The sequence below is a fragment of the Pseudomonas sp. NLJ1 genome (assembly GCF_049486705.1).
Lineage (GTDB): Bacteria > Pseudomonadota > Gammaproteobacteria > Pseudomonadales > Pseudomonadaceae > Aquipseudomonas > Aquipseudomonas inefficax.
In genome coordinates, this window is the sequence record NZ_CP137735.1 from 168888 (window position 1) to 284230 (window position 115343).

Sequence of the window (115343 nt, forward strand, 5' to 3'; positions counted from 1 at the left end):
CCTTGCTGCGCGAACCGTCGAAATGCAGGGCGCGGGCGACCAACTCCTTGCCGGTACCGGTCTCGCCTTCGATCAGCACCGGTGGCAAGTCGTCACTGGCCATGCGCCGCTCGGCATCCAGCACCTGGCGCAGGGTGTGCTTGAGCGTGAGCATCGTCGGTGATTCGCCGATCAACGCCTGCAACCCGGACTTCTGCGCCTCGCGCTCCTGGTAGAACGACAACGTGCGCTCCATGCGCTCGGCAGCCAGCGCCTTGTCCAGGGTCAGCTTGAGCTCGGCCAGCACAACCGGCTTGGTCAGGTAATGGAAGGCGCCTTCCTTCATTGCCTGCACGGCATCTTCCACATTGCCGTAGCCGGTCATCATGATCACTTTCAGGTCCGGCACCTGCGCCACCAAGGTACGCAGCAGGTCGTGCCCGCTCATGCCCGGCAGCGAGTTGTCGGTCAGCACCGCATCGGGCTGGCCCCGCTTGATCTGCTCCAGCGCCAGCTCCGCACTGTGGCACACGGTGACCTCGAAGCCCTTGAGGCCAAGGTAGGTGCGAATGTTGTCGGCGAGAATTTCATCATCCTCGACTACCAGGATGCTGTGCTCCATGGTCCCCTCCCGCTGCGATATTGAATATGAGGCTGACGCGGGTTCCTTCCTCTTCGCGGCTGCTCAGGCTGACCGAGCCGCCAAAACGCTCCATGATGCGTTTGACCAGGGCCAGGCCTACGCCAAGGCCACCCTGCTTGGTGGTGTAGAACGGCTTGAATACCATCCGCTCCTGCTGGTTGCTCATGCCCTTGCCGGTATCGCTGAGGACGAACTCGGCACGCTGCCCATCCTGCACATTGACCTGGGCGCGCAGCATGCCGCCTTCAGGCATGGCTTCCAGGGCATTGGAGAACAGGGTATTGAGAATCTGCGTGAGCTGCAGGGGCTGGCTGGCCACCCATTGTGACCCGGGGCCTTCGTAGCAAAAGCGTACACCGTTGCGTTCGATCTGCTGGGCGAAGGCCAGATGGGTGTCCTCGATGGCGGTCACCAAGTCCACGGCCTCGGCTTCGTCACTGGTCGGGCGCAGCGAAACCAGCAGGTCACGCACCCAGCGCGACATGCGGTCGACCTGGCTGATGATGTCGGTGATGTTCTTCTGGGCTGCGGGGTTGGCGATTTCCTGGGCCAGTTCGGCGCTGGAGCGAATGTTCGCCAGCGGGTTGCGCAAGCTATGGGCCACCGCCGAGGACATCTCGCCCAGGGCCACATAGGTTTCACTGGCAACCAGCCGGTCTTGCTGCAGGCGCAGCAGCTGCGCCGCGCGGCGCACGATCCAGAACAGGCCGAAGTAGACCAGCGCCCCGCCTACCAGGGTCGATGCCCATATCAACACGTAGCCGCGCTGGATGCGCCGAACCAGATCCTGCGGTTCCTTGTAGATTTCCACCATGGCCAGCACCTGCTCGCCCTGGCTGTCGAACAGCGGGATGTAGTTCTCGATGAACAGGTAGCGCGGTTCACGCTGAAACTTCTGCTCTTCACGGTCATCATCGGCCTGGTGGTAGCTGGCCGACACTGCCTTGCGCGAGTGGAAGGCGCGGTCGAGGTCGCCATCGGCCTCGATGCGCTTGCCGATCAGCTCCGGGTTGGTCGACCAGACGATGGTTCGGTCACGTGCATAGACGTTGGCCAGCAAGGTGTCGGGCAGGTGGTCGACATGGTCGAGGAACTCGACCCGGGTCGATTCAGCCAGCTCCGGGGTGAATTGCAAATGCTGCTGGTCCAGCCGCGGGTCAAGCAACTCGCCCATGGTTGTGCCGGGTGGCAACTGCGAATGGCGCACTTCGGCCTGGGCCATGGCCTGGATGAACTGGGCGGTGAGCATGGCATCGCGCTCGACGCTGTCGCGCACCACGAAACGCGTCGACACATAACCCAGCCCGCCCGCCACCGAGGCGATGATCAGCAGGCTGATAACCGAAAACCAGCGCAGCAGATTGAATTCGCGCAATGGCACCGCCACACCGCTGGCGCTAGTACTGGCCTTGTCGGCAACTTCATTATCCAGCATCTGCATCGCGTGCTTCCCGCGCAGGACGTCCGTTCAGAAAAGCCTCAAGGCGACGAACAGTAGCCAATTGATAGCACTCCACCCGTGCAGCCGCAGCTGCCACTTGTCGTGTATTGCGCTCCATCTCCCACGTTGCAAGAACCCTACCAGCCAACCGCCCTATCTAACTAATTCTTATAAATCATGTAGTTACCGAATCTTCTTGAATCGTTATGGAGGTTAATCCCCCACATTTGGGGATTTACACCCAAACCAAGACAACACCCTTTATAAACAATGAGTTAACTCATCTTTCTAATCCAAAATAGCATCATTTGACCAGCCGGAAACTCAGCGAAACCCTGGTGCCATGGCCTTCACTGCTACTGAGCCGCACGCCACCACCGAAGCGCTCCATGATGCGTTTCACCAACACCAGGCCCACGCCCAGCCCACCCTGCTTGGTGGTGAAGAAAGGCCGGAAGGCCATGCGCTGCTGCTCTTCGTTCATGCCTTTGCCATTGTCGGACAGGCGCAGGGTCAGGTTACGCCGGTCATGACGCACCACCTCGACACGCAACCGCCCCCCCTGCTCCATCGACTCCAGGGCGTTGGCGATAAGGCTGCTGAAAATCTGCCGCAGCAACACCGGGTGCCCCAACACCTGAACCGCCGGTACAGGTTGCAGGTCCAGGCTCACTCCGCCGCGCGCCAGCGGCACCGAGTAGGTCTGCAGGCTTTCCTGCAATGCCAGCGGCAAATCCACTGCCACTGCCTCATCGTTGAGCGGGCGCAACGACTGCAACATCTGGCGGATCCACTGCGACATGCGGTCGACCTGGCTGATGATATCGTTGACATTGCGCTGCGCCGGGCCATCGTCGAATGCCTGGGCCAGCTCGGCACTGGAGCGGATGCTGGCCAGCGGGTTGCGCAGGCTGTGGGCCACCGCCGAAGACACCTCACCCAGTGCCACGTAGGTTTCATTGCTGATCAGTCGCTTCTGCTGCACCGACAGCAGGCGTGCGGCGCGGTGCATGATGCCGTACAGGCCGATATAGACCAGCCCGGCGCCGACGGTGATCGCCAGCCAGATCAGGATCAGGCCATGCTCGATGCGCACGATCAGGTCATGGGGCTCCTTGTAGATCTCGACCATCGCCGTGACCTGCTCGCCATCGGCATCGAACAGTGGAATGTAGTTCTCGATGAACAACTGCTCGGGTGGGGTGACGAACTTCTGTTCGGCGCGGGCCTGCTCGAAGTTGTGGTAGCTGGCCGAGACTCGCATCTTGTACTCGAAGGCCTGCTCCAGGTCGTCATCACCTTCGATCAGCTTGCCGACCAGTGCGGGGTTGCTGGACCAGATCACCGTACGGTCCGGGGCATAGATGTTGGCCAGCAGCATGTCGGGCAGGTGGGCGATGTGGTCGAGAAACTCGCCACGCGCCCTGCGCCGGGCGTCCGGGTCGACGTCGAGCAGGTTGGCGCGGTCGATGCGCGGGTCGAGCAGTTCACCCATGGTGCGCACATTGGGGATCGACACATGGCGCACTTCGGCATCGGCGATGGAGGTGATGAACTGTGCGGTGAGCAAGGCATCGCGTTCGATGCTCTCGTCGATGATGAAACGGCTGGAAATCAACCCCAGCCCTACCGCTACCGAGAGGATGATGGCCAGGCTGACCCAGGCGTACCAGCGCAGCAGGTTGAACGGCTTGCGTGGGGTGGCCAGTTCGTTACCGGCGGGTACGTCAATAGCGTCGGAACGAGGGGCGATGTCCATGACGGACTCCACAACTGGGCACCTTCAGAAGGTTATAGCCCAGAGTTGGGGAAACCATCGGGTCGGCTTGGTGGCATCCGCCGAAGGGTATTGTTTCTGTCATTGCGGTGAATGCACCTGCCTTCAAAAATCCAAATGCCCCCACGCCCCCTGTGGGAGCGGGTTTACCCGCGAACACCGGCGCAGCCGGTGCCATCCACCGCGTCGCATTCTTCGCGGGTAAACCCGCTCCCACAGCGACCGCGCCAGCATTTAAAGGCAGTTATAAAGGCTAATCCCCCACCAATCCCTGCAACCTGCGGTACTCGCGCAGCACATTGGGCACATAGCGCCGGGTCTCGGCGAATGGCGGTACCGCACCACGGCGCAGTACCGCGTCGGGGCCGGCATTGTAGGCCGCCACGGCCAGGGTAATGTCATTGTCGAACAAGTCGAGCATGCGCTTGAGGTAGCGGGCCCCGCCCTGCACATTGTCTTCCGGGTCCAGGCGGTTTTCCACGCCCATCTCGCGGGCGGTATCCGGCATCAATTGCATCAGCCCCACCGCGCCCGCCGGCGAACGGGCCTTGGGGTTGTAGCCGGACTCGGCCTTGATCACCGCATGCAGCAACGCCGGGGGGACGTCATGGGTACGCGCCGCGGCGGCGACCAGCTTGGCATAGGGGCGGCCGGTGATAAGCTGCGCGTTGGCCGGGCCGGCCTGGGCCTTCGGCTCGCTGATCACCGTTTCATAGAGGCGCCCCGGTCGATGGACGTTGGTCAGTATGTAGCTGCCCTTGGCGTCGATGGAAATGTACACATCGGCCTGGGCAGCACCTGCCACCAGCCAGATCAAACCGAGAATGAGTCCACGCATGTCGGTCGCCTCTTCGTGGTACCCCCGATGTTGGGGGATATACCCCGGAAAACCCGAGGTCGATGACCACGACGCAAGCACTGTGCCGCTTTGCGTGCCGCATGATGCAAGGCGCGAGGGCAGGCGTGCACGGCTGTTGCATGGGGCTTGCGAAAAGCTTGTCCCCATGCAGCGGAGGGCTTCACCATGCAGCGCAGAACCAACCCCCAACGTGGCTTCACCCTGCTCGAACTCCTGGTAGTCCTGGTGGTGCTCGGCCTGTTGGCCGGTATCGTCGCGCCCAAGTACTTCAGCCAGCTCGGCCGCTCCGAGGCCAAGGTAGCGCGGGCGCAGATAGAGGGCCTGAGCAAGGCGCTGGACCTGTACCGCCTGGAAGTCGGCCACTACCCCAGCAGCGAGCAAGGCCTGCAGGCCCTGGTGGTCGCCCCCAGTGGCGAAGCGCGCTGGACTGGCCCGTACCTGCAGAAGGCCGTGCCGCAGGACCCGTGGGGCCGCGCGTACATTTACCGGCAACCTGGCGAAAACGGCGGCGAGTACGACCTGCTGTCGATGGGCAAGGATGGCCAGCCCGGTGGCGACGGGGAAAACGCCGAAATCACCAGTTGGCAGTAGGGAGAACGGCCATGCGCTACAGCCTCAAGGCCCTGGGCAGGCAGGGTGTGGTGCAGTTGCAGATCGACGCCGAGGACGCCGACCAGGCTCGCCGCCAGGCCGAGGACCAGGGCCTGCGCGTGCTCACCCTGCGTGGCCACGGCGGCGCCTTGCGCGGCATGGCCTGGCGCCGTGAAGCAAGCTTCGACCTGGTGCTGTTCAGCCAGGAACTTTCGACCCTGCTCAACGCTGGCCTGCCGCTGATCGACGCACTGGAAAGCCTGGCCGAAAAGGCCCCCGCTGCCGCAACGCGCAAAGTGCTCGGCGAACTGGTCCGCCAACTGTACGAAGGCCGCTCGCTGTCCCAGGCCCTGGGCCAGCAGCCACGGGTGTTCCCGCCACTGTACGTGGCGCTGGTGCAATCCAGCGAGCGAACCGGCGCGCTGGGCGACGCCCTTGCCCGCTACATCAGCTACCGCCAGCGCCTGGACCTGGTACGGCAGAAGCTGGTGGGCGCCTCGGTGTACCCGTTGCTGCTGTTGTTGGTGGGCGGTGGCGTGGTGCTGTTCCTGCTTGGCTACGTGGTGCCGCGTTTCAGCCAGGTATTCGAGGGCATGGGCACCGAGCTGCCCTGGCTGTCTCGGCTACTGATGCAGATCGGCCTGTTCCTGCATGCCCAGCAATTGCCGCTGGCGCTGGGCACCGTCGGCGTGGTCGCGACGCTGTGGCTGCTGCGTCGCCAGCCACGGGTGCGGCGCTGGGCAGCGTGCCAGCTGCGGCGCCTGCCTGCATTGCACCAACGCCTGATGATGTATGAACTGGCGCGCTTCTACCGCTCGCTGGGCATCCTGCTGCAAGGCGGCATCCCCATCCTCACTGCCATGGGCATGGCCCGCGGCCTGCTCGGCAGCGCGGCGGCCCAAGGCCTGGAGCACGCCAGCCAGCGGGTCGGCGAAGGGCTGCCGCTGTCCGACGCCCTGGAAGCGGGGCAACTGGTCACGCCGGTATCGTTGCGCCTGCTGCGGGCTGGCGAGCAGTCCGGCAACCTGGGCGAGATGCTGGAGCGCTGCGCCGACTTCCATGACCAGGAAATCGGCCGCTGGGTGGAATGGTTCGTCAAGCTGTTCGAACCACTGCTGATGACCTTCATCGGCCTGCTGATCGGCCTGATCGTGATCCTGATGTACATGCCGATCTTCGAACTGGCCTCGAGCATTCACTGAGTAGCCACTGCGGGACCAGGCGCGCCGCTGTCACGGAACTGCATGCGACTTGTTGAATCAGCAGCGACCCTGTGGGAGCGGCTTCAGCCGCGAACCCCGGCGCAGCCGGGGCCATGCACCGCGCTGGATTCTTCGCGGCTGAAGCCGCTCCCACAGGGTAAGCGGATCGCTTGCGAACATGCCCAGAATCGATGACTGATCCACACATATCATTCATCGTGATAATAACCTTCGGCCCGTTCGATTCGTGCATCACGCGCAAGACACTCACACTCCGCCCACTACTAATACATTGGCGGAGTTCTCCATGGAACAATCACTCAAACCCTTGCGCTTCCCCCTCGCTGCCCTGGCAGTGGTGGTGATCAGCGCTTGCGGTCGAACCCCCGACGCGGTGCAGGCTCCCGCCGCGCCGAAGGTCAGTGTGGCCAAGGTGATCGAGCAACCGATCAACGAATGGGACGAGTTCACCGGCCGCCTCGAAGCCCCGGAAACCGTCGAGGTACGCCCACGGGTCTCCGGCCAGATCGACCTGGTGGCCTTCACTGAAGGCGCCCAGGTCAAGAAAGGCGATCTGCTGTTCCAGATCGACCCTCGCCCGTTCCAGGCAGAGGTCCGCCGCCTCGAAGCCCAGCTACAGCAAGCCAAGGCCACCGCCATCCGCAGCGCCAACGAAGCCCGCCGTGGCGAACGCCTGCGTGACAGCAATGCCATTTCCGCAGAGCTGGCCGAATCGCGTAGCAGCGCCGCCGCCGAAGCCCGCGCCGGGGTCGACGCGATCCAGGCGCAGCTCGACCTGGCACGCCTGAACCTCAGCTTCACCCGTGTCACCGCGCCCATCAGCGGCCGCGTCAGCCGCGCCCAGTTCACCGCCGGCAACATCGTCACCGCCGATGTCACGCCGCTGACCAGCGTGGTCTCCACCGACAAGGTGTACGCCTATTTCGACGCCGACGAGCGCGTGTACCTCAAGTACACCCAGCTGGCCCGCGAAGGCCAGCGTGGCCAAAGCACCCCGGTATACCTGGGCCTGACCAACGAAACCGGCAACCCGCACCTGGGCCAGATGAACTTCGTCGACAACCAGGTCAACCCGCGCACCGGCACCATCCGTGGCCGTGCGGTGTTCGACAACAGCGACGGCCAGTTCACCCCGGGCCTGTATGCACGCCTGAAGCTGGTGGGCAGCGCCCAGTACCAGGCCGTGCTGATCAACGACGAAGCCGTGGGCACCGACCTTGGCAAGAAGTTCGTGCTGGTCATGGACAAGGACAACAAGGCCGCCTACCGCGCTGTCGAGCTGGGGCCGAAGCTGGAAGGCCTGCGCATCGTGCGCAGCGGCCTGGGCAAGGACGACCGCATCGTGGTCAAGGGCCTGCAGCGCGTGCGCCCTGGCTCACCGGTCACCCCGCAAGAGACACCGATGGCCAGCGAGCAGACCCTCGCCGCCCTCGCCCAGCAGCGCCAGGCCCTGGAGGCCAGCAACCCGGCGCCAAAGGTGGCGGGCAACAACGTGAAAGTCGCCAGCGCCCAGGCGCCACGCGGTTAAGGGACCACACCGATGAACTTCTCGAAATTCTTCATTACCCGGCCAATCTTCGCCGCGGTGCTGTCGCTGGTGCTGCTGATCGCGGGTTCGATCTCGCTGTTCCAGCTGCCGATCAGCGAATACCCCGAAGTGGTGCCACCCACCGTGGTGGTGCGCGCCAACTTCCCCGGCGCCAACCCCAAGGTCATCGGCGAAACCGTCGCCGCGCCACTGGAGCAGGCGATTACCGGCGTGGAGAACATGCTCTACATGTCTTCCCAGTCCACCGCTGATGGCAAGCTGACGCTGACCATCACCTTCGCCCTGGGCACCGACCTGGACAACGCACAGGTGCAGGTGCAGAACCGCGTCACCCGCACCCAGCCCAAGCTGCCCGAAGAAGTGACCCGCATCGGTATCACCGTCGACAAGGCCTCGCCCGACCTGACCATGGTCGTGCACCTGACTTCGCCAGACAACCGCTACGACATGCTCTACCTGTCCAACTACGCCATCCTCAACATCAAGGATGAGCTGGCGCGCCTGGGCGGCGTGGGCGATGTGCAGCTGTTCGGCATGGGCGACTACTCGCTGCGCGTGTGGCTGGACCCGAACAAGACCGCTTCGCGCAACCTCACCGCCAGTGATGTGGTGGCTGCGATCCGCGAGCAGAACCGCCAGGTGGCCGCCGGCCAGCTGGGCGCCCCACCCGCCCCGGGCTCGACCAGCTTCCAGCTGTCGATCAACACCCAGGGCCGCCTGGTCAATGAGGAAGAGTTCGAGAACATCATCATCCGCGCCGGTGCCGATGGCGAAATCACTCGCCTGAAGGACATCGCCCGGGTCGAACTCGGCTCCAGCCAGTATGCCCTGCGTTCGCTGTTGAACAACCAGCCGGCGGTGGCCATCCCGATCTTCCAGCGCCCAGGCTCCAACGCCATCGAGATCTCCGACGAAGTGCGGGCGAAGATGGCCGAGCTGAAGAAGGATTTCCCCGAGGGCATGGACTACAGCATCGTCTATGACCCGACCGTGTTCGTCCGTGGCTCCATCGAAGCCGTGGTACACACCCTGTTCGAAGCGCTGGTGCTGGTCGTACTGGTCGTCATCCTGTTCCTGCAGACCTGGCGTGCCTCGATCATCCCGCTGATGGCCGTGCCGGTATCGCTGATCGGTACCTTTGCGGTAATGCACCTGTTCGGCTTCTCGCTCAACGCGCTGTCCTTGTTCGGCCTGGTCCTGGCCATCGGTATCGTGGTGGACGACGCCATCGTTGTGGTGGAGAACGTCGAACGTAATATCGGGCTTGGCCTGAAACCGCTGGAAGCCACGCAAAAGGCCATGGGCGAAGTCACCGGGCCGATCATCGCCACCGCGCTGGTGCTGTGCGCCGTGTTCGTACCTGCTGCGTTCATTTCCGGCCTGACCGGGCAGTTCTATAAGCAGTTCGCCCTGACCATCGCCATTTCCACGGTGATCTCGGCGTTCAACTCGCTGACCCTGTCGCCGGCCCTGGCTGCCGTGCTGCTGAAGGACCACCACGCGCCCAAGGACCGTTTCTCGCGGTTCCTGGAAAAACTGCTGGGCAGCTGGCTGTTCGCACCGTTCAACCGCTTCTTCGACCGCGCCAGCCACGGCTATGTCGGCGGTGTGCGCCGGGTCATCCGCTCCAGCGGTATCGCGCTGTTCGTGTATGCCGGCCTGATGGGCCTGACCTACCTGGGCTTCTCGTCCACCCCGACCGGTTTCGTGCCGGCCCAGGACAAGCAGTACCTGGTAGCCTTCGCGCAGCTGCCTGACGCCGCCAGCCTCGACCGTACCGAGGCAGTCATCAAGCGCATGAGCGAAATTGCCCTGAAGCAGCCTGGCGTGGCCGACTCGGTGGCCTTCCCTGGCCTGTCGATCAACGGTTTCACCAACAGCCCCAACAGCGGCATCGTGTTCACCCCGCTCAAGCCTTTCGACGAGCGCAAGGACCCAAGCCAGTCGGCTGCAGCCATCGCTGCTGCGCTCAATGCCCAGTTCGCCGATATCCAGGACGCCTACATCGCGATCTTCCCGCCACCGCCGGTACAAGGCCTGGGCACCATCGGCGGCTTCCGCCTGCAGATCGAAGACCGTGGCAACCTGGGCTACGAGGCGTTGTACAAGGAAACCCAGAACATCATCGCCAAGAGCCACAACGTGCCGGAACTGGCGGGCCTGTTCACCAGCTACCAGGTCAACGTGCCGCAGGTGGATGCCGCCATCGACCGGGAAAAGGCCAAGACCCACGGCGTGGCGATCACCGACATCTTCGACACCCTACAGGTCTACCTGGGCTCTCTGTACACCAACGACTTCAACCGCTTTGGCCGTACCTACCAGGTCAATGTCCAGGCTGAACAGCAGTTCCGCCTCGATGCCGAGCAGATCGGCCAGCTGAAGGTGCGCAACAACCTCGGCGAGATGATCCCGCTGGCGACCTTCCTCAAGGTCAGCGACACCTCCGGGCCTGACCGTGTGATGCACTACAACGGCTTCATCACCGCCGAAATCAACGGCGCCGCTGCCCCAGGCTACAGCTCCGGCCAGGCCGAGGCAGCGATCGAGAAGCTGCTGAAAGAGGAACTGCCCAACGGCATGACCTTCGAGTGGACCGACCTGACCTATCAGCAGATCCTCTCGGGTAACACTGCACTGTTCGTCTTCCCGCTGTGCGTGCTGCTGGCCTTCCTCGTGCTTGCGGCCCAGTACGAAAGCTGGAGCCTGCCGCTGGCGGTAATCCTGATCGTGCCGATGACCCTGCTGTCGGCCATCACTGGGGTGATCGTGTCGGGGGGTGACAACAACATCTTCACCCAGATCGGCCTTATCGTACTGGTGGGCCTGGCGTGCAAGAACGCGATCCTGATCGTCGAATTCGCCAAGGACGAACAAGCCAAGGGTCTCGACCCGCTGGCAGCGGTACTGGAAGCCTGCCGCCTGCGTCTGCGGCCGATCCTGATGACCTCGATCGCCTTCATCATGGGTGTGGTACCACTGGTGTTCAGCTCCGGTGCAGGTTCTGAAATGCGCCATGCCATGGGTGTGGCGGTGTTCTCGGGGATGATCGGTGTGACCGTGTTCGGCCTGTTCCTGACCCCGGTGTTCTTCTTCCTGATTCGCCGTTTCGTCGAGCGTCGCCAAGCCCGCAAGGCCGAACGCGCCCACTCGCTGGAGAGCCATGCATGAACCTGCTCAAACCCTTGACCCCGAGCCTGCTGGCGCTGGCCCTGGCGGCCTGCGCGGTAGGCCCGGACTACCAGGCGCCGGCCACCGAGCCCGCGCAACTGGCCAGCGATGTACAGGCCAAGGCTTACGACCGTAGCCGTTTCGAAGGCCTGTGGTGGAAGCAGTTCGACGACCCGGTGCTGAACCAGCTGGTGCAGGCTTCGCTGGACGGCAACCGTGACCTGCGCGTGGCCTTTGCCCGCCTGAAGTCGGCCCGTTCGATCCGCGAAGACGCAGAAAACGATCAGTTCCCGGTGGTCACCAGCCGCGCCAGCAGCGACATCGGCAAGGGCCAGGTCCCCGGCCAGACCACGCAACGGGTGAACAGCGAGCGCTACGACCTGGGCCTGGACATGGCCTGGGAGCTTGACCTGTTCGGCCGCATCCAGCGCCAGATCGAGGCCAGCGAAGCCCAGGAAGCGGTAGCCGCGGCCGACCTGCAGCAGTTGCAGGTCAGCCTGATCGCCGAGCTGGTCGATGCCTACGGCCAGCTGCGCGGCGCGCAATTGCGCGAGAAGATCGCCCTGGCCAACCTCAAGACCCAGCAGGAATCGCGGGCCATCACCGAAACCCTGCGCGATGCCGGCGTGGGCAACGACCTTGACGTGGTGCGGGCCGACGCGCGCCTGGCCGGGGTCGAAGCCACCGTGCCGCAACTGCAGGCGGAACAGGCGCGGGCCCGGCATCGCATCGCCACCCTGCTCGGGCAGCGCCCCGAGGCGCTCAGCGTCGACCTGTCGCCCAAGGCCCTGCCGGCCATTGCCAAGGCGCTACCGGTGGGAGACCCGGGAGAACTGCTGCGCCGCCGCCCGGACATCCGCAGCGCCGAACGCCAGCTGGCGGCTGCCACCGCCAACGTTGGCGTAGCGACGGCCGACCTGTTCCCGCGTGTCAGCCTCAGCGGCTTCCTCGGCTTTACTGCCGCCCGTGGCTCGCAAATAGGCTCCTCGGCAGCCAATGCCTGGGCGCTGGGCCCGAGCATCACCTGGGCTGCCTTCGACCTGGGCAGCGTGCGCGCCCGCCTGCGCGGTGCCAAGGCCGATGCCGAAGGGGCGCTGGCCAACTATGAACAGCAGGTGTTGCTGGCCCTGGAAGAATCGGCCAACGCCTTCAGCGACTACGACAAGACCCAGCAGCGGCTGTTGTCGCTGATGCGCCAGAGCGACGCCAGCCGCAAGGCGGCGGAACTGGCCTCGATTCGTTATCGCGAGGGTACGGTGGACTACCTGGTGCTGCTCGACGCCGAACGTGAGCGGCTGAGCGCTGAAGATGCCCAGGCCCAGGGTGAGGTCGAGCTGTACCGCGGCATCGTCTCCATCTACAAGGCCCTGGGCGGCGGCTGGCAACCGGAGACTGTAGCCAGCGCGCGCTGATACACCCGTTTCAACGACTCCTTTGGTTGGCTCCTCCCCCAACCGTTTGCCCCGCAGGCCTTGGTTTGCGGGGCTTTTTTATGCTGTTGAGGGTGTGTGCAGGGTGCATGCCTCTGAATCTTCAGCGCCTGTGAGATCGAGCGCCGCCCGCGCGGCGCTTCGCGGGACAAGCCCGCTCCCACATCTGTTTCGGGCCAATTACTCCTGTGCATGGTGGGTTGCAGCTTTGGTGCATGACTGGAGATGGATGAAAAGCAGCAAACCAATCTTCGATATGTAATAGAACAAACAAGGCGGACAGAGGTGACCTTGCAGGAGTGACTGGCCCGAAACAGATGTGGGAGCGGGCTTGTCCCGCGAAGCGCCGCGCGGGCGGCGCTCGATTTGTGCCCCCCCAAAAATCCGAGCCAGGCACCTGTCAGCCCCCACTCGGTTGCATTTACCCCTCGGCTAGCCCAAGCTCTGCCCTTCCCGCCGCCACGGATCGTCCGATGCCCAGACGCAACCGCTACCTGATCGCCCTGCTGCTGTTGATCTTGGTATCGGCCCTGTTCGGCTACCTGTGGCGGGACACCCCACCAGCCCCGCCAACCCTCCCGGCCCACAGCTACGCCAAGGCCCTGCGCCAGGCCCATGAGGGCCAACCCGGCGCTGCACGGGTGCTGTACCAGCAACTGCAGCGCACCGACCTGCCACCCATCCGCCGTGCGGCCTTGTATGCCGAACTGCCCAACTACCCTTCGCCCCAGGCATTGAAACTCGCCCGCCAGGACCTCGAGCATGCCGATCCGCTGGTGCGCCGCGCAGCCATTGCCGGTATCCGCCGCCTGCTGCCAGCGGCGCAGCGCAGCCTGGTGCTCGGCCCACTGCTGGACGACGACGAACAAAGCGTGCGCTTCGCCGCAGTAGATGCCCTGCTCGGCCTCGATCCGGATGACATCGGCCTGTATTTCGGCCCGCTACAGGTCGCCCTGGAGCAATACCAGCAGGCCCTGGAGCAACAGCCCGAAGACGCCGACGCGCAAGTCCACCTGGCGCGCCTGTACCTGCACGAAAACGACTACACCCTGGCCGCCACTGCCCTGCAACGTGCCCTGACGGTAGCACCAGGCAACCTCGACGCACTGGCGACCCAGGTACGCCTGCTGGAACGCCAGGGCCACCACGATGCCTCGCGTCAGGTACTAGGCAAAGCCCTGGCGCTGAGCCCCGACTCGGCTTTTCTGCAGCACGAACTGGGGCTCTGGCTGAACCGCCACGAACAGCGCGAGTATGCACTGCTGGCATTGTCCCGCGCCGTCGAACTGGACCCGGACAACGCCGACTACCGCTATACACTGGCGGTAACCCTGCATGAGCTGGAACAAATCGACGCCGCGCAAAAGCAACTGGAAACCGTGCTCAGCCGTCAGCCGGCCAATCGCCGCGCACGGGTGCTGCTGATCCAGTACTGGAAGGAAACCGGCCAGTTGCAGAACGTACAGGTGCTGCTGGCCGAGCTGGAGCGGCAGAACCCGGACGACCCCGTCCTGCAACAGGGCCTGTAGGCAATATCCGAAAATTGTTGAACCCTGGGGCTATGCCCGAGGTCCAGTGGATATCGGGCTACCCTACAGGAGAGTCGTTTTGGCCAGTTCGTTGGCGCTGGACGAACGTGCATTGATCCTGGCGCCCCCGCCGATAGCCGCGGATATTGCGCGCCTGCTCGCTTGCGCGGGCATAGACAGCCTGTGCGCGGTCGACCTGGCCAACCTGCAAGCCCGCCTGGCCGAAGGCGCGGGCCTGGCGATCATTGCCGAGCAGGTATTCGAGCAGGGCCCAAGCGCATTGCTGCAGGCATTCATCGACCAGCAACCGTGCTGGTCGGACCTGCCCGTCGTACTGCTCGGTCAAGGGGACCCAGCAGCCAAGGGCTCGACCAACCACCCGGTGGGCAATCTGGTCGTGCTGGCCGCACCGTTCGAAAACACCCAGCTGCTGCACGTGACCCAGTCCGCCCTGCGCAACCGGCGCCGCCAGTATCTGGCGCGCGACCAGTTGCAGACCCTGCAGCAACGGCTTGACGCCCAGGCCGCACCTCCCGGCGAAGCGCAGCAGCGCAGCGAGTTTGCCCGCCACCAGACGCGCAAGATGGAGGCCATCGGCCAACTGGCCGGTGGGGTCGCCCATGACTTCAACAACCTGCTCACCAGCATTGGCGGCAGCTTCGAGCTGATCGACCGGCGCTTGCGCCAGGGCCGTAGCGATGGCCTGGAGAACGTGCTGCGCATGGGCCGCGAGGCGGTGTCCCGCGCAGCCCGTCTGACCCACCGCCTGCTGGCCTTCTCTTCTCGGCAATCGCTGCACAGCCAGCAGATAGACCTGCACGATCTGCTCCAGACAAAGCGCCTGATGGCTTGCCTTACCGCGGCCGTGACCCTGCAGGTGCAAATCGACAAGGGCCTGTGGTCCGTAGAAGCCGATGACCAGCAGTTGCACGAAGCCCTCGAAAACCTGCTGCTCAATGCCTGCGAAGCCATGCCCAATGGTGGCCAATTGCGCATCGAGGCAAGTAACCAGCACATCGGCGCTGGGCAATTCCCCGGCGGTGCCCTGTGCGCCGGCGACTATATACGCCTGCGCATCATCGATGACGGCCAGGGCATGGCGCAAAGCACGCTGGAGCATGCCTTCGAGCCGTTCTTCAGCACCAAGGCGATCGGCCAGGGCATTGGCCTGGGCCTGTCGATGGTGTACGGCTTCAGCAAGCAATCCCGTGGCCATGTCACCCTGCACAGCCAGATCGGCCAAGGGACCCGGGTGGACTTGTACCTTCCGCGCCATGTCGACCAGGGCCAGGCACCGGTCAAACCCGTACAGCCCGTGCGAGGTTATCAGGGCCATCACGTGCTGGTTGTCGAGGACGACCCGCATGTACGCCAATTGCTGTGCCAGGCTCTGCGCGAGGATGGCTTCGCCTGCCACAGTGCCGCCGATGCCAATGAGGGCCTGAAGGTACTGCGCTCGACCCAACCGGTGGATCTGTTGGTCAGCGATGTCGGTTTGCCCGGCATGAATGGCCGCCAGTTGGCCGAAATCGCACGCAGCCTGCGCCCACGCCTGCCGGTCTTGTTCATCACCGGCTATGCGGAAACGGCCATGGCCCGCGAGGGTTTCCTGGAGGCGGGGATGCATTTGATCTGCAAGCCCTTCGAGCTGAAGCAGCTGCAGGCCCAGGTGACCCAGATACTGGGCAAGCACTGAACCACATCACGCCTCGAGCAAACGTAGCGCCTCATCAAAAAGGTCCGCTAGCGGGAACGGCTTGTTCATCAATGCCGTGCCCGGCTGTTCGAGCAGCTGCGCATCGATCGGCTGGCCCGCGTAACCGGTGATGAACAGGATCTTCTGCAGCGGCGACTGCATGCGCATGGCCTTGGCCATCTGATGGCCACTGAAACCACCCGGCAAGCCGACATCGGTAACCACCAGGTCGTACCGGCCGTCATGGTGAAAGCGCTCCAGTGCACTATTGGCGTCGCCCACATCAATGACTTCGAAACCACGCTCGGTCAGGTATTCGCGCATTACCGCACGCAAACCGAGTTCGTCATCCACCAGCAACAGGCGCTGCCCGCCGGCCATGCGCTGCGAGCGCTGCACCACCGCGGGCGCCTCAGGTACCGAATCAAGGCACCTTGGAAAAAGCATGCAGACCTTGGTGCCCTGGTTCGGCGCCGACTCGATCCAGGCGTAGCCCCCCGACTGGCCGACAAAACCATACACCATCGACAAGCCAAGGCCTGAGCCATGCCCGATCGGCTTGGTGGTGAAGAACGGTTCGAAGGCCCTGGCAATGTCCACCGGCGACATGCCATGGCCATCATCCTCCACATGCAAGGCAACGTAGTCGCCTGGCGGCAGGCCACCCTCATCCGGGAACCACGTCGTCAGCCGCTGGTTGAAGCTGCGCAGCGTGACATTACCGCGTTCCAGGCACGCTTCGCGGGCATTGGCGCAAAGATTGATCAAGGCATTTTCAAGCTGGCAAACATCAAGGTTCACCGCCCACGGCGTGACATCCAGCTGCCAGTGCAAACGCATCTCCGCGCCCAGCGTGCTCCGCAGCAGTGGTTCGCTCAGGCGCAATTGCCGGTTGAAGTCCAACGGCCTGGGCGCCAAAGGTTGATGACGTGAAAACGCCAGCAAGCGATGGGTCAGCTCCATGGCACGCTGCACCGAATCATGCGCCACCTCGACATAGGCCTCTACCCGCTCCAGCCGGCCTTCCTGCAGGCGCAGTTGCAGCAACTCGAGGCTGCCGCCGATGCCGGACAACAAGTTGTTCAGCTCATGTCCCATGCCCCCGGCCAACTGGCCGACCAACTCCAGGCGTTCGTTGTTGCGCATCAGGGCTTCGGATTGACGAGCGGCCTCCTCACGTTCCTCGGTAATGTCCCGGCCTACGGCAGTCAGCAGGCTGCCATCGAACCGTGCACTCCAGCGAAAACAATGGTAATGGCCATCGAGGTGGCGCAGGCGCGTCTCTATCTGCTCGGCATTGCGGTATTGCAGGCACCCGGAAATCGCCACCTGAACCTCGGCGCGATCCGCCGGATGTACCAAGTCCAGCACCGGTATGCCCCGTATCTGCTCCTCGGCCCAGCCCAGAGTACGGTACAAGGCGGGGTTGGCGGCATGCACCTTAAGCTCGGGTGTAACCGTGATCATCGCATCACGCGACAACTGCCAGAACTGCTCGCGCTCTAGCTGGTGTCGCTCGACCTGCCGCTCGAAGCCTTGCGCCTGCTCCCGCCAGCGGCGGTGCGCCTCGACGCTGGCCGTGGTCTCGATCACCGCGTGCAGAAACCCTGCCACGTTGCCCAACTCATCGTGCAACGGTGTGAAGCCGAACGCACACCACAACGGCTCCCCGCCCTCGCCGCTGACAATACGCAGTGGTGGGTCCTCGACAAAGCTGGAGTGCCCATCGAGTGCCTTGAAAACCCAGGGGCCCATCGCCGGCCATACATCGCTCCACAGCGCATCGAAGGCCATGCCCAATGCGTCCGGGGCAACCGGCCGCAATGCCCGGTAGCCTTCATTGTGGACCACGCACAGGTCTGGCCCCCAGACCACGGCGCACGGTAACGGTGACAAGTGCATCACGTCGACGGCAATGCGCAGCGAGGCCGACCAGCGCGGCAGCGGCCCGAGCGATGTGCTGCCCCAATCGAACCGAACGATCCGTTCGCCCATGAGGTCGACGGGTGCCGGCACAGTCGGCTGCAGGATGACCTTCGACGCAGGCTCGGGCGGCGTACCATTTGCGACCACTATCGTGACTCCAGCATGGTTCAGGGAAAGTACGGGCGCCCCGTGGATGTGATTCACGTTAGCACAACACACGCCGCGCAATATGGCGTACTGGCACCTGAGAGCTATGCTCATTAGGTTTTCCCTCGGGCCACGGAGCAACGGCCCATTCAGGTTGCCGACGGGAGCATGGTCATGAGCAAGAAGATGCTGGTGGTGCTGACCAATACAGCCAAGTATCCGGCCCTCAAGCGGGCGACCGGGTTATGGCTGGGGGAAGCTGCGCATTTTGTCGAACAAGTCGAAAAAGCCGGTTACTCGGTCGATTACGTCAGCCCGCTGGGCGGCTACGTGCCTGTCGACCCGCATAGCCTGCAGATGGCCCCCGACCTGGATTGGCAGTGGTATGACGACAAGCGCTTCATGGCCCGTCTGGGCAACACCTCGAGCCCTGGCCAGGTGAAGGCCGAGGAGTACAGCGTCATCTACTACACCGGTGGGCACGGCGTAATGTATGACTTTCCCGACAACCAGCCGCTGCAAGAGCTGGCCCGTCGGGTCTACGAGCACAAGGGCATAGTCGCAGCGGTCTGCCATGGCGTTGTCGGCCTGCTGAACATCAAGCTCAGCGACAACAGCCTGTTGCTCAAGGGCCGTCAGGTGACCGGCTTCTCCAATACCGAGGAGAAATTGGCCGAGCTGGACAAGGTGGTCCCCTTCCTGACCGAAAACGAGCTGCGCGCCCGCGGCGGTACCTACAGCAAGCATGATGACCCCTGGCAGCCGTTCGTGGTGGCCGATGATCGGCTGATCACCGGGCAGAACCCGGCTTCCACGGCCCTGCTGGCGGAAAAAGTGCTCGATAGATTGAAGCGAGGCTGACAACCAGGTTCTGCTTTTCTGTAAAACCGCAACACTTTTGGCCTACAGCCGAAGCTTCATCAAGTACATAGGATCAGCGCTGACCTGTTCAACCCGAACAGCAAGGTTCAACGGAGCGGCGGTCCTATGGCAGCAATACCGAGTGTCGGCATCAACTGGCGAAAATTACTGTTGATATTGTCCATCGGCGCAATACCGGTGCTATCCGGGTTACTGGTAATGGACTATCAGCTGGACAAAAAACTTGAGGAAAATGCCAAGGTTTCCGTTCAAGAGGCTGTTTTCAGCATCGATCAGGCACTGGGCCGCATGGAAGCCGATCTGGACTCGATCCTGCCATTGGCAGGCAAGCCATGTGAGGAAGTGCTCGCCATCCTGGAGCAGAGAGTTGCCAACAACCCGCATCTTCGCTCATTGATACTCACCCGCGGCCAACAAGCGTATTGTGCGACGGACATGGACCCTTTGGCGCATATCTCGGCTTTTTCCCTGTCCGGACGGCAAACGCAACTGGCATTCGACGCACCATCATCGCCTAACGCGGCGATCATAAAGATCCAGAAACCAGACAGCGACCCCGGAATAATCGCAACAGCGTACGGTCGGCAGTTGCGTGACGAACTGCGTGCCTTCCAGGACGGCCTGACATTGCTGCTGGAATTCAACGACCTGTATATCTGGAGCGAGGGAGACAGCCGCGATGCACAACGCCCCTCCCAGGTCGAATTCACCGAGCAGACGGTATCCGAGAAATATGGCTACGTGGTGATCGGTGGCTACCCCAAAGGGTACGCCGCCCAGGAGTTTCGCGTCTCCCTGCATCAGGTACTGCCTTCGCTGGTACTGGTCGGGGTGGCCAGCATGTTCATCATGTACCTGGGCCTGACCAGTTCGCGCAAGAAGAAGGGGTGATACCGCCGCCATCGAGCGTGACGGCGGTACCCTTGGTTCAGTCGGTGCTCAGCACACCACGGCGTACCTGGTCGCGCTCGATGGACTCGAACAAGGCCTTGAAGTTGCCCTCGCCAAAGCCGTCATCACCCTTGCGCTGGATGAACTCGAAGAACACCGGGCCGAGCAGGGTCTCGGAGAAGATCTGCAGCAGCAGGCGCTTGTCGTCAGACTGGGAGGCGCCATCGAGGAGGATGCCACGTGCCTGCAACTGGTCTACCGGCTCGCCGTGACCCGGCAGGCGCTCTTCGAGCATCTCGTAGTAGGTTTGCGGCGGTGCAGTCATGAAGCGCATGCCGAAGCCCTTGAGGGCGTCCCAGGTCTTGAGCAGGTCATCGGTCAGGAAGGCGACATGCTGGATGCCTTCACCGTTGAACTGCATCAGGAACTCTTCGATCTGCCCGGAGCCCTTGGACGATTCTTCGTTCAGCGGAATGCGGATCATGCCATCCGGTGCGGTCATGGCACGCGAAGTCAGCCCGGTGTACTCACCTTTGATATCGAAGTAGCGGATTTCACGGAAGTTGAACAGTTTCTCGTAGAAGCCGGCCCAGTACGACATGCGCCCACGATAGACGTTGTGGGTGAGGTGGTCGATAATCTTCAGGCCGGCACCTACCGGGTTGCGGTCCACACCCTCGATGAACTTGAAGTCGATATCGTAGATCGAGCTGCCTTCCTCGAAACGGTCGATCAGGTACAGCGGCGCACCGCCGATGCCCTTGATCGCCGGCAGGCGCAGCTCCATCGGGCCGGTCTCGATTTCCACCGGCTGGGCGCCCAGTTCCAGGGCGCGGGCATAGGCCTCATGGGCGTTGCGCACGCGGAACGCCATGCCGCATACCGACGGGCCGTGTTCGGCGGCGAAGTACGAGGCGATGCTCTTGGGTTCGTTGTTCAGGATCAGGTTGATGTCACCCTGCCGATACAGGTGCACATCCTTGGAACGGTGGGTAGCCACCTTGGTGAAGCCCAGCATCTGGAAAACCGGCTCGAGTAAGCCCGGGGTAGGCGAAGCCAGTTCGATGAACTCGAAGCCCATCAGGCCCATTGGATTGTCGAATATATCAGCCATGTTCGTGTCCTCATCTGCAGCGAAAAATTATTGATTGCGCGGGATGTGGCACGGAAACGGTGGTGAGCAAGGGATACCCCGCACGCTGCGGGCGAGGAAATCACCTATTAACAGCTTGAACCCATGGTATGTCATATGGACCCATTCTCGGCGGGCTTGATCCTCCGGTATCGAAGGACCTTATTGTTGTATTCGTAAATCGATTCTACATTGCGTAAAATGGTTTGTCGCGCTTTAGTTGCTCACGGGTTCCGACAAGCGGCTATCCTCTCGTAATCCTCCTACAGATCAGGTCAGCATGCCCCTTTCCGTAAAACGCCGCGCTCGCCTCAGCTGGCGCACCCTGTTGCCTTGGGTCGTCGGCGTGCTGCCGGTGGCGTGCGGCCTGGCCGTGATGAACTGGCAGATCGAGCGCGAAATGCAGGCCAGCAGCCAGGCCACCGCGCGCCAAGTGGTGGAGCATGTCGAGCGCATTCTCGACAACCTGTCCAGCGCTGCCAATGCCCTGCTGCCGCTTGCCGACAGCCCGTGCGACGAGGCCCAGCTCATGCTGCGCGCCCAGGTCACGCGCAACGCCTTCGTCCGCTCGACCAACCTGTTCCGGCACAACGCCCTTTATTGCACCTCGCTGTTCGGCGCGTTCGACGAGCCGGTCAACCCCGGCGACTATATTGACGGCAAGCTGTGGCTGATGGACGGCAACTCGGTCACCCCCGGCCACCCGCTGCTGGTGTATCGAGCCAGCGACGGCGACCGCGGCGCAATCAGTACGGTGGATGGCGACCACCTGCTGACGGCGCTGCGCCTGATCGGCCCCGATGAAGATCTGCACATCCGCGTGGGCGATGCCTGGCTGGGCAAGGATGGCATCGTGCACAAAGGCTTGCCGCCGGCCGCGGCCAGCGCAAATGTACTGCTGGGCTCGACCCGTTACCCGTTCAGCGTGCAGGGCGGCTATGGCGCCGACAGGCAGGGCCAGCTGTGGCGCAGCCACTACCCCGCCCTGTTCGCCTTGCTGCTGGTACTGGGCGCGGTAGCCGCCCTGGTGTGCCGCTGGCAGGTTCGCCGCGCCAACTCGCCGCGTGCCGAACTGCGCCGGGCGCTGGAGGCCGACGAGTTCCTGCCGTACTTCCAGCCGGTGGTGCGCAAGGGCGATTACCGCTGGGCCGGCGCCGAAGTGCTGATGCGCTGGAACCACCCGCGCGAAGGCCTGGTACGCCCCGACCTGTTCATCCCCTACGCCGAACACAGCGGGCAGATCGTTGCCATGACCCGTGCGCTGATGATGCACACTGCCCAGAACCTGGCCCCCTATGCCGGGCTGCTGGAGGACGGTTTCCACATCGGCATCAACATCACTGCCGACCACTGTCGCGACTTCAGCCTGCTGGACGACTGCCGCACCTTTCTCCAGCACTTCCCGCCAGGCCGGGTGGTGCTGACCCTGGAGCTGACCGAGCGCAAGCTGATCGAGGCCACGCCGGTGACTCTGGAACTGTTCGAGAAGCTCGACGCCATGGGTGTGAAGATCGCCCTGGACGACTTCGGCACCGGCCAGTCAAGCCTCAACTACCTGCGCCAGTTCAAGGTCGACTACCTGAAGATCGACCAGAGCTTCGTCGCCATGATCGGTGGTGACGCGCTGTCGGTGCACATCCTCGAGACCATCATCGAGCTGTCCGCCAAGCTGGGCCTGGGCATCGTTGCCGAGGGCGTGGAAACAGAAGCCCAGCGCGACTACCTGGCCCGTCACGAGGTGGACTTCCAGCAGGGCTACCTGTTCGCCAGGCCAATGCCGGCTGCCCAGTTCCTCGAAGCACTGGCGGCACGCCCGGCTGCGTCGCGGTTGCCGCAAGCCGCGCCCCCTGAGATCATGCGCGGCTGATCCACCCGCTCAATTTCCTATTCGAGGCATTCGTGTCAAAAGGCATTCTTTCGTCGGTCATGGCGTCCTGTCTGTTCGCCGTGATGTACTTCTATACCTCTCTGCTCACGCCACTCGATGGCGAAGAGATCTTTGGCTGGCGCACCCTGTTGACGCTACCCTGCCTGACCCTGTTCATGCTTGTCTCGAAAGACTGGAAACGGGTGGGCGAACTGCTCACCCGGGTAAAACGCACGCCGCTGCTGTTGCTGGGCATGCTCGGCACATCGTGGCTGATGGGCGTGCAGCTGTGGCTGTTTCTCTGGGCGCCCCTGCACGGGCGCAGCCTGGAAGTGTCGATGGGTTACTTCCTGCTGCCGCTGGCCATGGTCCTGACCGGCCGGCTGGTGTATGGCGAGCGCCTGTCACGCCTGCAGAAGGTGGCCGTGGCCTGCGCCGCGCTGGGCGTGGGCCACGAGCTGTACCAGAATGGCAGTTTCGCCTGGGAAACCCTGTTGGTAACGATCGGCTACCCGATCTATTTCGTGTTGCGCAAGCGCTGCCGCACCGACCACCTTGGCGGCCTGTGGTGCGACATGTGCCTGCTGTTGCCCTGGGCGTTGTACTTCGTGATCCAGGGCCCACTCTCCCCGGCCGACCTACAGGCACACCCCGGGCTGTATGCGTTGATCCCGATCCTGGGGGCGATCAGCGCCTCGGCCTTGATCGCCTACGTGCTTGCCAGCCGCCTGCTGCCGTTCAGCCTGTTCGGCCTGCTCAGCTACGTCGAGCCGGTGCTGCTGGTAGGCGTGGCGCTGCTGCTTGGCGAAACCATCGGCCCGGATCAGTGGCTGACCTACCTGCCGATCTGGGCCGCGGTGCTGGTGCTGGTGATCGAGGGCTTCAAGCACCTGCTGCGTCAACGTCGCCGGTCGGTGTAAGCCGAACCTGGCGCACCCGCCGCTCCTCGACCGCCTCCACGGTCAGCGTCCAGCCATTCCAGGCCAGGCGGTCACCGACCATGGGCAAGCGGTCGAGCAGGCTCATCACCAGGCCCGCGAGGGTCTGGTAGTCCTCGGTGGCGCGGGCGCTGAAGCCGGTACGGGCCTGCACCTGGCTCAGGTTCAATGCACCGCTGACCACAAAACCTTCACCTTCCTGGACGATGCCCGGGCCTTCGACCTCGCTGGCATCCGGCAACTCGCCGGCAATCGACTCGAGGATATCGGTCATGGTCAGCAGGCCGGTGAAGTCACCGAATTCGTTGACCACGAAGGCAATGTGCGTCGACTGGCTTCGCATCTGCTCCAGGGCATTGAGGATGCTGAAGCTTTCCAGCAGGTTCAGCGGTACCCGGGCCATGCCTTCCAGGTCAGGCTGGCTGCCCGACAGCAGCTCCTTGAGCAGCTCCTTCTTGTGCACGAAGCCCAGTGGCTCGTCCACGCGCCCGTCGCGAATCACTGGCAGGCGCGAGTACGGCGAATTGGCCAGGGCCTGTGCAATGGCGTCGGCCGGCTGCGCCAGGTCGATCACATCGACCTCGGTGCGGGCAGTCATCACCGTGCGGATCGGCCGCTCGGCCAGGTTCAGCACGCCACTGATCATCACGCGTTCACGGCGGTCGAACAGCACCTGCTCCTCACCACCTTCGACCAGGTCGGCGATTTCCTCGCCCACCTCGTCGGCCTCGACCCGGCGGCCACCCAGCAGGCGCAGCACGGCATGCGCGGTGCGCTCACGCAGCGGCCGGTGCTGCTGCAGGCTGCGCTTGCGGCGGGCACGGGCCAACTGGTTGAACAGCTCGATCAGGATCGAGAAGCCGATGGCCGCGTACAGGTAACCTTTCGGGATATGGAAGCCCAGGCCTTCGGCGGTGAGGCTGAAGCCGATCATCATCAGGAAGCCCAGGCACAGCATGATCACCGTGGGGTGGGCGTTGACGAAGCGGGTCAGCGGCTTGCTGGCAACGATCATGATACCGATCGAGAAGATCACCGCGATCATCATCACCGACAAATGTTCGACCATGCCCACCGCGGTAATTACCGCGTCCAGCGAGAACACCGCATCGAGCACCACGATCTGCGCGACGATCGGCCAGAACGCAGCATGGCGCACTGCGCCGCTGGCCTGGGCCACGTGGCCTTCCAGCCGTTCGTGCAGCTCCATGGTGGCCTTGAACAGCAGGAACACGCCACCGAACAGCATGATCAGGTCGCGGCCCGAGAAGCTCTTGTCGAACACCTCGAACAACGGCGCGGTCAGGGTGACCATCCACGAGATACTGGCCAACAGGCCCAGGCGCATGATCAACGCCAGGCTCAGGCCAATGACCCGCGCGCGGTCGCGCTGATGCGGTGGCAGCTTGTCGGCGAGAATGGCGATGAACACCAGGTTGTCAATACCCAGCACCAGTTCGAGGACGATAAGCGTCAGCAGGCCCAGCCAGGCCGTGGGGTCGGCTAGCCATTCCATTAGCGGGTACTCACGAGTGCAGCGTCACGAGGACGGAAGAAGGAAGGCCTTGAAGGCTGGGGACTGGGGGGCTCCGCGAAGGTGCTCATATAGACCTTGATTGCAAATTGGGAAAATGATCCTACAAGCACAGCAGCTATTCGTAATAGTGCAAAACTATTACAAAACCTGTAACAACGCCTCTAAAGCCACGCCTCCACCTGTGGGAGCGGCCTTGCGTCGCGAAAGGGCTGCGCAGCAGCCCCTGGGATTGCAGCATCTCTGCAAATCGCTGGGGCCGCTCTGCGGCCCTTTCGCGACGCAAGGCCGCTCCCACAGAAAGGCATAAGGCCGATATGGGTACTTTCCTTCAATACCGCAGGCTGTCACTGGCCGAGCATTGAGGCCACCTTCAACCAAACGGATCATCCTCATGAGCCTGTCTCTATCCATGGCCGCTTTCGCACTGGCGGCTTCGATCTCCCCCGGCCCGGTCAACATCGTCGCGCTGGGCAGCGGTGCCCGCCATGGCTTGCGTGCGAGCCTTGCGCATGTGGCTGGCGCCACGCTGGGTTTCTGCCTGTTGCTGGTGCTGGTCGGGCTGGGCCTGCATCAGTTGTTGCTGCGCTGGCCTTTGCTTGGCCTGCTGTTGCACTGGGGCGGCGTGGCGTTCCTGCTGTACATGGCATGGAAGCTGGCCAGCGATGACGGTCAGCTGGTTGCTGCACATCACTCCCAGGCCCCCTCGGCCTGGCACGGCGCGGCGATGCAATGGCTCAACCCCAAGGCATGGCTGGCAGCGGTGGCCGGGGTGGGTGCCTACACCGGCGGTGAGCAGCAGTTGCTGTGGCTGTTTGCCTGGATCTACGGACCGATCTGCTTCATTTCGGTGGCCAGCTGGGCGTGGGCCGGAAGCGTGGTTCGCCAGTACCTGGGCAACCCACGGCACATGCGCCTGCTGAATCGGAGCTTGGCGCTGCTGCTCGTGGGCAGTGCGGTTTATCTGGTCATTCAAGGCTAGCTGCACCGACCCTGTCGCTGGCCTCAAGACCTGCGCAGTACCTGGGGGGAGCAACTGTCTTGCTCAAATTCTAAAAGTTGGCGCTCCCACAGGTACAGTGACGCCAACATGGCCACTCAGCCAAGTGCATTGCGGTAATGCCCCGGCGTCGTCGCCAGGTGCCGCTTGAAGGCCCGCTGCAGGTGCGCCTGGTCGGCAAACCCGGCCTCCTGCGCCACCTCGGCAATTGCCCGGCCCTGGCGCAGTTGCGCCCTGGCCAGCTGCACGCGCTGGTCGAGCAGGTAGCCATGTGGCGTCAGCCCGAAGCGTTGGCGGAACGCGCGAATCAGGTAGGAACGCGACAGCCCGCATGCCGCGCAGATGTCGTCCAGGCTCAGCGGGTCGCCACGATGGGCGCGTATGAACGCTGCCGCCGCATCCAGCCGCGGGTTGCGATCGTCGTTGACGCTGGCATTACCGCCAAGCAACCCCGGCAAGGCACCAAACAGCGCCGCCAGGCGCCCTTCCCGGTCTGGCACGCTGGCGTCGAACAGGTCGGCACAGGCCTGCAAAAGGCCCTGGTACAACACCGGCGAGCGGCTCCAGGCCTGGGCCGGCAAGGTAAACCCCAGCGCCTGCAACCAGGGCATATCGACGAACAACATCAGGTAAGACCAAGGCTCCCCGTCGATGGGATTGCAAGCATGCACCACACCCGGGTTCATCAGCACCGTGGAACCAGCCGCCACCTCGATGCACCGGTCACCGTACAGGTAGGAGCTGCGCCCACCCGTTATCACCCCGATGGAAAAGCTCTCGTGGGAATGCGCGGCGTAGCACACCTGGCGCCCGTCCCCTACCCGCCGGGCTTCGACGAAAGGCAACGCCGGGTCGCGCCAGAACCGTGATACCTCGATCATCCCTCACCCCGCTCGCCGCTGTCCTGCGCCTGGATAGTACACGTCCTATCGCCGTAACAGGTCCTCAATATCTGCAAGTCGCGTTATCCCATTACCACTTGGCTTCAAAGGAATAGCGTTTGATGCCTCCTTTTCATAAAGGAGCATCGTCATGCCGGCCAACAACCCCCATCAACCCTTGCTCGAGGCGCAGCTGCCATACTGGGCCCGCCAGGCAGCCCCCGACCAGTGGGCCGCGCTGAAGCAAACCCAGACCGCCCCATGGCAGACGCAGGACTGGTTTGCCAATGCAGCTCCCGACCTGCGCCAGGCGGTGCATGCCAGCCAGGCGCGCCTGATACATTCGCAAGCGGCCTTGGCCCGCGCGCTCAAAGGGCTGAAACAGATCGCCGAGTTCGCAGAACCATTGCTGCAGGGCAGTCTTGCCGCACTAGGCTTTCATGCGCCGTTGCGCTCCACCGAGCTGCTGCGGGTCGAACGCGACTGGCACTGGATTGGCCTGCGTTATCTGTACCGCCATCGTCGCGACAACCTGCTACAGGCCGCCCTGCAGAACTTCGCCGACGATGAGGTCTTCACTTCCGAAAGTGCCATTGCCCCAAGCCGCAGCATTCAGGTAACAGCGGTCCAAGTACAAGGCTCGGCCCCACTTGGCATGCAAGTACCGGTAGCGCACTTTGCGCTTACATCCGAGCGCTACCAGGTTGACCGCCTGCCACTTGCCCCGGCCACCTTTGCCACAATGTGCCGCGACCTGGACCTGGGTAGCGCTTACCAGGCCCACCTGGAGCAGCACTTCGCCCGACCCGCTACCCGAGCCTTGGCCATCAGGGTGCAGCAAGACCGCCTGCGCCTGGCGGCCGACCTTGCCTATCTGCGGCACCTGCTTGACGGCAGCACGCGCGATCAGGTCGAACAGTTGCTACAGGGTGGCGCGGTGAGATGCTGGCAACTGGCGCTGTTCGGCACCGAGCTGCAAGAAGTCATGCTGATCGATGCCGGCAGTGCGGGGCTGGCGCTGTACTTGCCCGGCCATGACCCGGCCCTGCGCCAATGCAACAACCTGGACGCGGTACACGACACACTGGCGACCTTGCTGCTGGAGCCCGATGCCCGCCAGGCCTTCATGCCCTACATCAGGCAGGACGAGCGGACGCATTTTCTCGACCTGCTGCGGCAAAACCTTGACGTCACAGGCAACACTGCCTACGACCGCCCTTGGCAGCGCGCAGCGCATGCCGACCTGCGCCCCACGCGCGTGGCCATCACGGCCGAGCCATTCGGCCACTACCAGGACCTGCACCTGGCCCGCCTCAAGCATGAAGCCAGCCTGCTGGCGGTGCCGACAGCGGCGGCCGATGCCAATGCACGGGCCAGGCGCCTGGAGGAATGGGAAAGCCTTGGCCTGGATGCGCTCAATATCGCCGCGTTCTTCATTCCAGGTGCAGGCACCCTGATGCTGGCCGTCACCGCCTGCCAACTGCTCGGCGAGGCCTTCGAAGGCTACGAGGCCTGGCATGAAGGCGATCGTCACCTGGCGCTGCGCCACCTGGAGGCGGTAGGCCTGAACCTGGCCCTTGTCGGTGCCTTCGTGGCAGCGGGCAAGGTGGTACCCAAGCTGTTCAACAGCCCGTTGATGGAAAACCTTCAGCAAGTACGCGGCAACGACGGCCGCTACCGGCTCTGGAATGAAGACCTCACCCCCTACCGCAGTGCCGTCACACTGCCCGAAAACCTGCAGCCCAATGCACTTGGCCAGTACCTGTACGAGGGCCGGTACTTCATCCGCATGGACGGCCAACTCTTCGAGCAACGCTTCGACAGCCATTTGCAGCAATGGCGGGCCATTCACCCCGAGGTGCCCGATGCCTGGCAGCCACCGCTGGCGCACAACAGCCAAGGCGCCTGGCGTGGTCAGCATGAACAGCCCGGCCAGTGGCCATTCGCGAAGCTGGTACGCCGTCTTGGCCAGCCATATGCGGCGTTCACCCCAGAACAGCTGACGCAGGCCGGCCGCCTCTGTGGCGTCGACGCCGCGCGCTTGCGCCGGGTGCACCTGGAAGGCCAGCCAACGCCGCCCCTGTTACTGGATGTTCTGCAACGCATGGCGGCACAGGCCGAGGTAGAGGCGTTGGCCGACGAGGCCTCGCCGGGCCTGTTCCAGCAGCTCTACGACGGCAGCGCGACCATCACCCCGTCATCGCAGAAACTGCTCGATGCCTATCCGCGGCTATCCCCTGCCTTGGCCACGCGTTTGCTGGCACCACTGGGCGAGACTGAATCACTGGCATGGCAACAACAGGGTCAGCTGCCCATTCAGGTCCGCCAGACATTGGAGCAGGTGCACAGCGAGCTGCCCCTGGTACGCGCGCTGGAAGGCGTGCTTCAGCCTGCCCGGGCCAGCAGCGACAGCGAACGCCTGCTGTTCAGCGCACTGGATGCGATGCCCGACTGGCCTGGGGACGTACGCCTGGAGCTGCGCGGCGCCAGCCCTGAAGGCCCGCGGCTGGAGCAGGTCGGCAGCGACCAGGCCACCCACCTGCGTCGGGTGATCAAATCGGTCGAAGGCTATGAGGTCGACCTGGGCGAGCGCCCTGCACCTGCGCTGCGTGATCCGGACCTCTGCCGCGCCGTAGAGCAGGCACTGTCACGCTCGCACCGCGACATGCCGGGTATTCCGAGCGCCGATGGCAGTTCGCTACGCCAGCACGTACTGGATTGGGTCGACAAGCACAGGGAGACACTGGCCCAGCGCCTCTGGGGGCACCGAACGGCACTGCGCAAGCCCATGGGGGGCTTGCGCGGCGGGCGGCCGTTGGCCCCCGAACCGCCTCAGCCACGCCTGGCAGGCTCGCTGGCCGGGGCCTATCGACGCTTGTTCCCGGACGCCACCGATCAGGAGTTCGAAAACTGGCTGGGCAACGATGAGGACAACCCGTACGCCGATGATATTCGCTCACCCACACAGCGGCTGCACGACCTGCAGCAGCGTCTGGATACTTTGCGCCGCGACCTGCATGAATGGGCCAGGCCCGATCCCCAGCATCCTCACCAGCGGCACCTGGCCATCCGCCCCATCATCAACGCCTGGCGGCGGCTGTCGACCATAGCGCTTGAAGGGGGTGGCCGCCTGCACAGCCTGGACCTGTCCGGCCTGGAACTGGACAACCAGGCCCTGGCCAGCCTGGCCTTGCCAGACGACTTCACCCATGTGCAACACCTGTCACTCAGCTACAACCGTTCGCTCAGCCAGTTGCCGGCCGAGTTCTACGAGCGCTTCCCCAACCTCAATCGCTTGCTGCTGGCCGACTGCCGGTTCGACAGCGTGCCTCGCCTTGGCAGACCTGAACACCTCGCCTGGCTGGACCTGGAAGGCAACCGCATTACCTGGAGTACCCAGGCCCAGCAGGCATTGAACCGCTGCTCCGGGCTTGTGGTGCTGGACCTTTCGGGCAACCCGCTGCTGCAGGCCCCGGACCTGCGCGAACTGGCCTACCTGAGGACGTTGTTCCTGAATGACTGTGCGCTAAGCGAATTGCCACAAGGCCTGAGCCAGATGATCGAGCCCAACATCGTGGATATTGGCGACAACCAGTTGCTGCGGCTGCCAGATGGTTTCAACGTACCACGGCCAGTCGCGAACGCCCTGCGCCTGGAAAGCGAGTGGCTGGGCGCACCTGTGCTTGCGCAGATCGAGGCCTACAATACCGTGCATCAGGTTGACCTGTTGGTGTGCGAAGGCGACTACCTGGAATTCTTTGAACAGACCGGCCCGGCCGAAATGGCCCTGTGGCAGCGATTACCGCTGCAGTACCGGCGCGACCTCAGGCCATTGCTGGATCTGGAACCGTTCTTGTCTCACCCGCGGTACGCGCGTGAAGAGTTCTGGCGGCGCCTGGCCCTGATCGATGCAAACCCCGCCCTGCGTCAGCAATGGCTGACGCACCCACCGTACGACCTGTTCAACCTCCCGCTTTGACAGTCCCCAGGTGCCTGCCTGCGCAACAGGCAGGCATTTACGGTCATGTTAAGCCAGACTGGTGTTTTTCCGGCAGCCGGTGCATGCTCCAAGCTGAAGCGATTCACCTGGCTCGAAATCAGCCCAGCAATGTGAGGTGCAGTACCCATGGACCGTCTGCTCGATTCACTCTTCCCCAGCGCCGAGAACATCCCGCAAGCCTGGCGCCTGGAAGCCCCCCTGGAACAACGCGACTATCTGGTGAACGGCGAGCTGAGGCGCTGGGACGGCCCCTTGGCCACGGTGCGCAGCCCGGTCTGGCTCAAGGAGGGTAACGATGAGCACCAGGTGGTACTGGGCAGCGCCCCGCTGCTCGATGCCGACACCGCGCTCACCGCCCTCGATGCCGCCGTGCAGGCCTACGACAAAGGCCGCGGTACCTGGCCGAACATGCGCGTGGCCGAGCGCATCCAGCACGTCGAGACCTTCCTGGCACGCATGCGTGAGCAGCGCCAGGCCGTGGTCAAGCTGCTGATGTGGGAAATCGGCAAGAACCTCAAGGATTCGGAAAAGGAATTCGACCGCACCTGCGACTACATCGTCGACACCATCAATGCCCTCAAGGACCTCGACCGCCGCTCCAGCCGCTTCGAGCTGGAACAGGGCACGCTGGGCCAGATCCGCCGTGCACCGCTGGGCGTGGCCCTGTGCATGGGGCCATACAACTACCCGCTGAACGAAACCTTCACCACGCTGATCCCGGCGCTGATCATGGGCAACACCGTGGTGTTCAAGCCGGCCAAGTTCGGTGTGCTGCTGATTCGGCCGTTGCTCGAAGCCTTCCGTGACAGCTTCCCGCCGGGGGTGATCAACGTCATCTACGGCCGCGGCCGAGAAACGGTGAGCGCGCTGATGGCCAGCGGCAAAATCGATGTGTTCGCCTTCATCGGCACGCACAAGGCCGCCAGCGACCTGAAAAAACTGCACCCGCGCCCGCACCGGCTGCGCGCCGCGCTGGGGCTGGATGCCAAGAACCCGGGCATCGTGCTGCCCCAGGTGGACCTCGACAACGCCGTCGAAGAGGCAGTCACCGGTGCGCTGTCGTTCAATGGCCAGCGCTGCACGGCGCTGAAGATCCTGTTCGTCCACGAGGACGTGGTCGATGCCTTCCTCGACAAGTTCCAGCGCAAGCTGGCCGCGCTCAAGCCTGGCATGCCCTGGGAGCCAGGCGTGGCGCTGACACCTTTGCCCGAACCCGGCAAGGTCGACTACCTCGACGGCCTGGTCGCCGATGCCACCGTCAAGGGCGCACGCGTGCTCAACGAAGGCGGTGGGCAAAGCCGTGGCTCGTTCTTCTACCCGGCCGTGCTGTACCCGGTGAAGAGTGACATGCGCGTCTACCACGAGGAACAGTTCGGCCCGCTGGTACCGGTTGTGCCCTACCGCGACCTGCAGACGGTGATCGACTATGTACTGGACTCCGACTACGGCCAGCAATTGAGCCTGTTCGGCAATGACCCGGCGACCATCGGCAGCCTGGTCGACATCTTTGCCAACCAGGTCGGGCGCATCAACATCAATGCGCAATGCCAGCGCGGCCCCGACACTTACCCGTTCAACGGCCGCAAGAACAGCGCCGAAGGCACCCTGTCGGTACACGACGCCCTGCGTGTGTTCTCGATCCGCACGTTGGTCGCAACGCGCTTCCAGGAGGCCAACAAGGAACTGATCAGCGAGATCATTCGCAACCGGCAGTCGAGCTTCCTGACCACCGACTACATCTTCTGACCACTGCGCTTATAGAGAATCGATCTATCCCCCCTGTCGATTTTCCATCCGCGCAAACGACTCTAAGCAACAGGGCGCCAACCGGCGCCCACTTCCAAGGAGAGTCGAACATGGCAGCCAAACCCATCCCCGAAGGCCAGCACAGCATCACGCCCTACCTGGCCATCAACGACGCCGCCAAAGCTATCGAGTTCTACAAGAAGGCCTTCTCCGCCGTCGAGATGTTCCGCCTCGATGCCCCGGGCGGCCGCGTCGGCCATGCCGAGCTGAAGATCGGCGACTCGTCGCTGATGCTGGGCGACCCTTGCGACATGGAGGGCGGCCTCACCGCCAGCCAGAAGCTCAACGGCGCAGGCGTAGGACTGCACCTGTATGTCGAGGACTGCGACAAGGTCTATGCCCAGGCCCTGGCGGCCGGCGCCACCCAACTGCATGCGGTGACGGACCAGTTCTACGGCGACCGCAGCGGCACCCTGAAAGACCCGTTCGGCAACATCTGGTTCGTTTCCACCCACAAGGAGGACCTGCCCCCCGACGAAATTCGCGCCCGCGCGGCGAAGATGTTCGGTGGCACTGCCCAGTAAGTTGAAAGCGGCGCGACTTTGCTTGAAGCTTGGGGCTCGTAGCTGGGAGCTGCTTCATGCGAATCATCGACAAAACCGCCGCACAGGTCCGTAGCCTGACCCCTGCAGAAGAGGAGCTGCTGGTCGGCTTTGCCACCGGCAGCCTCGCCGGCCAGCGCCTGCTGCAGGCCAACCAGTTACTGATGAAGGTGCGCAACGCCAACCAGTGGCTGGCCTGCGACTGCCGCAACGATGCCTTGCCGGTGCTCAATGTCACCCTCAACGGCAACACCGGCACGCTGTTTCTCAAGAACAACCCGGGTACCGCCGAACATGCGCTCTGCTGCCCGTTCACCAAGGACGAGCGGGAAGCGGCCGAGCGCGAGAACGACCCCGCGCCACCTGCTGCCTGGCTACCGCCCGACACACCGTTGCGCCTGATCGGCGATTTCCGCAGCGGCACCGCTGGTGCCGGTGGTGATGGCAGCGAGCGGCGCGACCAACAGCGCCTGCTGTCATTGTTGCTGACCTGGATCGAGACCAGCGGCCTGAACCTGTATGCCACGCACCTGAAAAAGGACCTGACCGGGCAGTTTGCCGAGTTGCGCAGCGTGGCCAGCCGCTATCCGCTGCTGGAACGGGTGCCCGCCAGCAACTACCTGGAAACCCGCCTGGACATGAAGCACATGATGATGCTCAAGTCCCGCCTGCGCGAAGCCACGGTGTTCGGCAACCACCGCCGGCACGGCCTGCTGCTGGACTGCGTAGACCAGATAAAAGGGCGCAAGCTGTTCAACAACCGCAGTGAAGACGGCTTCGACTTCCAGGGGCACCACCTGTATTGGGGTGGCAACCGCACCGCCGGGCCATTGCTGGCCTTGGCACTGTACTCGCCGACCAGTGCCGGCAGCCATTTCTACGAGTTGATCCATGTGGCCAGCGTTCCGGTGCTGTCCCGCGCTCATCTGTTCCCGGTGTATCGCGATGAAGAACGCGAACCGCTCAAGGCCCTGGTATCGCTGGTCGACTGGATGGCCGGCAAAGGCGTGAAAGTGCAGATGCGCCGCCCGGTGATTGGCGGCCAGGTGATGGATGAACTGGTAATGACCTCGGACCAGGACCGGGTGTTGTCGGTATCGTTGCTGGAACAGCCAATCGGGCCCGAACCGGATACCGAGAATTTCAAGCGCTACGCCGACTTCAAGAGCCTGGAAACCTTCCGCAAATTCGTTGCCGGCTTCTTCATGCGTGAGCGCTGAGCACCATCTACCGGCACACACAAAACCTTGTGGGAGCGGCTTTAGCCGCGAAGAAGCCAACGCGGTGCATGGCACCGGCTGCGCCGGTGTTCGCGGCTAAAGCCGCTCCCACAGGGTCCCTGCTAATTCAATGAGTTTGTGCAGTTCTGCGAGAGCGGCCTAATCATGAAGTTTGCGTATCAACCCAGGAACAGCTTGTACGCCGGGTTGTCGGTCTCATCCCAGTAACGGTACCCCATCTCCTCCAGCGCCAGCGGCAACCCCGCCAACTCATCCCCCGGTACTTCCAGCGCCGCAAATACCCGTGCCTCCGCCGCACCATGGTTGCGGTAATGGAACAGGCTGATATTCCAGCGCTTGCCCAGCCGCTCCAGAAAGCCCAGCAAAGCCCCCGGGCGCTCGGGGAATTCGAAGCGCAGCACCCGCTCGTCAGCCCCGGGCGCGGCATGGCCGCCAACGGTATGGCGCACATGCAGCTTGGCCAGTTCGTTGTCGGTCAGGTCCAGTACGCTGTAGCCCTGCTCGCGCAGGCTGGCCAACAACTGGTCGCGTGGGTCGTGCAGCGGGTGTGTCTGCACCCCAACGAACAGCCGCGCCTCCTTGCCAGGGTAATAGCGGTAGTTGAACTCGGTGATCTGCCGCTTGCCCAGGGCCTGGCAGAAGGCGCGGAAGCTGCCCGGTTGTTCCGGGATGGTGACTGCGATGATCGCCTCGCGCTGCTCGCCCAGTTCGGCACGCTCGGCCACATGGCGCAGGCGGTCGAAATTGACATTGGCCCCGGAGTCGATGGCCACCAGGGTCTGCCCCTGCACGCCGTCGCGCGCCACGTACTTCTTGATCCCCGCCACGGCCAGGGCGCCGGACGGCTCGGTGATCGAGCGGGTGTCGTCATAGATGTCCTTGATCGCCGCGCACAGCTCGTCGCTGCTCACGGTCACCACTTCGTCAACGAAGTGCCGGCACAGCTCGAAGCAATGGGCGCCGATCTGCGCCACCGCCACACCATCGGCGAAGGTGCCGACCTGCGGCAGGATCACCCGCTCACCGGCTACCATGGCAGCCTGCAGGCAGTTGGAGTCCTCTGGCTCGACACCGATCACCTTCACCTCAGGGCGCAGGTACTTCACATAGGCGGCAATGCCAGCGATCAACCCACCGCCACCCACCGGCACGAAGATGGCATCCAGCGCACCCGGGCGCTGGCGAAGGATCTCCATGGCCACGGTGCCCTGCCCGGCGATCACATCCGGGTCGTCGAACGGTGGCACGAAGGTCGCACCTTCGCTTTCGGCCAGTTTCAGCGCGTGGGCCAGGGCATGGGGGAAACTCTCGCCGTGCAGCACTACATGGCCACCGCGCGAACGTACTCCTTCCACCTTCAGCGACGGCGTGGTGGTAGGCATGACGATGGTGGCCTTCATGCCCAGGTGCGATGCCGCCAGGGCCACACCCTGGGCATGGTTGCCTGCGGAGGCGGTGATCACCCCGCGCTCGCGCTGCAGGTTGCTCAGGCGTGACAGGCGGGTGTACGCACCGCGGATCTTGAACGAGAAGGTAGGCTGCAGGTCTTCGCGCTTGAGCAGCACCTGGTTGCCCAGGCTGGCGGACAACGCAGGCGCAGCTTGCAAGGGCGTTTCGATGGCCAGGTCGTATACCGGGGCGGCAAGAATGCGACGCACCTGCTCCGACAGCAGTTGCTGGGGGGTGACGGTAGAACGAGGGCTGACGAAGCTGGTCATCGATGACTCCTTGGCTGTATTCACGTTGCCCAGGAGTCAGAGAGAAGAAACCCGCCTCCAGGGCGGGTTCGGTGCACGTACGCGCTAGCCCGCCAAGCTGATAATGGCGGTAATAATAATGGCGTTGACGTGCTGGAAAGTATTCATGGGTAGCAACTTAGCCGCTAGTGCGGCACAAAGTCAACACTTCGCCTGCTGCGCCGAAAGCGGCACATCGAACACCTTGTCGAAGCCCCACTGGAAGACGAACGCGTAAACGAAGAAGAACACGAACAACGCCAGGTTGGTCAGCAACGCCGCCCACAGGCTGACGTCCAGCCAGTACGCCACCAGCGGCAGCAGGATCAGCACCAGCCCGCCCTCGAAGCCCAGCGCATGCAGCAGGCGCCGCAGGAACGTGCGCTCACGCCGGTGCTGGCGCGCTTCCCAGCGTTCGAACACCCAGTTGTAGGCCATGTTCCAGCTCATCGCGATGCCCGACATCAGCACCGACAGCACGGTCGACTGCGCCATGCCGGCACCGAACGCCAGCTCCAGCGCGGGCGCCACGCAGGCGACAGCGATGGCTTCGTAAAGAATGGCCTGGACGATCTTGCGTGCCTTGCCTTGCATGTTCAGCTCCCTGGGTAAACGACCTGTAAAGCTACAAGAAGTGGCCCACAAGAAAAAGCCTGAAATTTGGACAACCCCGCGTTCGGCTGCTTGTATCTATCCAGTACAAACGGCGACAAGTCGTACAACTTCGTCCAGGGAATCGAACGAGGATATAGACGATGGCCCACCCCTTCCTGCCGGTGACCGCCACATGAGCCTGGCATTCATCGATTTTCTCACCTATGTGCTGTTCGGCCTGAAGATCCTGGCGATCGCGTTGGCCTCGCTGATGTTCCTGCTGGGCCTGGATGACCTGTTCATCGACCTGTGCTACTGGGGCCGCAAGCTGATCCGGCGCTTTCGCATCTACGACAAGTACGAAAAAGCCGACGAGAAACGCCTGTTCGAGGTACCGGAGAAACCCCTGGCGATCATGGTCCCGGCCTGGAACGAAGTGGGCGTGGTCGGTGAGATGGCCCGCCTGGCAGCTTCGACCATCGACTACGAGAACTACCAGATCTTCGTCGGCACCTACCCCAACGACCCACAAACCCAGGCCGACGTCGACGCGGTGTGCCTGCACTACCCCAACGTGCACAAGGTGGTCTGCGCGCGCCCCGGCCCCACCAGCAAGGCCGACTGCCTGAACAACATCATCGACGCGCTGCTGCGCTTCCAGCAGGACGCCGGCATCCAGTTCGCAGGCTTCATCCTGCACGATGCCGAAGACGTGATCTCGCCCATGGAATTGCGCCTGTTCAACTACCTGCTGCCGAACAAGGACATGATCCAGATCCCGGTGTACCCCTACGCACCGGAATGGAAAGGCTTCACGGCAGGCCACTATGTCGACGAATTCGCCGAAAACCACGGCAAGGACGTGATCGTGCGCGAGGCCCTGACCGGCCAGGTGCCCAGCGCCGGGGTCGGCACCTGCTTCAGCCGCCGCGCCATCAGCGCGCTGCTCGAGGACGGCGACGGCATCGCCTTCGACGTACAGAGCCTCACCGAAGACTACGACATCGGTTTCCGCCTGAAACAGAAGGGCATGAAGTGCATTTTCGCGCGCTACTCCATCACCGACCCGGCACTGACCCTGAAGCAGGAGTGGCGCCCAGGCATGAGCCGCGAATTTTCCCAGGTGATCTGCGTGCGCGAGCATTTCCCGCGCGACTGGCAGCATGCCATCCGGCAGAAATCGCGATGGATCGTGGGCATCGTGTTCCAGGGCACCAGCAACCTCGGCTGGAGCCGCAAGGGCGCACTCAACTACTTCCTCTGGCGTGACCGCCGCGGCCTGTTCGCCTACCTGCTGAGTTTCCTGGTCAACCTGTTGCTGCTGGTATTGCTGGCCATGTGGCTGGTCACGGTGATTGCGCCAGAGTCGTGGCGCTTCATGTCTATCCTCAGTGACAGCTGGTTGCTGACCACCTTGCTGTGGCTGAATGGGCTGATGCTGTTCAACCGCCTGTTCCAGCGCGCCTGGTTCGTCACCCGCTTCTATGGCATCGGCGAAGGGCTGCTGTCGGCACCGCGGATGATGTGGAGCAACTTCGTCAACTTCTTCGCCAACCTGCGTGCGCTGCGCCAGGTCATGGAAATGGGTGACTCGCGGCGCGTAGCCTGGGACAAGACCACGCACGAATTCCCCGCCATCGCCGCCCCCGCCCGCACACCGCTGGGCCAGCGTCTGGTGGCCAAGGGCCTGATCAGCGACGAACAGCTGCAACAGGCGATCACCAGCCCGGTACGCCGGCGCCTGGGCCGCGAGCTGCTGCTGCGCGGCTGGCTGAACAGCGAACAGCTGGTCGCCACCCTGGCCGAGCAACTGGACCTGCCCTGGGCACCATTGAACCCGTTCAAGCTCGACCCGCAGCTGATCGCCAAACTGCCGCGCAAGCTGGCGACGCACTATGGCGTACTGCCGGTGGGCGAAGACGGCGACACGCTGGTCCTGGCCAGCGAAAGCCCGGTCAGCCAGGTGTCGCTGGGGGTAATCAGCCGCCACCTGAAGCGCCCGGTCAGCGCCCGCCTGGCGCCCCAGGGCCGGGTGACCCTGGGCCTGCGCTACCACTACCCAAGCCCCTGGCAGAAGCCGGAAACCCGCGAGATGCTGGCCATCCTCGAACGCCATCAGGACGACGAAGCGCTGCTGGAACGGGTCAGCCACCACCAGGTAATGCTCGGTGCCCTGCTGCAGGTGCGCGGCATGGTCCCGGTCACCCTGTTCAACCAGGCGCTGATCGATTTCGATCCGGAACACCAGAGCCTTGGCGAGCACCTGATTGCCCGCGGCATCATTACCGAGCAGGTGCTGCAGCAGGCCCTGATCGAACAGGCCAGCGAACAGCAGGCCGCCTTTGACCTGATCCGGGAGGTGGCATGAAGCCGCGCTTTTCCCTCACTTTCACTGGCCTGTTGTTGTGCTCCGCCGCCCTGCCCTGCGCCGCTTCGGCACCGATGACCGACTTTCAGCGGTTCACCAGCTACCCGTTCCTGGAACGCAGCTACCGCGAAGCGAAGAAGGACAACTGGGCCGAGGTCGAACGCCTGACCCGCCACGTGCTGGGCCGGGTGCCGAACAACGACGAAGCCCGTGCGCTGCTGGTGGAGGCACTGGCTCACCAGCGCCGCTATAAAGAAGCCGAAGCCGTTGCCGAACAGTTGGGCGACAGCCCCGAATACGCCAACGCCCTGCTTGAACTGCGCCTGGCCTGGATCGAACAGGACCCGCCGCCGGCCAGCCAGGTGGAACAATGGCTGGCCAGCAGCGACGGCACTCACCGGGTGCGCCTGTGGCAGGCCTACAGCCTGAGCCTGGCCAAGTTCGGCGGCGCCGCCAAGGCGCTGGACTGGCTCAACCAGCTGCCGCCAAAGGGCGATGGCCAAGTGCTGCGCCTGGCCCGGGCCAACTTCGCCGAACAGCTGCGCAACTGGAAGGAAACCATCGAACAGCTGCAGCCCCTGGCCGACCAAGGCCAACTGCCTGCGCAAGACTGGCAGCGCCTGGCCAATGCCTACATCCAGCAGGTGGATGAACAAGGGCTGAACGCGCTGCTGCCCAGCGCCCCGTCCCCCGAAGCGGCCAACCAGGCTCGCTTGGCCATGGCCAACCGCGCCATCGCCGTCGGCCACAATCAACAGGCAAAGCGTTGGCTGCAAGCACTGCCGGATGAGCAGTTGAACCAGCCCGACCAGCGCCAGCAACTGTTGGAACTGGCCCGCCAAGGCGACGACGCGCCGCTGGTACAGCGCCTGAGCAACGAACTGCAACGGCCCTGCCTGGAAACCGTCGACTGGCTGTCGCGTCGCGACCCAGAGCTGGCGCGCGAGCAGTTCAAAGGCTGCACCGCCAGCACCGACCCCAGGGCCTACGCCGTGCTCAAGCAACGCCTGTACGGCGACCCGCCCCAGCCGCCGCAACCGCGAACCGCTGCCGAATGGGAGCAACGCTATCGGCAGAGCGGCGATATGGCCGCACTGGAGCAAGCCACCTTCCTGCTGACGCAACAGGGCCATGGCGAACACGCCCGGCAACTGCTGGAGCAGGCCTACGACCGCCACCAGGGCCGCCTTGCACCGTCGCTGCTGCAGCGCCTTGGCAACCTCTATGCGCATAACGACGGGCCGCTGGACAGCCGCCGCATGCTCGGCCTGATGCCCCGCGTCGATGCCGGTACTCGTGCCCAGCTGCTCGGCCGCCTGGCCGAGGCTGGCCAATGCGATGCCGTGCGCCAGGCCGTACCGGCCACCCCGAGCGAGCCTGGCCAGTACCGCGCCCTGAGCCGTTGCGCCATGCCCGACCAGCCAGGCGCAGCGGTGGTCTACTACCAGGCCGCCGAGCGCCTGGGCGACAGCGGCAGTCGCTTGCCCCTGGCCTATGCCCTGGAAGCCGCAGGCGACTCCGAAGCGGCCCTGCCCATCTGGCGCACCCAGCCGGACAGCGCCTGGACCGACAACGCCCGCCTCACCGCCGCCCGTGGCGCGCTGAACGCTGGCGACGCACAAGCAGCCCGGCGCTACTGGGACGCCGCCGCGCACGACAGCGCCGACGACTGGGCCCTCGGTGCTGCCATCGCCCAGCGCCAAGGCGATTACCAGGCGGCGCTGGGCTTCCAGCGCCAGGCCCTGGCGCACAACCCGCGGGCCGACCATTACTATGCCGCCTCCAGCACCGCGCAACTGGCTGGCGACAGCGCCCAGAGCAGCGCCTGGCTGGCCGAAGCCGTGCGCCTGGCCCCCGACCAGCCACGCTACCGCGCCGACTACGGCATGCGCCTGGCCGGCTCGACGGACAAGGCCCAGCGCCGCCAATCGATCCCCTACCTGGAGCGCGCCACCCGCGACTTCCCCGAGGACTACCGCCTCGGCGAAACCCTGGCCCTGCGCTACGACGAAGCTGAAGACAGCGCTTCGGCGCGCCGCGAACTGCGCCGCATTCTCGATGTGGAGCAGGACCTGGTCGACGGCGACGACGAATACGGCAGCCTGGAGGCTCGCAAGTACCGCCAGCGCCGCGCCCACGAAACACTGTCACGGCGCGACACCATCACCCTGGCCAGCACCTGGTCGCCGGCCGGCACCTCGACCAACGACAAGTTCCTCGACAATGGCCAGCGCACCGGCACTTCGCGCCGCGCGCAATCGCAGAACGTGCAACTGGCCATGTGGGACCATGCCCTGGGCGAAGAGCCCAGCCGCAACGGCAGCACCCTGTCGGTTTATGGCCGCGTGCTGTTCGGTGGCCAAAGCCGCACCGACTATGCGCAAAGCATGGGTACGGGCGTCGGCCTGCGCTACAAGCCATTCGGCCAGGCCAACCTCAACCTGTATGCCGAGCTGTACCACCAGCGCCAGATCGACGAGGAACACTACCGCGGGCTGAGCCTGGGCCAGCTGCTGAGCCCGGCCAAGGTCGGCGGCAACTGGGGCGACCTGCGTCACCACGCCGAATCGAGCAACGACCTGCTGTTGCGTGCCACCGCCTCGTTCCTCGACCAGGGCGACTGGCGCAACGACTGGCGGGTCGATGAAGACGACTGGAACGAGCGCTTCCTCTACCTCGACGCCGCCTGGTGGACCCGTGCCGGCGACCACGCCTGGCTGTCGCGCTACCAGCAGGGCCACGCCTGGAAACTGCCGGGCAGCTCGCCGCAAACCATCATGCCTTATGGCTTTGTCGAGTTTTCCAGCCAGGACCCGAGCAACGACTGGCGCCAGGACGCCCGGGCCGGGGTTGGTGTGCGCTGGCAATGGTGGTTCGATGACGACCGCTACAACGCCTACCGCGGTTCGCTGAAAGTGCGTGCCGAGTACCAGCAGTCGCTGGGCGGCAATCTATACGAGCGCGCCAACGGCGTGCTGGTCGGTGCGGAGATGACCTTCTGATGCGTACGTTCCTGGCCCTCTGCCTGCTTGCCCTGTGCCTGCCAGCCAGCGCCGACCAGCGCCTGTTCTACCAACCCCTGAACCGCGACGCCAATGTCACCCCCGCCCAGTGGCAGCAACTGTGGCGCGCCACCGTGGCCCAGGGCGGCAAGACCCTGATCGTGCAGTGGAGCGCCTACGGCGACAGCGATTTCGGTGGTGCCCAGGGCTGGCTGGCCGACAGCCTGCGCAGCGCGCGTGCCCAGGGCCTGCAACTGGTGCTGGGGCTGTACATGGACCCGGCCTATTACCAACGTCTCGACGAACTGGATGGTGAAGGCCTGAACAGTTACTGGAAGGCGCAGTTGGGGCGCTCGCTCAGCCAGTACCGGCAACTGCGCCAGGCGTGGCAGTTGCCGGTGGACGGCTGGTACCTGCCCCTGGAACTGGACGATCATCATTTTCGCGAGACCGAGCGCCGTGATGCCCTGAACAGCCAGCTGCAGGCCTTCAACCGGCAACTGGACAAGCCTTTGCATATCAGCGCTTTCAGCGCCGGAAAACTTTCACCGCGGGCCAATGCCGCATGGCTGGATCAACTGGCCGGGTTGGGCTTGACTGTGTGGTGGCAGGATGGCACCGGGACCGGGCGCTTGCCCGCGTTGGTGCGCCAGGGCTACGAGCAGGCCTTGCCGTGCCGGGTGGGCGTGGTGCGCGAGGCGTTCCGCCAGGTGAGCGCGCCAGGGCAGGCGTTTCGGGCCGAGCCTGCCCAGCCGAAGCTGGGCGGCGGGTGCCATGCCGAGGCGGTGTTCGACCTGCGTTACCGGCCTTGGGCCCTGGGTGTTCTGCCCAAGAATTGAGTCTCCAGTACCGACCTCTTCGCGGGTAAACCCGCTCCCACAGGTCCCCCACAGGGTTGAAAATCTGTGCGGTCTCTGTGGGAGCGGGCGAGCCCGCGAAGAGGCCGGGCCTGGTCATGCAGTACTCCCAGGAGCCCCCCGATGTTCAAGACCATCGAAGCCCACGTGCGCAAGCAGGTCGCCCCCGCCGCCCTGCGCGCCGAATTCCGCCAGCACGAATTCGAGGCCATGCGCCCGTTCTGCCTGCTGGTATTCTGCCTCAGCATCCTGATCTGGCTGGTCTTCGACCTGATCGTCAGCTTCCTCGGCGGCCAGGGTATCACCTGGCTGTCCGGCCTGTTCATCGCCCTGCTCGGCAGCCTCACCGTGGTGCTGCGGTTCACCCGGCGCAGCCATCACTTCGATGTGCTCAACCTGCTGTTCATCACCGCCATCACCTTGGGCATGCGACTGGTGATCGAAGGCATTCCGGTAGCCCTGCGCCCGGTGTGGCTGGTGCTCGGGGTCTCCACCGTGCTGTATGCCGTGTCGGTGCTACCGGTGCGGCGCTGGTCGTTCTTCTGCGCCATGGCCATCACCTGGGTGGTGCTCAATCCGTTCTACCACACCCGTATCGGGCCGGATGAACTCGAAGGCGCCATGCTGATCAGCTATGCGGTATTCCTCAGCGGCCTGGTCATCTACAGCTACCTGCAGATGCGCAAGGCCAAGCTGCACAACTTCTACCTGTCCAAGGTGCTGCTGGACCAGGCCTATGTCGATGCCCTGACCGAAATTCCCAACCGCCGCTCGTTCATGGCCCAGGCCGACCGCCAACTGCGCCTGGCCACCGCCGATCAGTACCTGGCGATGATCGACATCGACAACTTCAAACGGGTGAATGACCGTTTCGGCCATGACGTGGGCGATGAAGTGCTCAAGCGCGTGGCCCTGCATATCAAGGCGAGCATGGCCGATTACACGTTTGCCCGCCTGGGCGGTGAGGAATTCGCGATCTTTTTCCAGGGGCTGGACCAGCAAGGCGCCGAGCAACGGGTGGCGGCGCTGTGCCAACGGGTGCGCGAAGACGTTGGCGAGCACCCGGTGACTGTCAGCATCGGCCTGGCCCGGGTGGGCCAGGGCGACAGGCTGACCACGGCGCTGGTGCGTGCCGACCAGGCGTTGTACGCGGCCAAGCACAGTGGCAAGGACCGGTTTGTGCTGTGGTCAGCCCGGCTGGCAGACCAGGGTTAGCAGGCCCGGCCTCTTCGCGGGCTCGCCCGCTCCCACAAGTGCTCCACAGTGTTTGAAATCTGTGCGGTCCCTGTGGAGGACCAGGGTTAGCAGGCCCGGCCCTTTCGCGGGTAAACCCGCTCCCACAGGTTCTCTACAGTGTTTGAAATCTGTGCGGTCCTTGTGGGAGCGGGTTTACCCGCGAAGAGGCCGGCACAGGCAATCCATCAACCGGCAGGCAAACGAATGCGGAACTGCGCCCCACCCAGCGCTGACTGCGCCACGGTCAAGGTCCCACCTTGCCCCTCGATCGCCCGCCGACTGATCGCCAGGCCCAGGCCAAACCCGCCGGTATTGCGGTCACGGCTACGGTCCAGGCGGTAGAACGGCTGGAAAATCCGCTCGCGCTCCTCCACCGGAATACCGATCCCGTCATCCTCCACTGTCAACAGGCAGGCGCCATCGTCCTCCAGGCGCAAGCGCAGCAACAGGCTCTCGTCGCAGTAACGCATGGCATTGCGCACCAGGTTCTGCACCGCCCGTGCCGTCAGCCGTGGGTCCAGTACAAAACGCGGCAAGTCTCCCTCGGCGCGCACCTCCCACTGGATACCCCGGCCATCGAGTTCCTCGGCAAAGCCGCCGAGCACGCTATCGACCAGCTCCAGCAACGACACCTCGACCCGCTCGCGTGCCTGGTCGGCGTTGTACAACCGGCTGTAGGACAACAGCTCCAGCACCAGCTCATCCAGCTCACGCACATGCCCCACCAGCTCCAGCAAGCGCTTGCGGCTGGCCGGCGGTACCTCGTCGAACAGCAGCACCAGGCCGAAATCCAGGCGGGTCAGCGGCGTGCGCAACTCGTGCGACACCGCATTGAGCAGCTCGCGCTGCTGGTTGACATGGCGCTCCAGGTCACTGGCCATGGTGTCGAACACCCCGGCCAGCTCACCGATGTTGGAGTGCGGCGAGATGTGCGTACGCTCAGACATCTGCCCCTGGCCAAGGCGCCGGGCGGTTTCCTTCAGGCGCTCCAGGTCGCGCCAGTGCGGCCAAACCCACAGCAGCAGGCAACCGAGCATGGCTGCACCGATCAGTACGGTCACGCCCCACGACAGCACGTTGATATCCAGCGGGTCTGGTGGTGAATGCAGGCGCACCAGCCATTCCCCGTCCAGCGGCGCCAGCACGGTCTCGTAGTAGCCCCATTCGGCGATGCGCACGGCGTACAGGCCATGCTCCAGGCGCGCCTGCTCGTCCTCGCTCAGGTCGGCCTGGTCCATGCGCAGCAGCTGCAGTTCCAGCGGCGCGAAATCACTGGCCAGCTCTTGCTCCACCGCCGGCCACTGCTCGCGCGGGGCCTGGCGGAACTGGCGCACGATCAGCGACTGCACGCCCTTGGCCTGGTCCAGGTTGTAGGCCATGAAGCGGTCCTGGAACAGGCCGACGATGGTGTCGGGGATGAACAACAGCGCACCGGCATAGGCAACGATGATCACCAGGTACAGCCGCACCAGAATCTTCAGCATGGCCGGTCAGCACTCCCACTCGACGCGGCTGAACAGGTAGCCCTTGCCCCACACGGTCTTGATCTTGCGCGCTTCGCCGGCGTTATCGTCGAACTTGCGCCGCAGCTTGGAGATGGCCACATCCACCGAGCGGTCGGTACCGTTGAATTCGATACCGCGCAGTTGCTGCAGGATGCGGTCGCGGTTCAGCACCTCGCCGGCATTGCGCGCCAGTACCACCAGCAGGTTGTACTCGCCGCTGGACAGCTCCACCTCATCGCCGCGCCAGCTCACGGTGCGCTCGGCCAGGTCGATGCGCAGGCCACCGATCAGGATCAGGTCGTTGTCCAGGCGCGGCTCGTTGACGCTGCTGCGGCGCAGCAAGGTGCGCACGCGGGCCAGCAGCACACGCGGCTCGCAGGGTTTGGTCACGTAGTCGTCGGCGCCCATTTCCAGGCCCAGGACCTGGTCGTGGCTGTCGTCGCGGGCAGTCAGCATCAGGATTGGCAGGCTCTGCGACTCCTGGCGCAGCAGGCGGCACAGCTGCAGGCCATCGATGCCCGGCAGCATCAGGTCAAGGATGACAAGGTCGGGCTTTTGCCGGCGGTACTCGTCCAGCACATGATCGCCACGGGCGATCACCTGGACATGGAAGTCGTTGCGTTGCAGGTAGCTGGCGATCAGCTCGGACAGGGCGCTGTCGTCTTCGACCAGGAAAATATTCGGCATAGGCGCTTGGAAGTCTGGGTTGTGGTAGGCCTTGCCGGCCTCTTCGCGGGTAAACCCGCTCCCACAGGGACTGCACAGGTTCCAGATGCTGTGCGGTCCCTGTGGGAGCGGGTTTACCCGCGAAGAGGTCGGTACAGGTATACGCAGAATATAGAACCCTACAGATCGAAAGGATTGTTCTTAACACTTTTTCACACTCGTCCTACAGGTATTAACAGCCACCCAAGGAACGCCTGCCGTAGCATACCGGGGTCATCATCGGAAGATCCGTATGCCTACTACCCTCCCCCCACGCCTGCGCCCATTGGCGCTTCTGGCGTTCCTGGGCCTATCCCTGGCCGGCTGCGACGACAGCGCCGAACAGGAAGAACAGGCCCCCACCCCGCAAGTGCGGGTGGAAACCCTGCAATTGCAGCCACTGGCCATCAGCAGTGAGCTCAGCGGCCGCATCCTGGCGCCGCGCACCGCCGAAGTGCGCGCGCGGGTCGCGGGCGTGGTGCTCAAGCGGGTGTATCGTGAAGGCAGCGACGTCAGGCAGGGCGATGTGCTGTTCCTGATCGACCCGGCACCGTTCAAGGCCGACCATGACAGCGCCCGCGCCACCTTGGCCAAGGCCGAGGCCACCTTGTACCAGGCGCGCCTGCAGGAACAGCGCTACCGCGAGCTGGTCGACGACAAGGCCGTCAGCCGCCAGGAATACGACAACGCCAAGGCCAGCTACCTGCAGGCCGATGCCGCAGTGGCCGAGGCCAGGGCCGCGCTGGAGCGCGCCCGGCTCAACCTCGGCTACGCCACCGTGACCGCGCCGATTTCCGGCCGTATCGGCCGCGCCCAAGTCACCGAAGGTGCGCTGGTCGGGCAGAACGAGACCACGCCACTGGCGACCATCCAGCAGCTGGACCCGATCCACGCCGATGTCACCCAGTCGACCCGCGAGCTCAACGCCCTGCGCCGCGCCCTGCGTGCCGGCGAGCTGCAGCAGGTCGGCGACGGCCAGGCCCGGGCCACGCTGATCCAGGACGATGGCAGCACCTACCCGCTGCCAGGCAAACTGCTGTTCTCCGACATCAGCGTCGACCCCAGCACCAACCAGATCACCCTGCGCAGCGAGTTCCCCAACCCGGACCTCGACCTGCTGCCCGGCAGCTACGTGCGCGTACGCCTGGAACAGGCCGTGCAACCCAAGGGCCTGAGCGTGCCGCAGCGTGCCATCCTGCGCGACAGCGCCGGCGTACCCAAGGTGCTGGTGGTCGATGCGCAGGCCCGGGTCAGCGACCGCCAGGTGGTCCTGGGCAGCGCCCAGGGCGACCGCTGGATCGTCAGCGAAGGCCTGGCCCCCGGCGAACGGGTGGTGGTCGAGGGCCTGCAACACGTCAAGGCCGGTGACCAGGTGCAGGTCGACAACGCACCAGGGGCATCGCCCATCGCACAGCACACTGGCCAGTGAGGGCCTGATTCATGCCGCAATTCTTCATCGACCGCCCGGTATTCGCCTGGGTGGTCGCCCTGTTCATCCTGCTGGCCGGTGCCCTGGCGATCCCGCAGCTGCCGGTGGCCCAGTACCCCAACGTGGCCCCGCCGCAGGTGGAAATCTACGCCGTGTACCCGGGCGCTTCGGCGGCGACCATGGACGAGAGCGTGGTCAGCCTGATCGAGCAGGAGCTCAACGGCGCCGACAACCTGCTGTACTTCGAATCGCAGAGCAGCCTGGGCAGCGCCACCATCACCGCCACCTTCGCCCCGGGTACCAACCCGGACCTGGCCCAGGTCGATGTGCAGAACCGCCTGAAGGTGGTCGAGTCGCGCCTGCCGCGCCCGGTGACCCAGCAAGGCCTGCAGGTGGAAAAGGTCTCCACCGGCTTCCTGCTGCTGGCCACCCTCACCTCCGAAGACGGCAAGCTCGACGAAACCGCCCTGTCGGACATCCTCGCCCGCAACGTGATGGACGAAATCCGCCGCCTCAAGGGCGTCGGCAAGGCCCAGCTGTACGGTTCGGAGCGCGCCATGCGCATCTGGATCGACCCGCGCAAGCTGATCGGCTTCAACCTAACGCCCAACGATGTGGCTGAGGCCATCGCCGCGCAGAACGCCCAGGTGGCGCCCGGCAGCATTGGTGACCTGCCCAGCCGTGGCACCCAGGAAATCACCGCCAACGTGGTGGTCAAGGGCCAACTGAGCACCCCCGAGGAGTTCGCCGGGATAGTCCTGCGCGCCAACCCGGACGGTTCCACGGTGACCATCGGCGATGTGGCACGGGTCGAGATCGGTGCCCAGGAATACCAATACGGCACGCGCCTGAACGGCAAGCCGGCCACCGCCTTCAGCGTGCAGCTGTCGCCGGGCGCCAACGCCATGGAAACCGCCACCCTGGTGCGGGCGAAGATGCAGGAGCTGGCGCGCTACTTCCCCGAAGGCGTCAAGTACGACATCCCCTACGACACCTCGCCATTCGTCAAGGTGTCGATCGAGCAGGTCATCAACACCCTGTTCGAAGCCATGCTGCTGGTGTTCGCGGTGATGTTCCTGTTCCTGCAGAACCTGCGCTACACCCTGATCCCGACCCTGGTGGTACCGGTGGCCCTGATGGGCACCTTCGCCGTGATGCTGGCCATGGGCTTCTCGGTCAACGTGCTGACCCTGTTCGGCATGGTGCTGGCCATCGGCATCCTGGTCGACGATGCCATCGTGGTGGTGGAAAACGTCGAGCGGATCATGGCCGAGGAAGGCCTGCCGCCCAAGGAGGCCACGCGCAAGGCCATGGGCCAGATCAGCGGCGCGATCGTCGGTATTACCCTGGTGCTGGTGGCGGTATTCTTGCCCATGGCCTTCATGCAAGGCTCGGTAGGGGTGATCTACCAGCAGTTCTCGCTGTCGATGGCAGTGTCGATCCTGTTCTCGGCGTTCCTGGCCCTCAGCCTGACCCCGGCGCTATGCGCCACCCTGCTCAAGCCGGTAGCCAAGGGCGAGCACCACGAACGCAAGGGCTTCTTCGGCTGGTTCAACCGCCGCTTCGAAGGCATGAGCAACAGCTACCAGCGCTGGGTCGTGCAGGCGCTCAAGCGCAGCGGCCGCTACCTGCTGGTATATGCGGTGCTGCTGGCGGTGCTGGGCTACGGCTTCAGCCAACTGCCCACCGCGTTCCTGCCCACCGAAGACCAGGGCTACACCATCACCGACATCCAGCTGCCGCCCGGGGCCAGCCGCATGCGCACCGAACAGGTGGCGGCACAGATCGAGGCGCACAACGCCGAAGAGCCGGGCGTGGGTAACACCACCTTGATCCTGGGTTTCAGCTTCTCGGGCAGCGGGCAGAACGCGGCGCTGGCCTTTACCACGCTCAAGGACTGGTCCGAACGCGGCGCCGACGACAGCGCCCAGTCGATCGCCGACCGCGCGACCATGGCTTTCACCCAGCTCAAGGACGCCGTGGCCTACGCCGTGCTGCCACCGCCGATCGACGGCCTTGGCGAGTCGACCGGCTTCGAGTTCCGCCTGCAGGACCGCGGCGGCATGGGCCACGCCGAGCTTATGGCCGCGCGCGACGAACTGCTGGCCAACGCCGGCAAGAGCAAGGTGCTGACCAACGTGCGCGAAGCTTCGCTGGCGGAAAGCCCGCAGGTGCAGCTGGAAATCGACCGCCGCCAGGCCAATGCCCTGGGCGTATCGTTTGCCGATATCGGCTCTGTGCTGGACGTGGCCGTGGGCTCCAGCTACGTCAACGACTTCCCCAACCAGGGCCGCATGCAGCGGGTGGTGGTGCAGGCCGAAGGCGACCAGCGCAGCCAGGTCGAAGACCTGCTGAAGATCCACGTGCGCAACGACAGCGGCAAGATGGTGCCGCTGGGCGCCTTCGTCCAGGCCAGGTGGGTCAGCGGCCCGGTGCAGCTGACCCGCTACAACGGCTACCCGGCGGTGTCGATCTCGGGCGAGCCGGCGGCCGGCTACAGTTCGGGCGAAGCCATGGCCGAAATCGAACGCCTGGTGGCCCAGCTGCCGGCCGGCGCCGGCCTGGAATGGACTGGCCTGTCGCTGCAGGAGCGGCTGTCCGGCAGCCAGGCTCCGATGCTGATGGCGCTGTCATTGCTGGTGGTGTTCCTGTGCCTGGCAGCGCTGTACGAAAGCTGGTCGATCCCCACCGCAGTACTGCTGGTAGTACCGCTGGGCGTGCTCGGTGCGGTGCTGGCGGTGACCCTGCGCGGCATGCCCAACGACGTGTTCTTCAAGGTCGGCCTGATCACCCTGATCGGCCTGTCGGCGAAGAATGCCATTCTGATCATCGAGTTCGCCAAGAGCCTGGTCGACCAGGGCGTCGATGCCGCGGACGCTGCCGTGCAGGCTGCGCGCCTGCGCTTGCGGCCGATCGTGATGACCTCGCTGGCGTTCATCCTGGGCGTGGTACCGCTGGCCATTGCCAGCGGCGCCAGTTCGGCCAGCCAGCAGGCAATCGGCACCGGGGTGATCGGCGGCATGCTCAGCGCCACCCTGGCGGTGGTGTTCGTGCCGGTGTTCTTCGTGGTGGTGATGCGCCTTGCAGGGCGGCGCCAGGCGGGTAATGCCGACACGCAGGCCGTGACCAGCGACAGCTGACTGGACAAGCCCCGCGTGAAATGGGAGGGTTCCCGGCAATGACTGCCCGGAACCCTTTTTCATGCCTGACGCCCTTCCCTCGTGCTCCATCCTCATTCTGGCCGGTGGCCGCGGCCAGCGCATGGGCGGCCGTGACAAGGGCCTGGTCGACTGGCAGGGCGAACCGCTGGTGGCGCATGTGCAGCGCGTGGCACGGCCGCTCAGCGATGATTTGGTGATTTCCTGCAACCGCAACCAGGATGCCTACCGGGCCTATGCCGACCAGTTGGTGGGCGATGCCGAGGCGGACTACCCCGGGCCGTTGGCGGGGGTGATTGCCGGGCTCAAGGTGGCGCGGCATGAATGGGTGTTGCTGCTGGCCTGTGATGCGCCGCTGGTCGACCGGGGGTTGATCGAGGACCTGCTGCGGCTGGCGGTGACCAGTGACAGTGCGGCCATGGTGCGCCAGGGTGGGTACTGGCAGCCGATGTTCAGCGTGCTGCCACGCCGGGTGTTGCCGGTGCTGGAACAAGCCTGGGCGGCGGGTGAGCGGAGTTTGCAGAAGGCCCTGCTGCGCGTGGCGGTGCAGGGGCTGGAATGTGCCGACGATGATCGCAGGTTGAGCAACTTCAACAGCCCGGAGTTGCTGCAAGGCTGAAATCATCTACTGCCTGTGCCGGCCTCTTCGCGGGTAAACCCGCTCCCACAGGTACTACACAGGTCTCAAGGGCAGTGAAGAACCTGTGGGAGCGGGTTTACCCGCGAAGAGGCCAGCACAGGCGACACATCACCCGGCAGACAGCTCCTCGACACTGATCTCGCGCATGCGGAACTTCTGCACCTTGCCGGTCACCGTCATCGGGAACTCATCGACAAAGCGGAAGTACCGCGGCACCTTGAAGTGTGCGATTCGCGCCTTCGCCCAATCGCGCAGTTCCTCCGCACTGGCCGTATGCCCCGGATGCAACCGCACCCAGGCCACGATCGCTTCGCCGTACTTGCTGCACGGCACGCCAATCACCTGCACATCGGCCACCGCCGGGTGGGTGAAGAAGAACTCCTCCAGCTCGCGCGGGTAGATGTTCTCGCCGCCACGAATGATCATGTCCTTGCTGCGCCCGACAATACGCACATAGCCCTGCTCGTCCATCACCGCCAGGTCGCCAGTGTGCATCCAGCCGTCCTCATCGATGCTCTCGGCCGTGGCCTTGGGGTTGTTCCAGTAGCCCAGCATCACGCTGTAACCCCGCGTGCACAGCTCGCCGATCTCGCCACGTGGCAGGGTGTTGCCGTCGGCATCGATCACCTTGTTCTCCAGCCGCGGCTGGGTGCGCCCGACGCTGGTCACGCGGCGCTCCAGGTCGTCGCTGGCACCGGTCTGCAGCGACACCGGGCTGGTTTCGGTCATGCCGTAGGCAATCTGCACCTCGGCCATGTGCATCTCGCCGATCACCCGGCGCATCACTTCGATCGGGCAGGTGGCGCCGGCCATGATCCCGGTGCGCAGGCTCGAGAGGTCGAACTCGCCACGCTGGGGGTGGTCCAGCTCGGCGATGAACATGGTTGGCACGCCATACAACGCAGTGGCCTTTTCTTCCGCCACGGCGCGCAGGGTGGCCAGCGGGTCGAAGGCGTCGTTGGGGTAGATCAGGGTGCTGCCGTGGGTCATGCAGCCGAGGTTGGCCATGACCATGCCAAAGCAGTGGTACAGCGGCACCGGCACCACCAGCCGGTCATGCTCGGTCAGGCCCAGGCTTTCACCGACCATGTAGCCGTTGTTGAGGATGTTGCTGTGGCTGAGGGTCGCGCCTTTCGGGAAACCGGTGGTGCCCGAGGTGTACTGGATATTGATCGGGTCGTCGCAGTGCAGCTGCGCCTGGCGCTCGGCCAGGGCCTCGCGGCTGATGGCCACGGCACGGGCCTGCAGGTCGTGCCAGGCGAGAAAGCCCGGCGGTGGCGCGGCGGCCAGGCTGACCACACCGCGCAGTTCGGGGAAGCGTTCGCAGATCAGGGCGCCCGGCTGGCCACCGGCCAGGCCCGGGACCAGGCCCAGCAGCATGCCGTGGTAGTCGGAGGTCTTGAACGCGTCGGCGCAGATCACCCAGCGGCAGCCGGACTGGCCGAGGGCGTAGTCCAGTTCGCTGGAGCGGTAGGCCGGGTTGATGTTGACCAGGATCGCGCCCACCTTGGCGCTGGCGAACTGGGTAATACACCATTCTGCGCAGTTGGGTGCCCAGATACCGAGGCGATCACCGGGCTGCACGCCCAGGGCCATCAGCGCACGGGCGTGCTGGTCGACGGCTTCGGCCAGTTGCTGCCAGGTGTAGCGCAGGGCCTGGTGGCGGACCACCAGGGCGTCACGGTCGGGGAAGCGGGCGACGGTGGTGTCGAAGGCGTCGCCAATGCACTGGGTAAGCAGGGGTTTGTCCTGGTTGCCCTGGGAGTAGCTTGGCTGGGGCATGGGCGGTCTCTTGTTGTTCTTGTGTTGATTGAGCGGGCCTCTTCGCGGGTAAACCCGCTCCCACAGGGACCGCACCACATTCAGCCCCTGTGGAGGTCCTTGTGGGAGCGGGTTTACCCGCGAAGAAAGCAACACCGGTTTAACGGATGAACACCTGCGGCGTAGTGGTGGACATGTCGCCACCCGGCAACTTGATGTTCTTCACCTTCTCCAGCGTATCCGGGTTGAACACCGCCAGGTCGTTGAAGGTGCCGCCCAGGTACAACTTGTCGCCCTTCTTGTCGAAGGCCACGCAGTAGTAAGTGTGGTCCAGATTCGCCGCCTTGATCAGCTTGCGCTGTTTCAGGTCGTACTTGGCCAGGCGGTTGAGCACGCCGTAGATCTGGTTGGGGTCTTTCGGCGAACGCAGCCCGGTGAAGTACAGCTCGGTCAGGTCGGCAAATTCCTGGGTGTGGGTCTTGCCGGTCTTAAGGTCGACGCTCAGGTAGCCATACAGCAGATCGGCGGTGGCCGGGTCCTGCTTGTCATCCTTGAACCTGGCAATGGTGTACAGCATCGAGAATTCATGGCGCGCGCTCTGGTGCGGCCAGAAGTACAGCACGTCCGGGGCGCTGTAGCCTTTGCGGTTCCAGTTGCGCAGCGGCAAGGCCACCGTGTACTTGCCGGTGTTCACATCCATCTTGTAGATGTCCGGCCCGGCGACGTACAGGCTGCCATCGTCCGCCGCACGCATCAGGTACACCTGGCGCGGCATCGGGAAGGTGCGCACCGGCTTGGCCTCAAGGCCATCGGCGGTGCTGAACACTTCCAGCCGCGGTGGCTTGACCACGTAGTGGTCGTTCAGGCGCTGGGTCGGGTTGACCGTGGCGTACACTTCCTTGCCGTCCGGGCTGATGGCGAACGAGTACATCGACCGGCCCACCTCACCCGGCACACTCGACAGGTTGGCGTGGAAGGTGTTCTTGCAGGTGTCCAGGTCGATGCCGTAGATATCACCGTAGTGGTTGTTGAGCACGTAGGCGGTGCGGTTGTCGGGCGCCATCATCGCGGTGCCTGGGCCGAACTTGTCGGGCATCACGCAGCTCTTGTACACCGTGTCACTGGCCACATCGACCACGTGCAGGTTGTTCGGGTAGTTGGTCACGATCATGTATTCGTGGCCAGCCTTCAGCGCCGGCCCGGTGGCGGCGGCCTGTACCAGCCCGGCACAGGCCGTGGCGGCGATGGTGAGCGCGAGTGACGCGCAGCGTCCAGCTTTCATGCGGTTTCCCCTTGTCATTCTTGTTGGGCCGGTCACTTGTCTTTCGGGAACACGGTGCCGAGGTTGCGCCAGTCTTCAGCAGAGTTGCTCGCCTGGGCGTTCCAGTCCTGGTAGGTGCTCATCATGTCCGGCACCTGGGCCGGCCACCAGCAAGGGTCGGAGCAGCCATACAGGTCGGCCTCCATCGGCTGGCACAGCGAGCTCACGCCACCAAAGGCGTCCACTTCCCAGCCCGGGTCGGTAGTGGCGGTGCAGCCCGCCACTGCGCTCATGGCCATGACTTCTTCGACGCGGTCTTCGGCGGCGGCCTGCTCGAGGATGCGCGCCTTGTTGTTCAGGGGCTTCAAGTGCTTCATGTCAGTGCGCCTTCCGCGGGGTGATGTAGCGATCGATGAAGGCCGGGTTGGCGGCCATGATGCGGCTGTAGACTTCGATGCCGAAGTCGACCCAGTCGCGCATCAGTTCGCAATAGTGGTAGGTCGGGTGCTGCGGGTCGCCATAGCGGGCATAGCTTTCGTGGTAGCAGCCGCCGGAGCACAGGTTGCGGATGCGGCAGCTCTCGCAGCCGGTGTTGCTGCGGTCCAGGCGCTGCGACAGGAAGTCGTTGAGCTGTGCCTGCTTCACGCCCTGGTGCACATTGCCGAAGGTCGGCAGGCTGGAGCCGGTGAAGCGGTGGCACAGGTTCAGCTCGCCCTCGTGGTCCACTGCCAGCATTTTCAGCCCGGCGCCGCACGGCAGGGCCTTCTTGTGGCCTTCGTGGATGTCGGTGATCAGCTGGTGCAGGTTGGAGAAGCCAATGTTGCGGTGCTCCAGCGCCGCCTCCAGGTATTTGCGACCCAGCGCCTTCATGTTGGCGAACACCTGCACCAGTTCTTCGCCGGTGAGGTTGAAGTTGGCCATGTCACCGGAGGTGACCGGGGCAAAGCCGACTTCAGCGAAGCCCAGTTCATTGAACAGGTGGTTCCAGATGGTCTCGACGTCGGTGATGCCACGGGTCAGCGTGACCCGCGCGCCCACCGGGCGGCTGTGGTAGCGCGACAGCAGCATGTCGACCTTGCGCCGCACCACGTCATAGGTGCCCTGCCCGCCCACGGTGATGCGGTTGCGGTCGTGCACGGTCTTGGGGCCGTCGATGCTGATCGACAGGCCGAAGCGGTGGGCATTGAGCCAGTCGATGATCTCTTCGGTGAGCAAGGTGGCATTGGTGGTCATGATGAACTCCACCTGCTTGCCCGCCTCGGCGAAGCGCCGCTCGCAGTAGGCGACCATGTGCTCGATCAATGGGCGATTGGACAGCGGCTCGCCACCGAAGAACACCACGCTGTAACGCTGCTCGTCGGGCGACTCCTTGAGCAGCATCTCCACCGAAGCCTCGGCAGTGGCGGTACTCATCTTCTTGCCCGCGGACGGTTTGTCCAGGTCTTCCTTGTAGCAGTAGGTGCAGCTGAGGTTGCAGCCGGTGTTGACGTTGAGCACCACGGTGTTCAGCGCCGTGCGCTCAACCTGCTTGAGGGCGATTTCCGGGGTCAGCGGCGAGCCGTCGCTGACCAGCTCCAGCGCGATCAGCTCGCGCAGGGTGTCCTGGATATCGCTGCCGGCAAACTGCTGGCCAAGGCGCTGCATCAGCTCCTCGGCCGAGCAGCCTTGCTGGCGCAGGGTGTCGATGATGCCGCCGGTCACCGCGTCGGCGGTGAACAGCGAACTGCTGGGGATATGGAACAGCATGCGGTCGGCGTCGACCTGCACTTCATGCAGGTTGCGTTCGACCAGGTTCAGTAGCGCGCCCATGGCGACCTCCCGATAATCGATGCGTTGGAAAACCGTAAGCCACCTGCCGTTACGGCAGCGGCGGGTTGTTCCAGCGCTGTACGGTGACGATCATGTGCCCTTCGCCAGTCTGGCCACCGTCGGCCAGCGTGGCGACGACCTTCAGGTTGCCGGCGTTGTTGGTCATCATCTTGCGCTCGGGGTTGGGGCCAGCACCGCCTGGCACGAACACGCCATCGGCCTGCATTTTCCCGGCGAACTTGACGTCTTCGTCCTCGACCGCACGCTCGTTGAACGGCTCGACCTTCCAGCTGGCCGGCAGGTAGCCGATGCGCAGCGGCTGGCCATTGGCGTCCTTGCCCCAGGCTTCGGCCTCGAAGCGGCCCTGCACCTTGGGCACCGAGGCGCCGTTTTCGCCGATGCGGGCGATGGAGAACGCCGGCACCACTTTCACTTCCTCGACCTTGTCGTACACCGCCAGGTTGACGCCCTTGAGCGTCCCTACGGCGACTTCGCGCTGGCCAGGCTTGGCATCGGCCGCGGCGCGGGCCTTCACCCGTACCAGGGTCGGGGTCTGCTCCAGCACCTCGGTCACTTCCACGCCAGCGCCCAGGTCCGGTTTGCCGGCCAGGCCGCTGCCGACCAGGGTGATCTCGCTTTCGCCACCGGCCTTGATGAATGCCGGCTGTACCGCCAGCAGGCGCGCCTTGCCCTCCTTCACCGCGGTGAAGTCCAGGCCACGCTCGTCGTGCTCGGCCTCGAACATGCGGCCCTTCATTTCGCCATCCAGCGCGGCGAACACCTGGCGCAGGTTGGCGTCGCCGACCTTGACGTTGCCACGCCATTCATAGCCGTTGTAAAGGATCGCCGAACCGCTGCCATTGAACGGTGTGCCGTCGGCATAAGCGCCCTTGACCTCGACCTTGAAGGTGTCGCCCTGGTCAGGCGTGACGCTCATCACCCCGCGCACATCGCCCTTGGCCAGCATGTGGCCGCTGAATGCCCACTGACCCGGCAGCGCATCGGCCTTGGGCCTGGCCTTCTGCCATTCGGCCCACGCCGCGCTTTCCAGCGGGTAGCGCTTGGCCAGGTCCGGCACCACTTGTTGCAGGGCGATCGGCAGCCAGTCGCGGTCACGCGCCTGGGCCTGGTATTCGAGGGACGGCCACTGGCCGAGATGGAAGTTGACCAGGTGCTCCCATTCCTTGGCCGGGCGCCGCTGCAAGGCGACGCGAGCACCGGAGTGGCAGCGGCCACAGGTTTCGCTGAGCTGGGTGTCGAACTGCTCGACGGTGTTCAGCCGGCGCTCCATGGCATAACGCACACCATCGGTTTCGCTGGGCGCCAGGCCCTGCCTGTCGGCCAGGTACTTGACCAAGGTGCGGCGATCGTCGTCGCTGATCTGCAGGCCGTGCATCACCTGCATGCGGGCGATGCTCATCAGCCAGCCTTCCGGCGTCTTGCGCTGGTGGCTGATACGGCTGTAGGTGTCGTTGCCTTCGGGGATATGGCACCCCATGCACTTGTTCTGCAACAGGCTCGGGCCCTGCTCGGCCGCCATGGCCTGGGTGCTCAGCAGCGCGGCGGCGACCAGCGCCAGTTTGCCCGCATGCCGCCGGAGTCGAGTCGTCTTCAAGGTCAGACCTCCACGGTTGTTGTTCTTATCGTTTTCGCACGCTTTGGTACAGCAGGTGTGCATGTGACGGTTGCGATACAGGAACTGTGCCAGGTGCTGTAAAAGCGTTTTCTGTCAACCTTTTAGCCGGTTTTCGGGCTTTGGGCAGCAGCAGGTATGGCCAATTGCAGCGTGCCATTTCGCGACAGGGTGTTTCATCCTGAGACAGCGCCTGCCATGCAGGCCATTCGCGGGTAAACCCGCTCCCACAAGGACGGTGCCAGCTCACAGGCAAGACTATATCTGTGGGAGCGGGTTTACCCGCGAAGAGGCCCTTGAACCCACTGTTTCACCAACGTCTCACACCGTCTCAATGTGCAACAGCGCAACCCTGCAAGCTCAACCTTGCAGCAGGACAAAACCCAACCCGTTCAACGGCTTGCGGCCATCTACCGACCTTGGCACGCCCATTGCGCCTCTACCCGTCACATCCAATGACAAGAGGCACCGTCCCATGCTTTCCGAACTGCCCATCCTGCCCGCCACCCGCGCCTTTCTCGAACGCAAGCTGAAGATGCGCATCGGCGCCGACTGGCAGGACGCCGCCAGCGGTCGCACCCTGTCGTTCCGCAACCCGGCCACTGGCGAGGTACTGGGTGAAGTGCCCGCCGCCGAGGCCGAAGATGTCGACCGCGCGGTGCGCGCCGCTCGCCAGGCCTTCGACGATTCGCCGTGGAGCCGCCTGCGCCCACGCGAACGGCAGAACCTGCTGTGGCGCCTGGCCGACCTGATGGAGCGCGACGCCCGCCAGCTGGCCGAACTGGAATGCCTGAACAACGGCAAGAGCGCCGCCGTTGCCCAGGTGATGGACGTGCAACTGGCCATCGACTTCCTGCGCTACATGGCCGGCTGGGCCACCAAGATCGAGGGTAGCACCGTCGAAGCCTCGATGCCGTTGATGCCCAACGACCAGTTCCATGGTTTCGTGCGGCGCGAGGCAGTGGGCGTGGTCGGCGCCATCGTCGCCTGGAACTTCCCGTTGCTGCTGGCCTGCTGGAAGCTCGGCCCGGCCCTGGCTACCGGTTGCACCGTCGTGCTCAAGCCCGCAGACGAAACACCGCTGAGCGTGCTCAGGCTGGCTGAACTGGTGGACGAAGCCGGCTACCCGGCGGGCGTGTTCAACGTGGTCACCGGCACCGGCCTGAACGCCGGCGCCGCACTCAGCCGCCACCCCGGCGTGGACAAGCTGACCTTCACCGGCTCCACCGAGGTCGGCAAGCTGATCGGCAAGGCAGCCATGGACAACATGACCCGCGTTACCCTGGAACTCGGCGGCAAGTCGCCGACCATCGTCATGCCCGACGCCAACCTGCAGGAAGCCGCCGCCGGCGCCGCCACGGCGATCTTCTTCAACCAGGGCCAGGTGTGCTGCGCCGGGTCCCGCCTGTACGTGCACCGCAAGCACTTCGACAACGTGGTGGCCGACATCGCCGGCATCGCCAACGGCATGAAGCTGGGCAGCGGCCTGGACCCTGCGGTGCAGATGGGCCCGCTGATCTCGGCCAAGCAGCAGGACCGCGTCACCGGCTACATCGAGCTTGGCCGCGAGCTGGGCGCGACCATCGCCTGTGGTGGCGAAGGCTTCGGGCCTGGCTACTTCGTCAAGCCGACGGTGATCGTCGATGTCGACCAGCGCCACCGCCTGGTACAGGAAGAGATCTTCGGGCCGGTGCTGGTGGCGATGCCATTCGATGACATCGACGAAGTGGTCGGCATGGCCAACGACAACCCCTATGGCCTGGGTGCGAGCATCTGGTCCAACGACCTGTCCGCCGTGCACCGGATGATCCCGCGCATCAAGTCGGGGTCGGTGTGGGTCAACTGCCACAGCGCCCTCGACCCTGCCTTGCCGTTTGGCGGCTACAAGATGTCCGGCGTCGGCCGTGAGATGGGGGCGGCTGCCATTGAGCACTACACCGAGCTGAAATCGGTGTTGATCAAGCTCTGATCATTTTCCTGTACCGGCCCTTTCGCGGGTAAACCCGCTCCTACAGGATCATCACAGGCCTGAACACTGTGGGGTCCTTGTGGGAGCGGGTTCACCCGCGAAGAGGCCGGCACAGGCAACCCGAGAACAACAACAAAAACATGGAGCACACCATGAGGCACAAACTCGCCTGCACATTGGCCCTGCTGTTCGCCGCCCCCATCACCCAGGCCTACGAGCTGTACAACCACGACGGCACCACCCTCAACGCCGACCTCGAAGCCCTGTTCGGCGCCTTCCACAGCGACGAAAGCTTCAACCTGGCCGGCAACCGCAAGCCCGGCAGTACCGCCTGGCAGGAAGGCTACGTCAAGTATGGCCTCAGCGGCAGCCAGGCCCTGGCCGACAGCGGTGCGCTCTACGGCGCCTTCAACCTGCTCAGTTCCGCCACCTGGGGCGACGGCGATGCCGCCGGCCTGACCCTGGGTGACGAGCGCCGCACCGCCATCGAAGACCTGTACCTGGGCTGGCGCTCGGCCAACCTGTTCCCGGCGCTGGGCGAAAACGGCGTGGACATTTCCGGCGGCCGCCAGGTGGTGACCCTGGGCGACGGCTTCCTGATCCAGGGCGACCCGGTGAACCTGGGCAAGGTCGACCTGGGCGCCAACTTCGACCGCGGCGGCGCCTACTACCTGGCCGCACGCAAGGCCTTCGACCGCACCGCCGTGCTGCGCCTTGGCGGCAAGCAAGGCTGGCGCAGCGACCTGATGTGGCTGAAGTCCGACAACCACTACCAGGCCGACACCTCACTGGCGGTGGCCAACCTGGAGCACGTCGCCGACGCCGGCACCGTCGGCCTGAGCTGGATCCGCGGCCTCGACGTGGACCACCGCTACGCGCAGATCATGGGCCTGGAACATCGCGACGGCATGGACACCGCCAGCCTGCGCGGGCGTGGCAACCTGGGGGTGAAAGACCTGGAGCTGGCCGCCGAGTACGTGACCCAGGACAAAACCGGCGGGCGGGAGAACGCCTGGTACCTGGAGGGCAACTGGACCTTCTCCACGCTGCCCTGGACACCGACCGCCACCTACCGTTACAGCCGCTTTTCCGAAGACTTCGACCCGCTGTTCTATGGCTTGAGCCGGGGTTATGGCACCTGGTTCCAGGGTGAAGTGGCGGCCAACTATGCCGGGCCGTTCAACAGCAACAGCCAGGTGCACCACGTGGCACTGAAGGGCAAGCCACGGGACAATCTGACCGTGGGCGCGCTGTACTTCGACTTCGATACGCTGGACACCGATCAAGGCAACCTGGGCGGGCGGGAGCTGGACCTGTATGTGGAATGGATGGTCAACGATCACCTGCTGATCAGCCCGCTGGTGGGGTTCTACAAGCCGGAGCGCAGTGCGGCGAATGGCGGGACGCAGCTCGGTGGCCGGGATACCGGGACCTACATGCAGTTGATCGTCGGGACTTTCTTCTGATTCGAGATCTCGGGGCTGCTGCGCAGCCCATCGCGACACAAGGCCGCTCCTACAGGTACTGAGCAAGCATCATGGGCATCGCTGAACCTGTAGGAGCGGCCTTGTGTCGCGAAAGGCCGCAAAGCGGCCCCGGCAATCTCAAACCAAGCCCTGCTCCAACAACCACCGCCGCACCATCATCTGCTGCTCCCCTGGCAGGCCTGACAACACTGCCTCGAGAGGTCGGCCGCTACGCAGCGCCCGCACCACCGGCGCCAGCTCCACCCCCTGCAAATGCCACACCCCCAACGGCTGATCCGCCGTCACCACCACCTCGGCCTCATCCACCAGCCCGTCACGCAACACCGGTCGCCGCTCGACCTTCACCGCGCTCCAGTCCGCCGCCACGTGCAATGCCTGCATGTCCGGCCAACCCTGCCGCCGCGCCCAGAACGGCTGCCCCACCCGCCCCTGTTCTTGCCCATAAAAATCCCGCCCGATCCGGGCAAAACGCAAAAACAGCTGTTCGATCCGCTGCTGGTGAAACTGCCGCGCCAACCCGGCCCGCTCGGGCCTGCGCAGCAAGGTATTGATCACCACCGGTGCCTGCAGCGCCGAAGACAACGACTGGAAGATCCCGTTACCCGATAGTGGGTCAACGGCCATCGCAGCATCGCCCACGCGTATCCAGTCCTGCCCGACGCACTCACCGGCCAGAATCGCGGTGCTGCTGCGCGCATGCACCTCTGCCGGCGCCAAGGCCCTGGCATCGAACAGCTCGGCCACCAGCACGCTGCCGGCTCGCCGCGCCGCACAGTAATCCGCCAAGCCGGCCTTGCCCGGCAGCCCGGCCGCGTCCAAGGTGACTTGCCAGTAGCAGCGGCCGTCTTCCAGGCGCGCCATCCACGCCCAGCCATCCGCCAGGCTCTCCACCGCCGACGCGGGCCCCCCGGGGGCGGCCTGCCAGGCATTCAGCAAGCTGACCGTCTCCGGCCCGCGCAGGCGGTCGGCGGCCAACGGGGCTTGGCGGCCTCGGGCTTCGACCAGGAAATCGGCCTGCAGTATCTGCCCGTCGTCCAGGCGAATACCATGACCGACTTCGCGAACCACCTCACGCACCCGTCCCTCGACCACGCTCACACCCGCGCACTGAAGGTCGTCGCGCAGCGCCCGGTCAAACCTTTGCCGATCCAGCAGAAACTCTTGGTTCAGGTGCAGTTGCTGGCCGTTCCAGTGCACTTGCCGAGTCGCCGGCATCGCCGCCTGGCGCAACGCCCCGCCAAGGCCGGCATGGCGCAGCCCGTCCAGCACCCGCTGCGAAACCCCTTCGACCGCCGCGAACCGGCGCCACTCGGACACCACCGTCACCGCATAACCCAGCCGCCGCAGGCCAATGGCCGTGGCCGCACCCGCAGGGCCTGCCCCCAACACCACAATGCGCGGTTCAGCCATGGCCGACACCTCGTCGCTCGGGGCCGGTAAACGCCGCGTGGTGGCGCAACCAGTCATGAACCTGCTGCTGGCCCATGCCCGGCTCGTCACGCAGCAACGCAGCGATCCTGCCACTCAGGGCCGCACAGCCCAGGCTCGCGCCCGCCCTGCCGCCCGCCCCCACATAACCACCAAAGTCCGCCTGCCGGGTACCCAGCCGCGACCACTGGCCAGGCGCACAGCGGGCGTCGCCTGTGACCCGTATCACCCCGGGGTAGCTGGCCGGATACACTGGCCCGCCCTGGGCCGGGCTGGAGGCGCACAACAGCACACCCGCAGCCAAAGCCTCGGCACAGGCCTGGTGCAGCACAGGCCGGTCCTGCTGCAGGCCAAGGCTGAGGTTGACCAGCGTGACCCCCGCCTCCACCAGCCACAGCAGCGCGGCCGCCACCTGCAAGGCACTGGTGCTGGCCTGGGCGCCGAAAACCTGGGCCAGCAGCACGGGCACCGGCCCGGCCTCCCGCTGCAAGCCGGCGAGCACCGCGCTACCGTGCCCAAGCTGGTCGGGCAGCATGTCACCTTCGCGCAATTGGCCGTCCTCCAGCCAGAAACGGCGCGCGCCCAGCAAGGCGCTGGCCTGCTCCGGCGTGCAACCACTGTCGATCACGCCAACACGCACGTCAGTGCCCATGCCTGATCACCTCCTCGGGCAGCACCTGCAACTGGCCAGCGTGCAACTGCAGGTGCAGGTCGGCATCGGCCAGGGTCGAAGCGCGATGGCTGATCAGGATGCGCGTGCGGCCGGCGAACAGCTGGTCGATGGCCGCGATCACTTCGCGCTCGGTGGCTTCGTCCACCGCCGAGGTGGCCTCGTCCAGCACCAGGATCGCCGGCGCCTGCAGCACCGCGCGGGCGATGGCAATGCGTTGTTTCTGCCCACCGGACAACTGCTGGCCACGCTCACCCAGCAGGCCGTCCAGGCCCAGCGGCAGGCTGTCGACCAGGCTGTCCAGCCGCGCCAGGCGCACCACCCGTTCCAGCTCCTCACGGCTGGCCTCGGGCACGCCGTAGGCCAGGTTCTGTGCCAGGGTGCCGCGGAACAGCACGATATCCTGGCTGACCACCGCAATGCGCCGGCGCAGCGCGGCCAGGTCCAGTTCGCGCAGGTCGATGCCGTCCAGCAGGATGCGCCCAGCGTCCGGGTCGTAGAAGCGCTGCAGCAGATCGATCAGGGTCGACTTGCCCACTCCCGAGGCACCGCTGATGGCCACCTTCAGGCCACCCGGCACGCACACCTGCACGTCGTTCAGCACCGCGCCCTGGCGCCCTTCATGGGCAAAACTCACCCCCTCGAGACGCAATTCGCCCGGGCCGTCGGGCACCGGCTGCGGGTTGGCTGCCGGGCGCACGGCCACGGCCTCCTGCTTCAGTTCCATCACCCGCCCCAGGCTCACCGCCATGCGCTGCACCGCCACGTACAAGCCCAGCAGGCTCTGCACCGGCCCTACTGCCATGCCCATGTAGGTGGAAAAGGCGATCAGCGCACCTAGTTGCCAAGTGCCCTGGATTACCCACCAACCGCCGACCAGGAACGCGCAAGCGCGGCACCAGGAGGTCAGCGTGCCGGGGATGGCCTGGGTGAAGAATTCGGTCACCTGCACCTTGAGCAGCTGGCGCATGTAGCCCTGGCCCAGCTGGTCCAGGCGCCCCGCCTCGCGGCCTTGCTGGCCGGCGGCCTGGATGAACTTCATCGCCGGCAGGGTTTCGACCAGGAATGACGACACATCTGCCGAGCGTTCGCGCAGGTTGCGTACTTCCCGCTCCACCTTGCGCCGCATCCAGCGCAGCCACAGCACTTCTATCGGCACCAGCAGCGCCAGCAGCAGTGACAGTTGCCACGACAGCATCAGCATCAACACCACCGCGCCCACCAGGCCGATCATCGCCGACACCGCCGAAAACAGCGAGTCCACGGCAAAGCGCTGGATTTCCGCCACATCGCCATCCAGCCGCGAAAGAATGTCGCCGATGCGCCGCCGCCCGTAGAACGTTGGCGACAATTGTTGCAGGTGGCGGTAAAGGTCATCGCGCAGGGCGAACAGGATGCGCCCCGACAGGCGCGTGTGCAGGTAGCGGTTGACCCCGGCCAGCACCGTGCCCAGCAGGCCTGCGCCGATCATGATCGCCGCCATGTGCCAGAGGGTCTGGTAATCCTTGGCCAGCAGCCCCTCGTCGATCAGCGTCTTGACCAGCCAGGGTTGCGCCAGCGCCAGCAACGAGGCGCCCAGCGACAAGCCGAGCAACAGGCCGATGGCGCGTCGATGGGGGCGCACGAAACCATACAGCCAGGCCAGCGCCTGGCGCATGAGCACAGGGTCGCTGGAGTCCACCAGCCTTGCGAACAGGCCGCCCATGTCAGCCGCGCAACTGTTTAAGCTTGCGGTACAGCGTCGCCCGGCTGATACCCAGCGCCTCGGCCGCTGCGGACACGTTGCCCTGATGGCGTGCCAAGGCGCCACGGATCAGCTCCAGCTCGTTGTCCTTGAGGCTGCCGGAAGGTGCCGTGCCGCTGGCCAGTTCGTCCAGCAGGCAGTCGGTGAGGTGGTCCAGGGTCAGCACCTGCTCGCCGTCCTCGCGCATGGCCAGCGCGGTGCGCACGACCATTTCCAGCTGGCGGATGTTGCCCGGCCAGTCGAAGCCTTCGAGCAACGCGGTCAGGGCCGGGTCCAAGGTCACGCCCCGGGCATCGGACTTGTCCAGCAGCCCCTGGATGATCGCCGCCAGGTCATCACGCTCGCGCAATGCCGGCAGGCGCAGCGACACGCCGTTGACCCGGTAGTAAAGGTCTTCACGGAAGTGCTGCTCCTGCACCAGGCGCTTGAGGTCACGGTGCGTGGCACAGATCAATGCCACGTCGATCTCCTGCTCGTCGCCCGCCCCCAGCGGTGCCACGCGCCGTTCCTGCAGTACCCGCAACAAGCGCGCCTGCAGCGCTAGCGGCATGTCGCCGATTTCGTCGAGGAACAGCGTGCCGCCGTGGGCCTGCATCAGCCGGCCGACCATGCCGCCCCGGCGCGAGCCGGTGAACGCACCTTCACGGTAGCCGAACAGTTCGGACTCGATCAGCCCTTCGGGGATGGCCGCGCAGTTGACGGCCACGAACGGTTTGTCGGCACGCGGGCTGGCCTGGTGCAGGGCCCGGGCGACGACTTCCTTGCCGGTACCGGTCTCGCCCAGCAACAGCACCGGCAGGCCATTGCCCAGCCCCTGGCGGGCCATGCGCAGGTTGCGCGCCAGGCGCGGGTCGCCACCGGCCAGGGCGTCGAGGGCGGGTGACTGCTTGCCCGGCGCCGGCTTGCTCACCGGCGTGCTGCCGTTGACCCGGCCATGGCGCGGCAGCTGCAGGGCGCGGAAGTAGAACTCGCCCTTGGCCGTCTGCACACTGCTCACCCCGCCCTGCCACAGGCGGGCGATGAAGGCCGGTGACCGTTCACCCAGCAGGTCGCTGCTGCGCCGGCCCAACAGCTCATGGCGCGGCACCTGCAACAGCTGGCAGGCACCGTCGTTGGCAGCCAGCACTTCACCGTCCAGGCTCAGCGCCAGCAGGCCATGCCAGGCGCTGTTGAGGTATTGCGGGCGGCTATGGAAGGCCAGCACCAATTGCTCCGGGTGGCACAGGCCGAACATGCGGCTTTCGATGTTGCCGGCCGCCAGCATCAGCGTCGACAGGCTGTCCTGTGGTTGCGCCATCACCCCTTCACGGGTGATGTCGAGCACGCCGATCACCTCGCCGCGCGGGTCGCGCAGGGGTACCGAAGTGCAGGAGAACGGGCTGAGGCGGTCGAGGTAATGTTCGCCGCAGTTGATCAAGGTCGGCCGGCCATCCACCACTGCCGTTCCGATGGCGTTGGTGCCACGCAATGACTCGCTCCAGCAACTGCCTGGGTGCAGGTCGCGCAGGCCTTCGCGTTGCAGCACGTGCTTCTGCCCTTCGATGGCCAGCACGTTGGCCTGGGCATCGCCGAGGATGACGATGCCGGCCTTGCCCTGGCGCGCGACCAGGTAGTCCAGTTCCGGGGTAACGGCGTCGACCAAGAGCCGGTTGCGCTCCAGCAGCATGCGCAGGTCGTGGCCCTGTTCCAGGCCCAGGCCGACTTGTTCGCCCTGCAGGCAGTCCAGGCCATGGCCCAGGCTGCGGCGCCAGGAGGCGTCGATCTCGTCGCGCAGCATGCCCAGCGGCAGCTCGCCTTCACTGGCCAGCTTGAGGCGGGCCTGGCGGGATTCGTGCAGCGGGTCGTGGGCGTTTGTTATTAGTTGTCGCGCCATTTTCTACTCCGGCTGTGCCCCGCAAGATGGCGGGGAACGGGCTTGGGAATTTTCCGCAGTGTGCGGGAGAAATCCCTGGCCGTCATCAGGCTGCGGTAGAAGGTGGCATATGGTGACGTTTACGTAAAGGGACACGCAGGAGCACCGCCTTGCCCAAGGTTTGAAAGCTTGCGCGAGCTTTGTGGGAGCGGGCATGCCCGCGAACACCGGCAAAGCCGGTGCCATCCACCGCGTCGTCTGCTTCGCGGGCGCGCCCGCTCCCACAGGGACGGCGCGGGCTTTGAGTTGGCGCTGAACCTGTGGGAGCGGGTTCACCCGCGAAGAGGCCCTTGAGGTCAATCACGGCTGTCGCTTGATTTCAACAAAGCCCAGACGCCCGCCAGACACTCGGCACCGGCCCACCGGACATAAGGCCGCTCCTGCAGAAGCAGAGCACAACTTGTTCTCAACCAAATGGCCAAACCAACAACTAAGAAAAACACTAAGTTACAAGTTTCAGAAAGTTCTTACTTATATCCAAAAACAACGACACCCTGTTTATTTAAATCCCGCCGCAGCCCGCCTACCCTGCAACTCCGCCATAACCATCAACCTTACCCCAGGCCCTCTTTGCACCAAGACCACAGCTGATACCGGAGCAATTCTTCACAAGGAAAAACCCGCCATGTACCGACAATCTGATCTGCGCTTCAGCTTTCAACCCTTGGCTGGCGACATTCAATTCGAGGTGCTTTCATTCGAACTCGACGAAGCCATCAGCGCACCATTCCAGTTGAAGCTGGAGCTGATCAGTCACGAAGATGAAGTGGACTTCGGTCAATTGCTCGACAAGCCGGTACTGTTCACGATCTGGCAGCATGAACGCCCACTGCGCTACGTACACGGCGTGACAAGCAGCTTCAGCCAAGGTGAAACGGGCTTTTATCGCACCCGTTACCATGCCCTGGTCGAGCCCCTCCTGGCCCGCGGCGGGTTGCGTTCGAACTGGCGAATCTTCCAGCAGAAAACCGTGCCGCAGATTCTCGAAATCATGCTCAAGCGCCAGTGCATCCTTCATTTCGAGTTGCACACTTTTGGCGACCATCAGGTGCGCGAGTTCTGCGTACAGGCAGGTGAAACAGACCTCGACTTCATCGCCCGCCTGGCGGGTGAAGAGGGTTTCATCTATCGCTTCGAGCACACGCCAAAACAACACCTGCTGGTCATCACCGACCGACTGCTGGCGCTGGGGCAGATCAGCCGAGGCGCGATCAAGACCGAAGACGACGATGAAGGGCTTCCTGAAGAGGACGACGTCGGCCCCGACCAGGTGCTGTACCGCGCCAACAGCGGTGGTGATCAGGCGAGGCCTTGCCTGCGGCGCCTGCGTTACAGCGAGCAGGTACGCACTGCTCGACAGGTACAGCGGGACTACACCTTCACCAACCCGCAGTACCGGCAGGAACACCGCGCAGATGACAGTGGCATCACCCATCAGTCCCAGGACTATGAGCGCTTCGACTACCCCGGCCGCTACAAGCGCGATGTGGTCGGCGCCCCCTTCACCGCCACCCGCCTCACGGCCCTGCGCCATGACGCCCGTATTGCCGAAGTCGAGGGTGACGATGTACGCCTGCAACCGGGGCTGAGCTTTACCCTCATCGAGCATCCGCGCAAAGACCTCAACGCACACTGGCGCGTGATGCGCGTGCATCACGAGGGCAGCCAATTCACCAGCCTGCAAGAAGAAGCTGCCGGGACCGAGCAAGGAACGCGCTACTCGCAGGAAGCCGTGCTGGTGCCCGGCCGGATCGAATGGCGACCTGCGCCGCTGGACAAACCGCGCATTGACGGCCCGCACATGGCCACCGTCGTCGGTCCACCCGGCGAGGAGATCTATTGTGACGAATGGGGACGGGTCAAGGTCAGCTTCCCCTGGGATCGCGAGAGCAGAAACAACGAGTTCAGCTCCTGCTGGGTGCGCGTATCGCAGGGTTGGGCAGGCGGCAGCTGGGGCTCGATGGCTATTCCACGCATAGGCCAGGATGTGATCATCCAGTACGTCAACGCCGACCCCGACCAGCCGATGATCACCGGGCGCACCTACTGCGGCGATCAACTGCCGCCCTACGAGCTGCCGGAACACAAGACGCGCATGACCATCAAGAGTCAGACCCACAAGGGTAATGGCTTCAACGAACTGCGTTTCGAAGATGAACTGGGTCGGCAGGAAGTGTACGTGCATGCCGAAAGGAACATGAATACCAAGGTCAAACATGACCAGACCCTGAACGTCGGCAATGATCGCGCCACTGCGACAGGCCGCGACCAAAACACCAGCATTGCGCGTGACGAGACTATCGATACGGGACGTGATCGCCGCGATCATGTTCACCAGGACCGATTCACCAGCATCGACCGCAACGATATCCACTCCATTGGCAACACAAGCCGCATCACCATTGCCGCCGACCACAGCCTGAGTATCGGCGGCAATCAGTCGCTCGTCATCGAAGGTACGCGCGCCATTGAAGCCCGTACCGCTCAGCGTCTGCTGACACGGTCCTACATGCTTCAGGGCACGGAACGTATTCACATCCGTGGCCCGAGCGGCAAGATCATCTTCGATGCCGACGGCATAACCATCGAAGCCCCCAACATCCGCTTCAAAGGCAATGTCACCTACCAGACACCTGTGCAGGCCCAGGTCGAAGCCATCGAGGCCGCTATTCGAGAAGGCTCACCGCTAATCGAAGAATGCCCCTTTGCCGGGAGGGACGACGCATGAGCCTGCACCAGCAATTAAGCGAAGGCAGCCTGTACACGGGTGTCGTCAGTGCAAGCCTGTTCGTGCTTGCCGAAGCGTCGGCCAATCCGGGCCTGCTGGGCAGGCTCGAGTTTCATTCCACCCGACACCAATGCCTGTGGCACCTGGACCATCACACCGGGCTGGAGAAGCATGCGCCATTACTGTTCCAGCTGACAGCAGGCAGCGAACTGGATGCCTGGCTTGGCGGCCTGGACGGGGCCTTCGCCTGTACTGTCGCCGAGACCACACTGCCCCTCGAAGCCCTCGCGCGGCACCTGCGCCGCTTTGGCAAAATCCAGGAAGGACGACGTCGTTACTTCATGAGGCTTGGTGATCCTCGGTCGTTAAGCTTCTACGTCGGCTCACTGACGCAGCAGCCAGACACCCTGGCCCGGCTGTTCGATCACGGACGCATACGCAGGCTCTACTTCCACGATTCACGAACCGGGCTTGCACTTGGCGCACAGCCGCTGTTCGAGCAAACAGAAAGCAGCATCGAACGGGAAGGCTGCCTGGCCTGGCTGCCATTGCGCCACGAGGTCCCTGCATGAGCCTGCCGAGTCTGAATCTGGGTGCGCTGCAAGCTGCCTCGCTACGGTCCACCAACCGTCGACTGTCCCGATTCCTGCTGGGGACGTTGGACGGTTCGCTTGCGCGTTTTCATACCCGTCCCGAGGATGTTCCCCTGCTGGTAGCCAATGCGGGGGCTCTGGTCAGCAACAGGGGCTACACCTGCGGCAAGGAATACAGCTTGCTGGTGCTGAGCCACTTCTTGCTGGGTCTGGGCTGGTGGAACGACCCCGCAAGCGTATCGGTGTGGTCAATCCACCAGGTTCCCGGCCTTACCCAGGATGAGCGACTCGACATGCTGACCGTGCGGGCAGTAGCCCACCGTATGCAGTGGGAGGGGCAACTTACCCTTATGCATGACGTCACACGGCAGATTTTGCGCCTGCCCGATGACGATTGCGACCACGACCGGCAGTGGCGATCACTGGAGCAACTGATGACCCTGCGCGGCATACCAGCTGACGCGCAGCAGTCTTGCTATTGCTGCTATGAGTCGGATGCCAGCCGCCGCTATGCGCTGCCCGCCATCAACCACAAAGAGCTGAACGGGAACGAGATCCTCGCCTACCGCTATTACGGAAAACGGCTACCTCAGCCGTCGGATGACCTGTACAAGCTGCCCCCGTTGCCCCGCAGCCAAGTGCTGGTGCATGTGCTCCTGGCGATCGCGTTCGGTCGACACTTTTACCTCAACCCATTGTTCACCCCTTGGGTGAAGTTGCTTGAAGCCACCGACTCTCCCCGAGAGCGCTGCAGGGTGTTGGCAGATCAACTGGCAGCCCACCAACAAGCACTCAAGGAGCCGAGTCCGCATGGTTGAAGCATCTGCTTTACAAACGCTGGGGCAAGCCGCACTCAGCGGGGCGCTGCCTGTTCCACCCGACATTTGCGTACCCTGCTCCCTGCCCGGCGCGCTGTTCTCCCTCGACGGCGACGACGGTTGCGACCAGTTGCTAGGCATCCCCTCCCAGAACGGCGTCGGCCCTGCCTGGTTTCGCAACAACCCGTGGATCCGCGACCAAGCGCGCAACCACCGCGATACCTTCCTCCAGCAGGTGCTGGAGCATGCCGGCGACACGCTGGGTAATGCCTGGCTGGCTGAGTTCTATGCCTTTGCCGCCAGCGAAAAGCTGCAGCTGGTGTGCATCGACGACGAGATCCGCCTCAACGAACTCCCCCCGCCCGTACTCGACCACATGGGCGAGCGCAGCCAGCACGGTTATGGCTTTGCCCTGCACAGCAATTTCTTCTTCACCGACCACAAGATCTATTTCGCCACCTTCACCCATGTGCAGTGGGCCGAGGCGCAACGGGAAGAGTACGTCGACGAGCACGGCACCCAGCGTATCAGCCCGCCCTACACCTGGCATACGCCCACTGGTCTGTACCCGATCGAACAGGCCTGTGGACAGCTGGTCCGCCACTACGCCGAAGCCAAGGCCCGTGCTCGCTTCTGGCAAGGTGTCATTGGCGCGGGCGAATTCGCCTTCGGGGTGCTGGCGATGGTGCCAGTGGTCCGTGGTATCAAAGGCGCCGCAACCCTCGGCCGCTATGCCTTCGTCGCCCTGGAAGCCGCGCTGGCCGCCGATGCCATGGTCGACGGCAGCAGCCGCATGATCACTGGCGAAGGCCTGAGTATCGGCGAGCAGTTCTTCACCGACCTGGCGCGCCTGGCCAACCCCGACACTGCCGAGGCACGTGGCAAGCAGGTATTCATGGCCATCAACCTGGCCCTGCTGCTGCCGGCCGCCATCGGCGGCGCCCGTTGGCTGATGCACAAGTTGCAGCCCGGCAGCATGACCACCGTACGCCTCGACAACGCCGCGCTGTCGCAAGAGGAAGTCCGGCGCCTTGGCAACCGCAGCGCCGGCGAAGTCACCGTACTGGAAACCCGCATCCAGCGACGCAGCCGCGAGGGTGAGCTGCCGGTCACAGCGCATGAACTGCACTCGGTGGAGCGCAATGCCAGCCTGGTCGCGCTCGATGTGGTCGGCGGCAAGGCCGACTACGCCTACATGGCCACCACCCTGCGCGACCGGCTGGTGGCCATGATCCAGCACAGCATCGGGCCGGTGCGCATGGGCGGCAGCCTGACCCGGGTCGTCGCCGATGCCGGCGAAGAAGCCCTGGCGGCTGCCCTGGTCAGCCACTGGAAGGTCAAGTCGGAGAACATCCTCGGCCTGAGCACCCACCCTTCCCGGCCCAGCCAGTTCGGTTTGAAGAACAAGAGCGACCAGGGAATTGACATGCTGGTGTACGTGCCGCCACCGCCCTCGATGACGGTGCGTAATCCGACGACGCAGCAAATGCGGCACCACATTGATGGGCTGAAGGGGACGGCACCCGTGGAAGAGCTGAAGTTCGAGGCGGGTACGTTGTTGGTGATCGAAGTGAAGACGACTTTAGGGAAAAGCAAGACGCCTGCTTTTATCAACACCCAGAAAGCAGGAGGCAAAGCCAACCTTCAGCGCATACAGGACTTGATTCGTAGGAAAAGACAAGGTTGGGGAGAAGCCCTTACAAAAACTGACCCCGCCTTTATTACAAAGTACCAAGCAGTAGAGGACAGCTTGGATTCGCGAAAAGTCTCATTTCTTCATGCACAAGTATTCTTTGACTCGAAAGGTCACCCTAATAGCATTGTCGGTGACCGAAGCGGAATACAAATTAATCTCTGGAACCAACATGAATAGACAGGCAAAAGATCGACTCAAAGTCAGCTTGAAAAAAATACACGAATGGGCGAGAGAGGACCTACTCGTGAGGTGCGACATGCTGACGTCTTACATCGTGACTGGCGAAACCATAGGCATCGCTTGCAATCAGATATTCAAAGCTGGCATGAACAATATTGGAAAAGGTTTACAGCTTGCAACACAGCACCCATACGGGCCAGCGTCATTGGATTTCGTCTCTGGCATTACACAGATGTTAATCGCTGAAGCAATCTTAATACAAAAACTTGCGCACACTAAAGAAAGTAGCATAAGCAATTTAGATGGGACCACTCACCTAATGTTGTGTGCACTGGCTACTGGCCGGTTTGAACTGGTTGAGCCCTTTCACCAAGCTATTTTCACAGGTATTCATAATGGCTACGGTGTCAGCGATGGCCACAATTTGCCAATCGGTACCACCTTTCGCTACGCCGCTTTCGGCCTGACCATTATCGGCGACTGGCTCGGCAAACCGCTTGACCTCGACAAGCACGCCCTGCCTCGCGACCCTGCCTGGGGTCAATTGGTCGCTCATTGGCGCGAACCTGATCCCGATAAACTGGCGCCGATCCTGGTGGCCGCCTGCGACACCCATGTCGAACGCATCGCGCTGACATCCCGCGAACTCGACTCCGGCAATTTCGAATTCGGCTCCCCCTTCGAGGCCGTCTACCCTGCCGAAATCCTGGCCATCCTCAACCTGCGTCGGTCGTTGGGGCTAACCAACCCCTCGCCCATCGAACACCCGTTGATGCAAACGCCCTATGCAAGGCTGACCTGCCCGCCTGGCATGCGTTTCGAACCTGATGAGCTGTTGTTGCAGTTCTTAGCCGCCGTATGTAAACACGACCCGGCTGCAATGCCAGACGGCCTTTATGAAGCCGTTCTACAAACAAACTCGGCCAATTGATCATGGCCGGCTTGCAGGCGCTGCTCGAAAATACCCGCAATGGCGCACTGCCCATCCCCGTCGACATTTGCGTGCCCTGCTCCCTGCCCGGCGCGCTGTTCTCCCTCGACGGCGGCGACGGTTGCGACCAGTTGCTAGGCATTCCCTCCCAGAACGGCGTCGGCCCTGCCTGGTTTCGCAACAACCCCTGGATTCGCGACCAGGAACGCAACCACCGCGATACCTTCCTCCAGCAGGTCCTGGAGCATGCCGGCGACACGCTGGGCAATGCCTGGCTGGCTGAGTTTCATGCCTTTGCCGCCAGCGAAAAGCTGCAGCTGGTGTGCATCGACGACGAGATCCGCCTTGGCGAACTCCCCCCGCCCGTACTCGACCACATGGGCGAGCGTAGCCAGCACGGTTATGGCTTCACCCTGCACAGCAATTTCTTCTTCACTGACCACAAGATCTATTTCGCCACCTTCACCCATGTGCAGTGGGCCGAAGCGCAACGGGAAGAGTACGTCGACGAACACGGCACCCAGCGCATCAGCCCGCCCTACACCTGGCATACGCCCACTGGTCTGTACCCGATCGAACAGGCCTGTGGACAGCTGGTCCGCCACTACGCCGAAGCCAAGGCCCGTGCTCGCTTCTGGCAAGGTGTCATTGGCGCGGGCGAATTCGCCTTCGGGGTGCTGGCGATGGTGCCAGTGGTCCGTGGTATCAAAGGCGCCGCAACCCTCGGCCGCTATGCCTTCGTCGCCCTGGAAGCCGCGCTGGCCGCCGATGCCATGGTCAACGGCAGCAGCCGCATGATCACTGGCGAAGGCCTGAGTATCGGCGAGCAGTTCTTCACCGACCTGGCGCGCCTGGCCAACCCCGACACTGCCGAGGCACGTGGCAAGCAGGTATTCATGGCCATCAACCTGGCCCTGCTGCTGCCGGCCGCCATCGGCGGCGCCCGTTGGCTGATGCACAAGTTGCAGCCCGGCAGCATGACCACCGTACGCCTCGACAACGCCGCGCTGTCGCAAGAGGAAGTCCGGCGCCTTGGCAACCGCAGCGCCGGCGAAGTCACCGTACTGGAAACCCGCATCCAGCGACGTCCCCGCGAGGGTGAGCTGCCGGTCACAGCACATGAACTGCACTCGGTGGAGCGCAATGCCAGCCTGGTCGCGCTCGATGTGGTCGGCGGCAAGGCCGACTACGCCTACATGGCCACCACCCTGCGCGACCGGCTGGTGGCCATGATCCAGCACAGCATCGGGCCGGTGCGCATGGGCGGCAGCCTGACCCGGGTCGTCGCCGATGCCGGCGAAGAAGCCCTGGCGGCTGCCCTGGTCAGCCACTGGAAGGTCAAGCCGGAGAACATCCTCGGCCTGAGCACCCACCCTTCCCGGCCCAGCCAGTTCGGTTTGAAGAACAAGAGCGACCAGGGCATCGACATGCTGGTGTACGTACCACCACCGCCCTCGATGACGGTGCGTAATCCGACGACACAGGAAATGCGGCATCACATTGATGGGCTGAAGGGGACGGCACCCATGGAAGAGCTGAAGTTCGAGGCGGGTACGTTGTTGGTGATCGAAGTGAAGACGACTTTAGGGAAAAGCAAGACGCCTGGTTTCATCAACACCCAAAAATCAGGAGGCGAAAGCAGCCTTGCACGCATACGAAGATTAATTGAAAACAAGAGACAAGGATGGAATGAAAAAATCTTATCAACAGCAGATCCAAATTTTTCACAAAAACTACAAGCCATCAAAGAAAGCACAAGTTCAGGGAAAACAGCCTACCTGCACGCTCAAGTATTTTTTGACCCTAACGGCGTTCCAAGCGCTCTTACGGGCAATAGCGCGGGAATACAAATAAACCTGTGGAATTAGAAATGAGCAAAAAACCGAAAAACAGGCTACCAGTCAGCCTTAACCAAATCCAGCTATGGGCTTCTGACGATTTGATCGTAAGGAGCGAAACCCTAACCTCCTACATCGAAAATGGCGGTTCACTTGACCTTGCTTGCGGCGAACTACACCGGTTTGGGATGAACAGCATTGGCAACGGGTTACAATATGCGACCAAGCACACTTACAACTGCGCATCATTGGATTTCATTTCCGGAATCGCCAAGAGACTCGTCGCCGATCTAATACTGATCAGGAATCTTGAAAAATCTCGACAGATGGCCATTGAGGATCTAGATGGTTTAACTCTTGTAATACTATGTACAATTGCAACAGGGCAACTCCGACTCGTAGCCCCCTTTCATCAAACCGTACTCTCCGCTTTGGAGGGTGGATATGGCGTCGAGGATGGAAACAACCTGCCGATAGGTACCACCCTACGCTACGCCGCCTTCGGCCTGACCATCATCGGTGACTGGCTCGGCAAACCGCTCGACCTCGACAAGCACGCCCTGCCTCGCGACCCTGCCTGGGGTCAATTGGTCGCTCATTGGCGCGAACCTGATCCCGATAAACTGGCGCCGATCCTGGTGGCCGCCTGCGACACCCATGTCGAACGCATCGCGCTGACATCCCGCGAACTCGACTCCGGCAATTTCGAATTCGGCTCCCCCTTCGAGGCCGTCTACCCCGCCGAGATCTTGGCCATTCTCAACCTGCGCCGTTCGCTGGGCCTGCCGAACCCTTCCATCGACCACCCATTGATGAAAACACCCTACGCCAGGCTGACCTGCCCGCCAGGCATGCGCTTCGAGCCGGATGAACTGCTGATGCGCTTCCTGGCTGCCGCCTGCAAACACGACCCTGATGCCGTACCGGCCGGCCTTTACGAAGCAATCATGCAAAACAGCGCAAAGGATTGAGCGATGTCCCGACAAGGTGCGATTCGAAAAGGCGATCCCCACAGCGGGGGTGGTCGGATGGGGGAAGGAAGCGGATTTCCCGTCAACGGGCGGCAACAATGCGTTCTCGGAGATTGTGCGCCATGCGCGCTTCATGGAGGGACATTTGCGTTGATCTCTGGCGGTGACGGTAGTGTCTTGTTCAACGGTATTTCGTTGGTATTCGAGCCTGCGGAGCTTGCTTGTGGGTGCAAGGTTTCATCTACCTGTTCGGGACCTTATGCCAAAGAGGGCTGAACGACCTGAAGAACGTGGTTTCATGCATCGTCCTCTTCGCAGGCTTGCACGATCTGAACAGCGCTCGCGTTGTCTGTTTCGCGGGCGCGCCCGCTCCCATAGAGACGGCGCTGGCTTCGAGTTGACGCTGAACCTGTGGGAGCGGGTTCACCCGCGAAGAGGCCCTCAAGGTCAATCACGGCTGCAGCTTGATTTCAACAAAGCCCAGGCGCCCGCCAGACACTCGGCTCCGGCCCATTCGCGGGTAAACCCGCTCCCACAGGGACGGCATCGCACTTGAGATCACGCGGTACCTGTGGGAGCGGGCATGCCCGCGAACACCGGCAAAGCCGGTGCCATCCACCGCGTCGTCTGTTTCGCGGGCGCGCCCGCTCCCACAGGGACGGCGCGGGCTTCGAGTTGACGCCGAACCTGTGGGAGCGGGTTCACCCGCGAAGAGGCCATCGAAGCCAATCACTGCTGCTCATTCTGGCTCAGGTACTTGTCCACCGTAGCCTGCCCCTCCCCCGCATCCCCCGCCACCTGCCACAGCCGCCGTTCAATCCCCTGCGCCAGCAAATGTCCCACCGCCGCTTCTATCGCCGACAGCACGCACAGCTGCGCCGGCTCATTGGTGGTGTACCCCACCTCAGCCTCGAGCAGCTTCTTGAACTCGATGAACTTGAACACCCCGGCGCTGCGGCCGACCGAGTAGATGGTCTTGCTGGTCATCACATTGGCCAGCACCTGCCCGGTACGCACGTCCACCGCGCGCAGGTTCACGGTCACCTGGTCGACCCGGTACTCGCGTGAGATGTCGATACCCAGGTACCGGGCGCCTTCCCCACCGCTGCGCACGTTGGTGTCGTAGGCGATGATGCCGCCCTCCAGCATCAGGTTGGCGGCCTGCAGCGGCGGCAGCTCGCCCATGATGTTTTCCGGTACATCAGGCTTTTTCTGCGAAGCACGGATGATCTTGCGCTCGGTCAGCAGGTTCTGCAGGCCTTCACGCTCCAGTACCACGAACCAGCCACTGGCGTTCAGGGCGTCCATCAGCATGCTGGCCGCGCCCTGGGTGACGCTGGTGGAGAACGAGCTGGCCGGGGTCGGCTTGTACTGCCCGGTCTGGTCGCGGAAGCCGTACACCACCGCCATCAACCGGCCCTTGGGCCGTGGCATGTTGATCAGGTCGTAGTAGGTCGAGGCCCGGGGGGTCAGGGTCGGGGTTTCCGAGTCCTGTTCGGCGGGCATCGGTTCGCGCAGGCCACAACCGTGCAGACCCAGGGCGGTGAGGATCAGCAGCGTGCTCAGCAGACGTTTCATGGTGTTCTCTCCCCAACAAATAGCCTTGCCCCCTCAAGGGTTCAGGCCGCTGACCTCAATGATCGAAATTTCTCCTGTGGCGCGATCGGTGACCTTGATACTCAAGGCCCCGGAATCGTCGATGACGTCGATGAGAAACGCATCGGTCGCCATGCTGCCGGTGTTGCCGTTGCTGATGTTGTCCAGCAACTGCGACAACATCCGCGACTCCAGCTGGTTGCTGAAGCGCTCCAGGGCCGTGGTGCCGGTAAAGGCCGAGGAACGGTCCTTGAGGTCGGGGTCGTCGTAGTCGTTCTGCGCCTGGGCGTTGTTCAGCAACCAGGTGCCATTGAGCGGGTTGCCGCCAAAGGCCGGGTTGACCGGGGTGTACACCAGCTCGGTGGCCTGGGCGGCACATGCGCTGGCAAACAGGCAGGCGGCGATGCAACGGGGTATGTGGTGCTTCATAGCTCGTCCCTCTCCAGATCGGTGGTGTCCTGCAGCAGGCGTTGCAACTTGCGTTGGATGATTTGCTGCTTGACCAGGTCGGCTGCTGCAACGGCCTCGTCCTTGAGCTCGGTGGTGTTCGGCGGCAGGAAGCGGCGGTACACCACCTCACGGTCAAATTCCACGGTAACCAGGCTGCCCCAGCGGGCATCCGGGCGTTCACGCACCACCAGGTTGAAATCCAGCCGGCTGGTGGCGCGCAGGCGGTCGGCGAAGTAGAAGTAGAAGTCGTGGCCGATGTGCGAGATGGTGTTGTCGACGATGAAGCCTTGCATCTCGTCCTCGTCCCCGGCCCGGGCCGAGGTGCCAAGCACTGCCACCAGCAGCAGGCCCAGGCACAGCGCGGCCAGGCGGCTCATGGCGTGTCTCCCGGGCCGGCATGGGTCTGCACGCCACCGGCACTTTCGGTAAAGGCCTGTTCGGCGACGAACTGCCAGTCGCTGTAGTGCTCCAGGCCGTCGAAACCGCTCCATTCGGCACTGAAACCACTGCGCTTGAACGGGGTGGCGTCCGAACGGCTGTGCACGCCGGTAATGCGGCCATCGATCGAGCGCAGCAGGCCCCAATCGTCACTGTTGGTAATGGGGTCGGGGTACAGCTGGCGAATGTGCCGCCTGGCCTGCGGGAAGCGGTTGTCCTGCAGCAGGTCGGCCAGTTCCTGCGGATACTGGGCCAGCCCCGGCGAGGCGCGGTAGTAGCTGCGCAGGGCCTGGGCATACTGGCCGCCCACCCACAACAACTGGCGTTCGCGGTCACGCTGGGCAGCACTGGCCCAGAGCGTGCCGGTGGCGGCGAGGGCCACGCTGCTGACCGCAATCAGCAGCAACACGCCCAGGTAGGTGAAGCCGGCGTCGGCCTTACCATTCAGCGAACAGGCTGCCATCGCGCGCCCTCCCTGTGGCACCGCTCTTGATATCGGCCACGCCGCCGGCCACGCCTTCGGGCGGTGGCACCAGCTGCCAGGCATCGCTGCGCTCGGTGATCGGATCTACCGGGGTGTTGCGCAGGTAACGCTGCTCCACCAGTTGCTCTAGCGAGTCCGGGTAATGGCCGGTGTCGCCGTAGTAGTGGTCCAGCGCTTCGCGCAGCACCGCCAGGCTCTGGCGCAGGGTGGCTTCGCGGGAGCTCTCCAGGCTGTTGAAGTAGCGCGGCATGGCGATGGTCATCAGCGTGGCGATGATCGCCAGCACCACCAGCAGTTCGATCAGGGTGAAGCCTCGGCTGCGCTTCATGGCTGTCACCATTGCCCGTAGGGGATGTTGTTGAGGCCTTTGCCGCGGGCCTTGGAATACACGTCGAACACGTCTTCGCCTTCACGCGGGTTGTCAGGGCTGCTGTCGTAGGCGCGCAGCCCCCACCCGCCTTCGTCCTCGCCCTTGGCGGCCACCAGCGGGTCGTGCGGGATGCGCCGCAGGAAGTAGAACTTGGCACCTTTGGCGCTGCGCACATCGCGCACGCCGTCGACCAGCACCTGCAGGTTCGGCGGGTAGCCACTGGCATCCAGGCGCTTCTCGATGTACCCGGCATCAAACGCCCGCTTGTAGGCGTCGATGGCGTCGCGGATCTGGTACAGCGCCTCGCGCAGTTGCTGTTCCTTGCCGCGGCGCACCACGGTTTCGGTCAGCGGCGCGGCCATGCTGGCAAGCAGCCCGAGCAGTGCCAGGGTCAGCACCACTTCGATCAGGCTGAAGCCCTGCATGCGGCGCTGCGCGATCATGGCCGCGGGCTCCCTTTGGCCGGGGCGATCGCCATCTGGCTCTCCACCACCGGTGTATCGGTGGCCGGGGCATTGCCAGGCACGTCTGCCGGCGGCAGCGGCGCCATCTGCCGCACCTGCATGGCCGACTCGGTACCGGTGGCGAACTCCATGTCCGACGGGCTCTGGTACGGCAGGTTGCGCACAATGCGCGGGGTGATCGCCAGTACCAGCTCCGACTTGCTCATGTCGTCCTTGTTGCTGCCGAACAGCCGGCCCAGGCCGGGGATGTCGCCAAGGCCGGGGATCTTGTTGCCGCTGGCGTTGTGGTCGTTGCGCACCAGGCCGGCCAGCACCTGGGTTTCACCATCGTGCAGGCGCAGGGTGGTCTGGGCGTTGCGGGTGTCGACCTGGACCGGAATGGTGCCCTGACGCGTGGCCTCCAGTGGGGTGGCGTTGCTCACCTCCAGGGCTACCTTGATCGCCACTTCGTTGTTCAGGTGCACGGTGGGCTGCACTTCAAGCTTCAGGCCCACGTCCAGGTAGGTGACGCTTTCGGTGATCACCGGGCCCTGGGTGGACGGCACCGAGGTGGCGCTGATGATCGGCACCCGCTGGCCGATGTGGATACGTGCCTGCTCACGGTTGCTGACACGGATCACCGGGCTGGCCAGCGTGTTGATGTCCTTGTCCTGGGCGTTGATCTTGGCCTGCGGCGCCGGCGCGATGCTGATGCGGCTGGAGTCGATGCCCTTGAGCTGGTCGAGCACGCTCACCGGCTGGCCGTCGGAGCTCAGCACGCCGAAGGTGTTGGGCCATTGCAGGCCGAGGTCGAGGATGCGCGAAGTGGCCACTTCCATCACCTCCACTTCCAGCACCACCTCGGGGTTGGACTGGTCCTGCGACTGCAGCAGCTTCTCGGCCATGCGCACGGCATCGGGGGTGTCGCGCATGGTCAGGGTGTTGAGGCGTTCGTCGACGAACACGTCGCGGGTCTTGAGCATGGTCTTGACCATGTTCAGCGCGGTGTTGGAGTCGATGCTGGTCAGGTAGAAGGTACGCATGACCAGTTCCTGGTAGTCCTTGGTCTTCTGCGGCGAGTCGGGGTAGATCATCAGGGTGTTTTCATTGACGATCTTCTGCCGCAGCTGGTTCTGTTCCAGCAGCAGCGCCACGGCGTCCTCGATACGCAACTCGCGCACGAAGATGGTGGCCTTCATGTCCGGGCGCATGTCCTTGTCGAAGATGAAGTTGATGCCGGCGACCTGGGACAGCACCTCGAAGATGGTCTTGAGGTTGGCATCGCGAAACTCCAGGGTCACCGGTCGCTCCAGTTTGCTGCGCAGCTGCGGGAACGGTTGCGCGGTGCGCGCCTGGACGTTCTCGATGTCGCTGCGCAGGGCAATGCCCTTCTGGTTCTGCGGGTCCAGGCGCAGCACTTCGCGCATGTAGCGCTCGGCACCGAACAAATCACCCTGGCGCAGCGCTGCCTGGCCCAGTGCCACGCGCTCGTCGAGGGTGCGGATCAGCTCCAGCTGGCGAATGCCTTCCTGGGCGCGGCGGTTGTTCGGCTCCAGGGTCAGCACCCGGCCATAGCCCATGCGGGCGCCGGCGAAGTCATGGCGTATGCGGTCGGCGTCGGCCTGGGTCAGCAGCGCCTCGACCGCGGCCTGGCGGCTGTGGGCCAGGGCGATGTTCAGCTCGGTGTCACGCGGGTCCTCGCGCAGGGCTTCCTCCAGGCTGGCAATGCCGGCTTCGTACTGGCCCTCCTTCATCAACTGTTCGCTGTCCTTGCGTACCGCGCTGGAGCCGCAGCCGGCAATGGCCACGCACAGCGCCACAAGCAGGAACGGAGCCGGTTTGCACAGCTTTGACGACTTCATGGTGCGCTCCCTACAGACAAAGTCTGCGACTGATGCAAAGGCAGGTAGACCAGGTGCAGTTCGCTGGCCGATACCCGCTCGAGGCGGTAGGTGTCTTCGATCACGTCGCCCTGGCGCACGACGTAGAGTTTTTCGCCGCTCTGCAGGAAGATCTGCAGGTCGTCGCGCTCGCCCATGCGGCCAATGAACTGGAATGGCAGGGCCGGGGCGGTCGGGGCTGAGGGGGCGACCGGGGCGGCGTTCACGGGTTGTTCGGTGACGGTGGCAAGGGCCTGGGGTCTGGTCCATTGCTGGGTTGGGAAGAGATCACCAGAGGCCTGTTCCGGCCTATTCGCGGGTGAACCCGCTCCCACAGGGGACGGGGACGCAGCCGAATCCTCTGTGGGAGCGGGCGCGCCCGCGAAGGGGGCGACACTGTCTTCCTGGCCGAACCAGTGGCCCGGGGCCCAGGCCAGCGCCGCGCTGACGCCGAGGAAGCCAACCCAGATGACAGCACGTTGTGTGTTCATCACGACCTCGACAGGTAAAGGGTCATGCGCAGGCGGGCATTGAGCTCGCTGTCGCCAATGCGTTTGCGTTGCAGCTCCAGGTCTTCCAGCACCAGGGTCGGCAACTGCTTGAGCAGGCCCTTGAGAAAACCGCGAATCTGCGGGTAGCTGCCGCGCACCGGCAGCACGATCTGGTAGCGCGCCAGCTGCGTCCTGGGGTCGATGCCCAGGGCATATTCACCACGCGCCAGGCTGATATGCTCGGCGCTGGCCAGGTGGTACAGGCGCTCGATCAGCTCGCTGGCCTGGGGCTGCCCTGGCAGTTGCTGGCGCAGGCTATCGAGCGCCTGCTGCTCGGGTTTGACGGCGATCTTCAGCTCGCCACGCCTGACCCGCTCGACCTGCACGCTAGCGTCCGCTTCGGTGGCGCGCAGCTCGCGCAGGTTCTGCCATTGCGGCAACACCCCGGCGCACAGCACGCCTACGGCCAGCAGGCCCACCGCAACCGCCGCCAGGCCGACCGGACCGATGCGACGCAGGCGCTCCTGGAGGATCAGGCTGTTCAGCGATTCACGGGCGCGCATGGCCGGTCTCCCAGGTGGCGGTGAGGGTGAAGCGCACCGGGCGCTCGGGCTGCGCGGCCAGCACCTCGTGGTTGAGCAGCGACACATCGCTGAGCTCGGCACTGGCTTCCAGGCGCTGGTGGTACTGCAGCATCGCTTCCAGGTTGCGCGCCTCGGCGGTGATGTGCAGTTGGCCTTTGCGCGCGTCGGGGGCCAGGCTGAGCAACGCCACGTCGTCCTGGGGCTGCGCTTCGAGCATGGCGAACAGCTGCTGCCAGGGCCGTTGCAACTGCTGCGAGACGCTTTGCATCTGGGCCAGGCGCTCAGCCTGTTCACGGCTGGCGGCGCTGCTCAGCGGCGCGACGGTGGCCGGGCGACGGCCCAGTTGTTGCTCCAGGCTGTGCACGCTGGCCTCCCGCTCGACCTGCTCGGCCTGCAAGCTTTGTTGCAGCAGCACCAGGCCGGCGACCATGGCGCTCGCCACGGCCAGCAGCGACCAGGCCAACGGGCTGTTGCGCCGGGGCTGGAACTCCAGGTCCAGGCGGCGCATGTCAGGCCACCGCCCGCCACATGGCGCACAGCGGGTCGGCATCGCTGGCCGGCTGGCACAGTTGCACCGCCGCCAGTTGCGGCACCTCGCCCCGGCCCGGGGCATGCAGGTAGACCCGTGGCAGGTGCTCGCCATACAGCTCGCAGGTGCGCTCGATCAGTGCTTGCAGGGCCTGGTCGCTATCGGCGCAGCCTTGCGCCAGCACTTGCTGCCAGGCCCCGCCGGCAGCCAGCAGCAGCACGCTGCGGCGCGGTTCGGCCAGGACGAACAGGAAGTCGCCCTGCTCCAGCTGTGCCGAGCAGCGGTTGTAGGCGGCCATCAGGTACGGCTGCACCGAGCGCAGGCTCAGGTGGTTTTCCCGGCCCAGCGCCTGCAGCCGCTGCAGCAGGGCTTCGGGCAACGCCGTGGCGATGCGCGCGGCACCGGCCGGCTCGGGCGACAACACGATGCGCCAGTCGTCCAGCGGCTGCCCGTAGAGGTTTTCGAAACAGGCCCGGGCGTAGGCGTCCAGCTCGCGCGGGTGGCTGATGGCATCACTCCAGGGCACCAGGCAGAAGCGGCTGTAGCGGGCCGACAGCAGCACCCGCAACTGGGCACCACGCACGGCATGCTCGGCCAGCAGCGTGGCCAGGGCGTCGACGGCGGCCTCCCAGGCCGGTTGAGCGGCATCGCAGGTAAAGTCGCGGCTGCCCAGCCATTGGTGGTGATTGGCGTGCCAGCTACCCAGGCCTGCACCTTCGGCGCCGAGCACGGCGCTGTATCTGTAAGCGCCACGATCAGATGAATGTGACACGGTTGATCTCCTCGAGAGTGGTACGGCCATCCCGGACCAGGTCCAGGGCCGAGGCCCGCAGCAGGCGCAGGCCGCGCTGGCAGGCGAGGTTCTTGATCTGCGACAGAGGGCGGCGCTCGACAATCATTTGCCGCAGGTCGTCGTCCAGGTGCAGCAGTTCGGCGATGGCACTGCGGCCGCGGTAGCCACTGCCGCGGCATTGGCCGCAGCCCTGGGCGCGGACGAACTTCCAGCCGGCCACGCCCTCGCGGGTCAGGCCTGCGCCGTACAGGGTGTCGTCGTCGACTTCGCACGGCGTGGCGCAGTGCGGGCAGGCCAGGCGGATCAGGCGCTGGGCCAGCACCGCATTGAGCGCGGAGACGAAGCTGTAGGGGTCGACCTGCATCTGGCTGAAGCGGCCGATCACATCGAACACGTTGTTGGCGTGGATGGTGGTGAATACCAGGTGGCCGGTGAGCGCCGACTGCACGGCGATTTGCGCGGTGTCGGGATCGCGGATTTCACCGACCAGGATCTTGTCCGGGTCGTGGCGCAGGATCGAGCGCAGGCCACGGGCGAACGTCAGGCCCTTCTTCTCGTTGACCGGGATCTGCAGCACACCGGGCAGCTGGTATTCGACCGGGTCCTCGATGGTGATGATCTTGTCCACGCCGTGGTTGATCTCGCTGATCATGGCGTACAGGGTGGTGGTCTTGCCGCTGCCGGTGGGGCCGGTGACCAGGATCATGCCGTAGGGTTCGGCAGCCAACCGGCGCAGGGCGCGCAGGGTTTCCTCGGCAAAGCCCAGGGCCTGCAGCTGCACACCGCTGACCCGGTCGGACAGGTCCTGCTTGTCGAGCACCCGCAGCACCGCGTCTTCGCCGAAGATGCTGGGCATGATCGATACCCGGAAGTCGATTTGCCGGTCGCCCACGGCAACCTTGAAACGGCCGTCCTGGGGCACGCGTTTTTCGCCGATGTCCAGCTCGGCCATCACCTTGATGCGCGAGATCACCTGGTCGGCGAAGGCGCTGCCGCTGGCCTTGCCGGCGCCGTTGAGCACGCCGTCGATACGGTACTTGATGGTCAGGCCCTGGCCGGTCATGCCCAGGTGGATGTCGCTGGCGTGCAGCTTCAGGGCGTCATACAAGGTTGAGTTGACCAGCTTGACCACGCGGCTCTGGTCTTCGCTGATACTGGCCAGCGACAGGCGCTGCAGCGGGTCGCTTTCGCTGCTGGCTTCGGCGTCGTGGTCAAGAGCATCCACGGCGTGGAAGCTTTCTTCGTGACGGGCCAGGAAGGTAGCCAGGTCTGCAGCGTGGGCCAGGTAAAGCGGTGCGCCTTGCAGCACATCGTCGATCCAGGCCAGGCGGGCATGGTCGAAGGGGTCGGCGAACACGCCCAGCAGTTGGCCGCCCTGCTCGATCAGCACGAACTCGCGCTTCAGGCACATCGCCAGGCTGACCTTGTCGAAGCGTGGGGTGCTGGCCAGCAGGGTGTGGCTGTCCAGCACCGGGTAATGCAGGGTCAGGCCCAGGCGCTGGATGAAGGTGTCGGGGGTGTCGCAGGCCAGTTGTTCCAGGCGGGTGAGCAGGCGTTCGTCGCTGGTTTGCAGGCGGGCCTGGGCCAGCAGGTCGCGGGGGTAGGCAGAATGCGCTTTTGCCTGTTCCGGCCCTTTCGCGGGTAAACCCGCTCCCACAGGATGTCCAAGGTCTTCAGGATTGCAGTGCCCCTGTGGGAGCGGGTTTACCCGCGAAGAGGCCGGTGCAGGCAGTAACGCTTCCTGTGATGCATCGAGTGCTTCTGGCATGGCCTGCGACTCCGCTCAGGGGCGCGTCGCAGGCTGGCTCGGCCAGGGGTGCGGGCGCCGCTATTCCCCTGTGAGCAGTTGATCGTCGTCGGGCCCTGGAGGCTTGGCGCCGTTACGGCGGCGGTCGGCCAAAACCCAGCTTCCATCGTACAACTGCAGGGGGAACGATTCGTTCCTGTTCTGGCGTCGCTCGACGAACCCTTCGGCCGGGTTGTCCGTGGCCCTGCGCCGGCGCTCGATGCCCATCAGGTCGAAGATCGCACGGGCCAGTTCCACCAATGGGAACGGCTTGAACAGGACATGGCTCACCCCCAGTTCGGCGGCCCGCTCACGCACCTCGACAGTGGGGTGGGCGGTAATCAGCACGAAGTGGCACTGCCTGTTCCTGCGTACGGTCTCCAGAACCTGAAAACCCTCCATGTCGGGCAAGCGGTAATCCAGCACGATCACTTGCGGTGCCAGGCTTGCGGCCTGCTCGATACCACTGGCACCGTCGTGGGCAACATGAACTTCCAGGCCTTGCGCCTGCAGGTACGCTTGCAGGTTCTGCGCAAGAGTCTGTTCGTCATCGACTACCAATACTCTGTTCACCAAGGTCGACTCCCAAGAACTGCCCGGTAACCCGGTCTGCGAAGTGCGCCCCTGTACAGGCTTGAGCAGGCTTCGTGCCAGGCGTGAATAGTCATGCTGCACCACTGTAAGTCATTGATTTTCCGAGGGCACCGTCCAGCGTCGGCAACGCGACGGGCAGGCACGCCGGCCCCGTTCCCCACATGCGGGGAAACTGCTGGCACGCTGCCAGATCGTTATTCCCCATCATTGGGTAAACGCCATCAGGGACCTCAGTCGGCGATCTCCACCGTAGCGGACGCGCGCAAACGTTGGCGCACGGACTGGCGCGCCTGCGCCTCCCGCTGCCCGATGAGCGTGGCCCTGGCCAGTACCAGGCCCTGTTCGCGTATGACCGAAGGCTCGTCACTTTGTTGCTGCGCTCCTTGCAGGGTTTCCCGGTTGGCATCATAGAATGCTTCCACTTCGGCCTGGCTGGGCGCGGCGATCGCGCTGAGCTGGGCATACACCTGCTGCGCGGCCAGCTCGCGCCGGGTGTACTCATTGTACTGTGCCCTATCGAAACCCGCTTCCGCCAGCCGCCGTTCGAAAATTGCCGGGCTGCCAAGCGCAGCCTCGACCTGGCCCACATGCGCCGACACCTGCTCGTCGCTGATGGCTATGCCGCGGTGCTGGGCCTCCTGCCACAACAGCTCCTTGTCGATCAGTTCATCCAGGGCCTGGTCGCGCAGGCGCTGGTACAGGTTCGGGTTGCGGATACTGGCCACCGCGCGGCCCTGGGTGTCCAGGTATTCGCTGAAATAGCGCTCCAGGCGCATCGTCCCGATCTCCACACCGTTGACCCGCGCCGCCGGCATATCGGCCCAGCTTGCCTTGGCCAGTACCTGCAACAGGCACAACAACAGAACACGCATGGCAACCTCCGCTCAAGGGCTGTCCGGCAGCGGCCGGTACGGGGTGACTGCGGTAAAGCGCGGCCCGGGCAGGGCCACCGCCACCACATGGGCACCGGCCATGCCCTGGCGGCGACCGGGGCCGAAGCCCAAGGCCGGGGTCAGGCCGGTAGACACATCGTGCAAGCCTTCCAGCGCGGCAATCAGCTGCTCGCGGCTGGTGTCACGGCCAGTCTGCTTCAACGCTTCGCTCAGCAGGCGCAGGGCGCACAGGGTATTGACCTGCAGCGACGCCTGGCGGGGGTCGAGGCCGTGGCGCTGCTGCAGGCCGGCCAGCGTCGCCAGGCCCTGTTCGGTCCAGTCCTCGGGCACGTAGGGATAAGCCAGGAACACCCGTTGCGACCAGAACTCGGGCAAGCGCGCCACGGCGCCGGTCACTTGGCTGGAGGCGCCAAACAGGTATGGCTGGCGGCCGGCTGACTGCAGCGCCGAAGCCAGTTCGGCAAAGGCCTGGGCACGGCCGAGGAAGACAATGCCCTGCCCGTCCACGGCCTGGCCAGCAAAGGCCTGGGCCGCAGGTGTTGCCCAGCCCTGCTGCTGCAGGCGTTCGCGCACCTGCTCGGCCAACGCCGCTTGTTCATTGCCGGCATACACCACACGCAAGTCGTCCGCTTTCAGGCCCAGCGTCGCTCGGGCGTGGCCGGCCAGGCTCAGCAATTGCGCGGGCAAGCCGGGCAACGGGTCGAAAATCTGTGGGCTGCCGCCGCTGCGTGGGGTGCTGCCGATCAGCGGTACATTATGGGGGGCCAGCAAGGTTGCCAGGCGTTGGTCGAGCATCGGTGCCAATGGCGCGATCAGGGCAAACACCCGCTCCTGCTCCAGCAATTGCTGCAGCGCCCGTTCGGCGCTGGCGGGGTTGCCGCCCGGGTCGAGCACCACCAGTTCAAGGCGTCGCCCGTGGATGCCGCCTTGCTGGTTGAGTTGCGTCAGGCCGTCTTCCAGCACCGCACGCACCACCTGCCCGGCCTCGGCCAACGGGCCGGAGGCCGGCAGCAAGGTGCCCAGGCGCAACACGCCCTCCTCTACCCCGGGAGCGCGCTCCTCGGCCAGGCGCTTGAGGTAGGCCGTGAGATTGCGCTGGTCGGCCAGGGTCAGTTCGAAGCGTGGCATGGCCGGGTCCAGGCGATTGCCGGCCGAGTCGATGCCTTGCTGAATGGCCCGGGCCAGGCTGCTGTCGGTGTAGGCCGGATAGCGGCGGCCGTTGACCTCCCGTTCGCCCTGGCCTAGCGCAAGGCGTTGCCAGTCGAGGCTGGGTGGGCGCACCCCCCCTTCGGCGCGGCCGCGGCCATCGTTGCCGTGGCAGCTGGCGCAGGGCAGCACGCTGGCGGGGACTGTCATGTCGCTGGCACCGACCCGGGCCTGCAGCTGTGCGTCGCTGCTGGAGACGCCCTGGCGGTAGAGGTGTTTGCCGGCTTGTTCATGTTCGGTCAGGTCCAGGGCGAGTGCACCGCTGCACATGGCAATGCCTACTGCGAATGCCAGATAGCGCAGCACTGCCTCAATACAGACGCGAATCCCTGTAGGAGCGGCCTTGTGTCGCGATCGGGCGCGCAGCGGCCGTAATACCGGCATACCCGGAGTACCTGATGAAACACATTCGCCGGTCCTGCGGCCGCTGCGCGCCCGATCGCGACACAAGGCCGCTCCTACAGGGATTCGCGCCGGGATTCGCGCCAAATTTGGCGCCGGCATTGGCGAAGTACTGCGCATGATGCTCACCGCCCTGCCAAAGGCAGGGCCAGCAACTGCATGCGCTGGGCAATCGCCGCCGGCGGTGCATCCGGGCGGATCTTGCTCCAGCGCTTGCCGGCCACATCGCCGGCAATCAGCTGTGTCGAATGCTGCTCGGGGCTGGGCAGGAACTGGCCGATGCGGCCGAGCACCAGGTCGACATTGGCTTTGTCACCGGTCAGGAACAACCAGTTGGGCCCGTCCACGCCCTGCTTCCCGGCAAACGCCTTGAGCACCTCAGGGCTGTCGTTGAGCGGGTCGCTGCTGATCGACACGAAGGTCACCTGGCTGGCCAGCTGCGGCCCCATGGCCTCGCGGACTTCGCGCAACTTGCGGGTAATCAGCGGGCAGGCGTCGGTGCAGTGGGTGAAGATCACGTTGAGCATCACCACCTTGTCCTTCAGCACATCGCTGTAGAAGCGCAGCTCGCGGCCGTTCTGGTCCTTGAGCACAGTGTCGGTGAACCAGGTCTGGGCATCACGGGTGCCGCCGCCACTGGTCACCGCCTGCGGGGCCGGCTGCGGTTCTGGCGCCTGCGGGGCATGGCCGTCATGGGCCAACGCCACCGAGGCGAGGATCCACAGGCAGCCCCCCAGCACCAGCCAGTCAAAACCGCGCATGCCTACGCGCCGGGAGCTTGTCTGGCTCATGGTTGCACCTCGTGATGGTCGGCAATCGCCGTGCTCTTGGCATGCACCCGGCGGGCGCCGAGGCGGTTGACTTCATCGATCAGCACTGCCGGGTCGGTGAAGCCGTAGTAGCGCGTCCAGTGCCCGGTGCGCCCGTCACCCACCAAAATCAGCGGCGGGTGCTGGCTGAGGTCGGCGCTGAAGCTGCCCAGGCCCTTGAGGGTTTCGCTGATGGCGTACGGCGTGCCGGTCAGCCAGCTCCAGCCCGGCCCCTTCTGGAAGGCCTTGGCGTAGCTCTGCAGGCGCTTGGCGTCGTCACGTTGCGGGTCGACGCTGATCGACACCAGATGAATGTCCTGCCCTACCCGGCCACCCAGCTGCTGCTGGACCTTGCCCATGATCGACGACACCACCGGGCACACCGTGGTGCAGCTGGTGTAGATGAAGCCCATGACCACCAGATGGTCGCCTACCAGGTCTTTCTCCAGGCGTACCGGCATACCGTCCTGGTTCAGCAGCGAGACATCGGCAAAGCGCACGCTGGCCTTTTCCTGGCGCGCCGCCGGCGGCTGTGCGGCGTGGCCATCATGATCGTGGCCGCCATGGGCCATGGCCAGGTTGCCGGCAAAAGCCAGGCTCAGGGCCAGCAGTTTGCAAGGATGCTTGGCGTTCATCGCAGGTTCCTCACATCATTCTCGGAAACGGTGGACGTGGCGGCCGGCAGGACGCGCAGGCTGGTGTAGTTTTCCTCGGCGAACCTGCGCCCCAGCGACGGCGATTGCACATGCAGGTACCAGGCGCCGGCTTCGGGCAGGGTCAGGGCGGCCTGGTAGATGCCCTCGCCCACCTCCTCCAGCTGCAAGTTGCGCGGCATCGACGAAGGCGCCAGGAAGTAGCGCAGGCTCAGGTCGCTCAGGCCCAGGCGCGGCTGGCCGTCGTCGCCGACGATGCGCACCCGTGCAGTAATGGCGCTGTGCTGCGACAACGGCCGGTCGAGGCCGATGAACTCGGCGTGCGCGCCCTTGCGCTTGCCGGTATTCGGCGCCACGGCCACGTCGGTGCTGAAGCAGTGGATGATCTGCGGCTGGTTGAGCAGGAAGGCCACATCGAACTTGCCGGCGGCGGGCATCTTCACCGTCGAGCCGTACACGCCCGGCGCCAGCTCGCGCAGGCTGCGGTCGACGACAATGGCGGCGCGAGCCTGGTGGCCACGGTTGTTGTAGCCGGACATCGGTGCGTTCATGCCTTCGGCATAGAAGTAGGTGGTGTTGTCCACCGGGTTGACCACGAACACCGAATTGTCGTCACGTGACACCGACAGGCCCTGGGCCAGCGGCAGGTCACCAGCCTGGCGTGGCGCCGCCGGGCCGGCCTCGAAGCCCTGGATGATCGGCGAGCGCCCTTCGCCCAGGCTGGCCAGGTTGATCATGCTCACCTTCGGCGACGCCAGGCCGCGTACGTAGGCATAGCCCTTGGTGAAGGTCAGCTGGTACGGTTCGGCCGCCACCGGGATGCGGTGGATCAGCCTGTCGGTGCTGGCGTCGATCACCAGCGCCTGGTTCTCCAGGGTATTGAGCACGATGCCGTAGCGGCCATCGCTGCTGAAGCGCATCGGCCCCAGGCCCTGCTCGGCCTGGACGGTGTGGCGCAGCTGGTGGTTGCGGGCATCGAACACGCGCACGCTGCCCTCCTTGCCATCGACCACGTACACCGCCTGGGACAACGCCGAATAACTGACCGACAGCGGATGCGGGCCGACCTTGATGGTCTTGGCCAGGCGCATTTCCGGGATGTCGATGATGCTCAGGGTGCCGCTGTCACGGTTGCTGACAAAGGCGTAGCGCGAGTCGGAACTGAAGGCGATTTCGTGGTGGCCGCCGCCGGTGTTGAAGGTTTTCAGGGTGTTGCGCCCCGGTACATCGATCACCGTTACCCCGCCCTTGGCCGGGTCGCTGCTGTTGTTGCCTACCCACAGCCGGTGCTGGTCCGGCTGCAGGGCCACGCGCAGCGGCTGGTCGCCAGCCTCCAGGTCGGCCACGCGGGTGAAGGTTTCGGTGTCGATCACCGAGACCTTGCCGCGCTCGGGAATGGACACGAACACCTGCTTGTCATCACCGGTTGCCACCCAGTCCATGGGCCGCCCAGGCAGGTCGATACGGGCCATGGTACTGGTCACGCCGCCCACAGAAACGGTGGGGTCGATCACCGTCAGGCTGGCGTCCTTGTTCATCATCAACAGGAAGTAGCTATTCAGGTCGAGCAACGGACGGGCGCCGATACTGCTTTTGAGGAACAACGCGACACGGGCCTTGCAGCTCTGGTCGCGGTCCCCCTCCGGGGCCGACTGCGTCGGGTCGATCCATGCCCCCGGGGCCATGCCCGACAGCGGCTGGCCACTGGCCTGGTCGCTGACCTTGAAACGGATGTTGGCGAAGCTGCCCTCCTGCAGCTCGCCCCCCGCCAGCGGCCGCGCCTCGAACTCCACGGTCACGCCGTCCCGGCTGAGCCGGTGCAGGGCCTGCGGGTCGGCAGAGTCCTGCAACAGCTCGCGCGGATCGCACCAGAGGCTTTCATAGGCCACGCCCAGGCTAATCAGCACAGCCCCCAGTGCTACCCCCATGTATCCAAGGCGGGTCTTCTTGTTCATTTTCGCGCCCCCATCCACTTTCACTGCGCCGGTGCCGTTGCCGGTGGCGCTTCATTGGTCACCCGCAAGATCCCCCACAGCCCCGAGAGGTTGCCGTAGGCGGCGTAGTCGCGGAACAGGTAGTCACCCGCCACCGCGTTGGCGCCGCCGGCACTGGGCAGCATGAAGCTGAAGTGCGCAGCCGGCAGGACGCTTTCCTGGGCACCGATGTACATGGCCATCGGGTTGTAGCCGAAGCGCACCGAACCGATGCCGGGCAGGCTCAGCGGGTAGCCGTCCACGTCGTTCTTCTCGGCCTGGTAGTTGTGCAGTGGCCACAGGTGGCCATCCAGCTGGTAGACCATGCCGCGGCTGCCACCACTGGGCATCACGATATGGTTGCGCACCGGCTGGCCGGGCTTGGCGTACAGCACCGGGGTTTGCGGGTCGCCACCGACCAGGGCGTTGGCGTAGGCCATGTGGGCGTTGGGTACATCGCCAAAGCCCAGGCCGCCGGCGCGGCCGAAGGGTGAGTTGGGGGCCATGCCGAAGCGCAGCCACAGGGGTTCGGTCTTGTAGTTGACCGCCATGTTGCCGTTGTCCTGCGGGTCGCCGGCGGCGCCGTTGCCTTCGGTATTGATCCCCTCCACCGGTCGGCCGTCGGCCCAGCGCATGTTCAGCGCACGCTGCCAGACCGTGACGAAGTCGCGGTAGTCCGGCTGGCCGCTGACCTTGACCGTGGCCTGGGCCCGTGTTGCGGCGTCCTCGGTCCAGGTGGCAGTTTGCGGCAGGATGCTCATGGCACCCACCAGGCCTTTCTGCGGCTGCTTGATGACGTCCGACGGGGTCAGGTTGAGGCCACCGAACTCGATGGCCGTGCTGTTGATGTTGTCCACCGTGCGGCCCAGTTGCGACACCGGCTTGCCTTCACGCTCCAGGTGGCCCGCATAGTACTGGTAGGTCCGGGTCGGCCAGGCGCCACTGGTGCCGGCACGCGGGGGCACGGTCTGCACCGGGTTGAGGCCGACGTTGGCACCGTCCGACTTGGTGATGTCGTAGGCCAGCAGTTGGGCATGCAGGCCTACGTGGCTGGATGGCCGCATCAGGTTGTTGGCGAAGGCGGTGGCACCCTCGCTGTCGAAGCGGTCACGCTTGACCACGTTGTGCATCACCGCAGTGCTGGGCAGGTCCGGCATTACCAGCGGCAGGCGGTTTTCCAGGGTAATGCTGATGCACTCGCCGGCATTGGCGCGCAGCACCAGCGGCTCCACGGGCACCCCCGCCTTGAGCTTGCCGGTGGTGGCATCCAGGTCGGCCTTGCGCACGTACAGGATCGCGGTCGGGTCGTGCAGTGGCGCGCTGTGGCCACCAATGGTGAAGGGTTCCCCATCTTCGGGGTCTACCCCGCTGACCAGCGGGATGGCGGTCTTGCGGCTGTTGAACACCAAGGTGCCGCCGTTGGCCTTGAGCGGGCCGCCGACATGCTGGCCGACACCGGCCGGGTCGCTGATGCTGACGCCGTTGCGGTTCTCGAGAATGTCGTTGGCCAGTGCCGCGACGATCTCGTAGTTGCGCTTGACCGTGGGGCGGCTGCCGATGCCGTTGGGGTTGGCCGTGGTTTTCGGGCAGATGCCGTCGAAGTTCACGGTGTTGCGCATGGCCACCGGCTGCGGGTTGTTGGGCAGCGGGAACAGGTCGGCACGCTGCGCGGTGTAGTTGCGCATGATGCCCCAGATGCCGTTCCAGTACCCTTCCAGGGCCGCATCCAGCGAGTACAGGTAGTCACCGTTGGTGGCCGCCGAACTCGATATCATCGACACCGGCGCCATGAAGCCCAGTTGTTCGGAAATACCGATCATCTGCGATGCCTTCCAGCCGGAGTTGGAGCTGTTGCCGTAGCCGGTGCCGTTCTGCAGCCACTTCACGCCGTGCAAGGTGACGTTGTGCTCCTCTTCATGGCCGCCGGCGTGCATGCGCAGGCGTACGTTGTCACCGGAGTAGGTGCGCAGCATCGGGGTGAACGGGTCGCCGGGTTCGCTGCCGGCCGCGTTGATGTGCGGCGGGAACAGCGTAGTGCCACCGGTGGGGCCGACCGCCGAGGTGATCGCCGAGGGCGCCAGGTTCAGTGCCGGGATGGCGCGGTCGGTACGGGTTTGCAAGGCGTAGCTCAGGTCGCCGGCCAGGCCGTCGGCCTGCATGCCGCGCTTGCCGTCCGGGCCGACCTTGTTCGGGTCATACACCCGCAGGGCGAGGGGCTCGTTGCGGTAGTTGACGACGAACATGCCCGGGTCATCCACCGAGATCGCCTGCGGGCAAGGCCGGCTTGGGCAACCCGGGTTGATGCCGCCGCGTTCCTCGACGATGGCCTCCAGCAGGTTCGACGCCTTGCCGCGCACCGGCGGGTTGATGGCGTAGCGGAAGCTGTCTGCAGTGGCCGGGTACGACTGGCCATTGGGGATGCCGTCCGGCCCGGCGCCGACGTACACACCGGCCTCGTAGGCGTGCTGGAAGTCGCTGTATTCCAGGAAGAACTCGCGATAACTGTCGTTCTTGCCGTCGCCATCATGGTCACCGGTCTGGATCACTGCCTGCCACGAGGTCGGGCCACCGTCCTGGCGCGTGGCCGGGTTGTACAGTTTCTCGCCGGTTTCGGCGTGGTACCAGGTGGAGTTGGCCGGTTCGGCCAATACGGTGGCATACAGCCCAAGCTGCTGGTGGGTCGATGGGCCAAGGTGGTCGTGGGTGAAGATGGTGCCCAGGCCACGGTCCACGTTGTACACGTTCACCAGTGGGTCGGCGAACCAGCGCTGCATGGCCGTGCGTGCGCCCAGCCAGTCGGCCCGGCCGAAGCGGCCGAAGTACGGGTGCTGCCGGGCTTGCGGGCAGGCGGCGGTGCCGTCGCGGCTATCGCCCTGGGTGCAGCCGTTGTAGGCGCGAATGGCTTGCACCCGCTCGACCACGCTGCCGGGCGAGAGGATACCGTCTTCGTAGTTCCAGCCGTTGGCCGAGCCGTCGGCGGCGGTCAGGTCCCACTTGGGCAGGTGGATGTGCTGGCCGATCACGTCGGTCGGGGTGCGCACCTGGTAGTCGTCCATCTCGTAGATGTTCGGGATCAGGTTGGTGTGCTGGTACATGGTGCAGTCGAAGGTGTTCATGCGCATCACCAGCGGCTCTGGCGGGCGCTGCTTGGTGATCACCGGCCAAGCGTCTTCCCACAGGGCAATGATGCGGGCCTGCGGGAAGTGATAGCCGACCTTGTTGTACACCGCGTCGAACTGGATGTTGGCGCCCTTGTAGATGCGTGGGCGGTCGGCGGTGAAGGCCGACGCGCCACGGAAGTTCAGGCCCGACAGGCTTTCGCCGCTGAAGTACTCGCCTGCCCCGGAAGACTGGGTCAGGCGCTTGCCCCGGTCATCCATGCACGGCTCGTAGAACGGCGCGCCTGCCGTCGGCAAGGCGCCGTTGGTGCGGAACGCCTTGGCCACCGGCTGGCTGCCGGGGATCAGGGCAAAGCTTGGGTGTTCGGCCAGGGCGTGGAACTGCATGGCCGCTTGCTCGACATCGGTGCCCTCTTCAGGCAGGTAGATCGGCTTGGCCTTGTGTACCACCTTGGTGAAATCGAGCTTGGTGGTGGTGGTTTCGGCTTCGCCGCCAGCCGATACGCCGTCCAGCGCGTGGCGCCCCAGGCCGCCGTCCCAGCCATCGACCTGGTTCGGGTCGAGGTTGGCCCACAGTGCCTTGCCGCTTTCCTTGAGCTGGCGTGCCATGGCCGGGTCGAGCATGTCCAGAGGTGGGGTTGGTGGGCGGTTGCCCACGCTGCTTTCCATGCCGCCGATCCAGAACGGATAACCAGGGTTCTTCAAGGTGCCGTCGGCGTTGCGGTTGGCGTCGCTGCGGTCGACCAGCGCCAGCGAGCCGATGGCCTTGCGTACCGGCGTCTGGTCGCCTGGTTCGTCATCCTCTTCTTCGGGCTCGTCGTCATCGTTGGCGGCAACCAGCTCTTCGGACAGCTTCGGTACCACCACCACCTTGCCTGGCATCGGCGCCATGGCCTTGCCGGGCAGCGGCACGATGGCCGGGATCGGCGTGCCGGCAACGATCTCGCCATCGGGCAGCGCCCGGGCGCCAACTGCTGGCTTGCCGCTGCGCAGGGCGAACGGGGTGTCGTGGAAGCCGTTCTCGCCCTGCCCGCTCACCGCAAGGCGGGTGCCTTCCTCGAACACGTCGTGCACCCGCCACATGGCCCACATGCCTTGGGCGAAGTGCGGGTAGAAGTGGCAATGGTAAATGGCATCGCCCGCCACCCGGTTGCGGTTGCCCGCACCGCCATTGGCGATTTCGTAGGTGTAGCCGACCCCCGCGCCGATACCCTGGGCATCGATGTAGTCGGAATTGTCGTCATTGGGGTTGAACAGCCACTGGTGGCCGTGCAGGTGGAAGATGTGCTGTTCATGGCCGTTGTGGGTGTTGCGGAACTTGGTGAAGTCACCGATGTAGCTGTGGTGCACGTTGGCCGGTTCCGCCGGGAACAGGGCCATGCTGGCCTTGACCCCGACGGCGCTGGCTGGTGGTATCTCGCCAGGGCGGATGTGCTCCAGGCCGACGTTGGCCGGCACGTCCACCAAGGTCCCGACATCACCGACAGTGTGCGCACTGAGGAAGAACTCCTCATAGGCGCACGACAGGCAGTCGTGCATCGGCCCCACGCCCAGGCGGTTGGCCACCACTTCCGCGCCCATGCCACCGGAACCGTAGTTGATCATGAACGAGTCGCGGGTGGGTTCCAGCACGTGGCCCATCACCGGGTCGGCCCAATAGCCAGGAAATGCCTGGGTGCCGGCCACCTCGTCGGCAAACTGCGAGGCGAAGTCACGGAACGCCTCCAGGCGGTTGGGCAGCGCCGGGTTGCGCTTGCCCAGGCTTTCCAGGGGGTAGGTGGATTTGGGGAAGCTGCCATCGGGGTTGGGGCCCATGACGATGGCATCGGTTTCGCTGTTGATGATCTGGTTGCCGTCGACCATGGCAATGATCGGCTTGCCGGCCTTGCCTTCGGCGATCCAGGGCTGCATTTGCGGGTAGCGGGCTTCGTAGTCGATCACCGGCTGGCCAGTGGCGGTACGGCCGGTGGTGGCCAGGCGCATTTCTTCTTCGGTGAGGGTATTGCGGTAGCTGCGCCCGAGTTTGGGCACCACCACTACCTGGCCGAACAGGCCGTTGGCAACGTTGCCCGCGGTACCCTCGCCGCCGAAAGTGGCGGCTTTGCTGGTAGCGGCGAAAGCGCCTTCGCGTTCGGCGTACAAGGTATAGCTGCGCGTGCTGCCGGGGCTGACGAAGAAGTTGCCGTTACGCCCGGTGTAGGCAGAGATGTCGGCGATGCTGTTGACCGCCTGCATGCCATTGACCTGGAAGCCGACCATGCGCTCGGCCACCTGCTCGTCGGCGACGAAGCCTTCGGCGGCTTCATTTTCGAGCTCCGGCCCCTCCTCTTCGTCCTCGGGCTCTTCAGCCTCGATGCCGTGCTTGTTGGGGTTGGCCTTGTAGTCGAGCAGGTTGGTCAGGTTGACGGTAAGGCATTCACCGGCAGCCACCCGCAGCACGATGGGCCGCGGGCGCTTGTCCGGGCGCAGGGTGACCTTGCCCGGGACCGCCGCCCCGCCGATGCTGAGGGGGACCATCTTGTCGTCCACCACATCCTCGCGCAGGGCGAACATCATGCCGTTGGCGTTTTGCGCGCCAAGGCGGTTGAACATCAGTGGCTGGTCCAGTGCCACCACGTTGGCGACCAGGGTGCGCTGGCACTGCACGGCGGCTTCGCTGGTCGACTCCCAGCCGAGCAAGGCCAGAACGAGTGATGACAGGATGGGGCCTTTGAGTGGCGTAGACATGCCGCACCTCCGGGACACAGGATCTCTGCGGGGAGCTGGAGCAAGGTGTATGCCAGGAGCGGATTGCTTTTATTTTCAGTTGGTTGCAGCGGCAAACGAAACAGATTGGGGAGGATTCCCCAGCGGTTTTCCCCGAAACGGGGGGTGGGTTGCAGGTGTTTGTCATGAGATTTTCATTGCCTGGGAGATCGAGCGCCGCCCGCGCGGCGCTTCGCGGGACAAGCCCGCTCCCACATTTGTTGCAACGTGCCGAACCTGTCAGGCCATGGTTGCCTGCCTTGGAGCACGTCTTGAGACTGGTGAGGCGGCAGCAGCGCCAACCGAGAAATCGAGTCAGACCAACAAGGCTGACAACCATGGCCTAACAGACATGGCCACGTTGCAACAAATGTGGGAGCGGGCTTGCCCCGCGAAGCGCCGCGCGGGCGGCGCTCGATCTAACTGGCACCGACAATGGAGTGGCGGACACATGGCAGCCCTGACCCCAACCTCTCGCCCTACACCCCACAGCCAACAAAGCCATCACCTGTAAGACATTTCTGAACATAAAACCAAATACTTCAGAAACGACCCGCTTGGGAATTATCCTACGCGCGCTGCCGAACTATCGCTGTTGTCGGGGAAACACCTCACGGATAACGTTTTCGGGTCGCTCCGGTGACCGGGCATGAGAACCCGACAGATAAGCTAGCAGCACCTCTATGGTGGCCGTACGTGGGCGGTCTTTCGCCTGGCCGGGTCTTTGCTAGCTTCTTCTCGGCTTTCGCACGCCCGCGTACGGCTGCCACCTTCAGTCGACTGGCCTCATCGCCGGCAAGCCAGCTCTCATAGAACTGCACATAACTCATCGAATTAGCAGGGACTCTGTGGGAGCGGCTTCAGCCGCGAACACCGGCGCAGCCGGTGCCATGCACCGCGTTGGATTCTTCGCGGCTAAAGCCGCTCCCACAGGGTACGCGGCCGCTTGCGAATTCAGTTTTCTACGCGACAGCGCAGCCCAAAGGGCTGGGCAATCTCCCACAGGTACAGCATTGTTCTCGAGGTTGTCGCAGTACCTGTAGGAGCGGCCTTGTGTCGCGATGGGGCGCGCAGCGGCCCCAGGATCTTGGCTGCGGTGCGGATATCGCTGGGGCCGCGTTGCGGCCCGATCGCGACACAAGGCCGCTCCTACAAGGGGTCTGCGCAGTCCAGCAGATTGTTGTCAACCGACCAGGGCGCGTACGCAGAAGTACAGGATCGACGGGCCCATCAGGCAACCCAACCCGGTATGGAAGGTGGCTGTCAGCGCCCCGTACGGCACCAGCCGCCGGTCGGTCGCCGCCAGCCCGGCCGTCACCCCCGACACGGTCCCCGCCAACCCGCCGAACACCATCGCCGAACGTGGGTTGTCCAGCGCCAGCAGGCGCGCCGATACCGGGGTGAACACCATCACCAGGATCGCCTTGATCAGCCCGGTGGCAATCGACAGCGCCATCACATCCGAGCTGGCCCCCAGCGCCGCCCCGGTCACCGGCCCGACGATATAGGTCACCGCACCCGCACCGATGGTGGTCATGCTCACCGCATCACGGTAACCGAAGGCGTAGGCCACCGCAGCGCCGACAATGAACGGCAGCACCGTGCCAAGCAGCAGCGCCACCGCGCCGATCATCCCGGCCCTGCGCGCCTCGGTGGCCTGCACCTCGAAGGCCGTGGCGACAATGGCGAAGTCGCGCAGCATGGCCCCGCCCATCAGGCCGATGCCGGAAAACAGCGCCATGTCGGCCAGGCCTTTCTGGCCACCGGTAATGGTGCCACCGACCCAAGCCAGCACCAGGCCGATGACGATGGCGATGGCCGAGCCGTGCACGCGGCCGAAGGTCAGGTACTTCGACAGCACCACCGACAACCACATGATCGCGCCCACCACCGCGAAGGCGGTGATCAAACCGTTATGTTCCAGGGCATTGTCAATGATCGGCCACATGATCAACGCCCTCCTGCAGGGGCAGCCTGCACATTGCTTTCGGGGCCGGCCTCCACTGCCGGCAAGGGTTCGCCGCGGTGGCTGCGGCTGATCAGGGCAATGGTCGCACCGCACACCAGTACCGCACCCACCGCCGCCAGCAACGCCACCGGCCCGCCGTGCAGGGCGGTGACCACGTTCTGCTGGGCAGCCATGGCCACCACCACCGGGATGTACATGGCGCCCCAGAAGCCCACGCCGAACTCGCATTCCTTGCTCATGCCGCCGTTGCGGTGCATGTACAGGCGTGCGCAGATCAGCAGGATCATGGCGATGCCGACCCCGCCCACATTGGATTTGACGCCCAACAGCACGCCCAGGAAGTCGCCGACGATGACGCCGGCAAGCGTGCAGACCGCCAGCAGTGCCACACCATAGATGATCATTGTTGTTGTCCTCAGGTAGTGTCGAAGTTGCTTGTTGTTGTTCTTCGTAAACACACTTTGTGCAGCTTTCGCCCCCATGGAACTGAACTCTGTGGGAGCGGCTTTAGCCGCGAACACCGGCGCAGCCGGTGCCATGCACCGCGTTGAGTTCTTCGCGGCTAAAGCCGCTCCCACAGGGATCACCATCCGCCGCGGTGTTGCCATCATCGTTCGTCGGCCACCTCCTGGCGCAGCAGCGCATCCAGGGTATCCCAACGTGTGCCTTCAACAGCAACCACCCTGCCCTGTTCGAACACCGGCCGGGCCAGCCCGCTGAGTACGTTGCCGGGCGGCAGTTCCAGGTGCAGGCGCACGCCACGCTCATAGGCGTTGCGCAACGTGGCACGCCAGTCGACCACCCGCGCCATGTTGCCGGCCAGGTCGTCGCGCAGACGCTGTGGGTCGAATATCGGCCGTGCACTGCTGCCGCTGAGGTAGGTGATACGCGGTCGCTGCAGCTCGACCGTGGCGAAGGCACTGGCCAGTTCGGCCGCCGGGCCATCCAGCAACGGGCAATGCGACGGCACGCTGATCGCCAGGCGCCGGGCCACGCCCTGGCCAAGGCGGCGTGCCCTGGCGGCAACCGCAGCCATCGCGCCATCGCTACCGGCGATGACAATCTGGTTGTCGCTGTTGAGGTTGGCGACATACACCTCGCCGCCCGCATCGCTCAGCAAGCGTTCGACACAGGCCAGGTCCAGGCCGCTGAGTGCGGTCATGCCGTAGCCTTGCGGATAGGCGCGCTGCATCAGTTCGCCACGCAGGGCAACCAGGCGCACGGCATCAGCAAAGCCCAGGGCGCCCGCCGTGACCGCCGCCGGGTAGGCGCCAATCGACAAGCCCGCCACGTAATCCGGCGCGGGGCTGCGCTGCATCAGCCAGCGCGCCCAGGCCACGCCAGCCAGCAGCAGGCACAGCTGCACGGCACGGGTCGTCTGCAGGGCCTGCTGGCTGTCCAGTGCCAGGGCCTGCTGGCCGAGGGTGTCACTGGCCTCTTCCAGCAATTGCCCGACACCCTCAGGCAGGCGCTGCAGCATGCCCACCTGCTGGGCGCCCTGGCCGGGGAAGGCGAACAAGCTGCTCATGCTGCACGCTCCATCGCTGCCCATGGGTCGCTGACCAGGCGTGGACCATGGGCCGACTTGAGCAGCACGCGGCGGGCGAAGCCGGCCCACTCACGCAGGGCGACCGCACCCGCCGGGGTTTCCAGCTGCAGGTCGATACGACAAGGCGCGCAATCGAGGATATCCAGCAGCTCACGCGCCTGCGCCCGGGCCAGCGGTTGTGGGGTGCGCAGCAGCAAGTCCAGGTCGCTGTCGGCGTGTACCACCTCAATGCCAGTGGCGATCTGGTACCCCACCCCACCTGTCGGCCCCCACGCCATCCCGCTGGCATCCAGTACCGGGGTGACCGAGGCCAGGGCCTGCAATGCAGGCCAAGGGCTTTCAGCTTGCCAGCGCAGCGTTTCGGGGCCTTGCTGACACTGGATATCGGCCAGCCGCATCAGTACACCCGACCGCTGCGCCCTGCCCTGGCCACGCAGCCCCACCGCCACCCAGGCGTCCGCACAGGTGGCACGGCGCACCACCACCGGCTGGCCGCTCAGCAGCACATCCTGCGCCCAACGCGGCGCATCAGCAGGCAGGCCCGATACGGGCATGCCCCAGAGCAGGTCGTGCGGCCTTGGCGCGTTCATCTCAAGCGCCCTGCCACTGGCGGCGCAGCTGTTCGCGCACCTGGCGCGAGGCGCTGCGGTTTTCGCCCGCCAGCCGCGACGACAGGTCGCTCGAGCTGCCGATGTCGCGCACCGCATCAGCCAGGCAGGCACGTACCTGGGCGATGTCGGCACTGCTCGGCATCTCGGCGTTGTCCACCGTCAGGCGACGCCACAGCAGACCCAGCGAGGCGTAGCTGGCCAGGTCGTAGGCCATTGGCGGCACCTCGGCGGCCAGGGCTTCCAGTTGCTCGACGCTGCGCAGGGTGATGCGTGCCGCCGCCGCCTTGCCCATGGCGTGCACCATGACCCCGGCATCGTCCAGGGCGATCAGGCGCTGGGCCTGGTAACCGTGGGCCAGGAAGGCACCAGACATGGCCTTGCCGACCAGCAGGCCGATCACCGGGTGCCCGGCCAGCCGCGCCTGGGCATAGGCCTGCACCGCAGCGGCCAAAGCCTGGTGAATCCCCAATGCCTCCTCACGGCGGCCATAGGCCTGGCTGGGCACGTCGATCACCGCGACGATGGCGCGCTTCTGACCGTGGCGGTCAGCCTCGACCGCTTCGCTCACGGCCTTGGCCAGGCCCCAGCCTTCCAGCAGGCCGACTTCGCCAGAGCGCGCCCGGGGGAACGGGTTGTCGGCGTCCGGCACCACGGCAATGAAGCGCGCCAGGCGGTTGTCCAGTTCGCCATCGATTACCCGCAACGACGCGGGGTAGCCGGGCAAGGCTTGCCCGCCGGCCAGGCCCGGCAGCCAGTTCAAGGCACGGTTCATTTGGCTTCTCCTTGGTAAAGGTCACGCACGGCAGCGGCATCCAGTTGCGGGCAGCCATCGCCCAGCCGGGCCAGGCGTTCGAGGAACCAGGCGTGTTGACCGGCGCGATCCCTTGAAGGCTCGTCGAGCAATTGCAGCAAGCGTTCGCGCAACGCCTCGATGTCATCGGCCACATAGGCATCGACCAGGCCGCTGGCGTGGCGCTGCTCGCCGCCGGTCAAGCTCCAGATGAAGGGGCGGTCCTTGGCGTCGTATTCACCGATGCCCGCTTCCTGCTCGATCACCTGCGGGCCGTTGAGGCCCAGGCGGGCTTCGCGGGTGACCAGCAAGTGGCTGCACAGGCCGGCGGCGATGGACATGCCGCCGAAACAGCCGACCGAACCTGCGACCAGGCCGACCACCGGCTGCCAGGCGCGCAGCTCGACAATCGCCGCCTGTATTTCGGCAATCGCCGCCAGGCCCAGGTTGGCTTCCTGCAGGCGTACACCGCCGGTTTCCAGCAGCAGCACGGCGCAGGTGGGGATGCCGTTGCGGTTGTCTTCGATCGCCAGTTCCAGCGCACCGGCGATCTTGGCACCACCCACCTCGCCCATGCTGCCGCCCTGGAAACCGCCTTCGATGGCGGCAACCACAGCGTTGCGCCCGCTCAGCAGGCCCTTGGCGATGACCACGCCATCATCGGCCTGGGGCACGATGCCCTGGCGCGGCAGCCAGGGTGACATCAGCCGGTCGAACGGGCCCAGCAGTTCACGGAAGCTGCCCGGGTCGAGCATGGCGCGGGCGCGCTGGCGGGCGCCCAGTTCGACAAAGCTGCGGCTGTGCAGCAAGCGTGCGGTATCAGTCATGGGCGATCTCCTCGAAGCCTTGCTCCAGACGCAGGCGCACCACGCCTGGGGTGGCGCCGAAATCATGAATGTCGATATTCATGGCCGGCCAGCTGCGGCCCTCGAACAGGCGCTGGAACAGCTGCGCCCAGCGGGCAGCGCTGCCGTTGACCGAAGTCACTACCTGGATTTGCAAGCTGCCGGCGGTGCCAGGCTCGATCAGCACCTCAAGGTCGCCGGAGCTGACACAGCCCACCAGCGTGCGGCCACGCCCAGGTGCAGCGGCGGGGAATTGAAAGGTCAGGGTTTCCATGTCACAGGCTCCCGGCTTTGTCGAGGAACAGGCAGGCGGCCAGCAGATCGGCGGCGCCGCCCGGTGAGGCATTCAGGTGCAGCAGATGCTGATCCAGCCGGCGCAGCTGCCGGCGCCCGGCCAGCGTGGCGCTGCCGCCGTCGCTCAGCACGCTACGGGCGCCGTGCTGGACGGCAGCCAGCCCGGTCGGGCCGCTGCGCCAGAGCACGCAGGTATCGTTGAGCACGGCCATGATCGCCAGCAGCGCGTCGAGCCGGGCGTGCGGCTCGCTGGCTCCAGCGGCGCGGCTGCGCTGCAGTTGCGGCAGGCCGTGAGCGATAACCGCTGGGAAACCTTGTTGCGCCTGCTCGCGGGCACCGCCAGTGCCGTAGCGGCGGCATACTTGCAGGCCGTGGCTGTCTTGCGGGGGCATGGCCGGGTCATCAAGCAGTGCGATGCGCCCGGCGCGGGCGGCCAAGGTGGGGGCTTGCGCCTGGGGGTCGAGGGCCTTGGATGCTACCAGCAGGCCGAGGGCCCAGATTGCGCCACGGTGAGTGTTGACCCCGCCGGTGGCTGCCAGCATCGCCACTTCGCCTTCGCGGCCGAGCTGCCCCAGTGTGGCGCGCAAGGGGGGGCTGATTGCGCCGGTGGTCAGGGCGGCTTCGGCCATCTGCCGCAGACATGGCCACAAGGCCAGGGCCGAGGCGTGCATCAGGGCCAGAGACATGTCGGGATGGGCGCCGTTGCCACGTCGGTCGACCAGGCCGGGTTTGGGGGACAGGTCGGCTTCGTCGATCAACGCTTCCACGGCTAGGTCGGCCAGGTGGTCGGCCAGGGGTAATTCGGTTGCCTGTGCTGGCCTCTTCGCGGGTAAACCCGCTCCCACAGGGACCGCGTCTGGTCTGGGCTCGGCGTCAGACCTCTTCGCGGGTAAACCCGCTCCCACAGGGACCGCGCCTGGTTTGGGCTCGGCGTCAGGCCTCTTCGCGGGCATGCCCGCTCCCACAGGGATGGTGCAAATGTCGAGTGCATCACTTTTCCTGTGGGAGCGGGCGTGCCCGCGAAGAAGCTCATGCGGTTGCAAGTCGAGTGCTTTCATCACCAGCTCCTGAACCGTGCAGGCGGGTTGTAGAGGCCGCCGGACCATTCGACCAGGTCGGCGATGCTGCGCGCAGCCAGCAATTCGCGGCTGGCGTCGGTGCGGCGGATGCCGAGGTCCTCGGGCAAGGCGACCAGGCCTTGCTGGCGCAGGCGCAAGGTGTCCCTGGGGTCGTGCCGCAGGCCGATGGCGGTAACCCCGGCCACGGCGGCGATCATCTGCTGGCGTTCTTCCAGGCTGCGGGCTTTGTACAGGTAGGCAATGCCCTCCTCGGTCAGCAGGTGAGTGACGTCGTCGCCATAGATCATCACCGGCGCCAGCGGCATGCCGGCTTTCCTGGCCACCTCCACGGCATCGAGGGTTTCCACGAAGGTGGGCTTGCCGCCTTCCTGGTAGGTCTCGACCATCTGCACCACCAGCTTGCGACCGCGCTCGAGCAGGGTTTCCGGCACGGTCATGTCCAGCCAGGCCGGGGTCGCGTGGCGCCGGCCACGGGGGTCGTGGCCCATGTTCGGCGCTCCACCGAAGCCAGCCAGGCGGCCGCGGGTCACGGTCGAGGAATGACCATCGCCATCCACCTGCAGGGTGGCGCCGATGAACAGGTCGACGGCGTACTGCCCGGCCAGCTGGCACATCATGCGGTTGGAACGCAGTGAACCGTCACGGCCGGTGAAGAACACGTCTGGGCGCTGGGCGATGTAGTCTTCCATGCCCAGCTCGGTGCCGAAGCAGTGCACGCTTTCCACCCAGCCAGTCTCTATGGCCGGGATCAGCGTCGGGTGCGGGTTGAGTGTCCAGTTGCGGCAGATCTTGCCCTTCAGGCCCAGCGACTCGCCATAGGTAGGCAGGATCAGCTCGATGGCGGCGGTGTTGAAGCCTATGCCATGGTTCAGCGACTGTACCTGGTGCTTTTCGTAGATGCCGCGAATGGCCATCATCGCCATCAGCACGTGCACCGGCTTGATATGGCGCGGGTCGCGGGTGAACAGCGGCTCTATATAGAAAGGCTGGTCTGCAACCACCACGAAATCGACCCAGGATGCCGGGATATCGACCCTTGGCAAGTCATCAACGCGGTCCACCAGCTGGTTGACCTGGGCGATGACGATGCCGTCGCTGAAAGCGGCCGGCTCCACCAGCGCCGGGGTGTCTTCGGTGCTGGGGCCGGTGTAGAGGTTGCCATCGCGGTCGGCCATGAAGCCTGCCACCAGGGTAACGTTGGGAATCAGGTCGACCAGCAGCCGCGAGTACAGCTCGATGTAGGTGTGGATGGCACCGACTTCGAGCAGGCCGTCTTCCAGCAGCTGGCCAATGCGCAGGCTCTGCGGGCCGGCGAAGGAGAAGTCGAGCTTGCGGGCGATACCACGTTCGAACAGGTCCAGGTGCTCGGCGCGGCTGACGCTGGGCATGATCATGTGCAGGTCGTGCAGGCGCTCAGGGTCGACCTTGGCCAGCGCGCGCGAGAGGAAGTCGGCCTGCTTCTGGTTGTTGCCTTCGAGCACTACCCGGTCGCCGGGCGCCAGCAGCAGTTCCAGGGCTTCAACGATACGCTCGGTGGGCAGCACCACGCCGTCGGCGAGGTGACGGACCCGGTCAAGGCGACGCTGCTTTTCGGCGCGCCGCCGCGACCATTGCGGCGGTGGATTCTTGGTTGTTGTCATGGTGACTCCACGGGTTCGCTGTCGTGGAGTCACCTTAGGGCTGGGGTGGTTGCGCATCAATCAAGCTCAGGCACTGATCGTTACGGTCAGGGTAACGATTCAGCATATGCGCTTTCGCTCATGGCCCTATCGCCGGCAAACCAGCTCCCACAGGTACAGCGCAGGCCTTGAAAGTTGTGCGGTACCTGTGGGAGCTGGCTTGCCGGCGATAGGGCCAGCCCGGCCAACCTGAAACCTTGCTAGAGTGGCGTTATCGCCACACAAGACAAAAATGCAGAATCCCCCTGCAGATTTGTCGATTGTGCAAGGCAAATTCGCATGACAGGATCCTGCGATCCTCCAGCGAACTCCAGACTTCACTTGGAAAATCAATAACAAAGCAGGGAGAACGCAATGACTGCGCACGCTCATATCTCGGCAACCGACAATGTGCTGGCCGAGGTCCGCAACCAGATCGGCCATCTGACCCTGAACCGCCCCGCCGGCCTCAATGCCCTGACTCTGGACATGGTCCGCAGCCTGCGCCAGCACCTCGACCTGTGGGCCGAAGACCCCCACGTACATGCCGTGGTGCTGCGTGGCGAGGGTCCCAAGGGTTTCTGCGCCGGTGGTGATATCCGCTCGCTGCACGACAGCTTCAAGGCCGGCGAAACGCTGCATGAAACCTTCTTCGTCGAGGAGTACGCCCTTGACCTCGCTATCCACCGCTACCGCAAGCCGATACTGGTGCTGATGGATGGCTTCACCCTCGGTGGCGGCATGGGCCTGGCCCAGGGCTGCGACCTGCGCGTGGTTACCGAACGCAGCCGCCTGGGCATGCCCGAAGTGGGCATCGGCTACTTCCCGGATGTGGGTGGCAGCTACTTCCTGTCGCGCATCCCTGGCGAGCTGGGCATCTACCTGGGCGTCAGCGGCACCCAGATCCACGCCGCCGATGCGCTGTACTGCGGCCTGGCCGACTGGTACCTGGCCAGCGACCAGCTGGCAGCCCTCGACCAGGGCCTGGACCAGCTGCGCTTTGGCGACCACCCACTCAAGGACCTGCAGAACCTGCTGGCCAGGCTCGGCACCCAGGTGCTCGACAATGCGCCACTGGAAAAACTGCGCCCGGTCATCGACCACTACTTCGCCCTGCCCGACGTGCCCGCCATTGTCGAGCAACTGCGTGCGGTAAGCATCGGCGACAGCCACGCCTGGGCTGTGGCCACCGCCGACCAGCTGGAAAGCCGTTCGCCGCTGGCCATGGCGGTTACTCTGGAAATGCTGCGCCGTGGTCGCCAGCTGGGCCTTGACGACTGCTTTGCCATGGAGCTGCACCTGGACCGCCAGTGGTTCCAGCACGGCGACATCATCGAAGGCGTGCGCGCGCTAATCATCGACAAGGACAAGCAGCCACGCTGGAACCCGCCGACCCTGGCCGCACTGCAACGCCAGCGGGTCGACCAATTCTTCGAAGGCCTGTGAGCCCGGGAGTACACAGATGCAAGACCTGGAACTGAGCGAAGAACAGATCATGATCCGCGACATGGCACGGGACTTTGCCCGTGGCGAGATCGCCCCGCATGCCCAGGCCTGGGAAAAGGCCGGCTGGATCGACGATGGCGTGGTGCGCAAGATGGGCGAACTGGGCCTGCTGGGCATGGTGGTGCCGGAAGACTTCGGCGGCAGCTACACCGACTACGTCGCCTACGCCCTGGCGGTGGAAGAGATCGCCGCCGGTTGCGGCGCCACCGGAGCCATGATGAGCATCCACAACTCGGTGGGCTGCGGCCCGCTGCTGGCCTACGGCACGGCCGAACAGCAACAGCAGTGGCTGCCACGCCTGGCCACCGGTGAGGTGATCGGCTGCTTCTGCCTGACCGAGCCACAGGCCGGTTCCGAGGCGCACAACCTGCGCACCCGCGCCGAGCTGGTGGATGGTCAGTGGGTAATCAACGGCGCCAAGCAGTTTGTCAGCAACGCTCGCCGCGCCGGCCTGGCCATTGTCTTCGCGGTGACCGACCCGGAACTGGGCAAAAAGGGCCTGTCAGCGTTCCTGGTGCCCACCGACAACCCGGGCTTCAAGGTCGATCGCAGCGAGCACAAGATGGGCATCCGCGCCTCCGACACCTGCGCGGTCACCTTCGACAACTGCCGCATCCCGGCCGCCAACATCCTCGGTGAGCGTGGCAAGGGCCTGGCCATCGCCCTGTCCAACCTCGAGGGCGGCCGTATCGGCATTGCTGCCCAGGCGCTGGGCATCGCACGCGCCGCGTTCGAGGCAGCGTTGGCCTACTCGCGTGATCGGGTACAGTTCGGCAAGCCGATCAACGAGCACCAGAGCATCGCCAACCTGCTGGCCGACATGCAGGTGCAGGTCAATGCCGCTCGCCTGCTGATCCTGCATGCCGCACGCCTGCGCAGCGCCGGCAAACCATGCCTGTCGGAGGCTTCCCAGGCCAAGCTGTTCGCCTCGGAAATGGCCGAGCGGGTGTGCTCGATGGCAATCCAGGTGCACGGTGGGTATGGCTACCTGGAGGATTACCCGGTAGAGCGCTACTACCGCGATGCGCGGATCACGCAGATCTATGAAGGGTCGAGCGAGATCCAGCGGATGCTGATTGCGCGGGAGTTGAAGCACTACCCGTTGTAATCAGCTGGAATATTGGGGCCGCTGTGCGGCCCATCGCCGGCAAGCCAGCTCCCACAGGTACTGCGCCGCTCTCAGAGCACTTGATGAACCTGTGGGAGCTGGCTTGCCGGCGATAGGGCCAGTAAAGGCAGTGCAAGAAGTTGCCTCAAAAAAGCAGATCAGTCCTTCAACGCCAATACCGCGAATCATCCACCACCCTGGCATGCCCCTCGAACAGCGCCGGCAGCTGCTCCTTGAGGTAGTCGATCCAGGTGCGCACCTTGGCATCCAGGTAATGCCGTGACGGGTAGATCGCATACAGGGCGCTTTCGCGCAGGCGATACGGCGCCAGCAACCGGCACAACCGCCCCTGTTCGATCGCCTGGCTGGCGGTATAGAACGGCAGCAGGCCAATGCCCATGCCCAGCTCGCTGGCTACCAGCATGGCGTCGGCGACGTTGGTGGAAAAACTGTCGTTCGGTGTGATCACACACTGGTCCACCCCTTGCGGGAACACCCAGTCACCTTCGTACACTGGATAAGCCATGCGCAGGCAACGGTGCTGGTGCAGGTCTTCCGGGCGCTCTGGCACGCCGTGGGCCACCAGGTAGCTCGGCGCAGCGCAGGGGATGCTGAAGATGTTGCCCAGCGGCACGGCGATCAGCTGCGAATCCGGCAACGCCCCGTCCACGGTAATCACCACGTCATGCCCTTCGGCCAGCGGGTCCGGGTTGCGCTGGGACAGGGTCAGCTCGATCAGCACCTCCGGGCACAATGCGTTGTAGCCCGCCACCAGCGGCATCAGCAACAGGCCCAGCCCGTGCGGGCAATGCAGGCGCAGGCGGCCGCGGGGCGTCAGGTGCGCGCCACGGGCCTCACCCACCGCCTCTTCGGTCAGCAACAGGATCTGCCGCGAGCGCTCGAGAAACCGCTCGCCCGCCTCGCTCATGCGCAAACGCCGCGTGGTGCGGTGCAGCAGGCGGGTCTGCAGCTGGTTTTCCAGCTCGGCAACGATGCGCGAAACCTGCGCCGCGGAAATGTCCAGGGCATTGGCGGCCGCAGCGAAGCTGCCACATTCCACCACACGGGCAAAGGTACGCATGGCATGCAGCATGTCCATGAAGGTGTGCTCCTTGTCTGGTCTTATTCTTGCGTTACAGGCAGGAATCTATCACGGGTTAGCCCATTTATTGTGGATGACCAATGAATGGATCATTAGCCATACATTGAAAAAAGGAGCCTGCCATGAAACGTTCGATCGCTGTCCTTGCCGTTGCCGCTGCTCTCGCGTCGTTCGGTGCCCTTGCCGACACCGGCAGCAACCAGCCGGTCAGCAGCAACTACGAATACGGCATGCCACTGGATGTGGCCAAGGTCATCTCCATCACCCCGGCCAGCAACGCCGCCGACTGCCAGGTTGGCACCGCGCACATGGTGTATGTCGACCACCAGGGCCAGAAGCACGAAATAGACTACCGGGAAATGGGCAACTGCTCGCAGCAGTGAGTCAGGCCAGCACTTCGGTGATCCAGCCGACCTGTTGCCTGAAGTCGTCGATTTTCGCCTGAGGCACCGCACCGCGGGCCCGCTCGAAGTTGGCCAGGGTCTGCTGCTTCTGCCGCAGCATGCGCCGCCACTTGACCAGGAACGCCTCGCTTTTTTCCTGCACCAGCACCGGGCCGAAGTACAGCTGTTCAGCGGTGTACGCCGCCCCGCCAGGCTCGGCGACGATGATCTCGTAGTCGAAGCGGTTTTCCCGTAGCAGTTCTTCGCTGACGATCCGGTAACCATTGCCCACCAGCCACTGGCGCAGTTCGCGCTCGGCGCCATTGGGCTGCAGCACCAGGCGGGTGACGCCAGCCAGGCGCTGCTTGCCGGCCTCGAGGATCTCGCACATGGTGTCGCCACCCATGCCGCAGATGCTGACCACCGAGATTCGATCTTCCGGCTCGACCGCCGCCAGGCCATCGGCCAGGCGCACGCTGACCCGGCCTTCCAGGCCGTTCCTGCGCACGTTGCGCTGGGCCGAGGCGAACGGCGTCTGCGCCACCTCGCCCGCTACCGCCGCGTCCAGCACGCCGCGCAGCATCAGGGCTACCGGCAGGTAGCCATGGTCCGAGCCAATGTCGGCCAGGCGCGCGCCTTGCGGTACTTGTGCAGCCACGCGCTCCAGGCGCCTGGACAATGTCTGTTCGTTCAACGTAAACCCCTGCTTTGCAATCGGCCGCGATTCTGACGGTGAACGCCGCGCATTTCAAACACCGCCACCCCGGCCGGCCACCCTCGACCGGGCCGGCCGGCTCGCGTAGGCTTGCCGCTTTCCTTCCGTAGCAAGGCAAAACACACCATGGCACAAGCAGACATCATCTACACCCCTGATCCGGACGCCGAGTCGATTTCCTCCGACGTTGCCGAATTCAACGGCGTGCTGGTCACCACCCAGATCCCGACCCACGCCGATGGCAGCCTGGAGCTGGGCGGCATCGTCGAGCAGAGCGAGTGCACCCTGCAGGCGTTGAAAGTGGCGCTGGAGAAGGCCGGCAGCGGCATGGACCGGGTGCTGCACCTGACCATCTACCTCACCGACATGGCCGACCGCGCGGCATTCAACGAGGTGTACCAGCGCTTCTTCAGCAAACCATGGCCGGTACGCGCCGCCGTGGGTGTGGCTGCACTGGCGTTCGAAGGCATGCGTGTGGAAGTGACCGCAATGGCTGCCAAGCGCTGATTTTCGCGCAATACGCAATCCTGCAGGAGCGGCCTTGTGTCGCGATTGGGGTGCGCAGCGCCCCCAGATTCTCAGCTCCGCAGCAGGTATTGCCGGGGCCGCGTTGCGGCCCTTCGCGACACAAGGCCGCTCCTACAAGCACCCCGATGATGCCGCCAGCCCGTTTCGCCGCTACAATGCCCGCCTAAACCGTGACAGCCCGAACCTATAACGACATGTCCCTTCCAAAGAATCACCTGGAACTGCTCAGCCCTGCCCGTGACGTGGCCATCGCCCGCGAAGCGATCCTGCACGGCGCAGACGCCATCTACATCGGTGGCCCGAGCTTCGGCGCGCGCCATAACGCCTGCAACGAAGTCAGCGATATCGCCGAACTGGTCGAGTTCGCCCATCGCTACCATGCACGCGTGTTCACCACCATCAACACCATTCTCCACGACAACGAGCTGGAGCCCGCGCGCAAGCTGATCCACCAGCTGTACGACGCCGGTGTCGACGCGCTGATCGTGCAGGACCTGGGGGTGATGGAGCTGGACATTCCGCCGATCGAGCTGCACGCCAGCACCCAGACCGACATCCGCACCCTGGAACGGGCCAGGTTCCTCGACCAGGCCGGCTTCTCCCAGCTGGTGCTGGCGCGCGAGCTGAACCTGCAGCAGATCCGCGCCATCGCCGCCGAAACCGACGCTGCCATCGAGTTTTTCATCCACGGTGCGCTGTGCGTGGCCTTCTCCGGCCAGTGCAACATCTCCCATGCGCAGACCGGCCGCAGCGCCAACCGTGGCGACTGCTCGCAAGCCTGCCGCCTGCCCTACACCCTGAAGGATGACCAGGGCCGCGTGGTTGCGTTCGAGAAGCACCTGCTGTCGATGAAAGACAACAACCAGACCGCCAACCTGGCTGACCTGGTCGATGCCGGCGTGCGCTCGTTCAAGATCGAAGGCCGCTACAAGGACATGGCCTATGTGAAGAACATCACCGCCCACTACCGCAAGGAACTCGACGCCATCCTCGAAGGCCGCCCGGAGCTGGCCCGCGCCTCCAGCGGCCGCACCGAGCACTTCTTCGTGCCCGACCCGGACAAGACCTTCCACCGCGGCAGCACCGACTACTTCGTCACCGACCGCAAGGTCGACATCGGCGCCTTCGACTCGCCAACCTTCACCGGCCTGCCGGTGGGCGTGGTGGAAAAGGTCGGCAAGCGTGACATGCAGGTGGTCACCGAAGTACCGCTGACCAACGGCGACGGCCTCAATGTGCTGGTAAAACGCGAAGTGGTGGGCTTCCGCGCCAACATCGCCGAACCGCGTGGCGAGTTCGAGGAAGACGGCGAAAAGCGCTACCGTTACCGCGTCGAGCCCAACGAAATGCCCGAAGGCCTGCACAAGCTGCGGCCCAACCACCCGCTGTCGCGCAACCTCGACCACAACTGGCAGCAAGCCCTGCAACGCACCTCGGCCGAGCGCCGCATCGGCGTGCAATGGCAGGCGGTACTGCGCGAGCAACGCCTGGCGCTGACCGTCACCAGCGAGGAAGGCGTGAGCGTGCAAGTGGCACTGGACGGCCCGTTCGGCCCGGCCAACAAGCCGCAGCAGGCGCTGGAGCAGTTGCACGACCTGCTCGGCCAGCTGGGTACCACCATGTACCATGCCGAC

89 protein-coding genes (2 of these 89 cut by a window edge) are annotated in these 115343 nt (G+C 64.6%); 38 read left to right on the forward strand and 51 right to left on the reverse strand.

All coding sequences use genetic code 11. The features are described from left to right. The 4 genes from R9B85_RS00825 to R9B85_RS00840 form a co-directional block, all read right to left on the reverse strand. On the reverse strand, positions 1 to 601 hold the start of the coding sequence (locus R9B85_RS00825; protein WP_112252470.1) for a sigma-54-dependent transcriptional regulator. It extends 827 nt beyond the left edge of the window; only the first 601 of its 1428 coding nucleotides appear in the window; the start codon lies at positions 599 to 601; the stop codon falls past the left edge of the window. Further along, complete coding sequence (locus R9B85_RS00830) at positions 570 to 2063, reverse strand: sensor histidine kinase (protein WP_423770725.1); 1494 nt, start codon at positions 2061 to 2063, stop codon at positions 570 to 572. Before R9B85_RS00830 ends, R9B85_RS00825 begins: the two co-directional genes overlap by 32 nt. A gap of 304 nt (positions 2064 to 2367) precedes the next feature. Continuing rightward, a complete protein-coding gene (locus R9B85_RS00835) occupies positions 2368 to 3822 on the reverse strand; it encodes a sensor histidine kinase (protein ID WP_112252472.1) in 1455 nt (484 codons plus the stop codon). 271 nt (positions 3823 to 4093) lie between these two features. Next, positions 4094 to 4678 (reverse strand): lytic transglycosylase domain-containing protein, encoded by a 585-nt coding sequence (locus R9B85_RS00840; RefSeq protein WP_112252474.1) that lies wholly within the window; start codon positions 4676 to 4678, stop codon positions 4094 to 4096. Positions 4679 to 4864: 186 nt separating this feature from the next. Between R9B85_RS00840 and gspG the strand changes: the two genes are divergently transcribed. The 7 genes from gspG to R9B85_RS00875 all read left to right on the forward strand — a co-directional run bounded on the left by gspG (position 4865) and on the right by R9B85_RS00875 (position 15888). Then, positions 4865 to 5290: a type II secretion system major pseudopilin GspG gene (gene gspG / locus R9B85_RS00845; RefSeq protein WP_112252475.1), complete on the forward strand. Its 426-nt coding sequence runs from the start codon at positions 4865 to 4867 to the stop codon at positions 5288 to 5290. A gap of 11 nt (positions 5291 to 5301) precedes the next feature. Beyond that, positions 5302 to 6492, forward strand: coding sequence for a type II secretion system F family protein (locus tag R9B85_RS00850; RefSeq protein ID WP_112252476.1), 1191 nt, complete (start codon positions 5302 to 5304; stop codon positions 6490 to 6492). Between the two features lie 307 nt (positions 6493 to 6799). Beyond that, entirely contained in the window at positions 6800 to 8041 is a 1242-nt protein-coding gene (mexE, locus tag R9B85_RS00855) for a multidrug efflux RND transporter periplasmic adaptor subunit MexE (protein ID WP_112252477.1), read from the forward strand. Between the two features lie 12 nt (positions 8042 to 8053). Continuing rightward, a complete protein-coding gene (locus R9B85_RS00860; RefSeq protein WP_112252478.1) occupies positions 8054 to 11233 on the forward strand; it encodes an efflux RND transporter permease subunit in 3180 nt (1059 codons plus the stop codon). Further along, a complete protein-coding gene (locus R9B85_RS00865) occupies positions 11230 to 12645 on the forward strand; it encodes an efflux transporter outer membrane subunit (protein ID WP_112252479.1) in 1416 nt (471 codons plus the stop codon). Before R9B85_RS00860 ends, R9B85_RS00865 begins: the two co-directional genes overlap by 4 nt. 491 nt (positions 12646 to 13136) lie before the next feature. Beyond that, a complete protein-coding gene (locus R9B85_RS00870) occupies positions 13137 to 14192 on the forward strand; it encodes a tetratricopeptide repeat protein (RefSeq protein WP_112252480.1) in 1056 nt (351 codons plus the stop codon). A 79-nt stretch (positions 14193 to 14271) separates the two neighbouring features. Continuing rightward, positions 14272 to 15888 carry a response regulator gene (locus R9B85_RS00875; RefSeq protein WP_112252481.1) on the forward strand — a complete coding sequence of 539 codons (1617 nt, stop codon included), beginning with the start codon at positions 14272 to 14274 and terminating at the stop codon, positions 15886 to 15888. Positions 15889 to 15894: 6 nt separating this feature from the next. Here R9B85_RS00875 and R9B85_RS00880 read toward each other — a convergent pair whose 3' ends face one another. Beyond that, positions 15895 to 17961, reverse strand: a complete 2067-nt coding sequence (locus R9B85_RS00880) for an ATP-binding protein (protein WP_423770726.1) — start codon at positions 17959 to 17961, stop codon at positions 15895 to 15897. Positions 17962 to 18135: 174 nt separating this feature from the next. Between R9B85_RS00880 and R9B85_RS00885 the strand changes: the two genes are divergently transcribed. Both R9B85_RS00885 and R9B85_RS00890 read left to right on the forward strand, forming a co-directional pair. Further along, positions 18136 to 18822, forward strand: coding sequence for a type 1 glutamine amidotransferase domain-containing protein (locus tag R9B85_RS00885; protein WP_112252483.1), 687 nt, complete (start codon positions 18136 to 18138; stop codon positions 18820 to 18822). Positions 18823 to 19041: 219 nt separating this feature from the next. Next, the gene (locus tag R9B85_RS00890) at positions 19042 to 19734 is read left to right on the forward strand and encodes a CSS-motif domain-containing protein (RefSeq protein WP_423770727.1); all 693 of its coding nucleotides are present in this window, start codon (positions 19042 to 19044) and stop codon (positions 19732 to 19734) included. Positions 19735 to 19771: 37 nt separating this feature from the next. Here the strand turns inward: R9B85_RS00890 and hppD are convergent, their stop codons facing one another. Then, positions 19772 to 20848, reverse strand: a complete 1077-nt coding sequence (hppD, locus tag R9B85_RS00895; protein ID WP_423770728.1) for a 4-hydroxyphenylpyruvate dioxygenase — start codon at positions 20846 to 20848, stop codon at positions 19772 to 19774. Between the two features lie 298 nt (positions 20849 to 21146). On the opposite strand from hppD, the gene R9B85_RS00900 reads away from it, so the two are divergent. Together R9B85_RS00900 and rarD are read left to right on the forward strand one after the other, a co-directional pair. Further along, on the forward strand, positions 21147 to 22733 hold the full coding sequence (locus R9B85_RS00900) for an EAL domain-containing protein (RefSeq protein WP_112252485.1): 1587 nt from the start codon (positions 21147 to 21149) through the stop codon (positions 22731 to 22733). A 32-nt stretch (positions 22734 to 22765) separates the two neighbouring features. Further along, positions 22766 to 23653: an EamA family transporter RarD gene (gene rarD / locus R9B85_RS00905; protein WP_207878524.1), complete on the forward strand. Its 888-nt coding sequence runs from the start codon at positions 22766 to 22768 to the stop codon at positions 23651 to 23653. On the opposite strand, the gene R9B85_RS00910 is transcribed toward rarD, so the two are convergent. Beyond that, positions 23616 to 25187 carry a TerC family protein gene (locus R9B85_RS00910; protein WP_207878521.1) on the reverse strand — a complete coding sequence of 524 codons (1572 nt, stop codon included), beginning with the start codon at positions 25185 to 25187 and terminating at the stop codon, positions 23616 to 23618. The genes rarD and R9B85_RS00910 overlap by 38 nt on opposite strands. A 412-nt stretch (positions 25188 to 25599) precedes the next feature. Between R9B85_RS00910 and R9B85_RS00915 the strand changes: the two genes are divergently transcribed. Beyond that, a complete protein-coding gene (locus R9B85_RS00915) occupies positions 25600 to 26187 on the forward strand; it encodes a LysE family translocator (RefSeq protein ID WP_207878518.1) in 588 nt (195 codons plus the stop codon). A 116-nt stretch (positions 26188 to 26303) separates the two neighbouring features. On the opposite strand, the gene R9B85_RS00920 is transcribed toward R9B85_RS00915, so the two are convergent. After that, complete coding sequence (locus R9B85_RS00920) at positions 26304 to 27086, reverse strand: AraC family transcriptional regulator (protein ID WP_207878515.1); 783 nt, start codon at positions 27084 to 27086, stop codon at positions 26304 to 26306. A 151-nt stretch (positions 27087 to 27237) separates the two neighbouring features. Here R9B85_RS00920 and R9B85_RS00925 point away from each other — a divergent pair, with 151 nt between their 5' ends. From R9B85_RS00925 to R9B85_RS00940, 4 genes are all read left to right on the forward strand, one after another. Then, positions 27238 to 31065 (forward strand): dermonecrotic toxin domain-containing protein, encoded by a 3828-nt coding sequence (locus R9B85_RS00925; RefSeq protein ID WP_423770729.1) that lies wholly within the window; start codon positions 27238 to 27240, stop codon positions 31063 to 31065. Positions 31066 to 31212: 147 nt separating this feature from the next. Further along, positions 31213 to 32832: an NADP-dependent glyceraldehyde-3-phosphate dehydrogenase gene (locus R9B85_RS00930; RefSeq protein ID WP_112252492.1), complete on the forward strand. Its 1620-nt coding sequence runs from the start codon at positions 31213 to 31215 to the stop codon at positions 32830 to 32832. A gap of 110 nt (positions 32833 to 32942) precedes the next feature. Continuing rightward, a complete protein-coding gene (locus R9B85_RS00935; protein ID WP_423770730.1) occupies positions 32943 to 33416 on the forward strand; it encodes a VOC family protein in 474 nt (157 codons plus the stop codon). A gap of 56 nt (positions 33417 to 33472) precedes the next feature. Then, entirely contained in the window at positions 33473 to 34654 is a 1182-nt protein-coding gene (locus tag R9B85_RS00940) for a hypothetical protein (protein ID WP_423770731.1), read from the forward strand. Positions 34655 to 34833: 179 nt separating this feature from the next. Here R9B85_RS00940 and ilvA read toward each other — a convergent pair whose 3' ends face one another. Beyond that, positions 34834 to 36393, reverse strand: a complete 1560-nt coding sequence (gene ilvA / locus R9B85_RS00945) for a threonine ammonia-lyase, biosynthetic (protein WP_112252495.1) — start codon at positions 36391 to 36393, stop codon at positions 34834 to 34836. Positions 36394 to 36573: 180 nt separating this feature from the next. After that, positions 36574 to 37005, reverse strand: coding sequence for a PACE efflux transporter (locus tag R9B85_RS00950; protein ID WP_003259966.1), 432 nt, complete (start codon positions 37003 to 37005; stop codon positions 36574 to 36576). Positions 37006 to 37198: 193 nt separating this feature from the next. Here R9B85_RS00950 and nrfB point away from each other — a divergent pair, with 193 nt between their 5' ends. The 4 genes from nrfB (at position 37199) to R9B85_RS00970 (ending at position 44447) form a co-directional block, all read left to right on the forward strand. After that, positions 37199 to 39373 carry a cyclic di-3',5'-guanylate-activated glycosyltransferase NrfB gene (gene nrfB, locus R9B85_RS00955; RefSeq protein WP_112252496.1) on the forward strand — a complete coding sequence of 725 codons (2175 nt, stop codon included), beginning with the start codon at positions 37199 to 37201 and terminating at the stop codon, positions 39371 to 39373. Then, complete coding sequence (locus tag R9B85_RS00960) at positions 39370 to 42375, forward strand: phage receptor (RefSeq protein WP_423770732.1); 3006 nt, start codon at positions 39370 to 39372, stop codon at positions 42373 to 42375. The genes nrfB and R9B85_RS00960 overlap by 4 nt, the downstream gene beginning before the upstream one ends. Then, positions 42375 to 43214: a DUF4434 family protein gene (locus tag R9B85_RS00965; protein WP_207878503.1), complete on the forward strand. Its 840-nt coding sequence runs from the start codon at positions 42375 to 42377 to the stop codon at positions 43212 to 43214. The genes R9B85_RS00960 and R9B85_RS00965 overlap by 1 nt, the downstream gene beginning before the upstream one ends. A 141-nt stretch (positions 43215 to 43355) precedes the next feature. Further along, positions 43356 to 44447, forward strand: coding sequence for a diguanylate cyclase domain-containing protein (locus R9B85_RS00970; RefSeq protein WP_423770733.1), 1092 nt, complete (start codon positions 43356 to 43358; stop codon positions 44445 to 44447). 206 nt (positions 44448 to 44653) lie between these two features. Here R9B85_RS00970 and R9B85_RS00975 read toward each other — a convergent pair whose 3' ends face one another. Next, the gene (locus R9B85_RS00975) at positions 44654 to 45952 is read right to left on the reverse strand and encodes an ATP-binding protein (protein ID WP_112252500.1); all 1299 of its coding nucleotides are present in this window, start codon (positions 45950 to 45952) and stop codon (positions 44654 to 44656) included. Positions 45953 to 45958: 6 nt separating this feature from the next. Continuing rightward, positions 45959 to 46660, reverse strand: a complete 702-nt coding sequence (locus R9B85_RS00980) for a response regulator transcription factor (protein ID WP_112252501.1) — start codon at positions 46658 to 46660, stop codon at positions 45959 to 45961. 271 nt (positions 46661 to 46931) lie between these two features. Here R9B85_RS00980 and R9B85_RS00985 point away from each other — a divergent pair, with 271 nt between their 5' ends. The 3 genes from R9B85_RS00985 to mobA all read left to right on the forward strand — a co-directional run bounded on the left by R9B85_RS00985 (position 46932) and on the right by mobA (position 51884). Continuing rightward, positions 46932 to 48107, forward strand: a complete 1176-nt coding sequence (locus tag R9B85_RS00985) for an efflux RND transporter periplasmic adaptor subunit (protein ID WP_112252502.1) — start codon at positions 46932 to 46934, stop codon at positions 48105 to 48107. 11 nt (positions 48108 to 48118) lie between these two features. Further along, positions 48119 to 51247 (forward strand): efflux RND transporter permease subunit, encoded by a 3129-nt coding sequence (locus tag R9B85_RS00990; RefSeq protein ID WP_112252503.1) that lies wholly within the window; start codon positions 48119 to 48121, stop codon positions 51245 to 51247. Positions 51248 to 51308: 61 nt separating this feature from the next. Then, positions 51309 to 51884 (forward strand): molybdenum cofactor guanylyltransferase MobA, encoded by a 576-nt coding sequence (gene mobA / locus R9B85_RS00995; protein ID WP_313855116.1) that lies wholly within the window; start codon positions 51309 to 51311, stop codon positions 51882 to 51884. A 129-nt stretch (positions 51885 to 52013) separates the two neighbouring features. Here the strand turns inward: mobA and R9B85_RS01000 are convergent, their stop codons facing one another. The 5 genes from R9B85_RS01000 to peaA form a co-directional block, all read right to left on the reverse strand. After that, positions 52014 to 53687: a fatty acid CoA ligase family protein gene (locus tag R9B85_RS01000; RefSeq protein WP_112252505.1), complete on the reverse strand. Its 1674-nt coding sequence runs from the start codon at positions 53685 to 53687 to the stop codon at positions 52014 to 52016. Between the two features lie 139 nt (positions 53688 to 53826). After that, positions 53827 to 54948, reverse strand: a complete 1122-nt coding sequence (gene peaD, locus R9B85_RS01005; RefSeq protein WP_207878494.1) for a quinohemoprotein amine dehydrogenase subunit beta — start codon at positions 54946 to 54948, stop codon at positions 53827 to 53829. Positions 54949 to 54980: 32 nt separating this feature from the next. Continuing rightward, on the reverse strand, positions 54981 to 55304 hold the full coding sequence (qhpC, locus tag R9B85_RS01010; RefSeq protein ID WP_004375838.1) for a quinohemoprotein amine dehydrogenase subunit gamma: 324 nt from the start codon (positions 55302 to 55304) through the stop codon (positions 54981 to 54983). A 1-nt stretch (position 55305) separates the two neighbouring features. Then, positions 55306 to 56736, reverse strand: a complete 1431-nt coding sequence (gene peaB, locus R9B85_RS01015; RefSeq protein WP_112252507.1) for a quinohemoprotein amine dehydrogenase maturation protein — start codon at positions 56734 to 56736, stop codon at positions 55306 to 55308. Between the two features lie 49 nt (positions 56737 to 56785). After that, positions 56786 to 58351, reverse strand: coding sequence for a quinohemoprotein amine dehydrogenase subunit alpha (peaA, locus tag R9B85_RS01020; protein WP_112252508.1), 1566 nt, complete (start codon positions 58349 to 58351; stop codon positions 56786 to 56788). 493 nt (positions 58352 to 58844) lie between these two features. On the opposite strand from peaA, the gene R9B85_RS01025 reads away from it, so the two are divergent. Together R9B85_RS01025 and R9B85_RS01030 are read left to right on the forward strand one after the other, a co-directional pair. After that, positions 58845 to 60338 carry an aldehyde dehydrogenase family protein gene (locus R9B85_RS01025; protein ID WP_215521341.1) on the forward strand — a complete coding sequence of 498 codons (1494 nt, stop codon included), beginning with the start codon at positions 58845 to 58847 and terminating at the stop codon, positions 60336 to 60338. Between the two features lie 152 nt (positions 60339 to 60490). Further along, positions 60491 to 61804, forward strand: coding sequence for a hypothetical protein (locus R9B85_RS01030; RefSeq protein WP_423770734.1), 1314 nt, complete (start codon positions 60491 to 60493; stop codon positions 61802 to 61804). Positions 61805 to 61942: 138 nt separating this feature from the next. On the opposite strand, the gene qhpG is transcribed toward R9B85_RS01030, so the two are convergent. From qhpG to R9B85_RS01050, 4 genes are read right to left on the reverse strand one after another with little or no spacing between them, the layout of a single operon-like run. Continuing rightward, entirely contained in the window at positions 61943 to 63235 is a 1293-nt protein-coding gene (gene qhpG, locus R9B85_RS01035) for a flavin-dependent monooxygenase QhpG (RefSeq protein ID WP_112252512.1), read from the reverse strand. Then, a complete protein-coding gene (qhpE, locus tag R9B85_RS01040; RefSeq protein WP_423770735.1) occupies positions 63228 to 63905 on the reverse strand; it encodes a subtilisin-like serine protease QhpE in 678 nt (225 codons plus the stop codon). Before qhpE ends, qhpG begins: the two co-directional genes overlap by 8 nt. Beyond that, positions 63895 to 65628, reverse strand: coding sequence for an ABC transporter ATP-binding protein (locus R9B85_RS01045; RefSeq protein WP_423770736.1), 1734 nt, complete (start codon positions 65626 to 65628; stop codon positions 63895 to 63897). Before R9B85_RS01045 ends, qhpE begins: the two co-directional genes overlap by 11 nt. Position 65629: 1 nt before the next feature. Continuing rightward, a complete protein-coding gene (locus R9B85_RS01050) occupies positions 65630 to 67540 on the reverse strand; it encodes a sigma-54-dependent Fis family transcriptional regulator (RefSeq protein ID WP_423770737.1) in 1911 nt (636 codons plus the stop codon). A 664-nt stretch (positions 67541 to 68204) separates the two neighbouring features. Between R9B85_RS01050 and R9B85_RS01055 the strand changes: the two genes are divergently transcribed. The 8 genes from R9B85_RS01055 to R9B85_RS01090 are packed head-to-tail and all read left to right on the forward strand — an operon-like array spanning position 68205 to position 77610. Then, a complete protein-coding gene (locus tag R9B85_RS01055) occupies positions 68205 to 70307 on the forward strand; it encodes a type VI secretion system Vgr family protein (RefSeq protein WP_423771050.1) in 2103 nt (700 codons plus the stop codon). Continuing rightward, positions 70304 to 70879, forward strand: coding sequence for a DUF4123 domain-containing protein (locus R9B85_RS01060; protein WP_112252517.1), 576 nt, complete (start codon positions 70304 to 70306; stop codon positions 70877 to 70879). Before R9B85_RS01055 ends, R9B85_RS01060 begins: the two co-directional genes overlap by 4 nt. Continuing rightward, positions 70876 to 71718 (forward strand): hypothetical protein, encoded by an 843-nt coding sequence (locus R9B85_RS01065; protein WP_112252518.1) that lies wholly within the window; start codon positions 70876 to 70878, stop codon positions 71716 to 71718. Before R9B85_RS01060 ends, R9B85_RS01065 begins: the two co-directional genes overlap by 4 nt. Continuing rightward, positions 71711 to 73591, forward strand: coding sequence for a hypothetical protein (locus tag R9B85_RS01070; protein ID WP_423770738.1), 1881 nt, complete (start codon positions 71711 to 71713; stop codon positions 73589 to 73591). Before R9B85_RS01065 ends, R9B85_RS01070 begins: the two co-directional genes overlap by 8 nt. Next, on the forward strand, positions 73584 to 74525 hold the full coding sequence (locus R9B85_RS01075) for a hypothetical protein (protein ID WP_423770739.1): 942 nt from the start codon (positions 73584 to 73586) through the stop codon (positions 74523 to 74525). Before R9B85_RS01070 ends, R9B85_RS01075 begins: the two co-directional genes overlap by 8 nt. A gap of 2 nt (positions 74526 to 74527) precedes the next feature. Beyond that, complete coding sequence (locus tag R9B85_RS01080; RefSeq protein ID WP_423770740.1) at positions 74528 to 76393, forward strand: hypothetical protein; 1866 nt, start codon at positions 74528 to 74530, stop codon at positions 76391 to 76393. Between the two features lie 2 nt (positions 76394 to 76395). Then, positions 76396 to 77334: a hypothetical protein gene (locus R9B85_RS01085; RefSeq protein WP_423770741.1), complete on the forward strand. Its 939-nt coding sequence runs from the start codon at positions 76396 to 76398 to the stop codon at positions 77332 to 77334. 3 nt (positions 77335 to 77337) lie between these two features. After that, complete coding sequence (locus R9B85_RS01090; RefSeq protein ID WP_215521337.1) at positions 77338 to 77610, forward strand: PAAR domain-containing protein; 273 nt, start codon at positions 77338 to 77340, stop codon at positions 77608 to 77610. Positions 77611 to 78063: 453 nt separating this feature from the next. Here the strand turns inward: R9B85_RS01090 and R9B85_RS01095 are convergent, their stop codons facing one another. The 28 genes from R9B85_RS01095 to mdcA all read right to left on the reverse strand — a co-directional run bounded on the left by R9B85_RS01095 (position 78064) and on the right by mdcA (position 108349). Then, on the reverse strand, positions 78064 to 78912 hold the full coding sequence (locus R9B85_RS01095) for a CsgG/HfaB family protein (protein WP_133972124.1): 849 nt from the start codon (positions 78910 to 78912) through the stop codon (positions 78064 to 78066). A 33-nt stretch (positions 78913 to 78945) separates the two neighbouring features. Next, positions 78946 to 79359, reverse strand: coding sequence for a curli assembly protein CsgF (locus tag R9B85_RS01100; RefSeq protein WP_133972122.1), 414 nt, complete (start codon positions 79357 to 79359; stop codon positions 78946 to 78948). Further along, entirely contained in the window at positions 79356 to 79757 is a 402-nt protein-coding gene (gene csgE, locus R9B85_RS01105; RefSeq protein ID WP_112254029.1) for a curli production assembly/transport protein CsgE, read from the reverse strand. Before csgE ends, R9B85_RS01100 begins: the two co-directional genes overlap by 4 nt. Further along, positions 79754 to 80281, reverse strand: a complete 528-nt coding sequence (locus R9B85_RS01110; protein WP_215521335.1) for a type II secretion system GspH family protein — start codon at positions 80279 to 80281, stop codon at positions 79754 to 79756. The genes csgE and R9B85_RS01110 overlap by 4 nt, the downstream gene beginning before the upstream one ends. Further along, complete coding sequence (locus R9B85_RS01115; protein WP_133972116.1) at positions 80256 to 80630, reverse strand: type II secretion system protein; 375 nt, start codon at positions 80628 to 80630, stop codon at positions 80256 to 80258. Before R9B85_RS01115 ends, R9B85_RS01110 begins: the two co-directional genes overlap by 26 nt. 5 nt (positions 80631 to 80635) lie before the next feature. Continuing rightward, positions 80636 to 81115 carry a type II secretion system protein gene (locus R9B85_RS01120; RefSeq protein ID WP_015270589.1) on the reverse strand — a complete coding sequence of 160 codons (480 nt, stop codon included), beginning with the start codon at positions 81113 to 81115 and terminating at the stop codon, positions 80636 to 80638. Next, entirely contained in the window at positions 81112 to 82977 is a 1866-nt protein-coding gene (locus R9B85_RS01125) for a secretin N-terminal domain-containing protein (protein ID WP_252379199.1), read from the reverse strand. The genes R9B85_RS01120 and R9B85_RS01125 overlap by 4 nt, the downstream gene beginning before the upstream one ends. Next, complete coding sequence (locus R9B85_RS01130; RefSeq protein WP_112254032.1) at positions 82974 to 83486, reverse strand: hypothetical protein; 513 nt, start codon at positions 83484 to 83486, stop codon at positions 82974 to 82976. Before R9B85_RS01130 ends, R9B85_RS01125 begins: the two co-directional genes overlap by 4 nt. Beyond that, on the reverse strand, positions 83486 to 84049 hold the full coding sequence (gene pilO / locus R9B85_RS01135) for a type 4a pilus biogenesis protein PilO (protein ID WP_112254033.1): 564 nt from the start codon (positions 84047 to 84049) through the stop codon (positions 83486 to 83488). Before pilO ends, R9B85_RS01130 begins: the two co-directional genes overlap by 1 nt. Beyond that, a complete protein-coding gene (locus R9B85_RS01140; RefSeq protein WP_423770742.1) occupies positions 84036 to 84578 on the reverse strand; it encodes a PilN domain-containing protein in 543 nt (180 codons plus the stop codon). The genes pilO and R9B85_RS01140 overlap by 14 nt, the downstream gene beginning before the upstream one ends. Before the next feature lies 1 nt (position 84579). Further along, positions 84580 to 85371, reverse strand: coding sequence for a hypothetical protein (locus R9B85_RS01145; RefSeq protein ID WP_112254035.1), 792 nt, complete (start codon positions 85369 to 85371; stop codon positions 84580 to 84582). After that, positions 85355 to 87160, reverse strand: a complete 1806-nt coding sequence (locus R9B85_RS01150; protein ID WP_423770743.1) for a GspE/PulE family protein — start codon at positions 87158 to 87160, stop codon at positions 85355 to 85357. The genes R9B85_RS01145 and R9B85_RS01150 overlap by 17 nt, the downstream gene beginning before the upstream one ends. 60 nt (positions 87161 to 87220) lie before the next feature. After that, a complete protein-coding gene (locus R9B85_RS01155) occupies positions 87221 to 87754 on the reverse strand; it encodes a response regulator (RefSeq protein WP_046614351.1) in 534 nt (177 codons plus the stop codon). 248 nt (positions 87755 to 88002) lie between these two features. After that, positions 88003 to 88644, reverse strand: coding sequence for a SurA N-terminal domain-containing protein (locus tag R9B85_RS01160; protein ID WP_112254037.1), 642 nt, complete (start codon positions 88642 to 88644; stop codon positions 88003 to 88005). Positions 88645 to 88656: 12 nt separating this feature from the next. Further along, positions 88657 to 90141: an ABC transporter substrate-binding protein gene (locus tag R9B85_RS01165; protein WP_423770744.1), complete on the reverse strand. Its 1485-nt coding sequence runs from the start codon at positions 90139 to 90141 to the stop codon at positions 88657 to 88659. 257 nt (positions 90142 to 90398) lie between these two features. After that, a complete protein-coding gene (locus R9B85_RS01170; protein ID WP_112254038.1) occupies positions 90399 to 91064 on the reverse strand; it encodes an SCO family protein in 666 nt (221 codons plus the stop codon). Beyond that, on the reverse strand, positions 91061 to 91717 hold the full coding sequence (locus tag R9B85_RS01175; protein ID WP_423770745.1) for an SCO family protein: 657 nt from the start codon (positions 91715 to 91717) through the stop codon (positions 91061 to 91063). The genes R9B85_RS01170 and R9B85_RS01175 overlap by 4 nt, the downstream gene beginning before the upstream one ends. Then, positions 91714 to 93690: a cytochrome D1 domain-containing protein gene (locus tag R9B85_RS01180; protein WP_207879571.1), complete on the reverse strand. Its 1977-nt coding sequence runs from the start codon at positions 93688 to 93690 to the stop codon at positions 91714 to 91716. The genes R9B85_RS01175 and R9B85_RS01180 overlap by 4 nt, the downstream gene beginning before the upstream one ends. Before the next feature lie 20 nt (positions 93691 to 93710). Continuing rightward, positions 93711 to 99554 carry a manganese-oxidizing multicopper oxidase MnxG gene (gene mnxG / locus R9B85_RS01185; protein WP_423770746.1) on the reverse strand — a complete coding sequence of 1948 codons (5844 nt, stop codon included), beginning with the start codon at positions 99552 to 99554 and terminating at the stop codon, positions 93711 to 93713. A 1201-nt stretch (positions 99555 to 100755) separates the two neighbouring features. Further along, entirely contained in the window at positions 100756 to 101520 is a 765-nt protein-coding gene (gene madM, locus R9B85_RS01190) for a malonate transporter subunit MadM (protein ID WP_024087229.1), read from the reverse strand. A gap of 2 nt (positions 101521 to 101522) precedes the next feature. Further along, entirely contained in the window at positions 101523 to 101945 is a 423-nt protein-coding gene (gene madL / locus R9B85_RS01195; protein WP_003258591.1) for a malonate transporter subunit MadL, read from the reverse strand. A 203-nt stretch (positions 101946 to 102148) separates the two neighbouring features. Continuing rightward, a complete protein-coding gene (mdcH, locus tag R9B85_RS01200; protein WP_313855177.1) occupies positions 102149 to 103069 on the reverse strand; it encodes a malonate decarboxylase subunit epsilon in 921 nt (306 codons plus the stop codon). Next, entirely contained in the window at positions 103066 to 103680 is a 615-nt protein-coding gene (locus R9B85_RS01205) for a malonate decarboxylase holo-ACP synthase (protein ID WP_313855179.1), read from the reverse strand. The genes mdcH and R9B85_RS01205 overlap by 4 nt, the downstream gene beginning before the upstream one ends. 1 nt (position 103681) lies before the next feature. Continuing rightward, on the reverse strand, positions 103682 to 104473 hold the full coding sequence (mdcE, locus tag R9B85_RS01210; protein ID WP_207879563.1) for a biotin-independent malonate decarboxylase subunit gamma: 792 nt from the start codon (positions 104471 to 104473) through the stop codon (positions 103682 to 103684). Continuing rightward, positions 104470 to 105318 (reverse strand): biotin-independent malonate decarboxylase subunit beta, encoded by an 849-nt coding sequence (locus R9B85_RS01215; protein ID WP_423770747.1) that lies wholly within the window; start codon positions 105316 to 105318, stop codon positions 104470 to 104472. The genes mdcE and R9B85_RS01215 overlap by 4 nt, the downstream gene beginning before the upstream one ends. Further along, positions 105311 to 105610, reverse strand: a complete 300-nt coding sequence (locus tag R9B85_RS01220) for a malonate decarboxylase subunit delta (protein WP_112254048.1) — start codon at positions 105608 to 105610, stop codon at positions 105311 to 105313. Before R9B85_RS01220 ends, R9B85_RS01215 begins: the two co-directional genes overlap by 8 nt. A 1-nt stretch (position 105611) precedes the next feature. Further along, positions 105612 to 106475: a triphosphoribosyl-dephospho-CoA synthase gene (locus R9B85_RS01225; protein ID WP_423770748.1), complete on the reverse strand. Its 864-nt coding sequence runs from the start codon at positions 106473 to 106475 to the stop codon at positions 105612 to 105614. Between the two features lie 212 nt (positions 106476 to 106687). Next, positions 106688 to 108349, reverse strand: a complete 1662-nt coding sequence (gene mdcA, locus R9B85_RS01230; protein ID WP_313855187.1) for a malonate decarboxylase subunit alpha — start codon at positions 108347 to 108349, stop codon at positions 106688 to 106690. Between the two features lie 393 nt (positions 108350 to 108742). Between mdcA and R9B85_RS01235 the strand changes: the two genes are divergently transcribed. Both R9B85_RS01235 and R9B85_RS01240 read left to right on the forward strand, forming a co-directional pair. Continuing rightward, positions 108743 to 109813: an enoyl-CoA hydratase/isomerase family protein gene (locus R9B85_RS01235; RefSeq protein ID WP_313855189.1), complete on the forward strand. Its 1071-nt coding sequence runs from the start codon at positions 108743 to 108745 to the stop codon at positions 109811 to 109813. A gap of 16 nt (positions 109814 to 109829) precedes the next feature. Next, a complete protein-coding gene (locus R9B85_RS01240; protein WP_003258582.1) occupies positions 109830 to 110981 on the forward strand; it encodes an acyl-CoA dehydrogenase family protein in 1152 nt (383 codons plus the stop codon). A gap of 166 nt (positions 110982 to 111147) precedes the next feature. Here the strand turns inward: R9B85_RS01240 and R9B85_RS01245 are convergent, their stop codons facing one another. Continuing rightward, positions 111148 to 112080 carry a LysR family transcriptional regulator gene (locus R9B85_RS01245; protein WP_215521329.1) on the reverse strand — a complete coding sequence of 311 codons (933 nt, stop codon included), beginning with the start codon at positions 112078 to 112080 and terminating at the stop codon, positions 111148 to 111150. Between the two features lie 125 nt (positions 112081 to 112205). Here R9B85_RS01245 and R9B85_RS01250 point away from each other — a divergent pair, with 125 nt between their 5' ends. Then, positions 112206 to 112466, forward strand: a complete 261-nt coding sequence (locus tag R9B85_RS01250) for a DUF2790 domain-containing protein (RefSeq protein WP_252379213.1) — start codon at positions 112206 to 112208, stop codon at positions 112464 to 112466. 1 nt (position 112467) lies between these two features. Here R9B85_RS01250 and R9B85_RS01255 read toward each other — a convergent pair whose 3' ends face one another. Continuing rightward, complete coding sequence (locus R9B85_RS01255; protein WP_252379214.1) at positions 112468 to 113160, reverse strand: tRNA (adenine(22)-N(1))-methyltransferase; 693 nt, start codon at positions 113158 to 113160, stop codon at positions 112468 to 112470. Positions 113161 to 113307: 147 nt separating this feature from the next. Between R9B85_RS01255 and R9B85_RS01260 the strand changes: the two genes are divergently transcribed. Next, on the forward strand, positions 113308 to 113688 hold the full coding sequence (locus tag R9B85_RS01260) for a RidA family protein (protein WP_112254055.1): 381 nt from the start codon (positions 113308 to 113310) through the stop codon (positions 113686 to 113688). Between the two features lie 215 nt (positions 113689 to 113903). Then, positions 113904 to 115343, forward strand: the 5' portion of a protein-coding gene (locus R9B85_RS01265; protein ID WP_112254056.1) for a peptidase U32 family protein. The gene runs 561 nt beyond the window's last position; 1440 of the gene's 2001 nt are visible here — the first part of the coding sequence; it begins with the start codon at positions 113904 to 113906; its stop codon lies off the right edge, out of view.

What these genes read in the sequence shown, in the direction of transcription:
- R9B85_RS01080 (WP_423770740.1), top strand. Translation starts at nt 74,528, where the DNA reads ATGGCCGGCTTGCAGGCGCTGCTCGAAAATACCCGCAATGGCGCACTG.
- hppD (WP_423770728.1), bottom strand. Translation starts at nt 20,848, where the DNA reads ATGGCTGATATATTCGACAATCCAATGGGCCTGATGGGCTTCGAGTTC.
- R9B85_RS01095 (WP_133972124.1), bottom strand. Translation starts at nt 78,912, where the DNA reads ATGAAACGTCTGCTGAGCACGCTGCTGATCCTCACCGCCCTGGGTCTG.
- R9B85_RS00990 (WP_112252503.1), top strand. Translation starts at nt 48,119, where the DNA reads ATGCCGCAATTCTTCATCGACCGCCCGGTATTCGCCTGGGTGGTCGCC.
- R9B85_RS00830 (WP_423770725.1), bottom strand. Translation starts at nt 2,063, where the DNA reads ATGCAGATGCTGGATAATGAAGTTGCCGACAAGGCCAGTACTAGCGCC.
- R9B85_RS01060 (WP_112252517.1), top strand. Translation starts at nt 70,304, where the DNA reads ATGAGCCTGCACCAGCAATTAAGCGAAGGCAGCCTGTACACGGGTGTC.
- R9B85_RS01130 (WP_112254032.1), bottom strand. Translation starts at nt 83,486, where the DNA reads ATGAACACACAACGTGCTGTCATCTGGGTTGGCTTCCTCGGCGTCAGC.
- csgE (WP_112254029.1), bottom strand. Translation starts at nt 79,757, where the DNA reads ATGAGCCGCCTGGCCGCGCTGTGCCTGGGCCTGCTGCTGGTGGCAGTG.
- R9B85_RS00850 (WP_112252476.1), top strand. Translation starts at nt 5,302, where the DNA reads ATGCGCTACAGCCTCAAGGCCCTGGGCAGGCAGGGTGTGGTGCAGTTG.
- R9B85_RS00925 (WP_423770729.1), top strand. Translation starts at nt 27,238, where the DNA reads ATGCCGGCCAACAACCCCCATCAACCCTTGCTCGAGGCGCAGCTGCCA.
- mdcE (WP_207879563.1), bottom strand. Translation starts at nt 104,473, where the DNA reads ATGAACCGTGCCTTGAACTGGCTGCCGGGCCTGGCCGGCGGGCAAGCC.
- R9B85_RS00965 (WP_207878503.1), top strand. Translation starts at nt 42,375, where the DNA reads ATGCGTACGTTCCTGGCCCTCTGCCTGCTTGCCCTGTGCCTGCCAGCC.
- R9B85_RS01050 (WP_423770737.1), bottom strand. Translation starts at nt 67,540, where the DNA reads ATGGCGCGACAACTAATAACAAACGCCCACGACCCGCTGCACGAATCC.
- R9B85_RS01240 (WP_003258582.1), top strand. Translation starts at nt 109,830, where the DNA reads ATGCAAGACCTGGAACTGAGCGAAGAACAGATCATGATCCGCGACATG.
- R9B85_RS00915 (WP_207878518.1), top strand. Translation starts at nt 25,600, where the DNA reads ATGAGCCTGTCTCTATCCATGGCCGCTTTCGCACTGGCGGCTTCGATC.
- gspG (WP_112252475.1), top strand. Translation starts at nt 4,865, where the DNA reads ATGCAGCGCAGAACCAACCCCCAACGTGGCTTCACCCTGCTCGAACTC.
- madM (WP_024087229.1), bottom strand. Translation starts at nt 101,520, where the DNA reads ATGTGGCCGATCATTGACAATGCCCTGGAACATAACGGTTTGATCACC.
- R9B85_RS00935 (WP_423770730.1), top strand. Translation starts at nt 32,943, where the DNA reads ATGGCAGCCAAACCCATCCCCGAAGGCCAGCACAGCATCACGCCCTAC.
- R9B85_RS00910 (WP_207878521.1), bottom strand. Translation starts at nt 25,187, where the DNA reads ATGGAATGGCTAGCCGACCCCACGGCCTGGCTGGGCCTGCTGACGCTT.
- R9B85_RS01170 (WP_112254038.1), bottom strand. Translation starts at nt 91,064, where the DNA reads ATGAGCCAGACAAGCTCCCGGCGCGTAGGCATGCGCGGTTTTGACTGG.
- R9B85_RS00970 (WP_423770733.1), top strand. Translation starts at nt 43,356, where the DNA reads ATGTTCAAGACCATCGAAGCCCACGTGCGCAAGCAGGTCGCCCCCGCC.
- mobA (WP_313855116.1), top strand. Translation starts at nt 51,309, where the DNA reads ATGCCTGACGCCCTTCCCTCGTGCTCCATCCTCATTCTGGCCGGTGGC.
- R9B85_RS00985 (WP_112252502.1), top strand. Translation starts at nt 46,932, where the DNA reads ATGCCTACTACCCTCCCCCCACGCCTGCGCCCATTGGCGCTTCTGGCG.
- qhpE (WP_423770735.1), bottom strand. Translation starts at nt 63,905, where the DNA reads ATGGGCACTGACGTGCGTGTTGGCGTGATCGACAGTGGTTGCACGCCG.
- R9B85_RS00930 (WP_112252492.1), top strand. Translation starts at nt 31,213, where the DNA reads ATGGACCGTCTGCTCGATTCACTCTTCCCCAGCGCCGAGAACATCCCG.
- mexE (WP_112252477.1), top strand. Translation starts at nt 6,800, where the DNA reads ATGGAACAATCACTCAAACCCTTGCGCTTCCCCCTCGCTGCCCTGGCA.
- R9B85_RS01115 (WP_133972116.1), bottom strand. Translation starts at nt 80,630, where the DNA reads ATGAAGCGCAGCCGAGGCTTCACCCTGATCGAACTGCTGGTGGTGCTG.
- R9B85_RS00960 (WP_423770732.1), top strand. Translation starts at nt 39,370, where the DNA reads ATGAAGCCGCGCTTTTCCCTCACTTTCACTGGCCTGTTGTTGTGCTCC.
- nrfB (WP_112252496.1), top strand. Translation starts at nt 37,199, where the DNA reads ATGAGCCTGGCATTCATCGATTTTCTCACCTATGTGCTGTTCGGCCTG.
- peaB (WP_112252507.1), bottom strand. Translation starts at nt 56,736, where the DNA reads ATGGGCGCGCTACTGAACCTGGTCGAACGCAACCTGCATGAAGTGCAG.
- R9B85_RS01100 (WP_133972122.1), bottom strand. Translation starts at nt 79,359, where the DNA reads ATGAAGCACCACATACCCCGTTGCATCGCCGCCTGCCTGTTTGCCAGC.
- R9B85_RS00975 (WP_112252500.1), bottom strand. Translation starts at nt 45,952, where the DNA reads ATGCTGAAGATTCTGGTGCGGCTGTACCTGGTGATCATCGTTGCCTAT.
- R9B85_RS01045 (WP_423770736.1), bottom strand. Translation starts at nt 65,628, where the DNA reads ATGGGCGGCCTGTTCGCAAGGCTGGTGGACTCCAGCGACCCTGTGCTC.
- R9B85_RS01235 (WP_313855189.1), top strand. Translation starts at nt 108,743, where the DNA reads ATGACTGCGCACGCTCATATCTCGGCAACCGACAATGTGCTGGCCGAG.
- R9B85_RS01030 (WP_423770734.1), top strand. Translation starts at nt 60,491, where the DNA reads ATGAGGCACAAACTCGCCTGCACATTGGCCCTGCTGTTCGCCGCCCCC.
- R9B85_RS01250 (WP_252379213.1), top strand. Translation starts at nt 112,206, where the DNA reads ATGAAACGTTCGATCGCTGTCCTTGCCGTTGCCGCTGCTCTCGCGTCG.
- mdcH (WP_313855177.1), bottom strand. Translation starts at nt 103,069, where the DNA reads ATGAGCAGCTTGTTCGCCTTCCCCGGCCAGGGCGCCCAGCAGGTGGGC.
- madL (WP_003258591.1), bottom strand. Translation starts at nt 101,945, where the DNA reads ATGATCATCTATGGTGTGGCACTGCTGGCGGTCTGCACGCTTGCCGGC.
- peaD (WP_207878494.1), bottom strand. Translation starts at nt 54,948, where the DNA reads ATGAAAGCTGGACGCTGCGCGTCACTCGCGCTCACCATCGCCGCCACG.
- R9B85_RS01085 (WP_423770741.1), top strand. Translation starts at nt 76,396, where the DNA reads ATGAGCAAAAAACCGAAAAACAGGCTACCAGTCAGCCTTAACCAAATC.
- R9B85_RS01120 (WP_015270589.1), bottom strand. Translation starts at nt 81,115, where the DNA reads ATGATCGCGCAGCGCCGCATGCAGGGCTTCAGCCTGATCGAAGTGGTG.
- mnxG (WP_423770746.1), bottom strand. Translation starts at nt 99,554, where the DNA reads ATGTCTACGCCACTCAAAGGCCCCATCCTGTCATCACTCGTTCTGGCC.
- R9B85_RS00835 (WP_112252472.1), bottom strand. Translation starts at nt 3,822, where the DNA reads ATGGACATCGCCCCTCGTTCCGACGCTATTGACGTACCCGCCGGTAAC.
- R9B85_RS01000 (WP_112252505.1), bottom strand. Translation starts at nt 53,687, where the DNA reads ATGCCCCAGCCAAGCTACTCCCAGGGCAACCAGGACAAACCCCTGCTT.
- R9B85_RS01175 (WP_423770745.1), bottom strand. Translation starts at nt 91,717, where the DNA reads ATGAACGCCAAGCATCCTTGCAAACTGCTGGCCCTGAGCCTGGCTTTT.
- R9B85_RS00885 (WP_112252483.1), top strand. Translation starts at nt 18,136, where the DNA reads ATGAGCAAGAAGATGCTGGTGGTGCTGACCAATACAGCCAAGTATCCG.
- R9B85_RS01260 (WP_112254055.1), top strand. Translation starts at nt 113,308, where the DNA reads ATGGCACAAGCAGACATCATCTACACCCCTGATCCGGACGCCGAGTCG.
- qhpG (WP_112252512.1), bottom strand. Translation starts at nt 63,235, where the DNA reads ATGGCTGAACCGCGCATTGTGGTGTTGGGGGCAGGCCCTGCGGGTGCG.
- R9B85_RS01055 (WP_423771050.1), top strand. Translation starts at nt 68,205, where the DNA reads ATGTACCGACAATCTGATCTGCGCTTCAGCTTTCAACCCTTGGCTGGC.
- R9B85_RS00860 (WP_112252478.1), top strand. Translation starts at nt 8,054, where the DNA reads ATGAACTTCTCGAAATTCTTCATTACCCGGCCAATCTTCGCCGCGGTG.
- R9B85_RS00900 (WP_112252485.1), top strand. Translation starts at nt 21,147, where the DNA reads ATGCCCCTTTCCGTAAAACGCCGCGCTCGCCTCAGCTGGCGCACCCTG.
- ilvA (WP_112252495.1), bottom strand. Translation starts at nt 36,393, where the DNA reads ATGACCAGCTTCGTCAGCCCTCGTTCTACCGTCACCCCCCAGCAACTG.
- R9B85_RS01090 (WP_215521337.1), top strand. Translation starts at nt 77,338, where the DNA reads ATGTCCCGACAAGGTGCGATTCGAAAAGGCGATCCCCACAGCGGGGGT.
- R9B85_RS01070 (WP_423770738.1), top strand. Translation starts at nt 71,711, where the DNA reads ATGGTTGAAGCATCTGCTTTACAAACGCTGGGGCAAGCCGCACTCAGC.
- R9B85_RS01140 (WP_423770742.1), bottom strand. Translation starts at nt 84,578, where the DNA reads ATGCGCCGCCTGGACCTGGAGTTCCAGCCCCGGCGCAACAGCCCGTTG.
- qhpC (WP_004375838.1), bottom strand. Translation starts at nt 55,304, where the DNA reads ATGAAGCACTTGAAGCCCCTGAACAACAAGGCGCGCATCCTCGAGCAG.
- R9B85_RS00890 (WP_423770727.1), top strand. Translation starts at nt 19,042, where the DNA reads ATGGACTATCAGCTGGACAAAAAACTTGAGGAAAATGCCAAGGTTTCC.
- R9B85_RS01245 (WP_215521329.1), bottom strand. Translation starts at nt 112,080, where the DNA reads ATGGACATGCTGCATGCCATGCGTACCTTTGCCCGTGTGGTGGAATGT.
- R9B85_RS00920 (WP_207878515.1), bottom strand. Translation starts at nt 27,086, where the DNA reads ATGATCGAGGTATCACGGTTCTGGCGCGACCCGGCGTTGCCTTTCGTC.
- R9B85_RS00865 (WP_112252479.1), top strand. Translation starts at nt 11,230, where the DNA reads ATGAACCTGCTCAAACCCTTGACCCCGAGCCTGCTGGCGCTGGCCCTG.
- R9B85_RS01075 (WP_423770739.1), top strand. Translation starts at nt 73,584, where the DNA reads ATGAATAGACAGGCAAAAGATCGACTCAAAGTCAGCTTGAAAAAAATA.
- R9B85_RS01065 (WP_112252518.1), top strand. Translation starts at nt 70,876, where the DNA reads ATGAGCCTGCCGAGTCTGAATCTGGGTGCGCTGCAAGCTGCCTCGCTA.
- R9B85_RS00840 (WP_112252474.1), bottom strand. Translation starts at nt 4,678, where the DNA reads ATGCGTGGACTCATTCTCGGTTTGATCTGGCTGGTGGCAGGTGCTGCC.
- mdcA (WP_313855187.1), bottom strand. Translation starts at nt 108,349, where the DNA reads ATGACAACAACCAAGAATCCACCGCCGCAATGGTCGCGGCGGCGCGCC.
- pilO (WP_112254033.1), bottom strand. Translation starts at nt 84,049, where the DNA reads ATGCGCGCCCGTGAATCGCTGAACAGCCTGATCCTCCAGGAGCGCCTG.
- R9B85_RS00980 (WP_112252501.1), bottom strand. Translation starts at nt 46,660, where the DNA reads ATGCCGAATATTTTCCTGGTCGAAGACGACAGCGCCCTGTCCGAGCTG.
- R9B85_RS01205 (WP_313855179.1), bottom strand. Translation starts at nt 103,680, where the DNA reads ATGAACGCGCCAAGGCCGCACGACCTGCTCTGGGGCATGCCCGTATCG.
- R9B85_RS01220 (WP_112254048.1), bottom strand. Translation starts at nt 105,610, where the DNA reads ATGGAAACCCTGACCTTTCAATTCCCCGCCGCTGCACCTGGGCGTGGC.
- R9B85_RS01160 (WP_112254037.1), bottom strand. Translation starts at nt 88,644, where the DNA reads ATGCGTGTTCTGTTGTTGTGCCTGTTGCAGGTACTGGCCAAGGCAAGC.
- R9B85_RS01025 (WP_215521341.1), top strand. Translation starts at nt 58,845, where the DNA reads ATGCTTTCCGAACTGCCCATCCTGCCCGCCACCCGCGCCTTTCTCGAA.
- R9B85_RS01110 (WP_215521335.1), bottom strand. Translation starts at nt 80,281, where the DNA reads ATGGCAGCCTGTTCGCTGAATGGTAAGGCCGACGCCGGCTTCACCTAC.
- R9B85_RS01150 (WP_423770743.1), bottom strand. Translation starts at nt 87,160, where the DNA reads ATGCCAGAAGCACTCGATGCATCACAGGAAGCGTTACTGCCTGCACCG.
- R9B85_RS00870 (WP_112252480.1), top strand. Translation starts at nt 13,137, where the DNA reads ATGCCCAGACGCAACCGCTACCTGATCGCCCTGCTGCTGTTGATCTTG.
- R9B85_RS00950 (WP_003259966.1), bottom strand. Translation starts at nt 37,005, where the DNA reads ATGCAAGGCAAGGCACGCAAGATCGTCCAGGCCATTCTTTACGAAGCC.
- R9B85_RS00940 (WP_423770731.1), top strand. Translation starts at nt 33,473, where the DNA reads ATGCGAATCATCGACAAAACCGCCGCACAGGTCCGTAGCCTGACCCCT.
- R9B85_RS01165 (WP_423770744.1), bottom strand. Translation starts at nt 90,141, where the DNA reads ATGTGCAGCGGTGCACTCGCCCTGGACCTGACCGAACATGAACAAGCC.
- R9B85_RS01125 (WP_252379199.1), bottom strand. Translation starts at nt 82,977, where the DNA reads ATGAAGTCGTCAAAGCTGTGCAAACCGGCTCCGTTCCTGCTTGTGGCG.
- R9B85_RS01180 (WP_207879571.1), bottom strand. Translation starts at nt 93,690, where the DNA reads ATGAACAAGAAGACCCGCCTTGGATACATGGGGGTAGCACTGGGGGCT.
- R9B85_RS01215 (WP_423770747.1), bottom strand. Translation starts at nt 105,318, where the DNA reads ATGACTGATACCGCACGCTTGCTGCACAGCCGCAGCTTTGTCGAACTG.